89 protein-coding genes, 3 tRNA genes and 1 pseudogene are annotated in these 93028 nt (G+C 36.8%); 71 read left to right on the top strand and 22 right to left on the bottom strand.

What is annotated here, in order from left to right; genetic code table 11:
* Positions 1-105 precede the first annotated feature (105 nt).
* The 25 genes from H9635_RS16880 to H9635_RS16760 all read left to right on the top strand — a co-directional run bounded on the left by H9635_RS16880 (position 106) and on the right by H9635_RS16760 (position 21861).
* Positions 106-189, top strand: a tRNA-Tyr gene (locus tag H9635_RS16880).
* Between the two features lie 14 nt (positions 190-203).
* Positions 204-278, top strand: a tRNA-Gln gene (locus H9635_RS16875).
* Positions 279-296: 18 nt separating this feature from the next.
* A tRNA-Lys gene (locus H9635_RS16870) sits at positions 297-369 on the top strand.
* 187 nt (positions 370-556) lie between these two features.
* Positions 557-1459, top strand: coding sequence for an arginase (gene rocF / locus H9635_RS16865; protein WP_191701472.1), 903 nt, complete (start codon positions 557-559; stop codon positions 1457-1459).
* Positions 1460-1612: 153 nt separating this feature from the next.
* Complete coding sequence (gene sigW / locus H9635_RS16860) at positions 1613-2176, top strand: RNA polymerase sigma factor SigW (protein WP_191701471.1); 564 nt, start codon at positions 1613-1615, stop codon at positions 2174-2176.
* Between the two features lie 13 nt (positions 2177-2189).
* Complete coding sequence (locus H9635_RS16855; RefSeq protein WP_191701470.1) at positions 2190-2807, top strand: zf-HC2 domain-containing protein; 618 nt, start codon at positions 2190-2192, stop codon at positions 2805-2807.
* 202 nt (positions 2808-3009) lie between these two features.
* Positions 3010-3846: a diadenylate cyclase CdaA gene (gene cdaA / locus H9635_RS16850; protein ID WP_191701469.1), complete on the top strand. Its 837-nt coding sequence runs from the start codon at positions 3010-3012 to the stop codon at positions 3844-3846.
* On the top strand, positions 3839-4837 hold the full coding sequence (locus tag H9635_RS16845; protein ID WP_191701468.1) for a CdaR family protein: 999 nt from the start codon (positions 3839-3841) through the stop codon (positions 4835-4837). The genes cdaA and H9635_RS16845 overlap by 8 nt, the downstream gene beginning before the upstream one ends.
* A gap of 88 nt (positions 4838-4925) precedes the next feature.
* Complete coding sequence (glmM, locus tag H9635_RS16840; RefSeq protein ID WP_191701467.1) at positions 4926-6278, top strand: phosphoglucosamine mutase; 1353 nt, start codon at positions 4926-4928, stop codon at positions 6276-6278.
* Positions 6279-6463: 185 nt separating this feature from the next.
* Positions 6464-6988 carry a type 1 glutamine amidotransferase domain-containing protein gene (locus H9635_RS16835; protein WP_191701466.1) on the top strand — a complete coding sequence of 175 codons (525 nt, stop codon included), beginning with the start codon at positions 6464-6466 and terminating at the stop codon, positions 6986-6988.
* A 642-nt stretch (positions 6989-7630) separates the two neighbouring features.
* On the top strand, positions 7631-9430 hold the full coding sequence (glmS, locus tag H9635_RS16830) for a glutamine--fructose-6-phosphate transaminase (isomerizing) (protein WP_191701465.1): 1800 nt from the start codon (positions 7631-7633) through the stop codon (positions 9428-9430).
* Between the two features lie 261 nt (positions 9431-9691).
* Positions 9692-10192 (top strand): RNA polymerase sigma factor, encoded by a 501-nt coding sequence (locus tag H9635_RS16825; RefSeq protein WP_191701464.1) that lies wholly within the window; start codon positions 9692-9694, stop codon positions 10190-10192.
* The gene (locus H9635_RS16820) at positions 10185-11027 is read left to right on the top strand and encodes a TIGR04104 family putative zinc finger protein (protein WP_191701463.1); all 843 of its coding nucleotides are present in this window, start codon (positions 10185-10187) and stop codon (positions 11025-11027) included. Before H9635_RS16825 ends, H9635_RS16820 begins: the two co-directional genes overlap by 8 nt.
* Before the next feature lie 80 nt (positions 11028-11107).
* Complete coding sequence (locus tag H9635_RS16815) at positions 11108-11620, top strand: RNA polymerase sigma factor (RefSeq protein ID WP_225231366.1); 513 nt, start codon at positions 11108-11110, stop codon at positions 11618-11620.
* Entirely contained in the window at positions 11613-12743 is a 1131-nt protein-coding gene (locus H9635_RS16810; protein WP_191701462.1) for a hypothetical protein, read from the top strand. Before H9635_RS16815 ends, H9635_RS16810 begins: the two co-directional genes overlap by 8 nt.
* A 119-nt stretch (positions 12744-12862) precedes the next feature.
* Positions 12863-13480 (top strand): YdhK family protein, encoded by a 618-nt coding sequence (locus H9635_RS16805; RefSeq protein ID WP_225231365.1) that lies wholly within the window; start codon positions 12863-12865, stop codon positions 13478-13480.
* A gap of 442 nt (positions 13481-13922) precedes the next feature.
* Positions 13923-15200 (top strand): urea ABC transporter substrate-binding protein, encoded by a 1278-nt coding sequence (locus tag H9635_RS16800; RefSeq protein WP_191701461.1) that lies wholly within the window; start codon positions 13923-13925, stop codon positions 15198-15200.
* A gap of 53 nt (positions 15201-15253) precedes the next feature.
* A complete protein-coding gene (locus H9635_RS16795) occupies positions 15254-16129 on the top strand; it encodes an ABC transporter permease subunit (RefSeq protein ID WP_191701460.1) in 876 nt (291 codons plus the stop codon).
* Position 16130: 1 nt separating this feature from the next.
* On the top strand, positions 16131-17186 hold the full coding sequence (locus tag H9635_RS16790) for an ABC transporter permease subunit (protein ID WP_191701459.1): 1056 nt from the start codon (positions 16131-16133) through the stop codon (positions 17184-17186).
* On the top strand, positions 17170-17898 hold the full coding sequence (locus tag H9635_RS16785) for an ABC transporter ATP-binding protein (RefSeq protein ID WP_191701458.1): 729 nt from the start codon (positions 17170-17172) through the stop codon (positions 17896-17898). The genes H9635_RS16790 and H9635_RS16785 overlap by 17 nt, the downstream gene beginning before the upstream one ends.
* 11 nt (positions 17899-17909) lie before the next feature.
* Positions 17910-18608 carry an ABC transporter ATP-binding protein gene (locus tag H9635_RS16780; RefSeq protein ID WP_191701457.1) on the top strand — a complete coding sequence of 233 codons (699 nt, stop codon included), beginning with the start codon at positions 17910-17912 and terminating at the stop codon, positions 18606-18608.
* 18 nt (positions 18609-18626) lie between these two features.
* Positions 18627-19580, top strand: a complete 954-nt coding sequence (locus H9635_RS16775) for an acetamidase/formamidase family protein (protein WP_191701456.1) — start codon at positions 18627-18629, stop codon at positions 19578-19580.
* Between the two features lie 157 nt (positions 19581-19737).
* The gene (locus H9635_RS16770; protein WP_191701455.1) at positions 19738-20136 is read left to right on the top strand and encodes a CidA/LrgA family protein; all 399 of its coding nucleotides are present in this window, start codon (positions 19738-19740) and stop codon (positions 20134-20136) included.
* Entirely contained in the window at positions 20114-20788 is a 675-nt protein-coding gene (locus H9635_RS16765) for an LrgB family protein (protein ID WP_225231364.1), read from the top strand. Before H9635_RS16770 ends, H9635_RS16765 begins: the two co-directional genes overlap by 23 nt.
* A 197-nt stretch (positions 20789-20985) precedes the next feature.
* Entirely contained in the window at positions 20986-21861 is an 876-nt protein-coding gene (locus H9635_RS16760) for a pirin family protein (protein ID WP_191701453.1), read from the top strand.
* Positions 21862-21910: 49 nt separating this feature from the next.
* On the opposite strand, the gene H9635_RS16755 is transcribed toward H9635_RS16760, so the two are convergent.
* On the bottom strand, positions 21911-22687 hold the full coding sequence (locus tag H9635_RS16755) for a sulfite exporter TauE/SafE family protein (RefSeq protein WP_318245225.1): 777 nt from the start codon (positions 22685-22687) through the stop codon (positions 21911-21913).
* Positions 22688-22776: 89 nt separating this feature from the next.
* On the opposite strand from H9635_RS16755, the gene H9635_RS16750 reads away from it, so the two are divergent.
* The 3 genes from H9635_RS16750 to psiE all read left to right on the top strand — a co-directional run bounded on the left by H9635_RS16750 (position 22777) and on the right by psiE (position 25170).
* Positions 22777-23664, top strand: a complete 888-nt coding sequence (locus tag H9635_RS16750) for a LysR family transcriptional regulator (protein WP_191701451.1) — start codon at positions 22777-22779, stop codon at positions 23662-23664.
* Between the two features lie 359 nt (positions 23665-24023).
* Positions 24024-24611, top strand: a complete 588-nt coding sequence (locus tag H9635_RS16745; protein WP_191701450.1) for a DUF4166 domain-containing protein — start codon at positions 24024-24026, stop codon at positions 24609-24611.
* 130 nt (positions 24612-24741) lie between these two features.
* Positions 24742-25170: a phosphate-starvation-inducible protein PsiE gene (gene psiE / locus H9635_RS16740; protein ID WP_191701449.1), complete on the top strand. Its 429-nt coding sequence runs from the start codon at positions 24742-24744 to the stop codon at positions 25168-25170.
* 69 nt (positions 25171-25239) lie between these two features.
* Here psiE and H9635_RS16735 read toward each other — a convergent pair whose 3' ends face one another.
* The gene (locus H9635_RS16735; RefSeq protein WP_191701448.1) at positions 25240-26175 is read right to left on the bottom strand and encodes an S-layer homology domain-containing protein; all 936 of its coding nucleotides are present in this window, start codon (positions 26173-26175) and stop codon (positions 25240-25242) included.
* 194 nt (positions 26176-26369) lie between these two features.
* On the bottom strand, positions 26370-28358 hold the full coding sequence (locus H9635_RS16730; RefSeq protein WP_191701447.1) for a methyl-accepting chemotaxis protein: 1989 nt from the start codon (positions 28356-28358) through the stop codon (positions 26370-26372).
* Positions 28359-28515: 157 nt separating this feature from the next.
* Here H9635_RS16730 and H9635_RS16725 point away from each other — a divergent pair, with 157 nt between their 5' ends.
* The 3 genes from H9635_RS16725 to H9635_RS16715 all read left to right on the top strand — a co-directional run bounded on the left by H9635_RS16725 (position 28516) and on the right by H9635_RS16715 (position 29775).
* The gene (locus H9635_RS16725) at positions 28516-28965 is read left to right on the top strand and encodes a GNAT family N-acetyltransferase (protein ID WP_191701446.1); all 450 of its coding nucleotides are present in this window, start codon (positions 28516-28518) and stop codon (positions 28963-28965) included.
* Positions 28966-29007: 42 nt separating this feature from the next.
* A complete protein-coding gene (locus H9635_RS16720) occupies positions 29008-29544 on the top strand; it encodes a GNAT family N-acetyltransferase (RefSeq protein ID WP_191701445.1) in 537 nt (178 codons plus the stop codon).
* A 90-nt stretch (positions 29545-29634) separates the two neighbouring features.
* Positions 29635-29775, top strand: coding sequence for a PQQ-dependent sugar dehydrogenase (locus H9635_RS16715; protein ID WP_225231362.1), 141 nt, complete (start codon positions 29635-29637; stop codon positions 29773-29775).
* A gap of 57 nt (positions 29776-29832) precedes the next feature.
* Here the strand turns inward: H9635_RS16715 and H9635_RS16710 are convergent, their stop codons facing one another.
* Together H9635_RS16710 and H9635_RS16705 are read right to left on the bottom strand one after the other, a co-directional pair.
* Positions 29833-30036, bottom strand: coding sequence for a helix-turn-helix transcriptional regulator (locus H9635_RS16710; protein WP_191701444.1), 204 nt, complete (start codon positions 30034-30036; stop codon positions 29833-29835).
* Between the two features lie 6 nt (positions 30037-30042).
* Entirely contained in the window at positions 30043-30561 is a 519-nt protein-coding gene (locus H9635_RS16705) for a DUF6773 family protein (RefSeq protein WP_191701443.1), read from the bottom strand.
* A gap of 183 nt (positions 30562-30744) precedes the next feature.
* Here H9635_RS16705 and H9635_RS16700 point away from each other — a divergent pair, with 183 nt between their 5' ends.
* Positions 30745-31227 (top strand): GNAT family N-acetyltransferase, encoded by a 483-nt coding sequence (locus tag H9635_RS16700; protein WP_191701442.1) that lies wholly within the window; start codon positions 30745-30747, stop codon positions 31225-31227.
* Between the two features lie 34 nt (positions 31228-31261).
* On the opposite strand, the gene H9635_RS16695 is transcribed toward H9635_RS16700, so the two are convergent.
* From H9635_RS16695 to H9635_RS16685, 3 genes are all read right to left on the bottom strand, one after another.
* On the bottom strand, positions 31262-31693 hold the full coding sequence (locus H9635_RS16695; RefSeq protein ID WP_191701441.1) for a hypothetical protein: 432 nt from the start codon (positions 31691-31693) through the stop codon (positions 31262-31264).
* 74 nt (positions 31694-31767) lie between these two features.
* Entirely contained in the window at positions 31768-32940 is a 1173-nt protein-coding gene (locus H9635_RS16690; RefSeq protein WP_191701440.1) for a M20 metallopeptidase family protein, read from the bottom strand.
* A gap of 18 nt (positions 32941-32958) precedes the next feature.
* On the bottom strand, positions 32959-33498 hold the full coding sequence (locus tag H9635_RS16685) for a GNAT family N-acetyltransferase (RefSeq protein WP_191701439.1): 540 nt from the start codon (positions 33496-33498) through the stop codon (positions 32959-32961).
* Between the two features lie 424 nt (positions 33499-33922).
* On the opposite strand from H9635_RS16685, the gene H9635_RS16680 reads away from it, so the two are divergent.
* Positions 33923-35626 carry a putative bifunctional diguanylate cyclase/phosphodiesterase gene (locus H9635_RS16680; RefSeq protein ID WP_191701438.1) on the top strand — a complete coding sequence of 568 codons (1704 nt, stop codon included), beginning with the start codon at positions 33923-33925 and terminating at the stop codon, positions 35624-35626.
* A gap of 44 nt (positions 35627-35670) precedes the next feature.
* On the opposite strand, the gene H9635_RS16675 is transcribed toward H9635_RS16680, so the two are convergent.
* Complete coding sequence (locus tag H9635_RS16675) at positions 35671-36075, bottom strand: PH domain-containing protein (protein ID WP_225231361.1); 405 nt, start codon at positions 36073-36075, stop codon at positions 35671-35673.
* Positions 36076-36211: 136 nt separating this feature from the next.
* Complete coding sequence (locus H9635_RS16670; RefSeq protein ID WP_191701437.1) at positions 36212-37423, bottom strand: NAD(P)/FAD-dependent oxidoreductase; 1212 nt, start codon at positions 37421-37423, stop codon at positions 36212-36214.
* Between the two features lie 119 nt (positions 37424-37542).
* Between H9635_RS16670 and H9635_RS16665 the strand changes: the two genes are divergently transcribed.
* The 4 genes from H9635_RS16665 (at position 37543) to H9635_RS16650 (ending at position 40116) form a co-directional block, all read left to right on the top strand.
* Positions 37543-38202, top strand: a complete 660-nt coding sequence (locus H9635_RS16665; RefSeq protein WP_191701436.1) for a phospholipid phosphatase — start codon at positions 37543-37545, stop codon at positions 38200-38202.
* Between the two features lie 118 nt (positions 38203-38320).
* Positions 38321-38635, top strand: a complete 315-nt coding sequence (locus H9635_RS16660; RefSeq protein ID WP_191701435.1) for a PadR family transcriptional regulator — start codon at positions 38321-38323, stop codon at positions 38633-38635.
* A 1-nt stretch (position 38636) separates the two neighbouring features.
* Positions 38637-39683 (top strand): DUF4097 family beta strand repeat-containing protein, encoded by a 1047-nt coding sequence (locus H9635_RS16655; RefSeq protein ID WP_191701434.1) that lies wholly within the window; start codon positions 38637-38639, stop codon positions 39681-39683.
* A gap of 76 nt (positions 39684-39759) precedes the next feature.
* On the top strand, positions 39760-40116 hold the full coding sequence (locus tag H9635_RS16650) for a hypothetical protein (protein WP_191701433.1): 357 nt from the start codon (positions 39760-39762) through the stop codon (positions 40114-40116).
* Positions 40117-40457: 341 nt separating this feature from the next.
* Here H9635_RS16650 and H9635_RS16645 read toward each other — a convergent pair whose 3' ends face one another.
* Positions 40458-42170 carry an ABC transporter ATP-binding protein gene (locus H9635_RS16645; RefSeq protein WP_191701432.1) on the bottom strand — a complete coding sequence of 571 codons (1713 nt, stop codon included), beginning with the start codon at positions 42168-42170 and terminating at the stop codon, positions 40458-40460.
* A complete protein-coding gene (locus H9635_RS16640) occupies positions 42167-42901 on the bottom strand; it encodes a MerR family transcriptional regulator (protein ID WP_191701431.1) in 735 nt (244 codons plus the stop codon). The genes H9635_RS16645 and H9635_RS16640 overlap by 4 nt, the downstream gene beginning before the upstream one ends.
* A gap of 349 nt (positions 42902-43250) precedes the next feature.
* Here H9635_RS16640 and H9635_RS16635 point away from each other — a divergent pair, with 349 nt between their 5' ends.
* From H9635_RS16635 to H9635_RS16610, 8 genes are all read left to right on the top strand, one after another.
* Positions 43251-44792, top strand: a complete 1542-nt coding sequence (locus H9635_RS16635; RefSeq protein WP_225231360.1) for an NlpC/P60 family protein — start codon at positions 43251-43253, stop codon at positions 44790-44792.
* A gap of 120 nt (positions 44793-44912) precedes the next feature.
* Positions 44913-45317 carry a DUF948 domain-containing protein gene (locus H9635_RS16630; protein WP_191701429.1) on the top strand — a complete coding sequence of 135 codons (405 nt, stop codon included), beginning with the start codon at positions 44913-44915 and terminating at the stop codon, positions 45315-45317.
* 385 nt (positions 45318-45702) lie between these two features.
* A complete protein-coding gene (locus H9635_RS19415) occupies positions 45703-45825 on the top strand; it encodes a hypothetical protein (protein WP_263617280.1) in 123 nt (40 codons plus the stop codon).
* A 24-nt stretch (positions 45826-45849) separates the two neighbouring features.
* Complete coding sequence (locus H9635_RS19410) at positions 45850-45972, top strand: hypothetical protein (RefSeq protein WP_263617279.1); 123 nt, start codon at positions 45850-45852, stop codon at positions 45970-45972.
* Between the two features lie 447 nt (positions 45973-46419).
* A complete protein-coding gene (gene ahpC, locus H9635_RS16625; RefSeq protein WP_191701428.1) occupies positions 46420-46983 on the top strand; it encodes an alkyl hydroperoxide reductase subunit C in 564 nt (187 codons plus the stop codon).
* Positions 46984-47199: 216 nt separating this feature from the next.
* Entirely contained in the window at positions 47200-48756 is a 1557-nt protein-coding gene (gene ahpF, locus H9635_RS16620) for an alkyl hydroperoxide reductase subunit F (protein ID WP_191701427.1), read from the top strand.
* A 146-nt stretch (positions 48757-48902) separates the two neighbouring features.
* Positions 48903-49124, top strand: a complete 222-nt coding sequence (locus H9635_RS16615) for a hypothetical protein (protein WP_191701426.1) — start codon at positions 48903-48905, stop codon at positions 49122-49124.
* Between the two features lie 162 nt (positions 49125-49286).
* Positions 49287-49859 carry a CueP family metal-binding protein gene (locus H9635_RS16610; RefSeq protein WP_191701425.1) on the top strand — a complete coding sequence of 191 codons (573 nt, stop codon included), beginning with the start codon at positions 49287-49289 and terminating at the stop codon, positions 49857-49859.
* An 80-nt stretch (positions 49860-49939) separates the two neighbouring features.
* Here the strand turns inward: H9635_RS16610 and H9635_RS16605 are convergent, their stop codons facing one another.
* Positions 49940-50812, bottom strand: coding sequence for a MerR family transcriptional regulator (locus tag H9635_RS16605; protein ID WP_191701424.1), 873 nt, complete (start codon positions 50810-50812; stop codon positions 49940-49942).
* 180 nt (positions 50813-50992) lie between these two features.
* Here H9635_RS16605 and H9635_RS16600 point away from each other — a divergent pair, with 180 nt between their 5' ends.
* A complete protein-coding gene (locus H9635_RS16600) occupies positions 50993-53188 on the top strand; it encodes an MMPL family transporter (RefSeq protein ID WP_191701423.1) in 2196 nt (731 codons plus the stop codon).
* 53 nt (positions 53189-53241) lie between these two features.
* Here the strand turns inward: H9635_RS16600 and H9635_RS16595 are convergent, their stop codons facing one another.
* The gene (locus H9635_RS16595; RefSeq protein WP_191701422.1) at positions 53242-54978 is read right to left on the bottom strand and encodes an ABC transporter ATP-binding protein; all 1737 of its coding nucleotides are present in this window, start codon (positions 54976-54978) and stop codon (positions 53242-53244) included.
* Positions 54975-56717, bottom strand: coding sequence for an ABC transporter ATP-binding protein (locus H9635_RS16590; protein WP_191701421.1), 1743 nt, complete (start codon positions 56715-56717; stop codon positions 54975-54977). Before H9635_RS16590 ends, H9635_RS16595 begins: the two co-directional genes overlap by 4 nt.
* 566 nt (positions 56718-57283) lie before the next feature.
* On the opposite strand from H9635_RS16590, the gene H9635_RS16585 reads away from it, so the two are divergent.
* The 5 genes from H9635_RS16585 (at position 57284) to H9635_RS16565 (ending at position 62324) form a co-directional block, all read left to right on the top strand.
* A complete protein-coding gene (locus H9635_RS16585) occupies positions 57284-57790 on the top strand; it encodes a membrane lipoprotein lipid attachment site-containing protein (protein ID WP_191701420.1) in 507 nt (168 codons plus the stop codon).
* Between the two features lie 17 nt (positions 57791-57807).
* A complete protein-coding gene (locus H9635_RS16580; RefSeq protein WP_191701419.1) occupies positions 57808-59385 on the top strand; it encodes an amidohydrolase in 1578 nt (525 codons plus the stop codon).
* A gap of 154 nt (positions 59386-59539) precedes the next feature.
* Positions 59540-61141 (top strand): glutathione ABC transporter substrate-binding protein, encoded by a 1602-nt coding sequence (locus H9635_RS16575; RefSeq protein WP_191701418.1) that lies wholly within the window; start codon positions 59540-59542, stop codon positions 61139-61141.
* Positions 61142-61287: 146 nt separating this feature from the next.
* Complete coding sequence (locus H9635_RS16570; protein WP_191701417.1) at positions 61288-61791, top strand: DNA-deoxyinosine glycosylase; 504 nt, start codon at positions 61288-61290, stop codon at positions 61789-61791.
* A 62-nt stretch (positions 61792-61853) separates the two neighbouring features.
* Positions 61854-62324, top strand: coding sequence for a DinB family protein (locus H9635_RS16565; protein WP_191701416.1), 471 nt, complete (start codon positions 61854-61856; stop codon positions 62322-62324).
* Between the two features lie 249 nt (positions 62325-62573).
* Here H9635_RS16565 and H9635_RS16560 read toward each other — a convergent pair whose 3' ends face one another.
* Positions 62574-63344 (bottom strand): TSUP family transporter, encoded by a 771-nt coding sequence (locus H9635_RS16560; RefSeq protein ID WP_191701415.1) that lies wholly within the window; start codon positions 63342-63344, stop codon positions 62574-62576.
* A gap of 134 nt (positions 63345-63478) precedes the next feature.
* On the opposite strand from H9635_RS16560, the gene H9635_RS16555 reads away from it, so the two are divergent.
* The 9 genes from H9635_RS16555 to H9635_RS16515 all read left to right on the top strand — a co-directional run bounded on the left by H9635_RS16555 (position 63479) and on the right by H9635_RS16515 (position 72177).
* Positions 63479-64192 (top strand): YjjG family noncanonical pyrimidine nucleotidase, encoded by a 714-nt coding sequence (locus H9635_RS16555; protein ID WP_191701414.1) that lies wholly within the window; start codon positions 63479-63481, stop codon positions 64190-64192.
* 109 nt (positions 64193-64301) lie between these two features.
* On the top strand, positions 64302-64967 hold the full coding sequence (locus H9635_RS16550) for a nuclease-related domain-containing protein (protein ID WP_191701413.1): 666 nt from the start codon (positions 64302-64304) through the stop codon (positions 64965-64967).
* Positions 64968-65238: 271 nt separating this feature from the next.
* On the top strand, positions 65239-66861 hold the full coding sequence (locus tag H9635_RS16545) for a glutathione ABC transporter substrate-binding protein (protein WP_191701412.1): 1623 nt from the start codon (positions 65239-65241) through the stop codon (positions 66859-66861).
* Between the two features lie 120 nt (positions 66862-66981).
* Positions 66982-67740 carry an SDR family oxidoreductase gene (locus H9635_RS16540; protein ID WP_191701411.1) on the top strand — a complete coding sequence of 253 codons (759 nt, stop codon included), beginning with the start codon at positions 66982-66984 and terminating at the stop codon, positions 67738-67740.
* 557 nt (positions 67741-68297) lie between these two features.
* Positions 68298-69158 carry a polysaccharide deacetylase family protein gene (locus H9635_RS16535; protein ID WP_191701410.1) on the top strand — a complete coding sequence of 287 codons (861 nt, stop codon included), beginning with the start codon at positions 68298-68300 and terminating at the stop codon, positions 69156-69158.
* 101 nt (positions 69159-69259) lie between these two features.
* Positions 69260-70096 (top strand): putative RNA methyltransferase, encoded by an 837-nt coding sequence (locus H9635_RS16530; RefSeq protein WP_191701409.1) that lies wholly within the window; start codon positions 69260-69262, stop codon positions 70094-70096.
* A 6-nt stretch (positions 70097-70102) separates the two neighbouring features.
* A complete protein-coding gene (locus tag H9635_RS16525; RefSeq protein ID WP_191701408.1) occupies positions 70103-70990 on the top strand; it encodes an NAD-dependent epimerase/dehydratase family protein in 888 nt (295 codons plus the stop codon).
* A 67-nt stretch (positions 70991-71057) separates the two neighbouring features.
* Entirely contained in the window at positions 71058-71660 is a 603-nt protein-coding gene (locus H9635_RS16520; RefSeq protein ID WP_191701407.1) for a lysophospholipid acyltransferase family protein, read from the top strand.
* Positions 71661-71715: 55 nt separating this feature from the next.
* Positions 71716-72177 (top strand): low molecular weight protein-tyrosine-phosphatase, encoded by a 462-nt coding sequence (locus tag H9635_RS16515; RefSeq protein WP_191701406.1) that lies wholly within the window; start codon positions 71716-71718, stop codon positions 72175-72177.
* A 42-nt stretch (positions 72178-72219) separates the two neighbouring features.
* On the opposite strand, the gene H9635_RS16510 is transcribed toward H9635_RS16515, so the two are convergent.
* Together H9635_RS16510 and H9635_RS16505 are read right to left on the bottom strand one after the other, a co-directional pair.
* Positions 72220-73584, bottom strand: coding sequence for a hypothetical protein (locus H9635_RS16510; protein ID WP_191701405.1), 1365 nt, complete (start codon positions 73582-73584; stop codon positions 72220-72222).
* Positions 73577-74095 carry a sigma-70 family RNA polymerase sigma factor gene (locus tag H9635_RS16505; protein WP_225231358.1) on the bottom strand — a complete coding sequence of 173 codons (519 nt, stop codon included), beginning with the start codon at positions 74093-74095 and terminating at the stop codon, positions 73577-73579. The genes H9635_RS16510 and H9635_RS16505 overlap by 8 nt, the downstream gene beginning before the upstream one ends.
* Positions 74096-74290: 195 nt before the next feature.
* Between H9635_RS16505 and H9635_RS16500 the strand changes: the two are divergent.
* The 7 genes and pseudogenes from H9635_RS16500 to H9635_RS16470 all read left to right on the top strand — a co-directional run.
* Positions 74291-74437: pseudogene (locus H9635_RS16500) on the top strand (neutral zinc metallopeptidase); the annotation flags it as partial.
* A 157-nt stretch (positions 74438-74594) separates the two neighbouring features.
* A complete protein-coding gene (locus H9635_RS16495) occupies positions 74595-75314 on the top strand; it encodes a YebC/PmpR family DNA-binding transcriptional regulator (protein ID WP_191701404.1) in 720 nt (239 codons plus the stop codon).
* Between the two features lie 223 nt (positions 75315-75537).
* Entirely contained in the window at positions 75538-77286 is a 1749-nt protein-coding gene (locus tag H9635_RS16490) for a methyl-accepting chemotaxis protein (RefSeq protein ID WP_191701403.1), read from the top strand.
* Positions 77287-77593: 307 nt separating this feature from the next.
* Positions 77594-79291 (top strand): M3 family oligoendopeptidase, encoded by a 1698-nt coding sequence (locus H9635_RS16485; protein WP_191701475.1) that lies wholly within the window; start codon positions 77594-77596, stop codon positions 79289-79291.
* A 147-nt stretch (positions 79292-79438) separates the two neighbouring features.
* Positions 79439-80527 (top strand): AI-2E family transporter, encoded by a 1089-nt coding sequence (locus H9635_RS16480; protein ID WP_191701402.1) that lies wholly within the window; start codon positions 79439-79441, stop codon positions 80525-80527.
* A 111-nt stretch (positions 80528-80638) separates the two neighbouring features.
* Complete coding sequence (locus H9635_RS16475) at positions 80639-81103, top strand: hypothetical protein (protein ID WP_191701401.1); 465 nt, start codon at positions 80639-80641, stop codon at positions 81101-81103.
* 20 nt (positions 81104-81123) lie between these two features.
* Complete coding sequence (locus tag H9635_RS16470; RefSeq protein ID WP_191701400.1) at positions 81124-81348, top strand: hypothetical protein; 225 nt, start codon at positions 81124-81126, stop codon at positions 81346-81348.
* A gap of 324 nt (positions 81349-81672) precedes the next feature.
* On the opposite strand, the gene H9635_RS16465 is transcribed toward H9635_RS16470, so the two are convergent.
* From H9635_RS16465 to H9635_RS16450, 4 genes are all read right to left on the bottom strand, one after another.
* Positions 81673-83790 carry an MMPL family transporter gene (locus tag H9635_RS16465; RefSeq protein WP_191701399.1) on the bottom strand — a complete coding sequence of 706 codons (2118 nt, stop codon included), beginning with the start codon at positions 83788-83790 and terminating at the stop codon, positions 81673-81675.
* A gap of 107 nt (positions 83791-83897) precedes the next feature.
* Positions 83898-84914: an inorganic phosphate transporter gene (locus tag H9635_RS16460; RefSeq protein WP_191701398.1), complete on the bottom strand. Its 1017-nt coding sequence runs from the start codon at positions 84912-84914 to the stop codon at positions 83898-83900.
* A gap of 18 nt (positions 84915-84932) precedes the next feature.
* Complete coding sequence (locus tag H9635_RS16455; protein WP_191701397.1) at positions 84933-85553, bottom strand: DUF47 domain-containing protein; 621 nt, start codon at positions 85551-85553, stop codon at positions 84933-84935.
* Positions 85554-85755: 202 nt separating this feature from the next.
* Entirely contained in the window at positions 85756-86919 is a 1164-nt protein-coding gene (locus H9635_RS16450; protein ID WP_191701396.1) for a class I SAM-dependent methyltransferase, read from the bottom strand.
* Between the two features lie 136 nt (positions 86920-87055).
* Here H9635_RS16450 and hflX point away from each other — a divergent pair, with 136 nt between their 5' ends.
* The 4 genes from hflX to menC all read left to right on the top strand — a co-directional run bounded on the left by hflX (position 87056) and on the right by menC (position 92445).
* Positions 87056-88333: a GTPase HflX gene (gene hflX, locus H9635_RS16445; protein ID WP_191701395.1), complete on the top strand. Its 1278-nt coding sequence runs from the start codon at positions 87056-87058 to the stop codon at positions 88331-88333.
* Between the two features lie 301 nt (positions 88334-88634).
* On the top strand, positions 88635-90119 hold the full coding sequence (locus H9635_RS16440) for a peptide MFS transporter (RefSeq protein WP_191701394.1): 1485 nt from the start codon (positions 88635-88637) through the stop codon (positions 90117-90119).
* A gap of 312 nt (positions 90120-90431) precedes the next feature.
* Positions 90432-91265, top strand: a complete 834-nt coding sequence (locus H9635_RS16435) for a GNAT family N-acetyltransferase (RefSeq protein WP_191701393.1) — start codon at positions 90432-90434, stop codon at positions 91263-91265.
* A 70-nt stretch (positions 91266-91335) separates the two neighbouring features.
* Positions 91336-92445 (top strand): o-succinylbenzoate synthase, encoded by a 1110-nt coding sequence (gene menC, locus H9635_RS16430; RefSeq protein WP_191701392.1) that lies wholly within the window; start codon positions 91336-91338, stop codon positions 92443-92445.
* The last annotated feature ends 583 nt before the right edge of the window (positions 92446-93028 follow it).

Genomic DNA, 93028 nt, shown 5'->3' with positions numbered 1-93028 from the left:
GAGGATTAGCTCAGCTGGGAGAGCACCTGCCTTACAAGCAGGGGGTCGGCGGTTCGAGCCCGTCATCCTCCACCATTCATTTTTAACAGTGTTGCATCATTTGTCGGAGGGGTAGCGAAGTGGCTAAACGCGGCGGACTGTAAATCCGCTCCTTAGGGTTCGGCGGTTCGAATCCGTCCCCCTCCACCATCTTATAAAATGTTTGGGGTATAGCCAAGCGGTAAGGCAACGGATTTTGATTCCGTCATGCCCTGGTTCGAATCCAGGTACCCCAGCCATTTTTTTTATTTTTTTCTGAGCCATTAGCTCAGTTGGTAGAGCATCTGACTTTTAATCAGAGGGTCGAAGGTTCGAGTCCTTCATGGCTCACTTTTATTTTATAAATTTAGAAGTGCACTTAAATTTAAAAATTACAATCCTTTACTTATATTTATGAGTAAAGGATTTTTTGCATATTAAAGGGAAAACCGTTTTGGAAATCGAAATTTCAATAGAGAGTTTAGCTGAGCATAGAATAGCCGACCAAATATTAAAGATTTCGTAAGGGGATGGGAAAATGAATAGAAAAATTTCAATTGTAGGGGTTCCGTGTGATTATGGTCAACAACGTCGTGGGGTGGATATGGGGCCAAGTGCTATTCGATATGCAGGCTTGCAACAACGTTTAGTAAACCTAGGGTTTGAAGTTGAGGATGAAGGCAATATTCAAGTTATTGAACGAAATGCAATTGATCAGAAAGACGAAAAGCTTCTAAATTTAGATGAAGTAATTAAAGTGAATACAGCACTTGCCGAGAAAGTATATGAAGTTGTAAAAAAGGATCATACACCTCTAGTATTAGGTGGTGACCATAGTATAGCAATAGGTACGTTAGCGGGACTTTCCATGAAGTATAAAAATATGGGGGTAATATGGTTTGATGCCCATGCCGATTTGAATACGCCGGAGACAACACCTTCAGGGAATATTCATGGTATGCCTCTTGCTACAAGTATAGGGCTTGGGCATAAGCGATTGACATCTATATTACATGGAGAACCAAAAATTAAAGCAGAAAATATAATCATAATTGGCGGGCGCTCAATTGATGAGGGAGAACGTGAATTAATAAAAACGCGTGGCATTAAGATTTATACGATGCATGAAATTGACCGACTTGGAATGACACATGTAATGGAAGAAACGGTGAATTATTTTAAACAAAATCAAATAGATGGTATGCATTTATCTCTTGACCTTGATGCACTGGATCCTTTATACACACCCGGAGTTGGAACGCCTGTAGCCGGGGGAATTACCTATCGGGAAAGTCATCTAGCAATGGAGATGATTCAGGAATCAGGATTGTTGACGTCTGCAGAGTTTGTGGAAGTGAATCCTATACTGGATGAACGCAATAAAACGGCTGATGTAGCAGTTGCGTTAATTGGTTCTTTGTTTGGTGAAACTTTAGTATGAATATTGTGAAAAAATGGGTATAGCATAATGAAATTTGTTATAATGAGAACACATATTTTTGAGGAAATACAAAATAATTTTTTTTGAAAATGAAACCTTTTAAGAAACAATCCGTATATATAGAACAGCTGATAAGGTGGAGAGGAAAGACAAATGGATGCGTTAGTAAATAAAAGAATAAAGCAAGTGCTTAAAGGTGATCAAAACGCATATGCCGACATTGTTAACCTCTACCAGCACAAGCTGTACCAAGTGTGTTTTCGAATGCTTGGAAATAAACAAGAAGCAGAAGATATTGCACAGGAGGCATTTATACGTGCCTATATTAATCTACACTCGTATGATCAAAATCGAAAATTTTCAACATGGCTTTATCGTATAGGTACGAATTTATGTATCGACCGTATTCGTAAAAAGAAGCCAGATTACTATTTAGATGCCGAAGTTGCTGGGACAGAAGGATTGGATATGTATTCACAGATTGCTGCGGATGAGCAATCGCCTGAAGCAGCTATTGAACAAATGGAGCTTCAGGACAGAATTCAATTTGAAATCAGTCGCCTTCCTGACAAATATCGTTCGGTGATTGTATTAAAATATATTGAGGAGTTATCGCTCCAGGAAATTAGTGAAATTTTAGATATGCCGCTTGGTACAGTAAAAACCCGTATTCACCGTGGTCGTGAAGCGTTGAGAAAGCAGTTAAACAATTTGTAGGAGGAAGATACGCATGAAAACGTGTGCATCACAATTCGTGGATTATATGCACGAATATTTAGATGGTGATATTAGTCGTGAGCATGAACAATCATTGAAACAACATTTGCAGACATGCCCGGATTGCCAACAACATATGCATGAATTAAGTGACACGGTTGCGTTTATCAAGAGTGCAGCGCATATTACTGCCCCTCCAAGCTTTGAGGAACAAGTAATAAGTCGTTTACCGAAACGCAAAAGTTCTGTCGGCATAAAACGTTGGTTCCGTCAGCATCCGATGCTCGTTGCTGCTGCATTATTTTGCTTGTTTATGAGCGCTACAGTGCTAGGTAGTTTCCCGAACGACAATCAATTTTCTGTGACAAAACAGCCAAATATAGTTGTTGAAGGGCAAACGGTAACAGTTCCCGCTGGTGAAGTTGTTAAAGGTGACATCGTTGTGAAAAACGGCGATATCATTATTGAAGGGGAAGTAGATGGGAATGTTACAGTAATAAATGGAAACTATATGGCTTCCACTGCAGTAGTTACAGGACAAGTCGAGGAAATCGATGAAATGTTCGAGTGGTTATGGTATAAAATTAAAGATGGCTTTAATGATTTGATGGCGGTCTTTAGCAATAAATAAATATCAGTTTTACTGAAAACCACATAAAAATAATTTTTTCCTGACGAATAGTGAAACTTTCTTCAAAAAAATGACGTTCTATTATAAAAAGCAAAGTCTACTCGTTTGGGTAGACTTTTTTCTGTTATGAAAGTTAATCATTGCCGGAATTATGCTATACTAAAGGCAATATGGATTAGCTATAAAAGGTGGGGGATGCCACATGCAAATAATTGAACAATTTACAGACATTGCTGCTGTAGAGATGATTTTTAAAGTGTTGGACGTACTGCTTGTATGGTACGTAGTTTATAAGGCATTAACCCTCATTAAAGGAACGAAAGCCGTTCAATTATTAAAAGGGTTGCTGATTGTTGTTTTGGCAAAGTTTGCTACCTATGTTTTTGGTCTAGATACACTAGATTGGCTATTACAGGAAGTAATTGATTGGGGTTTCTTAGCGATCATTATTATATTCCAACCGGAAATTCGCCGGGCACTTGAGCAAATAGGGCGTGGGAAGCTTTTCCAACGTACTAATAATCAACAGGATGACGAACAAACGCGTTTAATCGAAGCGGTAAAAAAATCTGTGAGCTATATGGCAAAACGTCGTATTGGAGCACTTATCTCAATTGAAAAAGATACTGGTCTAAATGAATATGTAGAAACAGGCATTAAAATGGATGCCGCGCTTTCTTCGGAGTTGCTAATAAACATTTTCATCCCAAACACACCTATGCACGATGGGGCTGTGATTATCCAGAAAAACCAAATTTCAGCTTCTGCCTGTTATTTACCGTTATCTGAAAGTGCATTCATTTCTAAGGAGCTTGGAACAAGGCACCGTGCTGCACTCGGATTAAGTGAAGTGACAGATGCGATTACAATTGTTGTATCAGAGGAAACAGGTGCAATTAGTATTACAGCAAATGGTAACTTGCATCGTAACCTTACTATGACAGAATTTGAAGAACTATTACGTAAAATGTGGTTTGGTCCTGAGCAAGATTCTAACTTAGCCTCTAAGTGGACTTGGGGAGGGAAAAAGAATGGATAAATTATTCGATAGCCCGTGGATGCTTCGTTTAACAGCATTATTTTTAGCTGCTGCTCTATTTTTATATATTCAAACTGAAGATAATCGAGCAGCAGATTCTGGTTCATCAAATGAAACAGATGTTATTACAAATGTGCCGCTGGAAGTGTATTATGATTCAGATAGTCTGTTTGTTACAGGGCTTCCCGAAACCGTCGATGTAAAAATTTCTGGACCGAAGGCAATTGTTTTAACAACAAAGCTTGAAAAGGATTACAAATTATTTGTCGATTTAAACTCATTGTTAATCGGTGAACATAGCGTTACAATACAGCAGGAAAACTTTTCTGAAAAACTAAATGTATCAATTGAACCGAAAATCGTTAATGTGACAATTGAAGAAAAAATTACCGAGCAGTTTCGTATAGAGCCTGAGATGAATAAAAGCCTTGTCGCCGAAGACTTCATCGTAAATAGGATGAGTGTAGAACCGACGAAAGTTGCCATTACCGGTGCAAAAAGTGTGATTGATAACATAAGCTTTGTAAAGGCAACAATTACAGGTGAAAAAGGTTTAAAAGAATCATTTGAGCAAGAAGCTACTGTAAAGGTTCTTGACCGTGATTTGAATAAACTGGATGTGCGTGCTAATCCAGATAAGGTCAATGTCAAAGTAGAAATTAATGAATATAGTCGGGAAGTCCCGATTACATTGGTTGAAATTGGGGAATCAGTAGATGGGCTTAAGATTGAAAAGTTGTCGTCAGAGCCATCCCGGATCACTGTTTATGGGCCGAAAGCGGCAGTGGATGCTTTGGAAGAAGTCAATGTAGAAGTATCTCGTGAAAAAATTACCGAGTCTGGCTCCTATGATTTTAAAATTCCACTTCCAACAGGTGCAACAAAGTTATCGCAGAATAAACTTACGGTATATGCAGATGTATCAGGCGAGCCTGTTCGTGAAGAGGAAAGCGAAGCCAATGCAGAGGAAAGTGTTGACAACGCGGAGTAAAACTTAACTACCAATAAAAACAATCAGTCCACATTAGGTGGTAAATTTAAAACGTATGTAATTTAAGCGTTGAAGGAGAGAAAAAGTAATGGGTAAATATTTCGGAACAGATGGCGTCCGCGGTGTCGCAAATAGTGAGCTAACACCTGAGTTGGCGTTTAAACTAGGTCGTATTGGCGGCTATGTGCTAACGAAGGATGCTAAAGATCGCCCGAAAGTATTAATTGGACGAGATACACGTATTTCTGGAGAAATGTTGGAAGGAGCACTTATAGCAGGTCTTCTTTCGATTGGTGCAGAAGTTATGCGTTTAGGAGTGATTAGTACACCAGGTGTTGCTTACCTTACACGTGTCATGAATGCAGAAGCAGGTGTTATGATTTCAGCTTCGCACAATCCTGTGGCAGATAACGGCATTAAATTTTTTGGTCCAGATGGCTTTAAATTAACTGACGCACAAGAAGCAGAAATCGAAAGCCTAATCGATGCAGAAGAAGATACATTACCACGTCCTGTAGGAGCTGCTGTTGGTTCAGTGACAGACTACTTCGAGGGTGGACAAAAATATATTTCATACTTAAAACAAACTGTGGATGAAGATTTTGAAGGTTTACACGTTGCTTTAGATTGTGCGCATGGGGCAACTTCATCTTTAGCAACACATCTGTTTGCAGACTTAGAGGCTGATATTTCCACTATGGGTGCTTCTCCAGATGGCCTGAATATTAATGAAGGTGTCGGTTCGACTCATCCGGAAAAATTAGCTGAATTTCTCCTAGAGCGTAATGCAGATGTTGGCTTGGCCTTTGATGGAGATGGTGACCGTTTAATAGCAGTTGATGAGAATGGAACAATTGTCGATGGTGACCAAATTATGTTTATCATCGGAAAGCATTTACAAGCAAAAGGTCGCTTAAACAAAGGTACGGTCGTTTCTACTGTAATGAGTAACATGGGCTTCTACAAAGCATTAGAAGAGCATGAGATGACAAGTATCCAAACAGCTGTAGGTGACCGCTATGTAGTAGAGGAAATGCGCGCTAATGAGTATAATCTGGGCGGCGAACAGTCAGGTCACATCGTATTTTTAGATTACAATACAACAGGTGATGGACTTTTAACGGGTATTCAATTAGTGAGCATAATGAAAGCAACAGGTAAAAAACTATCTGAGCTTGCAGGCGAAATGACAATCTACCCGCAAAAACTAATTAATGTTCGTGTCACAGATAAACATGCAGTAACACAAAATGAAAAGGTTGCAGCAGTAATAGCGGAAGTGGAAGCAGAAATGGCCGGCAATGGTCGTGTATTAGTTCGCCCTTCAGGTACTGAGCCTTTAGTACGTGTGATGGTAGAAGCAGCTTCTGCGGAGGCTTGTGAAGAATATGTTACCCGCATTGCAGATGTAGTAAGCGCAGAAATGGGTTTAGCTGAATAATATAGAATAAGGCATCGGGAGTAATGGAAACATTGCTTTCGGTGTTTTTTTGTCATTTCAATATACCCGTATGCCGTTACTTAATGATAACTAGTAAACATGAATATAGTTTAGCAAATGTTTTAATTCATAAAGTTAAGGGAAATGATATAGTGTACCCTAATAAGACGAAGGAGTGTTTTACATTGGCTAAAATTGCAACATTAATTACAGATAAGTTTGAAGATGTGGAATTCACAAGTCCGAAAGAAGCACTAGAGGCTGCAGGGCATACACTTGTGACGATTGATAAAGAAGGTAATAAATCCGTTACAGGTAAAAATGGTGAGGCTACAGTTCAAATCGATAAAGGTGTGGCAGATGTAAACCCTGCAGACTTTGATGCGCTGTTTATCCCAGGAGGCTTCTCACCTGATTTACTTCGAGATGATGATCGTGTCGTAGCATTTGCAAAATACTTTATGGATGAAAAGAAACCTGTATTTGCGATTTGCCATGGACCACAGTTATTAATTACGGCGAAGTCCTTAGAGGGAAGAGATACGACAGGTTATAAATCGATTAAAGTGGATTTAGAGTATGCAGGTGCAAAATTCCATGATGAGGAAGTATTTGTTTGTCAGGAACAGCTTGTGACAAGCCGTACTCCAGATGATTTACCTGCATTTAACCGTGAAATCGTGAAGTTATTAAAAGATAAGGCACTGTAATAGTGCTCTTGGCATAAGATAAAATAATAGTGCATATCCCGTTTGGAAGTCATTGGAGTGAATGAATAAATCAGTGGGCAGCACAATTCTTCACTGATGCTTTATTCCAATGACAAAACGGGATTTTTTTCTATGAAGCGCTTACATTAGATGCAGAGGATTGACGTATGAATTTGATTATGTGTATGATGGAAATGCTCTTGGAAAAAACTATTTCTTGAGTTGCGCTAAAGGAGAGGAAAATTGCGCATAAAATAAAATCGGAAAAAAAGTAAAAGCGCCAGAGCTAAGGAAATCGAGCGGACGTTAATCCTTAGCTGACGAGGTGGAGGTTTATCGAAATTTCGGCGGATGCCTCCCGACCGCACATGCCCGGTTGTAACTTTCGTTTTTAAAACAGAAAAGCGATTTTCTGCACAGAAGAACGAAATGGCATACAAATAAAAAATACTAACAAGCTACATCACCTTTTAAAGAGTAGGAATTTTATAGATGAGTGGATCTTGCTAAAAGAGAGCAAAGAACATCTTCTAAATTAACATTCCTAAAGCGCATTCGGCGAAAAAAAGGTAGATTGCGTAGTCTGCTTTCTTATTGCCAAAAGTCGCTTAGATATAGCTGTTGCATCGGAGGAAATGGATTATGTGTGGAATTGTAGGATATAATGGCGTATTAGACGCAAAGGAAATTTTGTTAAAAGGTTTAGAGAAACTAGAATACCGTGGCTATGACTCAGCGGGGATTGCTGTGCATAATGAAGAGGGAATTACGATCTTTAAAGAAAAGGGTCGTATTGCAGATTTGCGTAAAGCAGTAGATGGCGATGTTGAAGCTGCAGTAGGAATTGGTCATACACGTTGGGCAACTCACGGTGTACCAAATCGCTTAAACGCTCACCCTCATACGAGTGCATCAGGAAGATACACACTTGTACACAATGGTGTTATTGAAAACTATCACTTATTACAAAAAGCTTATTTAAAAGGCATAAAAATGTCTTCAGATACAGATACAGAAGTTATTGTACAGCTAGTTGATTTATTTGCCAAAGAAGGATTATCAACTTTAGAAGCATTCCGTAAAACTTTATCTTTAGTGCATGGTTCATATGCATTAGCGCTTTTAGATAATGAAGATGTTGAAACAATCTATGTTGCGAAAAACAAATCTCCTTTATTAGTAGGTGTGGGAGAAGACTTTAATGTTATCGCTTCAGATGCAATGGCGATGCTGCAAGTTACAGATCAATTTATCGAATTACATGATAAAGAAGTTGTTACTGTTCGTAAAGACAAGGTAGAGATATCTACTTTAAATGGTCGTTCGGTTGAGCGTGCACCATATACAGCAGAACTAGATGCTTCTGATATTGAAAAGGGTACTTACCCTCACTACATGTTAAAGGAAATAGATGAACAGCCTACTGTTATCCGTAAAATTATTCAAGCTTATGAACAGGGCGAGGATGTAACGGTTGATGCCGATATATTAAAAGCATTGGCTGAAGCGGACCGTTTATATATTATTGCAGCAGGTACGAGTTACCATGCTGGCTTGATTGGTAAACAGTACTTTGAAAAAATTGCGGGTATTCCAGTAGAGGTGCATATTTCAAGTGAATTTGGCTACAACATGCCATTACTTTCGAAAAAGCCTTTATTTATCTTTATTTCGCAATCAGGTGAAACAGCAGATAGCCGTCAAGTATTAGTGAAAATTAAGGAACTTGGCTATAAGTCATTAACTGTAACGAATGTTCAAGGTTCTACGCTTTCACGAGAAGCGGACTATACATTACTGTTACATGCTGGTCCGGAAATTGCAGTTGCTTCAACTAAAGCCTATGTTGCACAGGTAGCTGTGTTAGCGGTAGCAGCTTATGCAGTTGCGAAGGAGACAGGTGTGGCACTTGATTTCGATCTAAAACAAGAACTCGCAATTGTTGCAAACGGTATTCAAACGATTATTGATTCTAAAGATGAAATGGAGCAAATTGCGGAGGATTACTTGAAAATCGCACGCAATGCATTCTTCATTGGTCGTAACATGGACTTCTGTGTATCGTTAGAAGGCGCCTTAAAGCTAAAAGAAATTTCTTATATTCAAGCTGAAGGTTTCGCAGGCGGTGAATTAAAGCACGGTACAATTGCTTTAATTGAAGAAGGGACACCTGTATTTGCTTTAGCAACACAAAAAGACGTAGCACTTAATATTCGTGGTAATGTGAAAGAGGTTGTTGCGCGCGGTGCCAATGCATGCATTATTGCAATGGAAGGTATGGAAGAAGAAGGAGATTGCTTAGTCCTTGCTCCTGTACATGAACTATTAACACCACTTGTATCGGTTGTACCGCTACAGTTAATTAGTTACTATGCGGCTCTTCACCGCCGTTGTGATGTGGATAAACCACGTAATCTAGCAAAATCGGTTACAGTTGAGTAGAATGATAAAAACAACCTCTATTGGTGAAATATCCATAGAGGTTTTTTTATATATCTTTGACTAAAAAATCGATTGAAAATGTGCCTAGAAAAAACCAAGAAATATTGATGTTGATTTGATAATGGTCCTAATATGCATAAGTAAAGATACCTTCTGTCTCCACCCCCCTATTTAACGAGGGGTTTTTTTAGTATATTTAGATAAAAATGAGATATCCAGCTCATTTTTTCCGTCTAATAAATATAGAAAGGAGGCGGGCGAATGGATATTGAATATTACGTAGAGCAATACGGGGATTATTTATATCGCATTGCCTACATTTATACGAAAGATCGACAAGCAGCGGAAGAAGTAGTGCAGGATGTTTTTATTAAACTGTATGAAACGCAACAGTTTGAACAGAAAAGCTCGGAGAAAACATACTTAACGAAAATGACGATTAACCGTTGCTATGATTATTTGCGAAAATGGAAAGCGAAAAAAGCCCAGATTGTTCATTACTTTATGAAGCAGGAGCCTAGTGGTGAGCAGGTAGTAGTGGAGGGTGAGGAGCGCGATGTAATTGTAGAAGCAATTTTGAAGCTGCCTTTAAAGTACCGGGAAGTGTTATTACACTACTACTATGATGATTTGTCTATTGCAGAAGTGGCATCTTACATTAATATTCCGGAATCGACAGTAGCTACGAGACTGCAAAGAGCACGTCAAAAACTGAAAGATCAATTGCCAGCAATCGAATGGGAGGTGTTGCGTGATGTATAATTTAAAACAACGATTAGAACCAATACGTTTAACGAAAGCGCAAAAGCAGCAAATGATTGCCAATGCGAAAAGACCGTCAAAGAAAGAGCCATCATACATACCGGTAATTTTACCCGCTTTTCTTATTTTAAGTGTCTTTTTTGTGAGTATTAGTTTTGCGCCAGACAGCTGGACACTTCAGCCGACGACAGCTTCTAGTGGCAGTGAATCACCGTTTCACAATATATCATTAGCAGTCGTACTTTGGTCAGTGGTAAGTTCGATTGAGCTGATTGTGATTTATTTTATCGGAAAAGCTTGTATAGCCAATACGAAACGTTGGCAAACAAATGAAAGAGTACAAGAATGGAATGCTTTTTTATCAAAGCCGATTCAACCTAAAATTGCGGTGATCCTCATACTTCTTCTTTTATGGGCAGGAACGATTTATTTTGCGAGCCTTTGGTATAGCCAGTTAATTTTTGTCATATTATCCGTAGTTTTGGTGACATTATGGGTTTTATATGATGCCCGGGAACGAGAACAGTCACATTGTCCCCATTGTGAGACCCCATTTACACGAAAACAAATTTTCCGTAAAACCTATATGCCCTATCGTGAAAAATGCGATTCTTGCCAAAAAATTATTTATTTAGAGGGTAATGCCTCACAAAGTACAATGAGATATGCACTAATACCATTAGCACCGATCTGGCTACAAAATTTCCTGTCACTTCACTTTGCCTATGTATTGTTATTTTCAGCGCTAATTGTTGTCTCCTTAACATATTTTTATACACCGCTTATGGTACAGTTTACTAATCGTGATACGACAATGGATGATTTTAAGAAGTGAGAAGCTTAGCAAAATATGCTAAGCTTTTTTCGTCTTTTTAGCAGTCAGCTTCGTTTATATAGAGAAGGGAGGGAGAACGTTTGAAATCTTCCGGGTTCATTGAAGAAGTGATGCATACTTATACCGACTACCTGTTTCGCATTGCCTATTATTACGTAAAAGATTCACATATGGCAGAAGATATTGTACAGGATGTGTTCATGAAATTATATTGTTCGAACTATGTGGAACAAGGCGAACTAAAGGCGTATTTATCTCGCATAACAGCGAATGCGTCAAAAGATTATTTAAAGAGTTGGGCGTACCGCAAAATCAAGTTAACCGAAAAGTTATTTTCAAAAGAAAATGTTTTACATAGAGATCGCCTAGTGCACCAGGAAGAATTAAATACAATCGACAAAGCGATATTAGCATTGCCTCTAAAGCAAAGGGAGGCAATTGTTTATTACTATTTAGAAAGTTTATCGACCAAGGAAATTTCGGAGCTTGTAGAACGTCCTGAAAGTACAGTGAAATCGAGGCTAAAGAGTGGACGGGATTTGCTGAAGCAAAATCTTGCAAAAGAAGAATGGGAGGTGCTTTTACATGACTAATTATCGTTTAACACCACTTCGAGATACATCAGAGAATAAAAAGCGCATTATGGAACATATGCGAAACAATATGTCTTCACCCAAACCAAGAACTAAACGTAATTGGATGCCGGCGCTTATTGCTGTTTTCACGCTTGTCGTTGCTATATTTTTGATCGGTCCTTCTATGTATCAGGCGTTATTTAATAAACAAGATTTTACGATTGAGAAAGTTGTATTTCCTGAAACAGCGTATGATGCATTAAATAACTCGTCTTATCTTGATGAGACAAATGAATTTATTTATCGGACAGAGCGCGGATTTTATTCATTTGATGTTACTAGTAAGCAAGAAAAATTATTGGTAGAAACAACTCACTGGGGTTATGACTATGGAGTATCAGAAAATTGGGTAGTTTGGGCACAAGCTGTTGAAAATGAGGAGAAACTTCATGTATTGAATCGTCAAACGAATGAAGTCCAAATATATGAGACGGATTACTTTTATGGGATTGAAGTGAAGGACGATACATTATTTTTTATGGGGGTCACGAGAATTGATGGGAATTCTTCAACTGCTGCCTATAAAATGATGGATTTGAAAACGGGAGAAATCAAAGAGTTGAGAAAACTTCATGGAGAAGGGGGGAGTAGTCTTCCTGAAATTAATGGGAGTCTTATCGTTACTTCTGAAACAGTAGAAGGAGAAAGCGGTATGTCGACAGTAATTACCGTACAAGATTATAAAGAAATAAACGATTATGGAAACTATACAGTGCCCTATCGATCTGTTCAAAATTTGCAGTTAAAAGAAAATCACGTTTACGGTTATATGTGGAATGAAGGAGACGATGAGCCTTTTGTCGGTTCAATTGATATGGAAAGCGGTCAATTCCATGCAATTAAAACTTCTTTCGAGGTACATGACTTTGCAACAGATGGTGAGAATTTTGCTGTTTCGGTACAAAGAGGCGACAGCAATACAGTATGGCTCTTTGAAAATAATGATGGTGCATTAAAGCGAGTATCTAAATTGCCAAGTATTAAAGAACGTCTTGTTTTACCGAGATTTACGGAAGCCGGTACACTTGTCTTAAATGGAGAAGGACCAGATCGTGCCATGTACTTAATACGATTTAAATAGTGTATAAAATGAGCATTTAGCGTCCATTTGAATTGCAATCCCAACATGGGGATTCCCAATTTCCCAGTTTAGCTTTACACACTAAGGGTAAATACGTTAATAGCTAGGAGGGATAGACAATGAATACTAAATTTAAGATGGGCATTATTTCTCTATCTGCTGCATTAGCACTTGCTGCGTGTGGCGGGGAAGGGGATGAAGATACTACTCAAAATAAAACAACACAGGAAGAAACAAACGGAATGTTAAATGAACAAAGTGAAGGTGCAGAAAATGATAGCGAGAAAGACATGGATCATTCTTCAATGAACCATTCGGGGACAGGCGAAGTACCAGAAAATTTAAAAGAAGCCCAAAATCCAACATTTCCTGTTGGAAGCAACGCAGTGATTCAAACCAATCACATGCCTGGTATGAAAAATGCGGAAGCCACAATTGCAGGAGCTTTTGATACAACGGTATACACGGTTTCCTATACACCGACTACGGGAGGAGAAACCGTTAAAGATCATAAATGGGTTATTCATGAAGAAATAGAGGACGCAGGTGAAGCGCCTTTAGAATCGGGAGAAGAAGTATTACTTGATGCGGATCATATGGAAGGAATGCAGGGAGCAACTGCCATAATAGATTCAGCTGTAGAAACAACGGTTTATATGATTGATTTTACTTCCACAACAGGAGAACAAGTAAAAAATCATAAATGGGTAACAGAAAGCGAACTATCTTCTAAATAAAATCAGAAAGGTGTCCATGTAAAGGTGGGCATCTTTTTTTATTTGCGAAAAAACAAGAGTTCTATGGATGTTTACAAATCCCGTTCCGAAACAATTACTTCTAATAGTATTTAAACCTACTTCAAATGCTACTAAGAAAAAAATTTTATATAACATGAAATTGATAATATTATTCTAAAAACATATTTTACCAATTAGAGAAAATTTAGAATATTCAGCATACTTTAGGCGACTAAATCGTAATTCGATAGGTTATTTAAATTTAACCCATATAAACGAATAATCCTAAATTACACATTAACTATAAATATTTGTTAAGTTTTATAACATGGATAAAGTAATTGTATGGTTTTTAGCGATATTGACCATTAAAAATTAGCGTGATATATTCCTTTTATGTTAGAAAGACTAACATTGAATCTATTTTGGAGGTGTAATGTTCATGAAAAAATTATTTAACCTTAGAAAAGGGCTAGTCCTGACTTCTCTACTCTCTATGCTATTTTTAGCAGCATGCAATAGCGAAGAGAGTGATAAGGATGCTAGTGCAGCGGGAAAAGATACGATTAAATTAGGTCTATTAGAAGATCACTCAGGAGACTTTTCATTAATCGGACTACAAAAATTACATGCTGCTGAATTAGCTGTATCGGAAATTAATGAAAGCGGTGGACTATTAGGTAAACAAGTTCAATTAATTGCTCCTGATACGCAGTCAGATAACACCAAATTCCAGGAGTTAGCTAGAAAACTTATTTTACAAGATGAGGTGGATGTATTGATGGGGGCTGTGTCAAGTGCATCTCGTGAAGCCATTCGACCAATCGTCGAGCAAAACAAAATACTATACTTCTATAACAATCAATATGAAGGTGGGGTTGCAAGTAAATATACCTTTGCAACTGGAGGCGTTCCTGAACATCAAATTCAAACATTAATGGAAGGCTTAATTAAAGACTATGGTCCAAAAGTTTATGTAATTGCAGCTGATTATAACTTCGGTCAGATTTCAGCGGATTGGGTATATAAAGAAACTGTCGAGAATGGTGGAGAAATTGTAGGAGAAGAATTCATACCACTAGGTGTTTCACAATTTAGTAGCACAATCTCCCGTATAAAAGATGCAGATCCGGATGTATTAATTACGTTATTAGCTGGTGCGGAACAATCTGCTTTTTATGGTCAATGGGCAAATTCAGGCGTTAGAGATATTCCAATGGGTACTACGGTTAATATGGCACAGGCCTATGAACATTTGAGGTTCCAGCCGCCAGCATTAGAAAATATGTATGTAACTGCAACATTTATGGAGGAGTTAGGTAAAAGTGATTTAGAAATTGCACCAAAAGCTCAGGAATTTGTTGATAAGTTTTATAAAATGTTCCCTGACGATAAATATGTAGGGATGGAAGCAGAAGCTGAATATTCGGCAATTATGCTTTGGGCTAAAGCGGTTGAAAAGGCCGGTACTACTGAAACTGATGCTGTAATTGAAGCATTGGAAACTGGAATTAGTTATGATGGCCCTGCTGGTTTAGTCACTATCGATGGTAAAACTCATCATGCAATTCGAAATGTTTATTTAGCTCATAGCGGTAAAGGGCATGAGATTACTTTCCCTAAGCAATGGGAGGCAATTGTACCTGATTGGCTTTCAACTGAAAAGGGTGTTGATTTAACTACTAAACCTGAATTTGTACAATATAATCCACTTGATTAAAAATTGATGAAAGGCGTTTTTAAAGCGCCTTTCACAAAAAGGGGGTAGAATCTATGAAATCATTTGAGCTTTTGTATCAGTTTATGGATAACTTTGCCTTCCTTGTTTTATCGGCAGTAGGCTTAGCTATTATTTTTGGAATGATGGGGATTATAAACCTGGCTCATGGTGAATTTATTATGTTAGGTGCCTATACAGCAAGTATTGCTGTAATGAGTGGGGTACCCTTCATATTAGCAATTGTACTGAGTGTTTTAGTTGTTGGCTTAATAGGCTTTATAATCGATAAATTAATAATCAGTAAATTATATGGTAGAACGATAGATTCGGTAGTTGTAACTTTTGGTATAAGCATGGTATTAGGTCAGTTAATGCTTATCGTATTTGGACCTTCGATGCAAAGTCCTGCTACACCATTAGGAGCGGTAACGATCTTCGGTAGCTCCTACTCCGTATACAGAATTTGTTTGTTTTTTGTAGCTGTATTTATTCTAATTTTCATCTATTGGTTATTTATGCATACTCGCTTTGGTCTATTATCGAGAGCTACTATCCAAAAAAATGATATAGCAAAATCATTAGGGGTTAATACTGAAAAATACTATTCTTTAACATTCGTACTAGGTTCTGCTTTAGCAGGTTTAACAGGTGCTTTATACGCAGCGACAATGACGGTTTCTCCGACATTTGGAAATGGATTTTTAACGCCAAGTTTCGTAACGGTTATTGTAGGTGGTGCCAACGCTTTAATAGGAACAGTTATGTCTGGGACAATGCTTGGAATCGTTAATACAGGTGTAGATTATATATGGGGAACACTTTATGGTCGTTTAGGTTTATTAGTTGTAACAATTTTAGTCATTAGATTATTGCCTCTTGGTTTATCTGGCTTCGTTGAATCAAAATTTCTAAAGGTAAGGGGTAAATAATATGCAAAATAAACTATTTAAATTAAACACTGAAAATATAGTGATGATTGGATTATTTTTAACTCTATTAATTTATCCTCTAATGACTACTGCATACAATGTATTGAATCTGTCCTATTTTCTAACGATGGTTTTATTATCAATAAGTGTAAGCCTGGTCTGGGGGTATGGTGGCATCTTTAGTTTTGGACAAGCTTTGTTTTTTGGACTAAGCGGTTATTTTTACGCCATCTTAACGATGAACATTAATAATGCACAATTTAATTTTATTGCACTGATTATTGGTGTTTTATTTGGTGCTTTAATTGCTACAGTTATAGGTTACTTTATTTTCTACGGAGGCATTAACGATGTATTTGTAGGGTTAATTACATTGTGTTTGGCAGTTGGAATCGAAACATTTTTAGCGCAAACTGCAGGACCACAATGGAAGATAGGTAATATTTTATTAGGCGGTTTTAACGGTATTAATGGAATACCTACAATTCAAATGGGCAGTTTTGTGCTACAGGGCAATAGTTTATATTACTTCATTCTCCTAGCCATAATAGCTGTATTTATCGGGATTAAATATTTGATGATTTCAAGATACGGTTATGCTCTTATTGCCATTCGTGAAAATCGTGATCGTACACAACTGTTAGGCTATAACGTTCCAAAATATCAACTTGCTGTATTTGCATTAGGTGGAGCAATTGCTGCTTTAGGCGGGATATTATACGCCATCTGGGGGAGTTATTTAACACCTGCAACATTAAACTTAACTGCTGCAACACTCCCTATAGTTTTAGTAGCTGCTGCTGGTCGTAAAAATCTTTCTGCAGGGATTATTTTTACTTTAATTTATTATTGGGGTTCACAACAACTTGCTGCTTCCGGTAACCAATATGCACTGATTATTTTAGGAGTGGTGTTAATAGTTGTAATGTTATTTGTGCCTAATGGCCTTATTCAAACGCTATTTTCATTAAGTGATAAAGGTGTTAGCTCCCTTTATCAACAACTTCAAAAAAACCCGAAAAAGAGGGGGGCTTTACAAGATGCAAGTACAAAATAGTGAACCTATATTGAAGTTATCAAATGTTGGTAAATCCTTTGGAGGGTTAAGAGCTGTAGATGAAGTGGATTTAGTTATTAGAAAAGGGGAGCTGCATTGCTTAATTGGCCCCAATGGCGCAGGGAAAAGTACTATTTTTAAAATGATCATGGGAATCTTTGACCCGAGTGATGGTCAAATATTGTACAAAGGTAAATCACTTGCACATATGAAGAAGTGGGATCGTTTTAAAGAAGGGATTAGCATAAAAATGCAGGTGCCGGGTGTTTTTGGAGACCTTACAGTTTATGAAAACTTAAGAATTGCTGCACAACGTACGTATTCAAAAAAGGCATTAGAGGAAAAAATAAATTACTTATTGGAAGAATTTAATTTAACACACTTAAAAGGTGAAACGGTTAATAATTTGTCGCATGGTCAACAACAATCTTTAGAGATGGGGATGGCAATCGCAAATGACCCTACGTTGCTTCTATTGGATGAACCTGTCGCTGGAATGGGACCTGAAGAAACTCAATTTATCTCAAACTTAATTAAAAAGATAAATAACAATGGAATTACGATTCTATTCATAGATCACGATATGGAGTTTGTTCGGTCTCTAGCACAACAAGTTACAGTATTACACTTAGGTAAAAAATTTGCTGAAGGGACGATTGAAGATATTGAAAACAATGAAAAGGTAGTAGAGATCTACCTTGGACAATCGTAGGAGGTGGTCTAATGCTGAAAATCAATAATATGGAAGCAGGATATGGAAAAATAATGATTGTGCGGGATTTAGATTTAGTTATAGAATCCAAAGAAATTGTTTCTATAATAGGTCGTAACGGAATTGGAAAGAGCACATTAGTTAAGTCAATTATTGGCTTAGTTCCTATAAATAAAGGGGAGCTAATTTATAATTCAAAAGCTGTAACGAATAAAAAAGCTCATGAGCGTGCATGGGAAGGTATGGGCTACGTACCACAAGGTCATCAAGTTTTTCCCATGTTAACTGTTGAAGAAAATTTAAGGATGGGAAAATTAATTAATAAGAAAAGCGGAAATTTAGACTTTGAAATAATTTATAATTATTTCCCTAAATTATTCGAAAGACGTAAACAAAAAGCAGGAACATTAAGCGGAGGCGAACAGGCAGCTTTATCATTAGGGAGGGCATTGGTAGGGAATCCTGAATTATTAATTTTAGATGAACCTACTGAAGGCATCCAGCCAAATTTGGTACAAGAAATTGGAGAAATCATTAAACAAATAAATAAAGATTTAGGTATTACCGTACTGTTGGTTGAACAGCATATTGGACTTATACAAGCTATTTCCCAACGCTGTTACGCAATGGATAAAGGGAAGATTGCCCAGGAGATTCAGGGTGATGACATAAAAAATTATGATTTACTGAAAGAGTATTTAGCAGTTTAAATAATGGAGGGATATGAAATGGTAAAAATTCAAGAGAACCAAGTAACAGTAATCACTCAACCAGGAGAACATAGCTATGTTTATTCTAAATATTTAGAACCAATTGCCGTTGTAAAACCAGGTGAGGTTGTAGAAATTCACACAAAAGATGCATTTGGCAATCGAGTTACAAATGAAAATGATCTTCCGTCTGTTGTATTGGTCGATGTAAAAGGCTTAAATCCTCAAACAGGTCCAATCTATATAGAAGGAGCAGAGCCTGGCGATACATTAGTAGTTCATATTATAGATATTCAACCTGACCGAGATTGGGCGGTTAGTGCGCTAAAAGAAAGTTTTGGCGGATTAAGTTCCACAGATTTAACTCCTTCTCTACAAGAACCACTACCTGAAAAGGTTTGGATTTATAAAATTGAGGACGGGATGGTAACTCATAATAAGCAATTATCTTTCCCATGGCGACCTTTCCTAGGAACTATTGGTACAGCACCTGAATTAGAATCAATATCTTCATTAACCCCGCATAAACATGGCGGAAACATGGATGTTCCGGATGTGAAACCAGGAAATAAAGTCTATTTACCTGTTAAAAATAAAGGGGCATTTTTCTATACTGGAGACTGTCATGCCGGTCAAGGAGATGGAGAATTATGCGGTGTAGCTCTTGAAGTATCAGCGCGCGTAACACTAAAGTTTGAACTTATTAAACAAAAAAGTATTGAATGGCCACGTATAGAAAGTGAAACAGAATATATGGTAGTAGGTAGTGCAAGGCCAATGGAGGATGCAGCTAAAATTGCGTACTCTGAGTTGATTTACTGGATGGAGGAAATGGGATGGGATAAGTTTGAAGCTTATCAGGCACTTACCCAAATCGGAAAGCTTTATGTAGGAAATATGGTAGATACAAATTACTCGCTTGTAGCGAAAATTGAAAAGAAATATGCAGATGTCATTTTAAAAGATGAATAATTGCCTCTTAATATTTCTGAATATTTAGAAAGTGTGAAGATAAAAACAATTACAGTGTTAAGTTATCTTATTGTAATTGTTTTATCTTTTTCCGATTATGGCTTATTTGTAGAAGCTAAATATCCGTTAATGTCCGTTTTAGAAAGAAGGGGCCTCTATGAAAATAATACGTATTATTGCCCAAATATTTATTTTATGGATTTTCTATTTTATAGGTCAGGTTATTGTAAGCTGGACTGGAATATTTATTCCTTCTAGTATAATTGGTCTTCTATTGCTTTGGATTTGTTTGATGACCGGTATTATAAAAGTTGAATATATTAAAGATGGAGCAAGTTTTATGATTTTATATTTAACTTTATTTTATATTCCGGCAACTGTTGGTTTGATCGAATACCCTGAATTATTAAGATTAGAAGGGATATTATTAATGGTTGCAATTTTTGTTAGTTCCGCAGTAACGCTAGTGATAACTGGAAAGGCGAGTCAATTTATAGAAAATAAAGAAGGCGAAAAAATAAATGGAGGGGACTATGCAAATCTTAATAATCATTAGTACCGTTGCATTATATATTTTAATGAATAGATTATATTTAAAAATAAATAGTCCCTTACTTGTACCATTTTTCACCGTAACCGTCTTTTCAATTGCGGTATTATTAATATTTAATATTCCATATGAGACGTATATGGCTGGAGCTGAATGGATTCAAATCATGCTTGGTCCAGCTGTGGTTTCTTTAGCATATCCTCTATATAATCAGCGTTTACTAATCAACAAGTATAAAATGGCGATTATTTCAAGTATATGCATAGCTATGCTAACAGGTTTAGTGAGTGTTTATATAATACTAAAGCTATTTAAATCCTCACAGGAATTTATTTATACAGCGTTGCCAAAGTCTATGACTACACCTGTTGCAATGCAGGTAAGTGAATCGATTGGAGGCGTTGCACCGCTGACAGCTGTACTAGTTATGATAGCAGGGTATACAGGCGTATTGCTTGGACCTTTTTTATATAAAATAGCAAAAATTAATACTCCGATTAGTCGTGGTGTTGCTATGGGTAGTGTCAGTCATGGGGCAGGGGTATCAAAACTAAAGGAATTTGGAGAAAAGGAATTATCAATAGGCTCGCTATCTATGGGACTAAGCGCAATTATTGGTGCTATTGTTGTTCCGTTTTTTTCTCTACTAATAATGTGAAAAATTAATTAAACGAAAATCATAGGATAAAAGCGTTATTCCATTTGGAGATAACGCTTTTATCTTTTTACTTACCTATTATAGATAAGTTGCATTGCTTGAGAGGTAATTAGAATATATCTATACTTTAATTATGCAATAAGTGTTGTGTAAACAATTGTTAATAGGCGGCAGAGTATATCAAAGGGGGCTTTAAAATGAAGAGTGATTCAACGTTTCAAAGAGAAGTAAAAGATTATTGGTATCCGAAATATAACAAGAATGGTTACCCTCATATTCAGCAAGGCTTCATCCTTTCTCCAGACAGGAATAAAGAATTTGACCCATTTATTTTAATGGCGGAAGACTGGTTCAAACGTGGAACATTTTCGGATCACCCACATCGAGGCTTCCAAACGGTAACGTATGTGATCGATGGAAGACTTGAACATATCGATAATGCAGGCGGATATAGCATATTAGATGCTGGCGATGTTCAATATATGAATGCAGGTTGGGCAGCTAGACATGCGGAAGAAGCTTATGATGATGATCTTATTCATACATTACAGTTATGGTTGAACCTTCCGAAAAGCCTGAAACATACAGAAACAACTTATCAAAATATATATGTAGAAGATGCGCCTGTTGTAAATTTTGAAGGGGGCTCCATTCGAGTATATTCAGGGGAGATTGCAGGAGTAACAGGCCCAATGAAAAGTTTAGTCCCGATAACGATGACGGAAATTAGCCTCCGCGAAGGAGCGGAGTATACACATGTTTTACCTGAAAACCATAATTCATTTTTATATATGCTAGCAGGAGAAATGGCGTTCGGGGATAATGAGACAACGATTACTAAAACAGGGGCAGCTACTTTGTCCTTTTACGAAGAAGGTTCAGAAACTAATCAAAGTGAGTTGAAAATCAAAGCAGTCTCGCGTTCGAAAGTGTTAATTTATTCAGGCGTTCCAATCCGTGAAGAAATTGCTCTTGGTGGACCATTTGTAATGAATACAATGGAAGAAATCAAAGAGGCATTCCGAGATTTTCAGCAAGGAAAGTTTGGCGCACCGGCCGTAAAAGAGAAGTAAGTTCAAAGGAAACCAGATGGAGTTAAATCATCTGGTTTCTTTCTATAAATTAAAATAGTAAATCAGCGATAACTTGGACAATTAATAAGAAGAAGATAATAGGAAGCAAAATCTCAATCCATTTACCCTTTAAATAAGGGATAATTTTAAGACCAATTTGGGAGCCGACGATTGATCCAACAGCTACTGGAACGGCAACCCCCCAATTAACAATCCCATAAAAAAGATAAAACAAAAATGCGGTCGTACAGCTTGCAAACATGACAAAGCGGGTCATTTCTGCAGCCATTACATAGCTGAATTGTTTTTTCAGAAAGTACGTTATATTTAAAAGCGCGGACCCCGTTCCAAGCCCGCCGTCATATATTCCTATGAGAAATGGAGCTATTAAAGTAGTTTTCTCTTCAATCTCAGGTTGTTCGTTAACAACTGATTTTTTATTACTTTTTATAACGAAAATGAACATTACGATTAATACAATACACGCTACAATATTCATCGTTTGTTCCGACAGTCTTGTTGCTAAAAAGGCTCCGCTTATACCGCCAACTGCAGCGATGAGCATGAACGGAATCATTTTTTTCAGATCCACTCTCTTTTTCATTGTCAGAACAATTACTGTCGAAAATGAAGATATGCCTGTTGCAAATTTGTTTATTGCAACGGTTGCATGGATGGGGATGCCGACCAGTAATAAGGAAGGAAGTAATACAAATCCTGCTGCTCCAAACATTACACCCACAAGTGCTGCTAGTAAACCAATTCCAAATAATATGAGACCATCAAATGATAGCCACTCCAGTAGTAAGTTTTCCAAACAAATCACCCCTAATGACAAAATACTGCTATACTACTCATAAAACAAATATATATATTTTGTTTATTCATAAATTTTAGTTATGAATGGGTGAGAATATGAATTTACATACACTAAGAATTTTTACAAATGTCGCAAAGCTAGGCAGTATTACTGAAGCGGCAAATATCCTGCATATTAGCCAGCCAGCTGTTACCGCACAGATTCGCAAACTTGAAGGGGAAATCGGGGTCAAGCTCATAACTGGAAAGGGAAGAGGGATACAACTAACCTCCGAAGGGGAATTTCTTTATGAACAAGGACTGCGCTTATTCTATTTAGAGGAACAAATTGATGAGAAATTTAAAACGTTTTTGGCGAAGAAGGAGAACGTAAAAATAGCTTCTTCCTATATATCAACGAATTATATTTTACCGTCAATAATTGCAGGTTATAAATTGGAAAACCCACAAATCGATGTATATGTATCGTTAGGTAATGTGCAGTCAGTAGAGCGGCTCGTCCTGAATTATGAAGTCGATTTTGGCTTTGTTGTACAGAGTAATATAGGTCATGAAGATTTATCCTTTGAGAAAATACTGGATATCCCATTTTGGTTTGTGGTAAATCCAACTCATCCTCTAGCAAATAAAGAAGTATCAATTTTTGAATTGAGTAGGCATGATTTTATTTATAGAGAACGGGGCAGTTCAACGCTGGATTTACTTGAGGCGATTTTTTATACACATAATTGTCCGCTACCAAAATTCGGATTACAAATGGAAGGTGTACTTGAATCAATAAAAGTCGTTGAAGCTGGTTATGGAATGGCCATTGCACCAGCCGTCAGCGTAAAGGAGAAATTGGTACAAGGCAGTCTTGCGCGTGTATTTGTAGATCAAGTAGAAATCAGTCAAAGCCTGTTTATTTGTACAAGGAAAGCCGATCAGAATGAGTATCCGTTTACTCAATTTTTAAAAAGGAAATTAGGAGACTTAGAAATCTAACTTCCCTTTATAGTGTTTAACCGTAGTTTCTATCCAAAAATAGAAGCATATAACTAGCTGCAAAAAGAATAATAGCAATTCTAGTAATAATATATATTGAAAGCTCGGATGAATTCAGCTTTCTTTCCCTTTTCATCTTTTTAAAATGTCTATAATAATAGATAGCGCACAATAATAATATTATCGCTGATATTTGATAAATGTTTTCTAATAAATTAACTATCAAAAGAATGCCTCCTCATTTCTAACGTATAAATAATTTACCGTATTTAATGAAGGTAATTTCGTGTTTCAATAATAAGTTCCACAAAATAGCACATAATCCTGTTTTTTTTGGATGCACTATTAGGAGGATTTCTATGATCTATCAATCTCTGCTAGGTAAACAGTTCGGGCAACTCCATCCAAAATTGCAGCATCGATATACAATGCCCTTTTATGCAAAGGGCGTCATGCATGAGATTCAAACAGGTTCTCCATTTATAAAGCCTGTTTATCTACTCGGAAAGTATGTGAATTTCCTGTTTCCTGAAAACGGCAAAAACATTCCTTTTACACTTAAAAACACATGGGATGGCAAGGACACTGTAATATTTGAAAGAACTTTTTACTTTCCTGCCGCAACAAGAACCTTTACAACTGCAATGCATGTTAATTTAAACAATCTAACAGCACGAGATTATTTAGGTAAACCCGCCATTGTATCCGCGGATTTAGAATTTTTCACAACGAAAGATGGTGGTCTTATTACAAAATCCGGGGCACAAAAGCTTGTCGCACGTACTGTTGAAATTCCGCTACCTTCGATTTTAGAAGGGCGTGGCAGCGCGGTAGAAAGCTTTGATGAACAAAAACAAATGTATACAATTGAAATTGCTACCTATAATCCCCTATTCGGTAAAATTGTCAGCTATATTGGGGAGTTCGAAGAAACAGAACCTTTTTAGCAGTTTTTCTGCACGAGATTTAATCAATAAAACAAAGAGAAAAAATTTTTTGGAATAGTAATCGCTTACAAAATTGACACACATAAACAGATGGAATAATCTGAAAATATAACATCTGGAGGTGTGTACAATGAAGCTTTTAACCAATCCTAAGCCATTCAAAGAATTAATCCCAAAAGTTTTGCAAGTCATTTTGAATATTGGTTTAACGGTACTGGCGTTAGCTCTATGCGTCATGCTCATCGTCGAGATGGTCGAGTTTTTAAAGTTTATAATTAACAGTGGGAAGCAAGAGTATAAATACTTTTTAGCAAAAATTTTAGTTTTCTTTCTGTATTTCGAGTTTATAACAATGATTGTGAAATACTTTAAAGAGGATTATCATTTCCCGCTTCGTTACTTTATGTACATCGGGATTACGGCAATGCTCCGGCTCATTATTGTCGAACATGATTCTGCATTAGATACACTTATTTTCGCAGGAGTTATATTAATTTTAATCATTGGTTACTATATTATTAATATAACTCCAAGAGAGAGACCAGTGAAGAAATATTAAAGACAGTGATTATAAGTTTCAAGTCTTGAAAGGGCTTGAGGCTTATTTTAAAGTGTAATAGCAAGTTCTTTAATTCGTAACTACATTTATTAGCCACTTATCATCCGCATCTTTTGAAACAATAAGTTTCACTTGAATATCTTTAAATATAATTTCCCCTTCTTTTCGGACTGTTGCCGCCATATTAACCGTATCTATATAACGAATATCTTTGTAAGAAGCGATATATTTTAGCACCTCATTATTTGAAAGGGATTTCAGCTTTTCAACTGCAACGTCTGCATTAATACCTAACTTTATAAATTCCCTCACAAGAGTGGATTGATTAAAAAAGGTTAGCTCATCTCTATCAGCCTTTACTAGCATATTGGCAAACTGTGAACGCTTAATGGGCGTACTAGGTTTAAAGTTGCCATCCTGATAGCCAGATATAATTCCGAGTGTTTCAAGTGTGGCAATTTGTTGTCCCCATGGATCCGTAAAGTAATTGCCGTTAAAGATATCCGATTTAACAGCTCCATTTTCTTTGTAACTGTGACGCTGAATTAATGGAATGTCATAGGCTTTTATAATGATTCCGGCAAATTGTCCGCGTGTTAAAGGTTGATTTATACCAAATGCCCAGTCGGAAGAATTTCCGACAGTATAGCCACGCATTATCCCATTAAAGAACAGTCTATCAATATAAGGGTAAAATTGATCTGTCTTCGGCACGTCTATATAGTCGATTCCATAATACAAATCTGAGTATTCTACCTCTTTTAAGCGATTGTCCAATGCCTTTGTCAATATACTGGAAACTTGCCCGCGTGTAATATTTTCATAAGGTCTAAAATTAGGCAAAGTTCCACTAATGGCCTTTTGATCCAATAAATATTGAACAGATGGATAAAAGTTATCGGATTTCTTGACGTCTTTGTAATGTACGTTTGCTGCATTTGCGCCGGCACTTGTCGAAAATAACAATCCCAATGCTATACTAAGAGATACAAAAGTTCTTTTCATTTATCCAGCTCCTTTAATTATTTGGGTTAATTTTCCTTTAACATACCATATTATTACCAGAATAATCAATAAATTGATAGAAAAGCTTTGTATTTCATTAATAATCTGAGTGAATAGACTAATTAAAAAGTGCAGCCAAAGTACAATTTAATGTACACTGGCTGCACTTTTATTTGGAAACATCTTTTCTTCCTTTAAATTTTGAAACGACTAACAGCTGTTGCAAGGTCAGTGCTCAATTGATTTAATTCCTCTGATGCCTGTGCGACCGATTGAATCGCATGTAACTGTTCGTCTGTCGATGCACTTACTTCTTCACAAGCAGCAGCGGCTGTTTGTGAATTCATCGACATTTCTTCGATTGTATCAAGCACACGGTCTTTGTATTTATTTACATTATCAATTTCTGCATGAACAGCAATAAATGAATGGTTTACACGGTCAATTAAATTAGATAGCTGTGCGAACAGTTCGCCTGTTGTATTAACGACCTCATTTGATTCATTAAAAGACCGCTTCATTTCATTCATACGGATTGTCACATCATGAGACTGGCTTTGAAGCTGATGAATCGTTTTTTTAACGGATTCTGTTGCCTCAGCCGATTGTTCAGCTAGTTTGCGTACCTCCTCTGCAACAACCGCAAATCCCTTGCCATGCTCACCAGCACGAGCAGCCTCAATGGAAGCATTAAGTGCAAGTAAATTTGTCTGGGAAGATATAGAGGAAATCGTATTCATTATAGAATCGATTGAACCAATTTTTGACTCTAACAACATAATCACTTTTGTCAGCTCTATTAGTTCCTGATCATTTTCTGTAAAGCTTTCTAAAAGGTTATCCATCTTCTGACGACCCACCTGATTAAGGGACGCTGCTTCTTTTGTTGTTTGTTCAACTTGAGTAGAAAGATTGTTCATATTGTTGATTTTCTCGCTTAAACTTGTTGATTGCTCAGTTACAGTGTCTGCCTTATCAGATGTACTCGCAGCACTAATTGCTATTTCATTTACAGCTTGTGCCACTTGTACGGAAGAGGCACTCGTTTGTTCAGCCATCGCACTTAAATGTTGTGAGCGATCGTCTACTTGTGCGGAAGAAGTTTTTACAATACTAATAATATTTTTCATTTCCCCAATCATTGAGTTAAAGTGATGAGCTAAACGTCCAATTTCATCTTTTGATTTTACATCAATATGAACAGTTAAATCTCCTTGAGATACTTTCCCCATTAATGTACCGAGAGTAAAGAGCGGTTGAACAATTTTTGAAATAAAGAAATATAGCACGATAAAGGTAATACTTAATATTCCGATTGTAATTAAGAAAATAATCTTTTGAATATCAGTTGCTGTACTGTTGAGACTGGATTTATCATAAATCGTGGCTATGGTCCAATCTACATTATCGATACGATTTGAAACGATAATGCTCTCCACATTATTTATTGATTCTTTAATAGTTGCAGAATCAGTTGTTTGCAGTAACTGCTTAGCGTACGGTTCCCCCGATAAGTCCTCACCCGCGAGCTCGGGGTGGACAATTGCTAAGCCTGTACTGTCAAAAATAACAGGATATCCGTTATACCCAAGCTCCATTGCTGAAACCATTTCTGTTAAGTTTGTTAATAAAATATCTGCTGCAAGTACCCCGATTACTTGGTCATTTACTTTTATGCCTGTCACTCCGGTAATAGTAAAAGTACCAGTTGCCGCATCCAAATAGGGCTCTGTCCAGCTTACGACATCCGGATTCTCTAGACCAAGCTGATACCAAGGGCGTGTTGTCGCATCAATATCTTCGAGACCATCAAAGTGTGGCTCATACATCAACCCGTCAACGTCAGCAGTATAAATTCCAGATACATTAGGATATGTAGCTAAAAATGTTTGAAAATCCTGACGAAGTGTTGTATCCGCTTCGTCAAAAAGCACACTATTATTCAAATAGTAGTTTTCAATTTCATCAGATTGTGCAATTATTTGAAGAGAGTTACCATAATTTTCTAAAACCGTTTGAACATTCGCTGATAACTGTTCCACAATGGTCTTGCTTTGATTCACAACGCTTTCTTCTGTTTTGTTCGAAATAATAATGGAACTAATGGTTGCCAATGATCCTAAGCCAATAATAATAATCATGATAACTATCCCTATTATTTTCCATTTTACTGATATTTTCATAGACTCATCCTTAAATTAGTAGTAAGTTTTTACTTTTCTAATAATAATAATAAATAATGAATATTGCAAAAACATTTTAGTGAACAAATTGTTATAGTATATAGATTAATAAAAAAAAGTAATTAATGATAAATAGAATTAAGGCAGGTGTATAGTAATGGAATTTCGATTGGCATCAGTAGACGATATGGAATTGTTAATTGATTTGCGTAAGCGGTTATTGATCGAGGAAGGGCAACATATGTCTTCGAATATAGATGAACAATTAACAGCTTTTTTTGAGAATCAATTAAAATCAAGTCAATTTGTACAATGGTTAATACAAGAGGGAAATCATATTATTGCGACAGGAGCGATTCAATTTATTTCATTTCCACCCAGCTATTTTAACCCAACAGGTATTCGAGGATATATATTGAATATGTATACAAGGCCTGAAAGTAGAGGCCAGGGATTAGCGAAAAAGTTAATGGAGCGATTAATAGATGAAGCACAGGCTAGAAATGTTCATCACCTATTTTTAATCTCTTCACCGATGGGAAAACCACTATATAAGAAAATTGGATTTAAAGAAAATGATATTTATATGGAATATTTTATGGGATAAATTTTGATTAGAACAATTATTAATGGGGCAGGGGGCATGGCGATGACTTTAGAAACAGAAAGACTTTTATTAAAGCCTTATGAAAAAGAATTTGCAGATGATATTTACGAGGTCGTGAAGCGTAAGGAAATTACTGATACAATGGTGATGATTCCGCATCCTTATCCCCGAGAAGTGGTGGATAGCTGGATTTCTTATTTACAGAAAAGTTTTGAACAAGGAAAAGCCTATGAATTTGCAGTATTTCTAAAAGAAAATGGCCGTTATATTGGAAATTGTGGGTTAGTTACGATTTCAAAAAATCACAGAAATGCTGAGGTAGGTTATTTTATTGATGTTTCGGAGTGGGGCAAAGGGTATGCAACAGAAGCATGCAAGAAAATAATAGAATATGGATTTCAGGAACATCAATTAAATAGAATTTATAGCCGCTGCATGGTTAGAAATACAGCTTCAAGAAAAGTAATGGAAAAGTCAGGAATGATATGGGAAGGGCGCCATAGACAAGAGTTTTTAAAAGATGGTGTATATGATGATATGGATTATTTAGCTATTTTAGCGGAAGATTTTATTAAATAATTTTATATTACGGAGCGTACACAATGGAAAGCTATATGTTGCTGCACTGCGAGGGACGGCGATACTTGCTTTAATTTAGATACAAAAGAAGTGGAAGAGATCGTTAATGATGTCGGTCGAATACGGGATGTTAGGATAGAAGAAGATAAACTATACTTTATTACAAACAATACAGATGGTCGAGGAAATCCATCTAATACAGATGATCAGCTATACTTATTGGATTTATAGAATAAAAGGGGCTAGTAAAAGCAAATAACTTTTACTAGCCTTTTTACGCGTCCTCTTTTATTCAGACTGTTCTTCCCAAAACAAATCGTCCAACGTTTTATTCAATGTTTTACAGATCGCTATGCACACACTTAATGTTGGATTGTATTTGCCAAGCTCAATGAGTCCGATCGTTTGTCGAGTTACTCCTACTTTTTTAGCCAATTCATCCTGCGATAAATCATGTTCAATACGAGCCATTTTTAAACGTACATTTTTCATCTGCATTCACCACGTATCTTCATCATCTTTTAACATCTTATCATTTACTTGCTGACTTTTCTTCACAGCAGACTGATTAATTATATATAAAAATAAAGCTAGAAATGGCGCATAAAAAAGTAGTGAGATTAAAGAAACCATAAAGAAATATTCAATTGCCTGTGCGTTACTATCTGCATAGTTAATACCACTATTTAATCCCATTGCTAAAGCAATTACGACACCAATCAGAATACCGAAAATAATCGTTTTCGTGCTATAGCGATACTTACTATTGGCATCATGAATTTCTACCTCTTCTGATAAAACCCCGGTGTACATTGCTCGGTAGATATAATATATACTACATGTTAATGAAATAATAAGTTCAATTGCTACCGACTCAATACCACGACCGTAAATCACTAATTTTGTAATGATGGAGATAAAACAAATAATGGATACGATATAGTACATTTCACGGTAAATTTTGTTTTGTAAATTTTGCACACGTTCATCAACAATTTTTCGTTTAAATAGCCCCATAAATAACGCCCCTTTATTTAATTTGATAATTCAATTATACAATATAAATTACATAATGCAATTTATATATGTCATAAAGTAATTTATTTTTTACTTAAAAAATTCAATGAAATGACTATTATTGTATTTTAATTAATGTTATGTTATTTTTATACATTAATTTCAAATGCGGAGGTTATATAAATGCTTGATACGATTAGAGGCGTTACAGATGGGGAGCAAATTATAAAAGTAATTCATGCAGCTTTTAAACGTTATGAAGATGATCCGATGCCCTCGAGTGCGTTAACTGAAACGGCATCAACAATTAAAAAAGAGCTTGAAAGTAATGTACTTATATTTGGTGCAGAAGTTCTAGGACAGCTTGCTGGGGTTGTAAAGGTTAGATGTTTTAAAGATCATTTTTACTTTTCAAGATTATCAGTGTTGCCTGAATTCCAAGGGCAAGGAATCGCAAGTGCGATTGTAAGATATATCGAAAAGCAGGCAATAGAAGAGCAGATACCTTATGTCCGCTGCAAAGTTCGGAAATCGGAAGGGGATAATATTCGTTTATATAAGAAGCTTGGGTACCATATTTCACAAGAAGAAGTAATGACGAGCCCGTTAGGTTTTGTTATGGAGACAGTAACGATGGAAAAGGAGGTTGATTGGGGAGAAAATTAAACCACCAACAAGATTACTGTTAGTGGTTGTATAATTATTTCACCTCTATACTAAACACATAAGAGGCACTTCCTTTACTCCAACGACTGGAAACAACATAAATATAATTGCCGCGTTCCTTTGGGGCAGTAATTGTATTATTCACAAATTCTATTTCACCGATATTTTCATTGTTCCAAACTGATATAGAAATCTCTTCAGTTGGTTTTTTATTAAACTTGATTTGAAGTTTGCTTTGGGGTGCCACAACCGTTGGAACTACCCTCTTTTCTTTTATCTGTTCGGAAGGTGAGATGTAATCGACACATTGCTGTCTCCAGATTTCATTCCAACAATAAGAACTTTTCAAAACCGTCACCCTTCTATCATCAGTAGTAACCGATGCATTAGGCACACCGCTATTTGTTATGATAAAAATGACTATAAGTACAATGGAAAGCAAAGCGACTATTCTAAGAGCCTTCATACAACTCTCCTCTCCTTTGGTAAATAAGTAAGGATCTATCTGGAAAGTAGACTTAGATAGATCCTAAAAAACTTTTATTTGATTACTCCATGGAGTGTTAAGGCTTGTAAAAAGACTTTACTAATATGCAACATAGATTGCTCATCAACATCAAATTTCGGGTGGTGATGCGGGTAAATAGCATTGATATCGTCATTACCTCCACCAATAAAGAAAAATGTACCTGGTTTTTCCTGCAAATAATACGTGAAATCTTCAGCGCCCATACGAGGCGGGGCATCAATTACTTCAAGCTCTGGTAAATGAACTACTACTGCTTCACGTAGTGCGGCTGTTTCAGCGGGATGATTGTAAACTGCATCATAACCGCGTGTATAGTGGAAATCGAGCTTTGCATCATATTGAATTTCAATGGCTCTGCATAAATTATTCATTTTTTGCTCAACCATATCGCGCACATCGGGATTGAATGTACGTACTGTCCCTGTTAAATAGGCTTTATCAGGTATGACATTGCCGACAGTACCACTTTCAATTTTTCCAACGGTAATAACAGTCGATTCAATCGGATCAGTATTACGGCTTACAATCGGCTGTACACCGAAAACAAATTGAGCTGCAGCGACAATTGGATCAATTGTTTCATGTGGAGCTGCACCGTGACCGCCTTTTCCTTGAATTGTCAGTTCAAAAAAGTCTGCAGCGGCCATCGCATATTCTTCGCAAAACAGCACCGTACCGAGTTCGCTCCATGAAGCAACATGTGCACCATATACGTAATCGACCCCATCCAAACAACCTGCCTCTACCATAGCCTTTGCACCACCGGGAACAACTTCTTCTGCAAACTGGTGAATAAAAACGATATTGCCGTGTAGAACTTCACGTGCATCGGCAAGTGCTTTGGCTAAACCAAGAAGTGCAGCAGTATGAATGTCGTGCCCACATGCATGACTAACACCTTCTATTTTAGATTTGTAGGGTACATCTTTTTCATCTTGAATTGGGAGTGCGTCAAAATCTGCACGAAATGCAATGGTTGGTCCATCAAATGCCCCTTTTAGAAAGCCGACAACGCCATTACCGCCAACATTTTCTTTCACTTCAATTCCAAATGAAGCGAGTTTTTCGGCAATAAGTTTTGGTGTATTTACTTCTTTAAAAGAAAGCTCAGGATACATGTGTAAATGTCTTCGAATATCAATCATCTCACCAAGATTTGCCTGAAGTTTTTCCGAAATGCTCATCTCATCCACCCCTAAATTTTATTGATGTAAAGCTTCCCATTCTTCTCGTAAAATGCCCATACGAATCGAATCATAATAATGACCATCATAATAACGGACTTTACGAATGCGCGCTTCCATTTGCATGCCGAGTTTTTCACCGACCCGCATCATGCGTTCATTGCCTGACCAAGTGGTGAATCCAACCCGAACTAGTGGCATAGATTCAAATAAATGTTCAATCCATAATTTCAATGCGCGTGTGCCGAGGCCTTTACCCCAAGAGCCAGCTTCGTGCAAAACAATGCCGATTTCTAGCCATTTAGACGGCTTATGCTCCCAATAATACGTAATAATCCCGCGTACGACACCAGCTACTTCAATAACCCAAAAGCTATCATCGCCAATCCATTCACGCCCTGTTTGAATGAAGTTTTCGTAAGGCTTGGCTTTATGCGGATAGTAAGGGGCATCCCACTTTTTCCACTCAGGCTGCTCCTCTTTATAAATAAGCTCCCATAAGCGTTTCATATCATTTTCATTAATTGGTCGAATCGTTAATTCTTGATCGTTATACATTGTTTTCCTCTTTTCAATTGTTCTTTTCCTTACTAGATTGAAAAGAGCATAGTGTCTACTTTTCAATCACCTTTGCCATGTTTTTCATCCGAACCATCCTTTCTATAATTAAGTTGATACTATTTTATCAGAAAATTAAGTGAAATATAAATAGAGTTTTACTAAAAAGGAAATTAAAGGGTGTATAATATATTGATTTTATAAAATCTTCCATTCTAATAGAAAATAATATGGATAGGCAAGGAGATAATTGTGGTAGATTGTAAAAATAGGAGTAAAAGGTAAAGATTAATGAAAATGAGCCGAATTTAATGATATGTACTATTAATATTGTTTATTTAGAACTATAATAACTCATTAAAGAGGCACTGGTAATATAATATAGTAATAGAAAATATTCACAAGTTAAATGTGAGGTGGAGGAATGGTTAAAATAGAAGAGACAAATGTCCTAGGTTCAATGCAACTTACAGTAGAAGAATTACAAAATATAAAATTGGCATTAGACGAAACCTCCATTTTAGCTGTTACTGACCAACGCGGTGTAATTACAATGGTAAATGACCGATTTTGTGAAATATCTAAATATGAAAGAAATGAGCTAATTGGACAGGACCACCGACTGTTAAACTCAGCTTACCACCCGAAAACATTTTTTAAGGAAATGTGGCGTACAATTGGTTCAGGGCAAACGTGGCATGGGGAGATTTGTAACTGTGCTAAAGATGGATCAATATATTGGGTGCAAACAACGATTGTCCCTTTTTTAAACTCTAAAGGAAAACCGTATCAATATATTTCTATACGTTCAGATATTACAGCTCGGAAGAAAATCGGAGAAATGATACATATCGCCCATCATGATGATTTGACAGGACTACAAAATCGCCGTCAATTAATAAATGACTTAAATAAACTGATAGAAGTAGAAAATCACCCGTTCACTCTTATGCTGTTCGATGTAAATCGCTTTAAAAATATTAATGATGGTTTAGGTCATCATATAGGTGATATTTTTTTGGTGGAAATAGCTCAACGCATGAAAACTTTAAATAGTGATGAGGTCACTTTTTACCGATTAAGTGGTGATGAGTTTGTTTGTATTTTAAAGGAACCCACATTACTGGAAAAAATTGTGGATGATCTCCAAATTCAATTTCAGCGGCAATTTGATTTAAATAATCATAAATTTTATGCATCGATTAGCATAGGCGCCGTGAATTACCCCGATCATGGTCAGTCAGCGCAGGACATCCTAAAATATGCAGATATTGCGATGTATGAAGCGAAGAAAAGCAATAATAAAGGCTATGTAATGTATAAAAAGCAGCAACGTTTTTCACATAATCAAATGCTGAAATTAGAAACGAGATTGCATGATGCAATTATTAACGAGGCATTTGAACTATATTACCAACCTAAAGTAAATTTGCAGACGAATGAAATTGATGGAATGGAAGCACTTATTCGCTGGTTTGATGATGAACTTGGCTTTGTAGCCCCGGACCAATTTATACCCTTTGCTGAAGAGGTTGGTTTTATAACGGATATTAGTGAATGGGTCATTGCTAAAGCTGGACGCCAAGTTATGATATGGAATGAACAATTTAACTTGAACATGCGAGTGGCTGTTAATATTTCACCAAGCCACTTAAAAGCAGAAAATTTTATTGAGCGATTGAAAAATATATTAAAAGCCAATGAGATTTCTCCGAATTCATTGGAAATAGAAATTACTGAAATGAGTTTTCTAGATCAAAATGCAGATTTACTAAGCACAATAACGCAATTGAAAGAAATGGGGATTACATTAGCGATTGATGATTTTGGTACAGGCTACTCGTCACTGAGCTATTTGAAAAGATTTCCGGTAGACCTGTTGAAAATTGATCGTTCGTTCATCCATGAAATGTATAAAAATGAAGCGGATGTTGCAATGGTAGCAGCTATTATTACTTTAGCGCGGGCACTCGATTTAAAAATAGTTGCAGAAGGTGTCGAGGAATATAAAGACTTATTGCTACTACGTGATTTTAATTGTGAGTTTGTCCAAGGCTATTATTACAGCCGACCATTAACTATTGAAGATTTTTCAAAACGATTAATTGAAAAGGGCATACAAGTATAACGATCCACGCATGTTGATGTATTGTGCATGCGTGGTATTTTAAGTTATGGAATTAACTTTATATTTGGGTTTATTTCGAGCAGTCTTTTAACAAAGCCTTCTTTGTCCTTAGGGGAGACAAGGATGACCTCACTAAAAGTAGTATTATATGTAATTTCGATACGGTCTATTGACATTGCGGGTGCAGAAAGCGGATTTTTCGATGGGCGTAAGCTTCGTATTTGTTTAATGTTAATACGTTTCTTATAAATGCCGCCATATACAATTAGCTCTTCACCCTCGATAATATATTTTGTTCCAAAAAATAATGTTGCTAACAAAACGATTACAATTGTAGTAACTAGCATTAAAATTGCATTAGGTTCCGTTATTACTCCATAAATCATTGAAATAGGTACAGCGAGAAAAATAGCTGCCATCCACCAATCAACCTTTGATTTGAAAATCAATATAATTCCCCCCTTAAATAATGTATTAATTATATTGTAAATGGATGTAATTATACTAATCAATGAAACTTTAGGAAGCTGAAAATAAAAAGCCATGGATGTCTTTGCGAACTAATAGACAAACCATGGCGGTTATTTATTTAATACCATATTTACGGTCTAATGTAACAATACGTGCATCGGCATTAGGTCGGTTCATGATTAAGTCAGCTATAATTTTTGATCCGAGCATGCTATAAACCGTACCGTTGCCGCCAAAGCCAAGCAAATAATAATGATTTGGTTCTTGCGGATGTTGCCCAATGAATGGTAGGTGGTCCAATGATTCGCCGAACGATGCACAATATTTATATGGTGCATGAAAGGTTTCGTTAGGTAATAACTCATGGAGTTTATCGAGTAGGCTACTTGCCATTGCATCAACCTTTGTTTCATGTTTGGCAGGTGATGCCTTCTTTTCATCCAATCCTCCTATTATAATGCGGTTGTCCATCGTCTTTCTCATATATAAATATGGACGGGCTGTTTCCCAAATGAGTGCGTTTTCATACCAACCCTCGAAGCTCGGTTTTTGCTCAGTAACAATCGCATAAGAACGATTAATGTCTGCCCCTTCCATTGTTCCGTATGGAAGGCGCTCATAACCGGTTGTATAGACAATGCGGGATGCTTTAAAGTCACCATTCATTGTCCGAAGTATAACCTCATTTCCTTCGTTTTCAATAACATTGGCAAACGTATTTTCAAATAAATCCATTCCTTGATCTATTAGCTGCTCTGCTAAAGAGACAACAAGTTTATAAGGATTTACTTCTGCATCATTATTCGTGTACAATGCAGCTGGCGCTTTAAAAGGCAACCGCTTTTCTACGATAAGTTCGTTCCAAAACTCAGCAGGAAATCCGTGTTTAACCAACATTTCACACTCTTTTTCCAGTAGTTTTACATCGCCCTTTTTACTTGCAAAACAAATGCTTGGGCGACGTATAAAATCTGCCTGATCGAGTAATGAAGATGTTATTTCCTCTAATTGATCAACTGCTTCATAGCAAAGTTTATAAAAGCGTACGGCATCCTCTTCACCTATCAATTCGCTCAGTTCATGTAACTGAATGTCATTTGAATATTGGAGAAGCCCTGTATTTGCGGCAGTACTGCCATAGCCGAGTTCATTTCTTTCTAGTACGGCTACGGTTAATCCCTCATCCATTAATGCCTTTGCTGTTAATACTCCACTCATACCGGCGCCAACTACGATGGCATCATAATGCGGCTTAATGGGTGGGTTTGAATGTTGTTTTTTAACGAATGTACTAGGCCAAAACAATAAACCGTTGTGTAATTCCATAAATAATCCCCCTTATAATCATCTAGAGAATATTTCCCGCTTGATATCATTTCTAATCTTTAAATTTTATAAAATTGGGTAAAAGAGGAAAGAGTTGAAATTAGGAGGAGGTATTGTAATTGGATCCTTACATTTTCGGATTTTTCGCATTAGCTTATATTGTTATCTTGATTTGGGGAATTGCAAAACATAAAAAAACAGCTTCGGCTATTATATTTTTTGTTATTCTTGCCCTTATTTATGATAATGCAATATTAGCGGTAGGGCATTTGTTTGGAGAAGGGGAGTTACTGAAAAATTTAAGTTATGGACGATTCTGGCTTCACGCAATCTTTACCCCAACTTTGATCATTTTTTCATTACTTGTCATGAGAGAAGCGAACATTGAATTTGCATATAAAAAATGGGTTGCCTTTTCATTTGGTGCATTATGGATTGTGGCAATGATTGTCGAGTATTTTATGGAATTAAGCGGTCTTGAACTCGCACCAAAAGAGTCATATGGGGTGCTTAACTATAGTACAACCGAAGCCGCCTCAGGACCACCGCTCATGATTTTAATTGTTCTTGTGGCGTTATTAATTGCTGCAGTTACGCTTGCCTGGAAAAGAAAGTGGTGGTGGATGCTTGTCGGAACCATCTTTATGACAATCGGCAGTGCGGTTCCGTTCGATATCGGGAGCGATGCGATTACAAATGCATTCGAATTATTTTTAATTGCAACATTGATGTGGACAGCCATCCATTTTTCTAATGATAGAGCTTATAAAAGGTTTTAAAAAAGTTGTGCTAAGTTTTTTACTTAGCACAATTATTTTTTGTACACTACCTTGCAATGAACAGTAGTGTTTGATACACTACTGTATATAAAATAGTAGTGGGGTGTGAGGTGAAGTAGTGAATCCTCAATTTAAAAAAGGTGTATTGAATTTATGTGTACTCGCCTTGTTAGAGCAGAAAGATATGTACGGTTATGAGCTTGTCCAGGCAATCTCCACACAAATAGAAATTTCAGAAGGATCGGTCTATCCGTTATTGCGAAGGCTCACAAAAGATGGGCTTTTCACAACGTACTTAATGGAGTCTACAGAGGGACCACCACGCAAATATTATCAAATTACCGAACAAGGCATTGAACAACTAAACAGCTTACGTAATGAATGGGAAAGTTTTATTTCAGGTGTAAATACTTTAATTCAAGGGAGCAAATAAAATGAACGAACAACAATTTTTAATTTTACTTGATCACCATTTAGAAAAATTACAGCAGCAAGAGCGGGAGGATATTCGCCGAGACTTTGAGGAGTATTTCGAAAATGGTCGTGCCGAGGGAAAAACGACAGAGGAAATCATTCAATCGTTCGGAAATATAAAGGAGTTAGCCGAAGAACTTCTTGCCTCATATGATGAAGAGGATTTCACAGAGAATATGGCCATTATGAAAAATGATGAAACGATTCCATATCGCAATGTAGAGATAGAAGCTGACGGAGTGAACATATTAATTATTCCAACAGATGCTAGTGAGGCAATGATTGAAGCAAAGGATAAGGACAACTTAACAGAAGCAACGATGGAAATTAAAAATGACACACTTTTTATTGCCGTAAAACGTCAAGAACAAGTTCGCCGTTTTTGGTTTATAACGATAGTAGGGTCAATCAATCCAATAGATACGGTCATTCATTTGCCGAAAAAACAATATGAGAAGCTCACAATTAATAATGACAGTGGTCGTATTAAGGTGTCCGAAACAGTCGCACAGCAATTTTATTTAAGATCAGATAACGGTCGTATTTTAACAGATCATATTCAAGGGAAGATGCTTGATGCTCATTCTGCTAATGGGCGTGTTGTACTTACAGAAACTAATATTAAAAACGTAAAAGCAAGTTCTAATAATGGTCGAATTATTGCAGAGAATGTAGTCGGTCAGCAACTACAATTAGAATCTGATAACGGGCGTGTAGAACTGAAAGATGTTGTAGGGGAAATTAAAGCACAGTCACGAAATGGACGGATTGTAGCTCAATTAAAAACTGTGCAATCTCCATTAAATTTTGCATCCGATAACGGGCAAATTTTATTGAGCACAGAAGGAAAGTTAGAAAATGTTGAAATTGAAAGTTCGACTGCCTGGGGTTCTGTCTCCATTTATAATGAAAAAACGTCGCATTATACACATGGAACGAAAGAACATAGAATTCAATTGAAAACTAGTAATGGGAAAATTACAGTAGAGGAACGTTTAGTCCAGTAATCATTGTCAAAATTAGAATTTCATCGTCAAAATCCGTATAATAAAACTAATGATAGTTGAAATGGAGTCGTTAACGATGAAAACATATAGCTTTAAATTATTTGGTGGCTATAAGGTGATGCTGGACCAAAAGGATATAATAATTGACTATGCGGGGGAGAAGTTCCTTTTTATAAAAAAAGCAAAACCTCGCAAAAAGGCCATTCCTTATCAGGAGATTTTACGAGTAGATTATAAGGAAGCCGGCATGACATTCGGCTATGTACGTCTTATTACTGAACAAAATGATCCATATGTTAGCAGTTCTTATGTTGCTCAGCATGATGAAAATGCCTGGATGGTAGAAAAAGATGAAATTGGTAAATTGAATGAAGTATTGGATTTACTGAAAAAACAATGTAAAAATATAGAGTTCGTTCATATGAAAGCTTAGCTAATATGCTAGGCTTTTTTGTTTGAAAACTAAATTAACATTGAACCGTTGATTTCCATTCCGGGACCGATGCTTTCCCCGGGCACGGCTCCAGCTAACTAAATTGCGCCTACCACGGCAGGCACAATTTAGTGGATCTTCCGCGCGTGCGTTTCCCGGTGGAGTCACGGTCCCTCCACTACAATCAACTTATTAATTCCTTTAAATAGGAGAATTTTTTTAACAACTTGTCCCTGCTAAGCATCTAGTTGAAATTTATAATAAAAAGACAAAAGGCCTCTCGAGACATATTGTCGACAATCGGAAGTACCCAATTTATTTTAGATACTTCCTTATATATATTAAATTGTTTGCATTTTTGACCACAGCTGCTTGTAATAGGAGTGGGAGTTAATCAGTTCTTCATGTGTGCCTGCGCCTGAAAGCTGGCCTTCTTCAAATAGTAGTATTTGATCGGCATTTGTAATCGTTGAAAGACGGTGGGCGATAATAATCGTCGTCCGGTTTTTCATCAATGCCTGCAAAGCAAGCTGAACTTCCCGTTCTGATTCATTGTCTAAATTAGATGTTGCCTCATCTAATAATAATATTTGGGGGTTACGTAAAATTGCCCGGGCTATCGCAATTCGTTGTTTTTGGCCGCCGGATAATTTAATGCCGCCTTCACCAACCTCGGTATCCAAGCCCCGTTCCAATGCCATAACAAAATCATATGCATATGCAGCTCGTAACGCTTCCACAACCTGCTCCTCTGTTGCATCATGTTGACCGTATAATACATTTTCACGAATTGATCCGTTCATCAGCGGGGCATCTTGGGTTACATAGCCGAAGAGCTTCCGCCATTCATATAAGTTGTATTGTTCTATGTTCGTTTGTCCATATAAAATTTCACCATCTGTCACTTCATAAAAACGTTCAATTAAGGAAAACATCGTCGTTTTCCCCCCGCCACTAGTACTTACAAATGCGGTCGTTTTGCCAGCAGGAATTGTAAAGTTCATTCCTTTTAAAATAGGCTGCTCGGCATACTGAAATTTTACATTTTGAAAGGCGATTGCCTGTGCAGTAGTTGGGATAACAGACCCAGGAATCTTTTCAGTCGCCTGTGAAATGATGGATTGGATACGCTCTGTGGCACCGAGTGCTTTTTGTAATGCAGTAAAAAATGTAGCCATTTGTGTAAATGGAATAATAATTTGTACTAAATAAATCATTATCGCTACAAGTGCCCCTGAAGAAATTGCACCGGTAGAAACTTGAGTACCACCGTAACCGAACAAGAGAATTAGAACAACCATCATAATAAGTGTCATAATCGGGGACAAAATAGCTAAAATTTTAGCTTCCTTTAGACCGAATTGATAAAGCTGCTCTATACGGTTTTCTCCGCGTTCCTTTTCCAAACGCTCAGTTTGAGATGATTTCACGAGTCGAATATTCGATAATACCCGGCCTAGATGTCCGCTGAATGAAGCAAGTTCATCTTGATTGGCTTTTGCTATTTTATGCATTCTTTGTCCAAGCGGTATTGTGACAAAAATGGCAAGTGGCACAGCAATTAACATTAGCAATGTCATCTTCCAGTCAATCCACAATAAAATTGCTATCGCTCCAATAATGGAGAAAATACCTGAAACGAAGCTGACAAGATGACTCGTCACTAATTCTTTAACAACGCTTGTATCTTGTGTAATACGGCTCATCGTTTCACCCGATTCATGGGCATCAAAATAAGGTGTTTTTAAATGTAAAATGTGCTGCCATAGTGTATTGCGCAAATTTGCAACAATACGTTCTCCGAGCATGCGCATTAAGAAATAGGTAAGACCGCTTAGTATTGCTTGAATAACTAAAATGACCGCTACAGCGGTTACCGCTGTCCATGCAAATCCAGTACTCGAAAAATCATTGATCATATTCATAGTAAAGAGAGGCACAGCTAAAGATGCGAGTGTTTCAATAATGCTTAACATAAAAACAACTATAACTAATCTTTTTGGGAATCTGCTTCTTTTTACGAGTGCCCATAATTGCTTAAGTTGAACGTTCATGTAATAACCTCCTCTAGTATTTTTAACCGCTCAACTTGTTCCATTAACCAATTTTCCTCTTCAGTAGTGAAAGGAATTGAAAATAACCAATTATCAACTTCAATTGTCTCATATTTGCCGAATTCCTGAACTAAACTTTGCGCTAGATCCTGCGGAATAATACTAAATAAACGTTCGATTATCTCTTTTAAGTCAGTATCTGCAGGCGGACAAATAAAAGCTTGCTTTATTTCATGTACACTTTCAATATAGCGCCGATTAATTTCGATAAAGTTCATACCAAAATAGCTATATATACGGTCGATTAGTTGTTCAGGAATATATTGTCTTAAATAGTCCCTTTGAGCATCCTCTGTTAATAAACTATGAATGACGAGCAATAATGTAGTAGGATCAACCGCCGTATGTTCTTGGTGTATATGAATGGCAGTATCGATTGTTGAAATCATTTGTTCAAGTTGTTTTTTCTTTTTGAGTAACTGGTATTTTTGCTGTTCCAAAGATTCAAGTATGGAATCGTTCTTTTCCAGAAGTTCCTTAATATCCTCTAAAGAATAATCAAGGTATTTAAAAGTCACAATCTTTTGAACTGTAATTATACTGTCGTCATTATAATAGCGCTGTCCGCCATCAGAAATATAGGCCGGTTTCAGTAAGCCTTTTTCACCGTAGTACCGTAATGTACGAATTGTAATGCCAGTTTTTTTAGAAAATACTCCAATTGAATACATTTATTTCCCCCCTTTATATGTAGTATAAAAGCTAACGTAACGTCACATGCAATAAAAAATAATTAAACAATATACATATAAAAAAGTTATTACGTTATTGTCGAAAAGTGTTGCAATATGTTTCACGTGAAAACTTTTGACCTAAATTTAAACATATAAATAACCGAATATAATAAAAATTTGTAAAAATTAAAAAACATTAACAGAAAACATAGATAAAAAATACAATAAATACTATTATATTTAGTAAGAAAGAGTTTGGTTGTTAAGTAGATTTTCTGCTTTTTTATACAAATTAGTTTCCAACAACGACGATAGCGAGGAGAGAGTGTTTATGTTTCGAAGGATTTTGTTTCAATTTGTAGTAATATGTATTTTTTTGTCGGCAGCAAACGGTGTAGGGCATGCTAGTACATTTCCGGATGTTCAGCATGGCACAAAATTAAGCGAAGAGCTTACTGTTTTAAGTGATTTTGGTGGAGTCACGATAGTGCCAAATGAACCTTTTCGGGTAAATGATGCAATAACAAGATATGAAGCGGCAGAACTTATCGTTCGAACAATGCAAATTGATTCTGAAGCTATAGCAATACCTACATATGAAGATATTTCAGTAGATGACCCTCGCATGCCAATTATTGCAGCAATTACAGAGCTACGTATTATGACAGGGTTTGAAGGTAAATTTAATCCTGATACAAAACTCACGCGTGCCCAGGCAGTGAAAATCCTTGCGCATGCTTTTAGCTTATCAGGGCAAGCAAAGGTGACTTATACAGATATTCCTAAAAATCATAGTGGGGCAAATGCCATTCAAGCTTTTGTAGCAAATCAAATTCTATTTCCTGCAAAAAACGAAAAGTTTAATCCAAACGCAATGATGACACGCGGGAATTTTGCTTCCTATGTTGCAAGAATTATCGAACCATCACTACGACCTACTGAACCAGAACAACCAGTTTTTGAAAGTTGTGTTAAAGAAACGAATAAAAAAAGATATGTAGTCGATGTTGCAGTAACAAATTTATGGAATAAACCAAATCAAGCACGTGCTGTTGATTATCCTTCAACGAAAAATCCAGTAGAAATGCAAAAGTGGGTTTCATCGTTAAGCTTATCTCAGAAAAAGTGGCTAGTTGGACGTACAGATACGCAAGCATTGTACGGGGATGAGGTTACGCTGCTTGATACAAAAGGGAAATGGCAACGAGTGGCGGCAAAAGATCAATATGTACCGTATTTAAAAGCGGGTTACCCAGGCTGGGTACCACAAAGCCATATCGCAACGACGAACAAAAATTACGATGACTGTGCCATTGCAATCATAACTTCACAAAAAGCACACTTGTTTGAGGAAGATGCAAAAACAAAATTTCTTCAAATTAGTTATGCGACGATTTTACCTGTAATCGATGAAGATAAAAAGTATTATTACGTCGAGACACCAAGTGATGGCGTTAAGCTATTAAAGAAGGGGGACGCAAAATCGTATACAGCATATAGCAAAGTGCCAAAACCAACAGCACAAACGATTATTAAAGAAGCGAAGCGTTATTTAGATCTACCGTATTTATGGGCAGGAACATCTTCATGGGGATATGATTGTTCAGGAATTTTATATGCGGTATTTAAAGCGCACGGCATTATGATACCCCGAGATTCATTTTACCAAGCGACAGGCGGGAAAGCAGTTGCAAAGAAAGACTTAAAGCCTGGAGACCTTGTATTTTTTGCTTATAATGGAGGCAAAGGGAAAGTATATCATGTCGGTCTGTATGTGGGGGAAGGTAAAATGCTGCATGCCCCACATTATGCGTCAAAAGTGAAAATTGAATCAATGAATAATGGCGTCTATAAAAAGAATTACTCAGGAGCAAGACGTTATTTATAAAAAATGAGGTGTGTTGAAAGAGAATCGGCTTTTAACACACTTTCGTTTTATTTTCGGATGTATTAATAATTGCCAAATGGGTATATGTATTAAAATAGAGGAAAAGAAGGAGGTATATTAATGAATAGTTGGCTTTTAGCTTCAATTATAATATTAGGAATAGCTGTTGTTGTCTTAGTAGGATGTATAGTAGCTGTCCTAGGGCCAATAAAAAAAATCGTCACTTTATTATTGGCACGTGTTGAAGGTATTCAAAAACAGATGAGCTATATTCAAACTGAAATGATAAAGTTAACGGAAACGATGGATCGTTTAAAAACAGATATTGAATTTAAAAAGGACTCGGTTCAATCTGTTATTCATTCAGTAAAAAATACCGGTACTGTATTAAACGAGGTGAGTGATGTTTCCCATGACAAGACTTCGGCTATTATGAAAAAGGCAAATAATGATCCACAACGACAAGCGGAAGTAAAAGAGTGGACTAATACAGTGATGAGTTATATAAACCGCAAAGCACAATGAGTAAAAGTATAAGGCTGTGTTAAAAGTCAGGTTGACTTTTAGCACAGTTTTTTTGGCTTGAAAAATAGAGCAAGCATAAAAAAGTGAGCAATGTATATTTATAATGGTCTTTGAAAGCGTTTTTATTCTGTGCTATAACAGATGATGCTAGCTAATGATCTATTCTTCTAAATTAAATTTAAAACCGATAAAAGTGAGGTGTCACAAAGTGTTCAAAGAAAGCGTTTTATTTTTGAACACATTGTGAAAAGGGAGATTTTCCGCTTTTAATTTTAGAAAAAGGGAGTACAATGTGAAGTAAGAAAGTTGTTATATAACAAGTCGCAAAAGTCATTGGGGAATAGGCTTTTTAAAATAATAGGTTTTAAAAAAGGAGAAATGAAACATGTGGGTAGTAACAGTATTTAACAACATTAATGATATACGTATGTTCGAGTATACGACTAAAAACGAAGCAGCAACAAAATTAGCAAAATATACAAATGCAGTTTTATCTTACACAAAATAAAACAATTCAAAGGAGCTGGAATTTATGTGGGTAGTAACTATTTTTAACAATCCAAACGATATTAGAATGTTTGAATATACAACGAAAAAAGAAGCATCGGCAATTTTAGCTCAATACAAAAATGCCGTATTATCTTTTACAAACTAATATTTGAAAAGTCTATGCTGTAAGTGAAAGCTTACTGCATAGACTTTTTTGCTTTTTAGGGGGAATACATAGAAGGTGATGCATCTTCTTTCTCATTTATTAGGATGAAATGATGTGTTAAACGAGAATTGCCGGAATTAAAACGATTTGATTCTATTAAAGGAGATAATGCTCATAATTTTTTGAGGGACAATTATTTCTTAATAATCTATGTATACAAGAATAACGTATATATGAGAATTTCCTTTTGTTTAAATACAATTTATTGTTTGGATTAATTATATTAATATTGATTTATGCCAAGGAACTGCCCATTCTAGAAGAAAATCCCACGATTTATGTAGCTACTAGTTGACGAAATATTATTAATGTAAGATAATTTTAGATGGTAATAATAATTATTTTATAATAATTATTCAACGATATTTATATAGGAGGAATTTTATCATGGCATTAATCGGTAAAGAAATAGCACCATTCGCTGCAAAAGCATTCCAAAAAGGCGAATTCATCGACGTATCTTCAGAAAACTTCAAAGGACAATGGTCAGTAGTATGCTTCTACCCAGCAGACTTCACATTCGTTTGCCCAACTGAGTTAGAAGACCTACAAAACGAATATGCTACTTTAAAATCTTTAGGAGTAGAAGTTTACTCAGTATCAACTGACACACACTTCACTCACAAAGCATGGCATGATACTTCGGATGCTATCGGTAAGATCGAATACATCATGATTGGTGACCCATCACATACAATCTCTAAAGCATTTGACGTATTAAACGAAGAAGATGGTTTAGCAGAGCGCGGAACATTCATCATCGATCCAGATGGTATTGTACAAGCAGTAGAAATCAATGCTGGCGGTATCGGTCGTGACGCATCGATTTTAGTTAACAAAATTAAAGCAGCTCAATACGTACGTAACAATCCAGGTGAAGTTTGCCCAGCTAAATGGGAAGAAGGCGGAGATACGCTAACACCAAGCTTGGATCTAGTAGGTAAAATCTAATCTAACTTTTAAGTTTTAAATAACAATAAAAAGGCGGCAAAAAACAACCATTATGGCTTGATTTTTGTCGCTCTGTTTTTAACGTGGAAAAGAAAGACAAGCTCTCTATCTTTTAATTTAATATGAAAGAAGGTGAAAGGCTTGCTGTATTAGAGGGAGAATGGTCGATTATTTTTCGGGGGAACAATCATCGGCATTCATACAGCAGCCAGTGCAATGTTAGATAATCAAATTAAAGCACAATTACAGCAGTATTTAACGATGCTTGAAGGAGATTTATTAATTAAAGCGAGTATTGGTGATGACAAAACTTCACAAGATATGCTCAATTTAGTAGAGGAACTTGAAAAAATGTCGCCTCGTATTACGGTGCAACATGCATTGTTGGAACGTACACCAAGCTTTAGCATTAATAAGGTAGGTGCAGAGGAATCAGGTGTTGTGTTTGCAGGTTTACCGCTTGGTCATGAATTTACATCGCTAGTTTTAGCGCTTTTACAAGTTTCAGGTCGTGCGCCAAAAGTAGATGCCGCGGTTATAAAACGTATTCAAGCCATTAAACAGCCATTGAAGTTTGAAACGTATGTAAGTTTAACTTGTCACAACTGTCCAGATGTTGTACAAGCATTAAATATTATGTCAGTGTTAAATCCGAACATTTCCAACGTGATGATTGAAGGTGGTACTTTCCAGAATGAGATTAAAGATCGTGACATTATGGCAGTACCTACAGTTTATTTGAACGGTGAAAATTTCGGCGGCGGTCGTATGGAATTGGAAGATATTTTAACAAAGCTTGGGGAAGTATCGGATGGTTCGGAGTTTGCGGATAAAGAACCTTTTGATGTATTAGTAGTAGGTGGAGGTCCGGCGGGTTCTGCAGCGGCAATTTATTCGGCGCGTAAAGGGATTCGTACAGGTATTGTTGCTGAGCGCTTCGGTGGTCAAGTAAATGATACGCTATCAATCGAAAACATTATCGGAACAAAGGCAACGGAAGGTCCTGCATTTGTATCAAGCTTAGAGGCACATGTATTAGACTACGAAATCGATGTAATGAAATCCCAGCGCGCTAAAAAGGTCGAGAAAAAAGATCTTATTGAAGTTACATTGGAAAATGGTGCTGTCTTAAAAGGGAAAACGGTTATTCTTTCAACAGGTGCACGCTATCGTCAATTGGAAGTGCCGGGTGAAGAGAAGTTTAAAAATAAAGGTGTTGCTTATTGTCCGCATTGCGACGGTCCAATCTTCAAAGGGAAAGATGTAGCGGTTATCGGTGGAGGTAACTCAGGTGTTGAAGCTGCAATTGATTTAGCAGGTGTAGTAAATCACGTAACTCTAATTCAACGAAGTGAAGAATTGAAGGCTGATAAAGTACTCCAGGAACGTGTTCGTAGCCTGAAAAACGTAACAATCATTACGAATGCTTTAACAACAGAAATTACAGGTACTGATAAAGTAAATGGCTTAACATATAAGGATCGAAAAACAGGTGAAGAAAAACAAATTGTATTGCAAGGCGTATTTATTCAAATTGGCTTATTGCCAAATACAGAATTCCTGCAAGGGGCAATAGAAATGAATGCGCATGGAGAGATTATTGTCGATAAGCACGGTGCGACAAATGTTTCTGGCATCTTTGCCGCAGGTGATTGTACAGACACGGCGTATAAACAAATTGTCATCTCAATGGGTTCAGGTGCAACAGCAGCTTTAGGAGCGTTTGATTATATGATTCGTAATGTTGATTCCCGTGACTATATAGAGGCATAAAAAATAGATCCGTTGTGCGAAAAAACTCGTGCAACGGATTTTTCTTTTGGAATCATTGTGGACAATTGATTTGAGAGAAAAAGGTGTATTCTTTCTAGTAATCGGGTAATAAATATAATGAGTACTAGAAAGGGAGGTTTTTAAAAATGAGAGAAGAAAGAGATGAAAAAATTAAACATAAGAAACTCGACAATCCTGATTTATTAAATACCGAAAACGAAAGTATTTTTGATAAAGATGAGGAAATGAAATTTGTCGATCCGATCCCAATGGAAGAACTTAATGATCAAGTAAAAGACGAAAGACATCCTGCGGACACTAAAAAGACGTCAGGCAGTGAACGTAAAAACCAGCCAAGACGTAGATAAATAGTTTATTTTAATAAAAAGATTGATCATTTTACGAAAAAAGTGAAATGATCAATCTTGGTTTTAAAAATCTATCATTTTTCAGAATTGTCCTATCTTTTTCACAGTATTGCATCACTAAATGGATTACAATATTGGGATAAAGGGAGGGAGTTCTAAAAAATGAATTGGAAATCAATAGTATTAAGTGTATTTGTGATGATGTTTTTAGCTGCATGCAGTGATGAAAAAGAAACGGTTAGCCAAGCAATCGATAACAAGAGAGTCGAGCCTGAAACTGAAACTATTTCAAAAGGCGAAAGTGAAGATGTGAAGGGTTTGGTGGCGGAATATAGTGCGAACAAAACGACTGATGATAAAGCATCAATTACTTCAACACAATTAATCATAACGGATACAAATGAAAATAAAATTACATATGATTTACCGGAAGATGAGTTTTTTATTTCAATTGCACCGTATGTTAATGAAACTCATCCTTGTAAAGACCATAGTTTAACAGGGTGCCAAGGAGAATTAGTTCAAAAAGAAATAGATGTGTTTATTGAAAATGAAAAAGGCGAAGTTATAGTGGATGAGAAGTTGACAACTTTAGAGAATGGTTTCATCGATTTATGGTTGCCACGTAATGAAGCTTTCATTGTAGAAATGTCTTATGATGGGAAAAGTGTAACAGGGGATTTAACAACGTTTGAGGAAGATGGAACATGTATCACGACATTACAACTACTGTAAATTGGATATAAAAATTACAAGCTCGTAGTAGGGGGACTATAACATCCTTTACTGTGAGCTTGTATTGTCTGGGTTATTTTTTAATTCTTTTTTGCGGGGATGATATCATCAATTGTGCGTGATAATTTTAAAGCGTTTAATTCAAATTCGCTATAGTGGATTTCCGCACCTGCTCCACCAATATAAAAAGATATATCCTGATGTGCTTGGGCCAACTTTTCCAATGTTGTAATCGATTGTGCAAATTCAGTAAAAGCAATTTCAGTGGATCCTGTGAGGAGCACAATGGTCGGCTTTTTTAAAGCGATAGTCGATTGAATCGCGGTAGGTGCAGGTGAAGGGCCGAGCATTAGTGTTCGATAACCACGTAACATGCATTGAATAAGTAGGATCTGCATAGGAATTTCATGTCTTTCTCCAGGAAGACAGCTACCTAAAACGAGCGGAGCATCTTCGGGGACGTAAAAGTGCCGACGGATATGACTTAAAAAGTCTCGCACCGTTTGACTACTGATAGCTTCCTGATATTCTCCCCACGCATTTTCGCACCAAAGTTGGCCAATTTCATGTAAAAAGGGAACGACAATTTCATGAATCAGCTTTTCAACACCAAATTTATGGTGTGCCTGTTCGAGTAAATGTAATATCTCATGTTCATCCCCTTCCGTACCAGCCTTAATCAGCGCTTTATGAAAGAAAGTAATAGGGTTCACTTCTGGGGCATCTTTATATTTAAGATAATGGTCTACAGCTTGCTTAATTGTCATGCCATTATTTATATGATTTTTCAGCAGCATTAAAGTTTGTACTTCGTCTTCGGAATAAACGCGATAACCATTGTCCAATCTTTCAGGTTGAATGATTTGATAGCGATCTTCCCATTTACGAATCAGTTGTTTAGAAAGATTTGTAATATCGGATACTTGCTGAATAGAATATGTTTTTTTAACCAAGTTTTGCACCTCCTTAAGTAAATTCTTATTTATGTCTATTCAATCGAAAAAAAAAGCACTTGTCAAATGTTTTTCATATGCTGTACAATGTTTGTATAACCATGTATGAGGGTATTGTTTGTAGGGTATGATTATTAGTAAAAAATGGTAAATAGAAAAGTGGGAGAAGGGGGTTGTATTGTGTCAAAACATCCATTAGAAAAATGGGGAAGTGCAATGGGCGGCAAGAATACACGCTGGATAGTTGTAGGACTATGGATTGTATTCGCTGTTACATTTGCACTTATATTTCCGCAAATTAATAGTGTAGAAAATTTTGCGGGCGATGAAATCCCAGAAACATATACATCAATACAAGCAGGAAAGATTTTAGAAGAAGAATTTGCTTCAGATAGTGGAATTCCATTATTAATTACTTGGTATAACGAATCAGGAATTACAGAACAGGATTTGACAAATATCCAAGGGTTATACAAGCAACTTGCAGATGATCCACTAAATGGGCAGGAATCTATTCCGCCATTCCATGAACTTCCGGCTCAAGCATTGATGGGCTTGTTATCGGAAAATGGAGCAGCACTTGTAACACCTGTATTTTTCTCCCCAGATAAAAATACAGATGTATTAAAAGAAAACTTAGCAATTATTAAAGAACGTACGGAAGAACAGTTTGGTGAAAATCCATATGAGTCGAACCTGGAAGATGAAGGATTACATGCGCGTTTCTCGGGACCGGTTGGAATCTCAATTGATGCTACGGATCTTTTTAAAGCAGCTGATGTTCAACTTATGATTGCCACTGTGATTATTATTTTAGTCATTTTATTATTAATTTACCGTTCTCCAATTTTAGCTATTATTCCTTTAGTTGTTGTTGGGATTGCATATTTAGTTGTAAGTCCTTTATTAGGGGTGATGGCAGAAAACGGTTGGATCGATAAAGATGCGCAGGCAGTAGCGATTATGATTGTCCTACTATTTGGTGCGGGTACAGACTATTGTTTATTCTTAATTACACGTTACCGTGACATATTATTAACAGAAGAAAACAAATTTACGGCGTTAGCTATGGCAGTACGTGAATCTACCGGTGCCATTGTGATGAGTGGTTTAACTGTAGTAATCGGTTTAGCAACACTGGCTTTAGCGGACTATGGTGCTTTCCAGCGATTCGCTGTTCCATTTAGTTTCGGTGTATTAATAACTGGTTTTGCCGTTGTCACATTATTGCCGGCAGTACTCGGCATTTTAGGTCGTGCAGCATTTTGGCCATTCGTTCCACGTACGGAATCGGCTGAAAAAGCACATGCGGAAAAGAAAAATAAACCATATAAGCCTCGAAAGCCAAATCACCGTTATATGCGTGCGGTCGGTGAATTCGTAACGACAAAACCATGGCTTGTTATTGTTATTGCAGGTGTAATTTTGATTGGTTTAGCTTTCGCTTCAACGAATATTAAATATAATTATGATTTAATTTCTTCATTCCCGGAAGATATGCCTTCACGTGAAGGCTTTACAATTATTGAAGATAACTTCACACCGGGCGAACTAGCTCCGGTACAGCTTTTAGTGGATTCAGAAGGAACAGATATTAATATTACAGAACAATTATTAGGTTTGCCTTACGTAAGCATTGTTAAAGAAATGCGTACAGGTGATGTAAATAATAATATTCAGCTTTATGAAATAGATTTAGATAAAAATCCATATTCAAATGAAGCAATGGATGATGTTGAACAGATGAAGGATGATGTGAAGTCGATTTTAACTGAAAATAATCTGGAAGATGGTCAGTTCTGGATAGGGGGCGAAACAAGCGCCCAATTAGATACAAAGGTTGTACAATCAGGTGATGAAAATATTATTCAACCTGTTATGATTATCATTATTTTCATCGTCTTACTAGGTTACTTACGTGCCCTTATTACTTCGATTCAACTGATGGTAACTGTTTTGATTTCCTTCTTCTCAGCTTTAGGCGCAGGTTGGTTAATAATCCATTACGGTCTAGGACATGAAGCGATGGCAAGTGCAATTCCGTTATATAGTTTTGTATTTATTATTGCGTTAGGAAATGACTATAATATATTCATGATTTCAGATATATGGAAAAACCGAAAGCGTGGTATTGCTCATCGTGAGGCAATTGTGAATGGTATTGCATCGACTGGAGCAGTTATTACTTCGGCAGGTTTAATTTTAGCGGGTACATTCTTAGTATTAGCTACATTACCGATTCAATTATTAGTTCAATTCGGTATCGTAACGGCAGTCGGAGTATTACTGGATACGTTTGTTGTACGTCCGTTGCTTGTACCAGCCATTATTACGGTATTTGGAAAATGGTCTTATTGGCCAAATAAAAAGCTATAAAAATAGAAAAAGGGTGCTGTCCGAAATGAATTTCCGGACCGCACCTTTTGCTTTTAAGAAATTAACGAACCTGATTGTAATCGATACATCAATTCATATTTGCCGCCAAGTGCAACTAGCTCATCATGGCTGCCTTGCTCAACGATTTCACCACGGTCTAATACTAAAATTTTATCTGCATTTTTAATAGTAGAAAGACGATGTGCAATGATGAAAGTAGTCCGTCCCTTTTTTAGTACATCCATCGCATGCTGAATAATCTCTTCTGTTTCAGAATCAATATTAGATGTTGCTTCATCCAAAATCAAAATGGCTGGGTCAAATGCTAATGCCCGTGCAAATGAGATTAATTGGCGCTGACCAGATGAAAGGGTACTTCCTTTTTCGATTACTGGTTCATCAATTCCTTTTTCGAATTTTGATAAAACACGGTCACCACCGACCGCCTCCAGTGCATTTTCAACCATCTCACGTGAAATACGCGCATCATTCAAGCTAACATTTGATGCAATCGTTCCGGTAAATAAATACGGGTCCTGTAATACAATACCCATATGTTCACGAATTGCTTGTCGAGGCAGCTTTGTAATATCCTGCCCATCAATGATAATACGTCCTTTTTGTGGGTCATAGAAGCAGAATAACAAATTCATGATTGAACTTTTTCCTGAGCCTGTATGACCAACAAGTGCAATAGTTTCGCCTTCCTTTGCTTCAAAGTGAATATTTTTTAATACATAATCGTCATTTTTGTATGCAAATGAAACATGATCAAATACAACATTTCCTTTGTAGCGCTCAATTCTTTCTTTGCTTACTTCTTCTCCCGGCTGATCAAGTAACTCGAATACACGGGTACCCGCTACAAGTGAACGTTCCAGTTGCGAAAATTGATTGACCAAGTTAGTAATTGGATTGAATAGACGTGTAATATAATCAACAAATGCATAAAGTGTACCTGCTGATACTGCTTCAGGCAATGTCATCGATTGTGTACCGAAGTAATAAACGAATACAGCGAACATACCAAGTCGTAAAATATTTACTAAGTTATGTGAAGTCGCAGAATCCAATAATAAAAGTTTACGGTTGTATTGGTAATGCTCATCGTTCATCTCATCAAATTCAAGTCTCATCTGATCTTCGCGGCGGAAAGCCTGAATAATTGTCATTCCATTAATCGATTCATTAATCATCGCATTAATATCGGCAATTTTTGTACGAATGACATGATTGTATTGTGAAGCAAATTTACGGTATAAAATCATCCAAATATAGACGATTGGAATGAGCACTAGGGCAAAAAGCGCCATTTTCCAATTTAAAATAAATAAAGCTATATATACCCCTGCAATGGTAATAAAGCTGTTCGCAAATTGCGAAAGTACGGTTACGTAAAGGTTTCGAATAGCCTCTGTATCATTTGTGACACGGGCAACTACTTTACCGGCTGGCAAGTTATCAAAGTATTCAATTGGTAGCTTTTGAATATGTCCGAACACATCTTTCCGTAGCTGTTGAATGACAAAGTTTGCACCCCGTTGTAAAAAGATGAACATTAAATAACGGAACACAGCAGTCAGCACGGATAACAAGAAGAAAATCGATAATAAAATCGCAATTGGCTCTGCCTGTAAATTACCTGGTTCCATGTAGTGGTCGATAATATATTTTGCGATAAATGGACCTGCAATATCTGTTGCAACAGCAATTGTTAATAATGATAATCCGATTAAAATCGGCTTTTTAAATTTTAAAGCATAAAGATACAGTCGCTTCGATGTACTCATTGTTTTACCTCCTCAAGCTGCTGGCGGTCAAATTGCTCTTTGTACCAACCACCTAAGCGTAGAAGCTCTTCATGTGTACCCCGTTCAACGATAAAACCATCATCCAGTACAATTATTTCATCCGCATGCTGAATTCCTGATAAGCGGTGAGTTGAAATGATAGTTGTTTTCCCAGCGCGCTCTGTTTGAATATTTTCAATTATTTTTGATTCTGTTTTGGCATCTACCGCAGATAAGGAATCATCCAGAATTAAAATTTCCGGATCTTTAATTAGTGCACGTGCGATTGAAACACGCTGTTTTTGTCCGCCGGATAAGGATACTCCTTTTTCCCCTACTAGTGTTTCGATGCCTAGTGGTAAATTCGCTAAGTCTTTTTCGAAGTCTGCTAAGCGAATAGCCTCATCAATATCTGCTGATGATGCATCTTCTTTTCCGAACAATATATTTTCACGAATGGTACGAGAAAATAGCACATGATCTTGTGGTACATAGCCAATCCAATCTAAAATTTGTTCCTTCGTCATATGTGCCAAATCGGTATTATTAATAATAATTTGCCCGTCTCCTAACGGGTACTCACGCAATAGCTGGCGAATGAAGGTTGTTTTTCCGGCACCTGTCTTTCCGACAATGCCAAGAGTTTGCCCTTTTTGTAAATTCAATGAAATTTGCTGTAAGTTTTTTACCTGAGATAAAGGGTATTGGAAAGTAAACTCAGAAAAACCAATTGAATTGGGTACGTTATGATTCATTGGAGCATTTGGATTTTTAACATCTGCTTCATACTCTAATGTATCCTGTACACGGTCAAGAGATGCACTTCCTTGCTGCATGACGTTAATCAGCTCGCCAATTGCGAACATTGGCCAGATTGCAAGCCCTAAATACACATTAAAGGATACAAGTTGACCGACTGTTAGCGCCTCATTTGATACAAGGACGGCTCCGTACCCAAGCGCGATAACGTAACAGACTCCTGTTCCGATTTTTGTAATTGGCATAAAAAGACCATTAATATAGGCAACGCGCATATTTTTAACAAAGATATTTTCGCTCATCTCTTCAAAACGTTCTTCGTCTTTACTTTCTTGGACGTAAGCGCGGATAACACGTGTTCCCGCAACAGATTCCAAAACGTTGTCATTCATTTCACCGAACGCACCTTGTGCAATCATATAACGCTCATGGACAATCTTACCTAAATATTGAATAATGATTGCCATGACCGGTATTGGGAGCATTGCAAAGAAAGTTAGTTTCCAGGAGATGAAGAAGCCCATTGCCAAAATAATAAGTGCCATAAACACCGTCGAATCAATTAGCGTCATGATACCAAATCCTGCTGTTAGAGTGACGGCATTTAAATCATTTGTAGCTTTAGCCATTAAGTCCCCTGTACGGTTTTTTTCATAAAATGTAGGGGTCATTTGCAGAAATTGATGCATTAATTTTTTTCGCAATATTCGGTCCAGTGCAATTGAACCACCGAATAACTGGTATTGCCAATAGAAGTTTAATCCATAGCTTGCGATTGCAGCTGCCAGAATAAATCCGACATACTTAAGAAGCTGTGCCTGATCCATATCGCCACCGGTCATAACATCAATGGCTTCACCTAAAATCCAAGGTGGTAATACTTCTATAAAACTTGCAATTATCAATAGCGTAATAGCAACGGTGTACTGCTTACGGTACTGTTTAAAAAACCATTTTAATTTCACAAACACATTAAACATTACTTATACCTTCCTTCTATAAAGTTTGTAGCATTGGCTACCCATCATCGAATCGATCCGTTTTTAATAGTTTTCGCATAAAGATTGTCATACAAAGCCCTCCTGAATTTTTTCACTAAGTAGCACTGTTTTCCTGGATTTAGAACATTTAAAAGCCTTTATCCAACAAAAAAACACCTCTTTCGATTTTTCGAAAAGGTGTCATTACGAAAAAAAGCACAAGGAAGTCCAAATCCGTGCCCTTTATTTAAAAGTGCAAGCTAAATTAAAACAAAAGTACGGAAAAGGGAAATATGAAGTTGTCGCTTTGAAACGTGTACATCTAAAGGTGTTGTCTTCATGCCCCTAATCTCCTTTCCTTGTTCCAATTTATTTAGTGTTCCTTAATATTATTAGAGCGAATTATCATTGTCAATATATTTTGAAAACAATTTATATTCAGTATTGGGATTTTATGGTTTAAGGCGCGAATTCCTATAAAATACAACTTTATTATTATAAAAGTTTGAAAATTGAGAGTATATTCGTTATCGTGGAAGTAACACATCAAAAGGAGTGGTCCAACAATGAAGAAGCTATTTTTTACTTTGTTACTTATATTTGTGCTGGCAGCATGTGGGACGGAAGATACAACAGATATAACAAATAATGTCCCGGGAAATACTACAGATGATGTAACTCAAGGTGATACAAATGTAGAGGAAAAAATGATTACTTTATATAAATCAGATGCAAATGCTGAAAATACAGTTCCATTTGAAGAAGAATTTGAAGGCGATGAAGGAAACCTAGTACCTTTTATTTTCGAGGAAGTAAATGAGCATGACGTAGAGCTATTGGATTATACACTAGAAACTGAGAGTAAAAGCTTAGTGTTAAATTTAGGCGACGATATTTATACTATTCAAGGTTCTGCTGGAGCGAGAATGTTCGTAGAAACATTAGCACGCTCTTACTTCGAAAATTTATCGGATATTGATGAAATTACATTTATTCATAAAGGCTCGTATGAACCGGCATTGGATCATATGAACATAGGACAGCCTTACTTAAGAAGTGAATTTGATATGTAGATAGGGGATTGTGGGAGATGAAACAACTATGGACAAATGGCACGATTTATACGATGGAACAAGAAGGAAGTACAGTTCAGGCTGTACTTGTTCATGAAGGCAAAATTATAGAAACAGGAGATTTCGATCAATTACAGGAAAAGGCTGATGAAATTATCGATCTACAAGGCGCATTCATGTATCCAGGCTTTGTCGATAGTCATTTGCATATGATTGGGCATGGCGCAAAGTTAATGCGACTGGATTTAACGCAGGCGAAGAGTGGAAAGGAAATTTTGGAACTTGTACAGAATGCGGCAAGTCTGCTTGATGAAGGGCAATGGTTAATGGGCGATGGTTGGAATGATAATCAATTTATAGATGGTCAAATACCAACAAAAGAAGAACTAGATGCTATCACTAACAAACCCATATTCCTCAATCGCGTTTGTCACCATGTTGCATTAGTAAATTCAGCAGCACTCCAATTAGCAGGTGTAACAAAAGACACACCAGATCCGGAAGGCGGAAAATTGGGGCGGCATAAAAATGGCGAGCTGAATGGCTTACTGTATGAGCAAGCTATGAATTTGGTTTCGTCTACTTTCCAGCAAGAAGGAGAAAGCTATATTGCTAGTTTGGAGCATTACCTTCAACTGGCCATTGAACATATGCAATCTTATGGATTAACAGGCGGACATACCGAGGAAATGGCCTATTTTGGACAGTATACCAATCCACTAACAGCTTATCAGCGTGTTGTTGGTGGCAAAAAACATTTCCGTGTCAATTTATTGCGTCACCATACAGTCTTTGAAGAAATGGTTATAAATAATGTGTCATTTGATGAACCGTTTATCGAGCCCGGTGCAATGAAGATTTTTGCTGATGGATCCTTTGGAGGCTCGACAGCTGCAGTTCTGGAACCATATGTAAATGAAGCTGATAATAAAGGTATGCTCATTCATACAGATGAACAACTGGAAGCCCTTATTCAATTAGCGAGAAAATACGGGGAAGCAGTAGCCATTCATATTATTGGAGACGGTAGTATGGAACAAGTATTACCATATTTAGAGAAATACCCGGTTGCTAAAGGAAAGCGTGACCGCCTCATTCATTGCTGTCTCGTATCGGAAGAGCAGCTAAATCGAATAAAAAAGCTGTCTGTTATTTTGGATTTACAGCCTGCTTTTGTAACGTCAGATTTCCCATGGATACTTGAAAAGCTGGGGGAAAACCGTTCTGGTCATTTGTATGCATGGAAGACTTTTGGTGAAGAAGGCTTAATGTGCGCGGCAGGAACCGATGCGCCGATAGAAGCCATTAGTCCATTTGAAACAATCTATGCAGCAGTAGAACGTAAAAAGCTAGAAGATACGCATGACGGATATGGTGCTGAACAAAAGCTAACACGCTTTGAAGCCGTAAAAATGTACACTGTGGGAAGTGCTGAGGCCATTTGTCAAGAAAATGAACGGGGTTACATCCGCTCAGGATACGATGCAGACTTTACAATACTAGATAAAGATCTATTACATTGCACTGCCGATGAAATATTACAAACAACTGCATTAAAAACAGTTGTTGCAGGTAATGTAGTATACCAAAAATAAATAATAAAATTAAAAGAATCACAGACTACCTGTGGTTCTTTTAGTTTTGGGAAAAATAATCCAAGTAAACATATATGAAAAAACATTGAAATGTCTTCTATAAAAAGCTATGATATAAAAAATTGAAAATTCAGTTATATAAGGAGTGTTAAAAATGAAGTTACATAGGTTTTGGATGTTATTAACGTTCTCTTTTCTTTTATTGTTAGCCGCATGTAGCGGTGATGAAAATGCGACATCAGAGAAGAATGAAGCAGCTACAAATGAAACTACAGAAAAGACAGATGCTCAAGGGGGCGAGTTAGTAATAGAAGTGCTTTCAGAGGCAGTAGAATTGGATCCCCACGGTTCAAATGATATTCCTTCGTCAAATATACAACGCAATATTTTCGAAACATTAGTTGTTCGAAACTTTGAGACTGGTGAAATTGAGCCATTATTAGCAGAATCATGGGAATATGTAGACGATTTGACTCTACAATTAAAATTGCGCCAAGGGGTAAAATTCCATGATGGCACAGAATTTAATGCTGAAGCAGTAAAGGTGAATTTGGACCGTTTACTTGACCCGAATATCGCTTCGCCACGTCTTTCAAACTTTGAACCGATTTCAGAGATTGTAGTTGTGGATGATTATACAGTTCAAATTAAAACAGAGAAACCGTATGGACCGCTATTATTTGCTTTAACACATCCAGGGGGTAATATTATGAGCCCAGCTGTTATTGAAGAAGACTATAAACGGATGGAAAATGGCGGAGAGGCACGTGCTTACGGAAATGAGAACCCTATCGGTACAGGTTTCTTAAAATTAGAGAAGTGGTCACCAGGTCAGGAAATTCGTTTAGTGAAAAATACAGAATACTGGGGTGAGCAAGTTGCTTACGATTCAGCGGTCTTTAAAACAGTACCTGAAAGTGCAACACGTGCAGCGGATTTAGAAGCTGGATATGCACATATTATAGATCCAGTGCAACCAACAGAAGTACCACTAGTAGAAGGGTTTGCACAAGTATTAAAGCAACCTTCCGTATCTATTTCATACTTAGGCTTCAATACGGAAAAGGCACCATTCGATAACCCGAAAGTTCGTCAAGCCATCACAAAAGCATTAGACCGTGAAGCAATTATTAAAGGAGTATTTGATGATTTTGGTGTGCAAGCCTTTGGTCCATTATCACCTATGGTATGGGGGTATACAGAAGATGTAACCAAACAGGATACAAACTTAGAAGAAGCGAAAGCATTATTAGCGGAGGCAGGCTTTGCTGATGGCTTTAAAACGGCGATTTGGACGAATGACAATCCACAGCGTCAACAAATAGCAATAATTTTACAAGAAGCATTGAAGCAATTGAAAGTCGAAGCAACAATTGAAGTAATGGAATGGGGTGCATATTTAGAAAAAACATCCAAAGGAGATCATGACATGTTCATGCTAGGATGGGCGCCTTCTACAGGGGATGCAGATGGTGCACTTTACCCATTATTCCACTCATCCGATATCGGTAATAACAATCGTACTCGCTATAGCAATGCGAAGTTGGATGAATTATTGGAACTAGGTCGTATTGAAACAGATGAAGCGGTACGTGCAGATATTTATAAGGAAGTACAGGAAATGATTAATACAGAGGCACCAGCGGCATTCATTCATCACCAAGCATACTTAACAGGATATGCGAATAATGTTACAGGTTTATCCGTTGACGCGACAGGCATCTACCAAATCCAAAACGTACAAATTAATCAATAAGCAAAAAAGTGCTATTTGCAACCGACGAAACTCACTCGGTGTGCAAGTAGCCTTTTTCATGGGTGAAAGTTTATGACTATTTCCTGATGTTTGGCATGTCCTGTATGTATTTAATATACTAAATCTACAAGAAAGGATGGGATACGATGGAACCTATACAAAATGTATTGCCTCCAATTGTAGATGATAAGACATATGTGCTTATTATAGGCTCGATGCCAGGAAAACAATCATTAGAAAAACAGCAATACTACGGTAATTCCAGAAATCATTTTTGGCCGATTATAGGGAGGCTATTAGCAACAGGTATCCCTGAAAACTATAATGATAAAATAAGACTTCTTCGTACACATAGAATCGGTTTATGGGATTCAATAAAAAGCTGTGACCGGAAAGGGAGCTTGGATGCGACGATTAAAAACGAAATTCCAAATGATTTTGTAGCGCTTTTTAAAAAATATCCGCAAATTAAACTTATCTTATTTAATGGTGGTAAAAGTTTTGAAGTATTTAAGAAGCATGTGGGACTAGAGGTTTTGGAAGATCGTTCATATGGGAAAATGCCGTCTACAAGCCCTATACCAGGGAAAAATATAAAATCATTCGATGAAAAGGTAGAAGCGTGGCGTATTATTCAGCAATATCTATAAATAGACCATTTTTATGTTGTTCGGTATGATTGGTATAAATAATCATAAAAGGGGAGTTTTAAATGTATCGTGTAGCAGAAGATTTCGTAAAAGATTGGGCAATAGCTTCAAAAGGTGCACTAAGAGTAATGCAGGCAATTTCGAATGATAAAATGAAAATTGCGATTGTCGATGACCACAATTCACTAGGTTGGTTATCATGGCATTTAGTGAGTGTAGCAGGTGCATTTGGTCAATTTGCAGGGTTACAAATTCCTGCTCCGGGACCAGATATGCCACAGCCTGAAACAATGGAAGAAATCATTGAGAAATATGAGCTAGTACGTGAAGCCTATAAAAAAGAAGCAGCCACATTGACGGAAGAGCAATTATTAGAGGAAGTGCCTGCATTTGGAGGAATGATGCAGCGCGGTGATTTATTGAGTAAAGTCATTGCACATCAAACACATCATGTTGGTCAAATGACTGTATTACTGCGCCAGGCAGGCTTAAACGTTCCACCGGTAATGGGTCCAACAAAAGAAATGCAGTAATATATAAGCGCCGACTATGTTTCAGAGGAATTTATAAAATTAAAGAGGTTGGGACAGAAGTAGAAATTTCATCGGATAAGGTAAAGTCCCTTATTAAGAAAGGGATATTTTAAAAAATTGATTGGAATGGAGGGCGACTCCAGCGGGAAAAGCACGACGCCTGAGACTACAGGCTCAGGCCGTGCCCGCGGAAAGCGTCCCGGAATGGAAATCAATTTTTGGGTTATGCCCTAGTCTCTTTACTAAAACCTAATTCGAAAAGTAATCATATGCATTTTTTGCAAGTAAAGTAACTGTGACAATGATGAATAGAACACGAACATAGCCACTTCCACGCTTAATGGCAAATCGTGAACCGACAATTGCACCGAAAATTTGTGCAACCCCCATTATAAGCCCATATGTATAATTGATTTGTCCTAAATAGACAAACATTAAAAGTGCCCCAATATTACTTCCAAAGTTCAGAAGTTTTGCATTGCCCGCAGCTTTTAAAAAATCATACCCCACTATTAAAAATGCAAAAATTAAAAATGAACCTGTACCTGGTCCCAAAAAGCCGTCATAAAAGCCAATAAGTGCAATGACTAAGAAGAATAACATATATTTTGTCTTAGATAGTGACTTAACTGCAGAAATACTGCCCCAATCCTTTTTAAAAATGGTGAAGATTGCTACAGCAGCCAACATAATAAGCATTAGTGGTTTTAATAGATTAGGATCTAGTAAATGAACAATCCATGCCCCAATCATAGAACTAATAAAGACGTAAGGGAAGTATTTCATTACCGATTTAAAATCCAATTTTCCAGAACGGTAAAAAGTAATAGTACTTGTTAGTGATCCCATTGTTCCGGCAAGCTTATTGGTTGCAACGGCTGCAGATGGACTAAGCCCAGCAAACATTAGTGCCGGTAAGGAAATTAGACCACCGCCTCCCACAACAGAATCGATAAAAGCAGCTAAAAAACCAAAGCAAATTAAAATAATAATGAGTTGGGGGTCCAGCTCGAATCCCATAAAGGAAAACCTTCTTTCTTAATTTAAACCAATATAGTCATGCTAACGAAAATCATAGTTCGTGTAAATACTTAAAATTTTATAATAACTATGATATTGTTAGTAAATTAGCTTTGTAGGAACGGAGTATATAAATGAAAGACTATCAATTTTTATTATTTGATCTAGATGATACATTGCTCGATTTTAAAGCAGCAGAAAAAATAGCTTTGCCGAAGTTATTTGAAGCACATCAGCTGCCATTAACTCCACAAATCGAAAGTGTCTATCGTGAGATAAACTCTAATTTATGGCGCTTACTTGAAGAGGGGCTAGTTACTAGAGAAGAGTTAATGCAAACACGTTTTGGGAAAACTTTTGAATACTTTGGCTATGAAGTAGACGGAAGAGCATTGGATGCTGAATATCGCGGTTATTTAACAGAGAGTAAAGTGTTCGTAGAGGGGGCAATGGAATTAATTCAAACATTGGCACCTCAATATGACTTATACATTACGTCAAACGGCTTGGCAGATACACAAATGAAACGCCTCCAAGTTACGGGACTAGCTCCTTATTTTAAAGGAATCTTCGTCTCGGAAAATACAGGCTATCAAAAACCGATGAAGCAATTTTTTGACTATGTGTTTGACCATATTCCGAATTTCGATTTAAATAAGGCATTGATTATAGGTGATTCCTATAGTGCAGACATTATTGGCGGGGCTCGTGCAGGTATTGATACGTGCTGGTTAAACCCAATGTATGTTGCACCGCCACAATCCATAGTGTCAACTTATGAAATTAGTAGGCTAGATCAGCTCCTTTCGATTTTAAAGAATGAAAGCCATTTAAAAAGCACTGTATAATATTGTTTTTTGAATATGTTTACAATTTTAATTAGTCTATAGGTGCATAGTAAAAGGGTACAGTTGTCTGTTAAAATGGAGTATAAAATGTACGCAAGGAGTGAGCGTAGTGACCTTATTTATAATAGTTGTAATGGTAATTGTAGGCTATCTCGCATACAAAATTTATATCCATGACAATACCATTTTCTATAAAATAACAGGTTATTCCTATTTTGATGTATTAATGAAGAAAAGGGTCCGAGTATTAAATAAAATTATGCATGATCTAGAGCGGGCTAAAGGCGCTCGAAAAGTAATGATTAATTTACAAATTCCTATTTATGAGGAACTTCATTCAATTGATGCTTTACTCCTACATGAATCCGGTATTTATGTAGTGAACATTAAAGATAAATCCGGCTGGATTAATGGACGAGAGCAAAATATTGAATGGAAAGAGCTATTACATAAGAATAAAATACGCACATTCAACAACCCAATTCACGAAACGAAGCGTTTGGTAAATGCCTTGCAGGATCAGCTTCCAGAAGTGGATGCAACACTATTCGAGTCGGTTGTTGTCTTTACAAACGATTGTTCAATTCAACAAATTGAAATTCATTCGCAAAATGTCGAAGTGTTAAAAATGTCAGAGTTAAATAACTGGACAAAAACCCTTGATAGAAAACGTCTAACGGAAGAAAATATTGAAACATTATTCTCAGCATTAGAGGGCTTTATGACTGACAAAAACAATACATTAAAGTCGAAATCAACAGTATCGGCGAATTAAAATGAAGAGCTAAGCAGGTTGTCCACTGCTTAGCTCTTTTTTTATTAAACGAAAATGTATAAAAAATGCATAATGTACTATTGAAAAAAGGTTGTTTTTGCTATATAGCATATTTTATTTGCTCATTTAAGTAATTTATTTCGAAAATAATATGAACGAATTATTTGTCTGAAATGAATAAAAATTTAAAATATTGTTTGTTTTATGAATTTTAACCTGTAAAATTTAGGCTGTAATATGGATGAAACAAAAAACAAAGGGGGTACAACAAATGAATAAAAACTTTAAAAATAGTTTTCTACTATTTATAGTAATGGCATTTGCCTTATTACTTGTTGCATGTAGCGGTGGAGATGATTCAACAGAAGATTCTTCTAGTAATAACGATGCTTCGGCAGATTCTTCGAATAATACAGATGGAGCAGGCGGTGATTTAGTATTAGCAACATTATCCGATGCCGCAAATCTAGATCCGCATATGTCAACGGACGTTCCATCAGCTTCGGTATTATCAAACATAACAGAGGGATTAGTAAAAAAGGATAAAGATGGAGAAATTGTACCAAGCTTGGCAAAAAGCTGGACATCCATTGATGATTTAACATGGGAGTTTGAACTTGAAGAAGGGGTACAATTCCATGATGGAGAACAATTCAATGCTACAGCAGTGAAAAAGAGCTTTGAACGAATTTTGGATCCGGAAGTTGCAGCGCCACGCGCATTTTTATTTGAAGCCATTAAGGAAGTGGAAGTTGTGAGTGATTACACAGTACGTATTCATACACATTATCCATTCGCACCACTATTAAACCACTTAAACCACCCAGTAGGCGTTATTCTTTCACCAGCACAAATTGATGCAGATTATGAAAATATGGAAGCGGGCAATATAGCTGGAGCAATTATGAATGCTAATGGTCCAGTTGGTACTGGCTTTATGAAGTTTGATTCATGGACACCAGGCACGGAAATTAAATTAGTGAATAATCAGGATTACTGGAATCAAAAGGCTTATATTGATTCAGTAACTTTCAAAGTAATTCCTGAAAGTGCAACGCGTGCAGCCGAACTTGAGACAGGGTATGCACATATTATTGAACCAGTACAACCTAATGAAGTGGAAATGGTTGATGCAACATCTAGTTCAGTTAGTATTACTCCAGGTTCTTCATTATCTTACATTGGGTTTAATATTAACAAGAAACCGTTCGATGATGTACGTGTACGTCAGGCGATCTCGATGATTGTAGATCAACAGTTAATCATTGATGGTATTTATGAAGGAATTGGTGAACCGGCACGTGGCCCACTAGCACCAACTGTGTTTGGCTATGATGGCACACTAACGCCGATTACTAAAGATATTGAAAAAGCAAAAACACTTTTAGCAGAAGCTGGATACGCAGAAGGCTTTGAAACTTCAATCTGGACAAACGATAATCCACAACGACAAAATATTGCCATTATGCTTCAAGAAGAATTAAAGCAATTAAATATTACAGCTAATATCGAAGTTTTAGAATGGGGTGCATACCTTGATAAGACGGATGCTGGTGAGCATGAAATGTATATTCTAGGTTTATCAAATCCAGTAGGTGATGCAGATTATTTCCTGACACAACTATACCATTCTAAAAATCACGGGGGATCTGGTAATACTACTTTCTATAGTAATAAAGAGTTAGATGCAATATTAGATGAAGCACGTGAAGAAATTGATACAACGAAACGTCTTGCAATGTATAAACAGGCTCAAGAAATCTTAATAGAAGAAGCACCAATGATATACGTACACCATCAAGCCTATATTACGGGCTTAAGTGAAAAAATAGAAGGGCACTGGATCAATGATTCAGGTCATCATAAGCTTCAGGAAGTGAAATTTGTAAAGTAAGTATAAAGGGGGCGGAACTTTTCGAAGTTCTACTTCCTTTTTATGTATTTTTTAAAGGTAAACTGGCTGTTACCGTCGAAATTATTAAAGTAACGAAATCCTATTTAGGAGGTTTTAAGTATGAGATTGAAGGATAAAGTCGCAGTAATAACAGGTGCTGCATCAGGAATGGGGAAGGCGACGGCCATTTTATTTGCCCGAGAAGGTGCAAAGGTTGTTGTATCGGACCTAACTCTTGAAGGTGCAGGGGCAACAGTAGCAGAAATTACAGCACTGGGTGGAACGGCAACTGCTGTAGCAGCTAATGTTGCGACGGAAGCAGATATTCATAAATTAATAAAAGCCGCTTTAAATAGTTATGGTACACTTGATATTTTAGTAAACAATGCTGGTATTATGGACGACTTCTCTCCAGTAGGTGACGTGAAAGATGACTTATGGGATCGAGTATTTGAAATAAATGTAAAAGGTGTTATGCGTGCAAGCCGTCAAGCAATGCCTATTTTTCTGGAAAAGGGTGCAGGAACGATTATCAATATTGCCTCAATAGGTGGTTTATACGGTTCTAGGGCAGGGGCTGCTTATACAGCATCTAAACATGCGGTTATAGGATTAACGAAAAATACAGCATTCCAATATGCAGAAAAAGGCATTAAATGTAATGCGATTGCTCCAGGCGGGGTCAATACAAATATTGGGGCAAGTTTCAGTAATGCAAATCAAGAAGGTATGTCTCGTGCAATGGCAGGAGCAAGTTTTAACCCACGCAGTGGAGAACCGGAAGATATTGCGAGTGTTGCACTTTTTTTAGCATCTGAGGATTCTGATTTTGTAAATGGGGTTGTTATTACTGCAGATGCAGGATGGACAGCTTACTAAAAATTTATTATAAAGGTGTTCGTATGTAAACCGAACTCTCAGATTGTCGACAAAAGGTCTCTCGAGACCTTTTGTCTTTTATTATAAATTTTAACTAGATGCTTAGCAGGAACAAGTTGTTCAATCGCCCCTATTTCAATTTGTTCACGTTCATTGGTTTAATTACTAGTCATTATAGATATCGTATGTCACTTTATTTAAAGAGATTAATAAGTTGATTGGAATGGAGGGACCGTGACTCCACCGGGAATAGCGAAATTTATTTTGCGACGAGTAACCGCAGGAGCACGCGCGGAAGATCCACTAAATTGTGCCTGCCGTTGTAGGCGCAATTTAGTTAGCTGGAGCCGTGCCCGGGGAAAGCATCGGTCCCGGAATGGAAATCAACGGTTCAATGTTAATTTAATTTTTAAACAAACACTTTTTAATAGGTGAAAATGCATTTGAAGAACAATCCAATATAATTTTAAGAAAAATATGTTTTTTTTTGAAATATTATCAACTTTTTGCTGTGTTCATACGTCTAATTAATATACTGACGATTGGAGGGCAATAAGATGGGCAAAAAAGTTGGACTACTCGGTATTATGTTTAGTTTAATAGTTTTTCTAGGCTTTCGTTTTTGGAAAGATGTGCCATCCACATTTGCAGATAGCGAGAAGATTACGATGAGCCTAACTTATTCTGAACAAGTAGCGTACAACCAATTTATTAATACAGCATCAAGTGGCAATGGCTTAGTGAAACCCTTTTATTTATATAATGGGGGGTTATCACGGACTATTCAAAACTGTGATGAATACATAGAGGTTGAAAAAATATTAACTCAAAAGCAAGAGGATGAACAGAGCCAACCTACTAGAGGTGATAAGAAAAGAATTGCGCTTACTTTTGATGATGGTCCACATCAATATGTGACAAAACAGGTTTTAACAACGCTTCAAAAACATGAAGTGAAGGCAACATTTTTTGTCCTTGGTCAAAATGTTGTGAAGCATCCGGAAATTGTAAAAAAGGCAGATGCATTTGGGCATGAAATTGCCAACCATTCATGGAGCCATAAAAATTTAACGAAGCTTAATGTTAAGCAAATGCAAGCGGAGATCAATCGAGCAAACGAAGCAATTTGTGATGCAATCGGGAAATATCCCACAATGTATAGACCCCCATTCGGCGCCATTGACGAGACGGTACGAGAAGTCATTGAGTTAACTCCGGTTTTATGGAATATTGATACACTTGATTGGCACCATAAAACACCGTCAAAAACTTTGGCGAACTTGAAGGAACAAGCAAAGGATGATGGCATTATTTTGATGCATGATATTCACCAACAATCCGCAGATGCTTTGGAAGATGTTATTCTGTATTTAAAAGAGGAAGGCTATGAATTTGTGACAACAAGCCAATTATTATAGTTTGCGAGTTTTTAAAAGGAAGTAGTGAGGGCTATTTCCTTTTTTTATTTTTATCAGTTTATGGTACGATACAAGCGAACACATACGAAGGAGGATCCATCGTGGGTCTATTATCAAAAAGAGCGTTAAGTATTAAACAATTTCAATTAAACAGTAAAATTTTTGCTTGTCCTATTTGCAAACAGCAAATGAATATGAGTGATGAAGGGAAAATGAGCTGTCCTTCGAATCATACATTTGATGTAGCAAAACAAGGTTATTTATATATGTTAAATCGACCAGTCCAGTCGATGTATGGCAAAGAGCTATTCGAGTCACGCCATAAGGTTATTCATGCGGGAATATATGACAAAGTGCAAAAAGCGATTGCCGGTGAAATTATACAGCAAAATTCGGTCATTTTAGATACAGGCTGTGGAGAAGGGTCTCATTTACACCGCATCTGTGAGCAATTAGACGGTGCTGTTGGCATCGGAATAGATATTTCAAAAGAAGGAATCATGGCAGCAGCAAAGTTTTATAATGAACAGCTTTGGTGCGTGGGTGATTTGGCGAATAGCCCATATAATGAGCAATCCTTTGATGCCATCCTAAATATTTTATCACCAGCAAACTATGAGGAATTTAAACGATTGCTGAAGCCAGGGGGAAAAGTTATTAAAATTGTTCCCCAGGAAAATTATTTAATGGAGCTACGCAAGCAAGCATTTGCAGATTCTGAAAAGGAAAGCTATACAAATGCTCAAACCGTAGAGCGTTTTAAGACAGCCTTTGCACATGTCGAAGTGAAGCGAATTACGTATACCGTTCCACTTGAAGTAGATCTAGTACAAAACTTACTTGAAATGACACCAATGGGCTGGCACATTGAAGAAAAAGAAAGTATTCAATTACGGGAAATTACAATTGATTTGGATTTATTAATTGGAATGGAGTGATGGTGGATGAAGAAAATTTTGGTATTAGGTGGAACGCGTTTTTTTGGACAGAAATTAGTGGAATTATTATTAGAGCAAAAGCATGAAGTAACGATTGTAACACGCGGGGTTTCTGAAAATCCGTTTGGTGATGCGGTGGAACATATTAAAGTCGACCGTAAAGATAAAGCTGCATTTGAGCAGGCTTTAGAAAGCCGCACTTTTGATATTGTCTACGATAATATTTGCTATTCACCGAATGAAGCGAAACAACTGTGCGACATTTTTAATGGTAATATCGGTAAACTCGTTTTCACCTCTACATTAGCTACATATGAGGCAGATGGCAAGCTCCATGAAGAGGTGGATTTTGATCCAACTTCATATGAAATCGTTATGGGTGAAACACATGAATTTTCATACGGTGAAGGTAAGCGTTTAGCGGAAGCGGTTTTTTATAGATTTGCCGATTTCCCAGTAGTGGCTGTTCGTTTCCCTATTGTGATGGGGGCGGATGATTATACGCGCCGATTGCATTTCCATATTGAACGCATCGTAAATAATGAGCCGATAGGATTTAGCAATATGGATGCGGAAATGTCGTTCATTCAAGCAACAGAAGCTGCAAGATTTTTAATGTGGGCCGGAATGGAAAATGTTGAAGGTCCAATTAATGCTACGGCTAATGGTGTTATCGCATTAAAAGATTTGATTTCACTTATAGAAGAAAAAACAGGTGAACGCGCAAAGATAGCACTGCTCGGTACAGAGGAAATCCGTTCGCCATATGCAATCCCTGCTTCATGGTATATGAAAAATGATAAATCACAGCAACTAGGATTTAAATTTAGTCATATTGATGATTGGTTGCCTCAGTTAGTCGAAGAAATTGCAAAATCTACACCAAAACAGTAATGATTGTATAGCAATACGACTATAGATTACAATAGATTGAGAATCAAACATAAGGTAGGAATGAAACGTGTATAAATTTATTGCAAATATTGTATATGGTGTTTTAGGAGTTAACGGGTCAAAAGCAAAGGTATATGGGAAAGAAAATATACCGAAAGAAGGAGGCTTTGTCATTGCTTGTACGCATAATGGCTATATCGACATTTTAAATTTGGGAATATCGATGTTGCCAAGAGAAGTACATTTTATGGCTAAAAAGCAATTGTTCGATGTTAAAGGCTTAGGTTGGCTTATTAAAAGGTTGAATGCATTTCCAGTTGATCGTGATAATCCAGGGCCAAGTGTGATTAAAATCCCTCGCCAACTTATTAAAGAGGGAAAGGTTGTAGGGATATTTCCTAGTGGGACAAGAAGCTCCGAAAACTCGGAATTAAAAGCCGGTGCTGTGACAATCGCCCAACTATCTAAGGCAGAAATTTTGCCCGCTGCCTATATCGGTCCGAAAAATGCAGCAGGTGTATTCAAACGTCAAAAAGGCTATTTAATTTACGGTAAGCCATTTACAGTGGAAGCGGGAAAAGAAGGTCGTGAAAAATCGGTACAGTTTTTGGAACAAGAGCTCAACCGACTGACTGTCCACCTAAAAGAAATGCATCCAGAAGTGAAGTAATATATAGAAGCTGCCCAGACTTTTTAGGGTGGCTTCTTTATGAGGAGGAGTCAATATGAAACAAGTGTTATTCGTATGCTTAGGAAATATTTGCCGCTCTCCAATGGCAGAGGCAGTCATGCGTGATTTAGTAGAAAAGCGTGGTTTAACTGCTCAAATTAAAGTTGATTCGGCCGGCACGAGCAATTATCATATCGGAGAGCCGCCACATAAAGGGACAAAGGCGAAACTGCAGGAATTCGGCATTACTACTAGCGGTATGCAGGCGCGTCAGTTACGAAGAGGTGATTTACATAACTTTGATTATATTGTTTGTATGGATGAAAGTAATGTAAAAAATACGATAGAAATGCTCCGTGCAGAAGCAGATGCCAAAGTGTTCCGCTTTCTTGATTTGACCAATCATAAGAAGGACGTCCCTGATCCATGGTATACAGGAGATTTCCAGGAAACGTATGATCTATGTTTAGAAGGCTGCGAGGCATTGCTGGAACATATTTTAAAAGACATGAAATAATAAAGAGCGGGGCTGATGAAGAGATCAACCCCGCTCTTCACTTTAGTATGGTAATGAAACTTCAATGATTTTCCTTTTTTTCTCTTGTGACTGCTGCCACTTATAAAGTGTAGGTGATTCATAATTTTCAACATCAGGCACTTCCGCTTGAATTGTCGTGTCATCAATCCATTCATAATGAAAGATTGGATACCATGCATAAGTAAAATAATCTTGCATAGAGTTTGGCATATTGACTTCCATCTTATCGATATTGAGCACATGAAGCATACTTCGAGGAAGTAAAGTGTCTTCATAATATTCATCAAGGTTAATGGAAAAAATAACATTTTCAAAATTTGGTGACCGCTTAAAGCTCCGCAATTCCCCCCAAGCTAAACTGCCGAATGTAACTTCCTCACCAAGTCTTTTCACGAACGCCATTTCACAATATTTTTCGAGACAATTGTATTTGAAAACGCCAATTTCAGCCTCGTTATATTTAAATAGGGGTTCATACGTCAATTCAAAGTTATCTGCCTCATACTTGTATAATAAAAGTTGATTTAAAAATGTTAGCCGGTAAAACGGAATTTCCTCCACTGTATTCGTTGAAAGGTTTTTAAACGAAATGACCTTCTCTTTGTTTAATGTTGGTAATTCATTGATCGATCCTAATAATGATAATATTTCCTCACCATCCTTAGCATCCTTTGGAAGAGTTTTCCTAGCAACAAGTCCGTCGCCATTATCATAATAAAAGGTCCATTCCCATCCGTCACTCTCCTCGGTGATTTGTACTAAGTCATCATACTCCTTGTAAGGTGTTATCAGTTTTACTGGATACGATATTGTTTTCGCTTCAAATGTAACACCATCTGTTAGAGGAAGTTTAATAATAGTTTGAATAGGGTCTAGCTGATTTAATTGTGCCAACGTAAACGATTTTTTTTCGAACTCCATCATTTCCTGATAGACGAGTTCAATGGCATCAGATTTTATATGGTAAATTTTTTGCATTGTAGCACCGGTATTATCTTCCAATATTTCTACGTAGTCCTCGAACAGCCAGGTTGTTGTTTCTGTAAATCCTGCATATTCATTTCCCATTCCAAGAAAATAAGCAACATCACCGTCTGCTTTAAAGTAACTTTGTAATGGTAAATCTACATTTTCCTTTGTTTCTTCTTCATCTACAGGTGGGGTATAGGTAGTTTGGCTAAAGTTATTTGATGACCACGGATTCACTACAAGAAACGTAAAGATAACCACTGCTAAAAAAGTTGTAAACGTTGCGTAGTATAATCGGTTGGATTTCTTTGTAGGCTGCTTTTGCCGCTTTTGCTCGTTTACTTTTGCCATTACTTGTTCCGCTCTTTTAGATGTAGAACCTATTTTTTTATTAAGCTGACGTTTTATTTCATTCATTGGCAAGCACCTCCCATTCATCTGAAGAAAGTTTTTCCTTTAATAATTGTCTTGCTCTTCGCATCCTCGTTTTTACGGTGTTATCGGATATTCTTAATAAGTTTGCAACCTCCAGGACAGAGAGTTCCTCATAGTAGTAATGAATAATGACTTCCCTTAAAGGTATAGGCAAGTTTAAAATTGCTTCGGCAATATCGAGTCGTTCTGCTTGTTGAAGCATCTTCTGAGGATCTGTTTTTGTCTGAAAAAAGGTGTTTGTTAATTGCTGTTTTCGGTATGACCAGCTTTTCAAATAATCTTTACATTTATTAATAACAATGCGTACGAGGTAAGTCTTTAATGATGCACGTTCTTCAAACTGCTCGAACTTGACGTAATACGATAAAAAGGAGTCTTGCACAATATCTTCTGCTACTTGCCAATCCTTCACATATAAGTAGGCAATGCGGAGCAGATAATCGCTATACGTTTCCATTACCTGCTGAAATGCTTGTTCATCGGAAAGCATCATATAAAAAAGCGCTCCTTTCTATTGATTTATCCATTAGACGAAACAGATTTAGTTCTCGTTTTATTAAATGATAAATTTTAAAAAAATAATGAATGTCATTTAACCAGTACGTTATAGGAAGTGCTATTTAGGGTAATTATAGGGCAAAGTATGTCGTGAATCACTTATTGCATTGGTGTTACGTTTTGCGTCAGAGATACATTACAAAAGCAAGGTTATGTCGTACCGGAAAGCTTTACTCATGGTACAAGTGAACAACGGATGCGCGGGTTTAAAAAAGGCTATGATGTCGGGACACTTCAAGGCGGCGATACATTTAGCTTAGAGGCTTCACAGTTATAATGAAACCTGTAGCATATGAAAAATTGCTACAGGTTTTACATTTTTTTGAGAAGGCAATTTAATTTTTTTTGGACTTTATGTATAATGAGTAAGTTAAATAATATTTTTTCGTTTCTTAATAACGTGATGAATAGATAATCGAAAGAGAGTGGATATAATGGGTCGTAAATGGAATAACATTAAAGATAAAAAAGCTGGTAAAGATGCAGCTAACAGCCGTATTTATGCAAAGTTCGGTCGTGAAATTTATGTGGCGGCTAAATCTGGGGAACCAAACCCGGAATCTAACCGTGCACTGAAAACAGTTTTAGAACGCGCGAAAACTTACTCTGTACCAAAGCATATTATTGAAAAAGCAATCGACAAAGCAAAAGGTGGCGGCGATGAGCAATTCGATGAGTTACGCTATGAAGGTTTCGGTGTAGCAGGTACAATGGTTATCGTTGATGCATTAACAAACAACGTAAACCGTACAGCTTCAGAAGTACGTGCAGCATTCGGTAAAAATGGCGGAAACATGGGTGTATCAGGCTCTGCGGCACATATGTTCCAAAATACAGCAGTATTCGGTATTGAAGGTAAATCAGAAGATGAAATACTGGAAATCTTAATGGAAGCTGACTTGGATATGCGTGATATTATGGAAGAAGAAGGAACAATTATCGTTTACGTTGAGCCGGAACAATTCCATGCAACTCAAGAAGCATTTAAAGCAGCGGGCATTGAAGACTTTACTGTAGCAGAGTTAACGATGCTGCCAATGACTGAAGTAGCTTTAGATGGTGATGATCTAGTGAAATTTGAAAAGATGATCGATGCACTGGAAGATTTAGAAGACGTACAACGTGTATATCACAATGCTGATTTAGGAGAATAGTGATTCTAGCCCAAAATAGACAATTTTGGGCTTTTTTTTATGGTGCAGGATTCCGATCTTATAAGACTACCGATGGAAGAATATTAAATATAATAAGGGAATTAGTACAATATTATTACAAATTGTTAAGGAATGTAGTGAATTAGGTAGAACCAGTTGTATTTATTAGTTCGATAATTCAAAATACATATAACTATCTAAATATAATAACAGGCGGTGTATTATGAAAAAAAGGGGCAAACTAGGTACTCGAATCATATTAATAATTGGCATAATTTTTGCAGTGATTCTAGTGCTAAACATGGCTTTGATGAACTATAACTCTTCAAAATCAGTTGAGTCAGCTGTTAAGGAACGTACGGTTGAAGTAGCGAGTAATATTGTAAATTTCATTGATATAGAAAAGTATGAGCAGTTAATTGATAAACCAAGCGAAAATTCGATTTATTGGGAATTGCGTGAAGAGCTTAATGCTCTACGTGAATTTAACGGTGTGTTATACGCGTACACGTATTTTGTTCCCGAAAAAGATGGGGATGTTATATTTTTAGTGGACGGTATGCCAGCGGATGATATCGAGGGAGCTGGAAAGATAGGCACTTCTTCTAGTGCGACGAAATATGAACATATCAAACATGTTATAGAGGATGGGCGCTATGCAACCGATATTTTAAGCAACAAATTTGGTGAATATATTACAGGTATTGTTCCTGTGAAAAACGATTCAGGAGAAACAATAGCTTATTTGGGCGTTGATATCGATGCCTCGTATATTAGATCATTAACAGGAGACGTTGCTAAGCAAGTTGTTCCATTGATGGCAATTCTATTTATCGTAATCATTAGTGGAGCCTTAATTGGTATTTATGCCTATATACGTCGTGCGTTATTACCTCTAGATACTTTAAATGTAGCTGCGGAGCATTTAGCTTCGGGTGATATTGCTCAATCAAAAGCAATTATTGAAGGTATTAAATTTAAAACGAATAATGAAATTACGGTCTTTGCTACAAACTTCCGAAATTCCTTAGAGGATTTGTCGACAACTTTCAAAGTATTAAAAAATCGAACAAATGGTTTGGGAGAAGTAGTTGACTTGATTGAAACATCGACTATAAGTGTTAATACTTCCAATGAAAAAATGGTAGATAATATTTCAACAATATCTCAAAGTGGGGCAATGCAACAAGTAAGTAATACAGAAGTAAATGCAGCGATGAATGAAATGGCGACTGGTATTCAAAAGCTTGCAGACACAATTAATGAAATAGCAGAAATCTCAACAGATATGACAAGTATCGTGGAAGATGGTGCACAGAACTCTGAAAAAGTGGTAGCTCAAATACAAGGTGTAGAAAACTCTGTAGAAAATACGTCAAAACTCGTGAAAGATATGGGTGATAGCTTCCAATCCATTAAAGAGATGGTCAACGTTATTACGAGTATTGCAGATCAGACCAACTTATTAGCGCTTAATGCTGCAATAGAAGCTGCACGCGCTGGAGAAGCAGGAAAGGGATTTGCTGTTGTTGCAGATGAAGTGAAAAAACTGGCTGAAATGTCTCGTCAATCTGCAGAAGAAATTTCAGGACAACTTCAAAAATTCTCAACGATTACAAATAAAGTTTTAGTCGAGATGGATATGACAACGTCAGATGTAAAAGAAGGAACAATTGCGGTAGGAGAAATTGGTCAACAGTTACATCAAATTTTAAATTCAGTTTTAGAAGTAAATAATCGGATTCAGGATGACTCAGCTGTTGTGGAGCAAATGTCTGCAGGGGCAGAACAAATTTTAGCATCAACGGAAGAAATGAGCCGTTTGGTAAATGATACTTCAGACAATGCAAAAAATTTAGCTTACGTTTCTGATGAGCAAACTCAAGTAGTAGATGATTTAACAAAAGCCGTAAATCAATTAGACGAACATTCTCAACAAGTTGTATCAGAAATGAGTAAATTTAAAATATAAAGCTATTAAGAGGGCTGCCGGGTAAGTTTAAACGGGAGATGTATCTGCAAAGAAGAACATAAAAGCGCCATGTCTGTTGTAACTACTTCCGCAAGCAATTTAACGGATGAGATTACGGGTCTTCAAGAATCAATTAGTCGTTATTGAATATAAAGGGTTACAAGGATAAACGGTGGCGACAATTCTCCACTGTTTATTTTTGATTATTTATAAGAAAAGGATAAATATTCTGATAATAATTGCAATTTTTTACATTATAATAAATAATAAAGAGTGAATTTTGAATTACTAGATGGGGTGAATGAGTTTGGTAACATTTAAAGAATTTGAATATAAACGTCCGGATTTAGAACAGATGAAAGAACAAACAGCTGCATTATTAGAAGAGTTTAAAGCTGCCACTACTGTGGATGAGCAAAGCGAGGTTATCGAAAAATTAAACGCCATTCGCAATACATTTTCTACAATGGCCAATATCGTTTATGTACGTGCATCAATTGATACGAATGATGACTATTATCAAAAAGAGCGTGACTTTATTGATGAAGTAAGCCCACTGGCAGATGAGCTTGTTTTTAATTACTATACAGAACTGGTAAAATCACCATTCCGAGCTCAGTTAGAAGAGAAGTGGGGTACGCAGCTCTTTGCTTTAGCGGAAAACTTATTAAAAGGTTTCTCGCCTGCAGTAATCGAGCTTATGCAAAAGGAAAATAAATTAACGTCTGAATACAGCAAGCTAGTTGCTTCTGCTCAAATTGAATTTGATGGTAAAACATTGACATTAGCACAAATGGGGCCATACGCAGAATCTACAGATCGTGAAGTACGTAAAGCAGCGCGTAAAGCGACTGCAGACTTTTATGCATCAAATAAAGAAAAGTTCGATCAAATTTATGATGATTTAGTGAAGCTGCGACATGAAATCGCGACAAAATTAGGCTTCAAAAACTATGTGGAACTAGGCTATGTCAACATGAACCGTATTGACTATAATGCAGAAATGGTAGCAAAATTCCGTGAGCAAGTACGCGAATATATCGTTCCTCTTGCATCAAAACTATATGAGCGCCAAGCGGAACGAATTGGTGTAGAAGACTTCAAGTTCTATGATGAGGGCTTAACGTTCTTAACAGGAAATGCTGTACCTCAAGGGGACCCACAATGGATTATTGATAATGGTAAAAAAATGTACGAAGAATTATCAAATGAAACAGGCGAGTTCTTCAACTATATGATCGAGCATGATTTAATGGATTTAGTTGCGAAGAAAGGTAAGGAGAGCGGTGGATATTGTACGTTTATCGAAGATTATGAATCTCCGTACATCTTCTCAAACTTTAATGGCACATCCGGAGATATCGATGTACTGACACATGAGGCTGGCCATGCATTCCAAGTATATTCAAGCCGAAATATTGGGATTCCTGAATACTTATGGCCGACATATGAGTCAGCTGAGATCCATTCAATGAGTATGGAATTCTTTACTTGGCCGTGGATGGAGCTATTCTTCAAGCATCAGACAGATAAGTATAAGTTCTCACATTTGAGCAGCGGGCTACTATTCTTACCATATGGTGTAGCAGTAGATGAATTCCAGCATGTCGTGTATGAAAATCCACAAATGACACCAGCTGAACGCAATGTTGCATGGAAAGAAATTGAGGCGAAATATTTACCACATCGTGATTATGATGGACATGATTATTTAGAATCAGGTGCTTTTTGGCAACGACAAGGGCATATTTATTCAAGCCCATTCTATTATATCGACTATACGCTAGCGCAAATTTGTGCATTCCAATTTTGGAAACGTTCACGAGAAGATTTTAAAGGAGCTTGGAAGGACTATCTTCACCTATGTAGTCTTGGCGGTTCATTTGCATTCACAAAACTTGTTGAAGAAGCCGGCTTAGTTTCTCCATTTGAGGATGGCTGTGTAGAATCAGTTATTGGCACAATTGAGGACTATTTAAATTCAATCGACGATAAAAAACTATAGTAGATAAAAAGGATTGTTTTGCAAATACTCAGTTGCAAAACAATGCCTTTTTATTTTGTATTTTATGAAGCTTTATGGCATGCTAAAACGTACATAATCTATAGTGATTAATAAAAGAAAAAGATAGTTGAGAAAGAGAGTGAGCCGATGACAAGGAAGCTGTGGTTTCAAGTTGGGGTAGGGATTTTAATTACTTTACTGATTATTAAATATTTTATTGAAATTCATGCGATATTTAATCCAATTATCATTATTTTTACGACAATTCTTGTACCGCTACTACTCGGCGGAGTGCTCTATTATATTTCAGAGCCGTTGCAGCGTATATTGGAAAAACGCGGAATGCCGAGATGGGGAAGTTTAATTACAATTGTTCTTATAATTGCCGGTTTATTCGCAAGCTTTCTGATTTTGATTGGTACTCCAGTTGCCAACCAAGTAAATAGACTTGTGGAAAATGCACCGACGATTGCGAAGGATATTGAAGAAGCAGCAGATTTTATATTAGATAATAAGGAAAATATTCCGATGTTACCTCCTCAGGTAGAAGAGTTTATCGGGTCGGTAACCAATTCCATTCAAGACATTGCTGTCGCAAGTAGTAAATATCTTATGTCCTTCTTAAGTGGAGCGGTAACGGTGACATTAACATTAGTATTAGCGCCGTTTTTCTTTATTTTCATGTTGAAAGACCATGAAAAGTTTGCTCCCCAAATTTATGGTATATTTTCCGGGGAACGTCGCACATGGGTGAAGAAAACTTTAGAAGACATTGATAATGTATTAAGAAGCTATGTACAAGGACAAGTATTGGTCAGCTTTTTACTCGCAATCATGATGTACATTGGCTATTTAATCATTGGTTTAGATTATTCATTGTTACTTGCTTTGTTTGCATTTTTTATGAATATGATTCCATTTATTGGTCCGTGGCTATCCCTTTTACCCGCAGTGATTGTAGCGCTTCTAAATAATCCATTTGACGTTATTTGGGTGGGTGTTGTGACGCTTATCGCTCAACAAGTAGAAAGTAACTTAATTACACCAAATGTTATGGGCCGCTCTTTGGATATTCACCCGTTGACAGTAATTTCAATCGTATTAGCAGCAGGGAATATCGCTGGATTTATCGGGATTTTAATTGCCATACCTACGTACTGCGTCATTAAAGTAATCGTTCAAAATATTTATGAAGAACGCAAACACATTAAAGAGACTGCCAATAAGACGGTATAGTTTTATATTGCTAAATTGCGGGGTATATGTGACAAACATATGCTTCGCTTTTTAATTTTCACTGAACACGGTATACTAAATAATTGAAAAGACATTTAAAAGGAGCATACAATGCTAACATTTGAACAAAAACAAGAAATTATCGAATCATTTCCTCAGTTGACTAAAAAGGAAATTTCATTAAAACGTGTGAATTATCACTTTGAAGGAAGCCTTTACGAAAAAACAATCGTTGTAGAAAAGTTGCACCCTAACGGCAATGGCTTTGTTTTCGTAGGAGACTTATTAAAATATGAAAAAGAAGCAGGCGACAATGGACTTGTGAACATTCGTGATTATGACGAAGAAGCGTTACGTGAAATTGTACGTGATGCCATCGACTATTTATCGGAAGAAGAAGTAGAGGACTTGCCTATTATCGAGACATGGGTATCTCGTGAAGGTACTGAGCTGAATCTCGAATTTAACGATCGTTCTTGGAATATTTATCATCAAGGAAATTTAGAGGAAACATTCGGTACGCGTGAAGACGCTGTCGCTTATTTGCGTGAAGATGGTTTCCGACTTTCAAAATAGATAAGTGGGGGATATGAAGGATGGGGCAGGAGCAGCAATCAAAAGAGATGTCAGGGAATAAAATGGTGAAAATTATCATAGCTATAATTTTAGGCGCTTCCATTATTATCATTGTTGCAATTCAAGCATTTTACATGCTGTGGGAGCCTAAAGAGCCGAAGCAAATTGAACAGCAAAAAGATGAGCAGCCAAGCTATTCGAAATCGGCACAGCATTATTATGAAGAGCTACTTTATTTAGGTTAATATAGTGTGCTATTCCCTCTTGTTGTTTCTACGGCGAGAGGGAATTTTAACAATAGTGTTTAGATTATTTTCTAATAAATAAGGGACTGTTCTAATATATTTTTAAAACATCTAATAAAATTGTGATTTTCTAATAACCTAATGTGTTGTGCTAATAAGTGTTGGAGAAATGCTAAAATAGGCTGTGGATGTTCTAAAATCATCTCAAGTTGTTCTAATATCCGTTCGATTTGTTCAAATAAATTCACATCCCACCAATTACAGTGATTTAAAAATGCCATCTATCCTCATAAATCCGGATAGATGGCTATTTTCATTTTCTCTTTATTTCGGTCTCGTGTCTTTTCTAAACGGCAGCCACCAGTTCCAATCGCCGAACAGCTTCATGAAACTAGGGACAAGCATGAGTCGGATAATTGTTGCATCAATGGCAATAGCTATTGCAATACCGACACCAATTTGCTTAACAGGCATTACATCAGTAAATGCAAATGCGCCAGTAATGACGATCATAATAAGTGCGGCTGAAGTAATGATTTTACTTGTTGAGACAAGTCCATCTATTGTTGCTTTTGTATTATTCGAACCTTTTAAATATTCCTCCTGAATACGGGAAATTAAAAATACCTCGTAGTCCATACTTAATCCGAATACTAAACAGAATATAAGAACAGGAACTATCAACACAAGTGTTGTTGCCTCCAAACCGAAATGTCCATATTGGAATATGTAGACGAGAATCCCGAACGTTGCACCAAGCCCTAAAATGTTCATGATAATCGCCTTTAATGGAATTAAAATCGATCGGAATGCCACCATTAAAATAAAGAATGTTGAAACGATGATAATGGCAATTGCAATAAGTACCTTATTTGCTATTTCATCAAATATTTCCTGGTTGAACTTCGCTTGACCAGACAATGCGAAATCAACACCTAAATCTTTATCCATCCAGTCGCGTACAAAATCCTGTGCTTCTGAAGTTGCACCAGTTGTATTTAAATAGGCCACCATATACATTTTATCTTCTTTAATAAAGTTTTCAGCAACTTCATCGAGTACTCCCGGTGCTTGTGGGTTACTATTTGCCATTTCCCACATTTCAGCAGATTCAATATTTGCCACTGTAAACATAGAAGTTACGCGGTCTACCATTGGATCATCTAATAGCTGTTGTTGAATATCGAATATTTTTTCGCGTCCTTCTGTCGTATCCCAGTCATCGTAATTTTCAGCAAGCAAGAAGACAGGTGTATTTTCAGCTATGCCAAATTCTTCATCCAGTTTATCGAAAGTTTGGCGAGATTCATAAGAAGTCGGTAATGACTCCGTTGAAGGAATCGTTAACTCAATATCTTTAATCGGTACCATTGCAATGATTAGAAGGATAACGGCAACGAAAATAATAGTGACGGGACGCTTCATAACGAAAGCGGCAAACTTTTGCCAACGAGAGGCAGTCGGCTTGATACGGAAAATACGTCCTTTATTTAAACGGTCTCCGAGCAGAATAAGAGTTGCAGGTAAAAGAGTTAGCCCTGTTAATACTGCCAATAGCACAACAATTGTTCCGCCCAAAGCGATATTCATGAAAATCTCAACATCAATGACAACCATTGCACCGAGCCCAATCATGACACAAAGTGCGGAAAAAATAATCGAGCGCCCTGCTGTTTGAATAGCGGTTTGTACAGAGTGTTCAATTGACTGTGTATTGCGCTCTTCACGATAACGATTGATTAATAATAAAGCGAAATCGATACTTAACGCTAAACCGAGCATTGGTACAATATTTAACACGAAAATGGATAGGTTAACGGAATCCCCTAAAAGTGTTAAAATACCGAGTGTCATGACAACAGTTGCACCACCAACAAAAATTGGCAGTAATGAGGCAACGATAGTACCAAATGCAAGTAGTAAGACAATCAATGCAATAGGTAAACCAATTGTCTCTGCTTTAATTAGATCATTTTGGCTAGCTAGATTAATATCTTTTGAAATAACAGGTTCGCCCGTAATAGAAATGCCATTATTTTCACCGAGCTTTTCTCTCAGTTCATCAATAATAGGGAAGTAATCGACGACTGTGTTATCAAACTCTAAAAGACCGTAAGCGAAACCATTGTTATTTAATTCTTCTACACCTACTGGAGAGGTAATAGTTTGTATTTCCTCGATCGTTTCTAAACTTTCAAGTGCCGTATTGATTTCTTCTTCGGTTTTATCTTCAAACAATACGAAAATCGTTTTTGCAGGAAGGTTGAAAGTTTCGGAAAGTTCATTTGTTACATAAGAATGATCTCCATCATAAAAAAATCCATCCCCTTGCAGTTTAGCGGGAAGTTGTAATGCCAAATAGGCAAGAATGACTAAAAGCGTACACCATATAAGAACTATGGGCTTTGCGAACCTTGTGACAAATACTGCGAACTGTTTCATCTAATACCGCCTTTCTTTCTCAGTAATTACAGTGTAATAGATTCCTGGAAAAAAAGAAAAGAGGGAGGTTTGCCCGAAAGAAATTTCGGAACATACCTATCCTCCAACTAAAAGAATATGTTTAATATTGTGTAAATAACTGCTGCCATGACAGCAGAGATAGGCATTGTAATAATCCAAGTAGTGACTATTTTACGAGCCATTCCCCAGTTTACGCCTTTAACATTTTGAGCCGCACCAACACCCATAATCGCAGATGAAATAACATGTGTTGTAGATACCGGTAAATGGATTAGTGTTGCCCCAAAAATAATCGATGCAGAAGAAATATCGGCTGCTGCACCATTTACAGGGCGGATTTTCATGATTTTACCGCCGACTGTTTTAATAATTTTATAACCACCAATGGATGTACCGAGACCCATTGCTAAAGCACAGGCGAAACGTACCCAGCTTTGTACATCATCAGTAGTTTGCCAATTGGCTGCAATAAGTGCCATTGTAATAATACCCATTGCTTTTTGCGCATCGTTTGTACCGTGCGTAAATGCCTGGATCGCAGCCGTGAAAATTTGCATAATACGGAAGCCCTTATTTGTTTTATACAGGTTCATATCTTTAAAAAGGAATTTCATAAGTGTCATCATAATATATCCGACAGTAATAGCAATGATTGGTGAAGCTAATAAAGCGATAAGAATTTTAGTAAAGCCACTATAATTTAAAACACCAATTCCAGATGCTGCAATAGCTGCACCGGCAATTGAACCAATCAATGTATGTGAAGAACTTGATGGAATCCCAAAATACCAAGTGACTAAGTTCCAAGTAATTGCAGATAATAATGCTGCTAGTATAACAACAGAACCGATTAATGGTGCATCAGGGGATGACAATGCAAATGGATCAACAATATCTGATGCAATCGCTTTTGCTACGCCTACGAATGTAATGGCACCTAAAAAGTTCATAATTGCTGCCATGATTACCGCTACTCGAGGCGGTAGGGCACGTGTAGAAACAGATGTTGCAATAGCATTTGCAGTATCATGAAAACCATTAATGAAGTCAAATGCAAGTGCAAAAAAGACTACTAAGACGGTAATAATAAGTAGTGTGTTCATAAAAGGACTCCCTAAATTTTACGCGTTACGCATAATGATTGTTTCAATTGTGTTTGCCACTGTTTGACAGTAGTCAGCAATTTCTTCTAACTGCTCATAGATATCTTTGAATTTAATTAAACGAATTGGATCTTTTTCATTTAAAAATAGTTTTTTGATTGAAGAACGTAATACTTCATCACATTCACGTTCATAATCTTTAATTAAAATCGCATGCTGACGCATACCAACAAGATCCTTTTTGTTTAATAGCTCCATTGCTTTTACAATTTCATCTGTTGATTTGGCAATGTAGACTAGGAAATCACGCATCGAATCATCGATTTCTGTTAAAGAGAACATTTCAAAATGTCCAATTGTGCCTTCTGTTCCATCTAAAACATCATCCATACGAATGGCTAATGATAATATATCTTCACGCTCGATTGGCGTCATAAATGACTTATTCAGCATAACGATTAATTCATGGATCAATTTATCGCCCGCTGTTTCATATTGTTTCATACGAATACTAATCTCTTTTAAATCTGCAACCGTTTCGATACGGAAATCATTTGCATAGTGAATGCCTTCACGCATATTTTCAGCAATTTTTAATAATGCCGCGAAAAACGGGTCTTGCTTCTTTGAACTAAACATGGAATTGCCTCCTGAATTTATATAATAGAAATTATTTTAAAAATTAACCTCAATTATCATAACAAAAACTTAAAAAAATCTATACAAAATTTACGTTGTGTGAGTTAAACTTTACAATTCTGTAACATAAGGAAAAAGTGAATATTTGCTTATATTTAGTCAATAAAGAGGAAATTATGAGCAAATAGAGAATATAGTTATGTTATTTCAATAAAATTTGTAGTTCGTTTTCTAAAAAGGGCTTTGCATTTAAAAAGCGCACAAATTCGTCATATTTTACTCGTTGTTCATTTGTTGGCTTTTTCCCCGTGAAATATGCACGAATTAAAATATTCTTTGGGGTATTTTCCATATCGATAAACTCTAATAGCTGTGTATCATAGCCAACAAGTGATAGTAGCTCAGCACGAATGGAGTCTGTTGCTAATGCAGCAAAGCGCTCTTTCACTAATCCATGTTGAGTCATGACTGATAGAGCGGGTGCTTGAAGCTGACGGTTAAGCTCATGTTGACAGCAAGGAACACTTAAAATTACTTTTGCTCCCCATTTCACTGCACGTGCCAATGCCATATCTGTCGCGACATCGCATGCATGTAACGTTACAACCATATCGACTTGAGTTTCTTCATTAAAATCATTAATATCGCCTACTAAAAATTGTAGATTTTCATACTGTAAATCCTGGGCAATATGATTACATTCATCGATTACTTCTTTCTTTAGGTCTAGACCTGTGACGTGAATATCCAGTTCTTTTTCGACTTTTAAATAATAATACAACGCAAATGTTAAATACGATTTACCAGAGCCAAAATCTAAAATACGAATTGTTTTGTCTTTTGGTAAGTGGGCTAAAGAATCATCAATAAACTCTACAAATCGATTGATTTGTTTAAACTTATCGTACTTTTGCTTTTTGATCTTCCCATCTTCCGCCTGCACACCTAAACGAACTAAAAACGGGTGTACTCGTGAGTCATCCAGTAAGTACTGTTTTTTACGATTATGAGATAAATCAACTTGTTTTGCCGTCGCATTTTGACTTGACTTCCAGAGTACTTTGTTCTTTTTGGAAAGCTGTACCTGTATCGTCTGTTCCTGAAACTCAGCATGCGCTTGCCTGAATTGCTCAAAAAGCATGTCGAGCTTAGCAGTCAAATCCTGTAACGTAACATTTTCATGCTTTAAAATTCTTTCATATTGATATTCAAGCTGGATCATATATTCTTCGCGTATTTCGACTGGCTTTAGCTTTACGCGTTTTAAGTCATTTGATTTTTGCCGAGGTTGGCTAATTGTTGCTTGGATTAATGTTTTATTAGAAATTAGTGCGAGAAGTTGCACTTTCATTTGTTCAAATTCCATAAAAACCGCCTTTTCTTTTTTCAAAATAATCATGTTCGTATAATATAATAATGCGCCTTTGTCGTCTCATTGTACAGGCTTTTGAATTGTATGATACGATGGGGAAAAGTTTTAATGTAAGCAAGGAGGCAACAGTTTGAAAGATGTTGAAGTATTAGTTGAACGCGGTGTATTAGTCGGAGTCAATTTACAAAAGAATGAGCATTTCGATTATTCAATGGAAGAATTGTCGAATTTAGCAGAAGCATTGAATGTAGAAATTGTCGGTATGGTAACGCAAAATTTAGAGCGCGTAACATCGTCACATTATGTAGGCACTGGGAAAATTGAAGAAATTAAAGCATTCTTTGAAGAAACAAATGCAAACATTGTTATTTTTAATGACGAACTGTCCCCTTCGCAAATTCGAAATTTAGAACGGGATTTAGAATGTAAAGTAATTGACCGAACTATGTTGATTTTAGATATTTTTAGTCGTCGTGCAAAAACACGTGAAGCACAATTGCAAGTGGAACTTGCTCAACTACAATATATGCTTCCACGCCTAGTTGGGCTTCATGCATCATTATCACGTCAGGGCGGGGGCACAGGTGGAGGCTTTAAAAACCGTGGTGCAGGTGAAACGAAGCTTGAGTTGGACCGTCGAAAGATTGAAGATCAAATTTCGAAAATTAAAAAAGAATTAGAAGTAGTAAAAGAACAGCGTGAAACACAACGTAAGCAACGCCGTAAAAATGCTGTGCCAGTCGTTTCCATTGTAGGATATACAAACGCAGGGAAATCTACAATTATGAACCAGCTGCTTGCAAAGGCTGGCCAAGATGTAACAAAGCAGGTTTTTGAAAAGGATATGCTTTTTGCAACATTGGAAACGTCTGTCCGCAATATTGAACTCGAAGACAATAAGTCATTTTTACTTACGGATACTGTAGGTTTTGTTAGTAAATTACCTCACCATTTAGTGAAGGCTTTCCGTTCGACTTTGGAAGAAGCACGTGAAGCGGATTTACTTTTGCATGTTGTCGATGTATCAAATGAAGAATACCGCTTCATGATGGACGTGACGAATGAAACGTTGAAGGCTATCGATGTTGAGAATATTCCTACCATTTATGTATACAACAAATCTGATTTGGCAAGTTTAGAATATCCGTTAGTAAGTGGCGATAATATTTGGCTTTCTGCGAAGCAAAATGTTGGCTTGGATGAATTGCTGCAGCTTATTCGCAAACAAATTTTCGCCAACTATATCACCTGTCAAATGCTGATTCCTTACGATCAAGGAGCTGTGGTTTCTTATTTAAATGAACAAGCTACCATTTTTGAAACAGCTTATGAAGAAAATGGTACGTTACTGACGCTCGAGCTTAAAGAAGCGGACTACCAAAAATACGACAACTATGTCCTGAAATAAAATAATAAATCTAAGGTATATTGCGGTGGCAATGTACCTTAGATTTTTTTGTGGTTATTTATCCAAAAAGAGGCAGAGTCAAAATGATTTCTTTATATAATTAATTGCTTTATAATTCAAAAGTCTAAAATTTAATAATATATCTTAATTGTTAGAAAATAATGAAAAATGACATAATTATAACATTTTGATTATTTGTTGATTTTAATCAACTATTGCGCTAAAGTGTTTCAAGTGTATTATTTCAAATGTCAGACAACAGACTTAATTGTCGGAATATTTATTAATCGGAGGATTTCAAATGTATTCAAAAGAAGAAATAGTGAAATCTGTTCCTCAAACAGGATTTGTCGGTCAACCAAAAGGTTTATTTACATTATTCTTTACAGAGTTTTGGGAACGATTCTCATATTACGGAATGCGTGCCATTTTACTTTTCTACATGTACTATGCTGTTAAAGATGGTGGATTAGGATTAGATCGTACGCAGGCAAACATTATCATGTCGATATATGGTTCATTAATCTACATGTCAGGTATTATTGGCGGTTGGATTGCTGACCGTATAACGGGTACACGTAAAGCTGTATTCTATGGCGGTATATTAATTATGGTCGGTCATATATTATTGGCATTACCGCTTGGTGTAACAGCACTGTATTCATCAATGTTCTTTATTATCATTGGTACAGGCTTACTTAAACCGAACGTATCATCAGTTGTAGGTGATTTATATGCGCCAACAGATGCACGTCGTGATTCAGGCTTCTCCATTTTCTATATGGGTATCAACATGGGTGGTTTCTTAGCGCCTTTATTAGTTGGACTATTCCAAAAGAACTGGGGCTTCCATGCCGGATTTGCAGTAGCTGCAGTAGGTATGTTCATCGGATTGGTTGTATATTTAATGTCTCAGAAGAGTCTAGGCTTAGCTGGTTCATTTGCACCAAACCCTCTTACTGACGTAGAGAAGAAAAAATCAGCACGTAACTTTACAATTGGTGGTATAGTCATTGTAATTTTAGGTTTCATTGCATATCAAACAGGTAATGCAAATATCGAAAACTTCTCATTATTAATTACAGCATTAGGTATTTTAATTCCAACTTTATTTATTACTTATATGTACCGTAGCCCAAAAACAAATGCGGATGAAAAATCTCGTTTGTTGGCATATATCCCATTATTCCTATGTGCGGTAATGTTCTGGGCAATTGCAGAGCAGTCTTCAACAATTCTTGCGACATTTATTGATACACGTACAAATTTAACATTTTTAGGGTTTGAAATTCCGGCTGCATGGTTCCAATCATTTAACCCACTGTTCATTATTTTAATCGCACCAATATTTGCGGTTCTTTGGACTAAGTTAGGGGATCGTGGACCTTCAACACCGAAGAAGTTTGCGCTTTCGCTATTCTTCTCAGGTACTTCTTTCCTAATAATGATTGCTGCAATCGTTTTAACGCCTGCAGATACATTAGTTAATCCATTATGGGTTGTGTTCTCGATTTTCCTAGTTGTATTAGGTGAATTATTACTTTCACCAGTTGGTTTATCTGCAACAACAAAGCTAGCTCCTGCAGCATTCGCAGGACAAACAATGGCTTTATGGTTCTTGGCAGCAGCAGCAGCTCAGGCAATTAACGCACAGTTAGTTCGTGTATACGAGCAAGTTTCAGAAACAGCTTATTTCGGTGTATTAGGTATTTTATCTATTGTACTAGGTATAGTTATCTTAATCATTTCACCAATCATTACGAAAGCAATGCGCGGTGTAAAATAATTTTTTAACCTTAATTTGTAGATTTTTTTACGAATTAAGGTTTTTTCTTTTGGAAAGAAAGGAATAATAAAAGTTAACTACTTAAAATGGTAGCTTGTGGTATATAATGGAACTGGGAGAATCCTTACTAAAATAAAATATCTCCAATAAAAATTTTAGTTGGGAAGGATTAATACAACACTTGAAATATGCAGAACATTCCCGATGGTTACAAGATCTCGATAAGCAGTGTAAACGGCTGAGAGATGCAAATAATTGTAATAACAGTTTTAATGGCACGATGAAAAAGTAACTATAGGGGAGGCAAACATTATGTTAGAATCAGTAACAATTAAGGAATTGACGACAATTGAACAAATTGAAGAGGCACGTGAGTTAGAGCATGAGATTTGGGCAGTCGGTAGCATCCCTGTTCATCAAACCATTGCAACAATCCGTAATGGTGGAATTGTTCTTGGAGCTTATTTAAATGACGAGATTATTGGCTTTAACTATAGTTGTCCTGGATATATGGATGAGCAAGTGTATTTATATTCCCATATGATCGGTATTAAACGTAATTACCGTGAGCAAGGTGTAGGAGAATTACTAAAAAATTATTTGAAAGATATCGCTATCGAACGCGGCTATCGCACTTGTCGATGGACGTTTGATCCGCTTGAAGCGCGTAGTGGTTATTTAAACTTTTCGAAGTTGCGCAGTTATAGCGATACTTATATAGAGAACTGCTATGGTGAGATGGAAGATCCATTTAATAAATTATTGCCTACAGATCGCCTTTGTGTAGAGTGGCAGCTCGTTGATAATGATTACTTACGTTGGGATGCAAAAGTAGAAGAATTGCTTGATGAAGCAAAACCTATCGTAGATTGGGAAGCAAATATTGTAGGGTTGCCTACATTGGATAAGGAACAAAAGTTTAGTAAAGAGGAAACACTTATCCACGATGCATATACATTGCCTATTCCAACAAACTTTCAAAAAATCAAAGTCGAGAGTGTCGCTTTAGCAGAAGATTGGCGGTATAAAACAAGAAATATTCTACAAGCAATGTTTGACCAAAATTATAAAATTATTTATTTAATGAAAAAAGATGAGCAAATAAGCCATTATCTACTTGTGAAGCGTTCCTTATTTGCTCTTTAATTCCTTTTCAGCGGGTGCATCATTGCCCGCTGAAAGTTTTTTAATTTAACAATTAATAGGAGCAATGAACATGAAATTAGTCGAAGTCACAATGCATGAACTCGTAATGAAGATGAAAACACCATTTACAACGAGCTTTGGGTCAATGCAAGATAAACGATTTTTAGTAGTGGAGGCGAAGGATGAAAGTGGAGTTGTCGGTTGGGGAGAAGGTGTTGCTTTTGAAGAACCATCCTATACCGAAGAAACTTTTAAAACTATGCGTCATATATTGGAGGATTTTTTAATTCCAACATTATTGGGAGCTGAATTGAAGCATCCAGATGATGTATTTGAGATGTTTCGGCCCATTCGTCGCAACAATATGGCGAAAGCAGCAATTGAAGGTGCAGTATGGGATATTTACGCCCAATTAATGAATCAACCGTTAGCGAATGTCATCGGAGGATCCCAGGATAAAATCGAAGTGGGGATTAGTATTGGATTACAGTCTACAGATGAACAGCTTATAAAAACGATTCAACATTATTTAGATGAAGGTTATAAAAGAATTAAAGTAAAGATTAAGCCTGGAAAAGATATCGAACTTTTACATACGATTCGCCAAGTATTTCCTAATATCCCTTTAATGGCAGATGCAAATTCCGCATATACATTAGAAGATATGGGGAATTTAAAAAAGCTGGATGAGTTCAATTTAATGATGATTGAACAGCCACTTTCCCATGATGATTTAATCGACCATGCCTTATTACAAAAGGAAATTAAGACACCGATTTGTTTAGATGAAAGCATTACCTCTCTTGAGGATACACGTAAGGCGATTTTGCTGGGGAGCTGTGGTGTTATCAATATTAAAATTGCACGAGTAGGCGGTATTAGTGAAGCAAAGCGCATTCATGATTACTGTATGGAGCACCATATACCTGTTTGGTGTGGAGGGATGCTTGAAGCAGGAATAGGCCGGGCACAAAATGTTGCTCTTACAAGTCTTGCTAACTTTATAATGCCTGGAGATACTGCTGCCTCAAGCCGTTATTGGTATGAAGATATTATTAGCCCGGAAGTAACAGTAGAAAATGGCTACATTAAAGTTCCTCAAAAAAATGGAATCGGCTATGAAGTAAATCGTGCAATATTGGAAAAGTACAGTGTCAATAAAACAACCTATCGGATTTAGATACAAGTGGCTGGGACAAAACCCGGCCAAAATCAAAAGTCCTGCAAACTTTACGATTAGTAAATTTGAATGGCTTACTTATTGTGTCAACTGCGTAGCCTTTGTTCTCCGTTACGGCGGACGCTTTCCTAGGGGCACGGCTCGAGCCTGTAGTCTCTCCCTCGTGCTGTTCCCCTGGGAGTCGCCGCCTTCACTCCGAACAACTAATTTATCATCTATATCAAGTAAATCTCTGCATAATTTCAGGCATGAAAAAAGGACATTCTCTGTAAAAATTTAAGTATCCTACCACCAAATTTTAAACGAAAGAAGTGTTACCTCTCCGAATATTTCCCTTATAAAGCGCAAAAGAGAAATTGCACAATGCAATTTCTCTTTTTGCGTGAACTGGAACTAATTCTTTCCCCTCTTTGAGATTGTCGACAAAAGGCCAGGAGAGATGAACTCTCGAGACTTTTTGTCTTTTTATTATAAATTTCAACTAGATGGTTAGCCGGAACAATTTGTTCACGTTCATTGTTTGATTACTATTCATTAGAGAAATCCTAACTCAATTTATTTAAAGCGATTAATAAGTTGATTG

The organism is Solibacillus faecavium (genome assembly GCF_014836905.1).
GTDB lineage: Bacteria > Bacillota > Bacilli > Bacillales_A > Planococcaceae > Solibacillus > Solibacillus faecavium.
The sequence above is the reverse complement of the archived record's forward strand: the minus strand, read 5'-3'. Positions and strand labels throughout refer to the sequence as shown.

Bases quoted from the DNA above. Each gene is read 5' to 3' on its own strand.
- H9635_RS16565 (WP_191701416.1), top strand. From the start codon at position 61,854: ATGTATCGTGTAGCAGAAGATTTCGTAAAAGATTGGGCAATAGCTTCA.
- H9635_RS19415 (WP_263617280.1), top strand. From the start codon at position 45,703: ATGTGGGTAGTAACAGTATTTAACAACATTAATGATATACGTATGTTC.
- H9635_RS16575 (WP_191701418.1), top strand. From the start codon at position 59,540: ATGAAGTTACATAGGTTTTGGATGTTATTAACGTTCTCTTTTCTTTTA.
- H9635_RS16540 (WP_191701411.1), top strand. From the start codon at position 66,982: ATGAGATTGAAGGATAAAGTCGCAGTAATAACAGGTGCTGCATCAGGA.
- H9635_RS16760 (WP_191701453.1), top strand. From the start codon at position 20,986: ATGAAGAGTGATTCAACGTTTCAAAGAGAAGTAAAAGATTATTGGTAT.
- H9635_RS16745 (WP_191701450.1), top strand. From the start codon at position 24,024: ATGATCTATCAATCTCTGCTAGGTAAACAGTTCGGGCAACTCCATCCA.
- H9635_RS16770 (WP_191701455.1), top strand. From the start codon at position 19,738: ATGAAAATAATACGTATTATTGCCCAAATATTTATTTTATGGATTTTC.
- H9635_RS16595 (WP_191701422.1), bottom strand. From the start codon at position 54,978: ATGAGTACATCGAAGCGACTGTATCTTTATGCTTTAAAATTTAAAAAG.
- H9635_RS16700 (WP_191701442.1), top strand. From the start codon at position 30,745: ATGCTTGATACGATTAGAGGCGTTACAGATGGGGAGCAAATTATAAAA.
- H9635_RS16775 (WP_191701456.1), top strand. From the start codon at position 18,627: ATGGTAAAAATTCAAGAGAACCAAGTAACAGTAATCACTCAACCAGGA.
- H9635_RS16810 (WP_191701462.1), top strand. From the start codon at position 11,613: ATGACTAATTATCGTTTAACACCACTTCGAGATACATCAGAGAATAAA.
- H9635_RS16685 (WP_191701439.1), bottom strand. From the start codon at position 33,498: ATGTATAACGATCAAGAATTAACGATTCGACCAATTAATGAAAATGAT.
- H9635_RS16750 (WP_191701451.1), top strand. From the start codon at position 22,777: ATGAATTTACATACACTAAGAATTTTTACAAATGTCGCAAAGCTAGGC.
- H9635_RS16585 (WP_191701420.1), top strand. From the start codon at position 57,284: ATGAAGAAGCTATTTTTTACTTTGTTACTTATATTTGTGCTGGCAGCA.
- H9635_RS16800 (WP_191701461.1), top strand. From the start codon at position 13,923: ATGAAAAAATTATTTAACCTTAGAAAAGGGCTAGTCCTGACTTCTCTA.
- H9635_RS16765 (WP_225231364.1), top strand. From the start codon at position 20,114: ATGCAAATCTTAATAATCATTAGTACCGTTGCATTATATATTTTAATG.
- H9635_RS16670 (WP_191701437.1), bottom strand. From the start codon at position 37,423: ATGGAATTACACAACGGTTTATTGTTTTGGCCTAGTACATTCGTTAAA.
- H9635_RS16455 (WP_191701397.1), bottom strand. From the start codon at position 85,553: ATGTTTAGTTCAAAGAAGCAAGACCCGTTTTTCGCGGCATTATTAAAA.
- glmM (WP_191701467.1), top strand. From the start codon at position 4,926: ATGGGTAAATATTTCGGAACAGATGGCGTCCGCGGTGTCGCAAATAGT.
- H9635_RS16545 (WP_191701412.1), top strand. From the start codon at position 65,239: ATGAATAAAAACTTTAAAAATAGTTTTCTACTATTTATAGTAATGGCA.
- H9635_RS16610 (WP_191701425.1), top strand. From the start codon at position 49,287: ATGAATTGGAAATCAATAGTATTAAGTGTATTTGTGATGATGTTTTTA.
- H9635_RS16570 (WP_191701417.1), top strand. From the start codon at position 61,288: ATGGAACCTATACAAAATGTATTGCCTCCAATTGTAGATGATAAGACA.
- H9635_RS16680 (WP_191701438.1), top strand. From the start codon at position 33,923: ATGGTTAAAATAGAAGAGACAAATGTCCTAGGTTCAATGCAACTTACA.
- H9635_RS16460 (WP_191701398.1), bottom strand. From the start codon at position 84,914: ATGAACACACTACTTATTATTACCGTCTTAGTAGTCTTTTTTGCACTT.
- H9635_RS16825 (WP_191701464.1), top strand. From the start codon at position 9,692: ATGGATATTGAATATTACGTAGAGCAATACGGGGATTATTTATATCGC.
- H9635_RS16655 (WP_191701434.1), top strand. From the start codon at position 38,637: ATGAACGAACAACAATTTTTAATTTTACTTGATCACCATTTAGAAAAA.
- H9635_RS16780 (WP_191701457.1), top strand. From the start codon at position 17,910: ATGCTGAAAATCAATAATATGGAAGCAGGATATGGAAAAATAATGATT.
- H9635_RS16480 (WP_191701402.1), top strand. From the start codon at position 79,439: ATGACAAGGAAGCTGTGGTTTCAAGTTGGGGTAGGGATTTTAATTACT.
- H9635_RS16735 (WP_191701448.1), bottom strand. From the start codon at position 26,175: ATGAAAAGAACTTTTGTATCTCTTAGTATAGCATTGGGATTGTTATTT.
- ahpC (WP_191701428.1), top strand. From the start codon at position 46,420: ATGGCATTAATCGGTAAAGAAATAGCACCATTCGCTGCAAAAGCATTC.
- H9635_RS16630 (WP_191701429.1), top strand. From the start codon at position 44,913: ATGAATAGTTGGCTTTTAGCTTCAATTATAATATTAGGAATAGCTGTT.
- H9635_RS16435 (WP_191701393.1), top strand. From the start codon at position 90,432: ATGTTAGAATCAGTAACAATTAAGGAATTGACGACAATTGAACAAATT.
- H9635_RS16725 (WP_191701446.1), top strand. From the start codon at position 28,516: ATGGAATTTCGATTGGCATCAGTAGACGATATGGAATTGTTAATTGAT.
- H9635_RS16510 (WP_191701405.1), bottom strand. From the start codon at position 73,584: ATGAATGAAATAAAACGTCAGCTTAATAAAAAAATAGGTTCTACATCT.
- H9635_RS16785 (WP_191701458.1), top strand. From the start codon at position 17,170: ATGCAAGTACAAAATAGTGAACCTATATTGAAGTTATCAAATGTTGGT.
- H9635_RS16720 (WP_191701445.1), top strand. From the start codon at position 29,008: ATGACTTTAGAAACAGAAAGACTTTTATTAAAGCCTTATGAAAAAGAA.
- H9635_RS16490 (WP_191701403.1), top strand. From the start codon at position 75,538: ATGAAAAAAAGGGGCAAACTAGGTACTCGAATCATATTAATAATTGGC.
- H9635_RS16820 (WP_191701463.1), top strand. From the start codon at position 10,185: ATGTATAATTTAAAACAACGATTAGAACCAATACGTTTAACGAAAGCG.
- H9635_RS16690 (WP_191701440.1), bottom strand. From the start codon at position 32,940: ATGAGCATTTCGGAAAAACTTCAGGCAAATCTTGGTGAGATGATTGAT.
- H9635_RS16795 (WP_191701460.1), top strand. From the start codon at position 15,254: ATGAAATCATTTGAGCTTTTGTATCAGTTTATGGATAACTTTGCCTTC.
- rocF (WP_191701472.1), top strand. From the start codon at position 557: ATGAATAGAAAAATTTCAATTGTAGGGGTTCCGTGTGATTATGGTCAA.
- H9635_RS16495 (WP_191701404.1), top strand. From the start codon at position 74,595: ATGGGTCGTAAATGGAATAACATTAAAGATAAAAAAGCTGGTAAAGAT.
- glmS (WP_191701465.1), top strand. From the start codon at position 7,631: ATGTGTGGAATTGTAGGATATAATGGCGTATTAGACGCAAAGGAAATT.
- H9635_RS16730 (WP_191701447.1), bottom strand. From the start codon at position 28,358: ATGAAAATATCAGTAAAATGGAAAATAATAGGGATAGTTATCATGATT.
- H9635_RS16640 (WP_191701431.1), bottom strand. From the start codon at position 42,901: ATGTATTCAATTGGAGTATTTTCTAAAAAAACTGGCATTACAATTCGT.
- H9635_RS16855 (WP_191701470.1), top strand. From the start codon at position 2,190: ATGAAAACGTGTGCATCACAATTCGTGGATTATATGCACGAATATTTA.
- H9635_RS16535 (WP_191701410.1), top strand. From the start codon at position 68,298: ATGGGCAAAAAAGTTGGACTACTCGGTATTATGTTTAGTTTAATAGTT.
- H9635_RS19410 (WP_263617279.1), top strand. From the start codon at position 45,850: ATGTGGGTAGTAACTATTTTTAACAATCCAAACGATATTAGAATGTTT.
- H9635_RS16555 (WP_191701414.1), top strand. From the start codon at position 63,479: ATGAAAGACTATCAATTTTTATTATTTGATCTAGATGATACATTGCTC.
- H9635_RS16525 (WP_191701408.1), top strand. From the start codon at position 70,103: ATGAAGAAAATTTTGGTATTAGGTGGAACGCGTTTTTTTGGACAGAAA.
- menC (WP_191701392.1), top strand. From the start codon at position 91,336: ATGAAATTAGTCGAAGTCACAATGCATGAACTCGTAATGAAGATGAAA.
- H9635_RS16650 (WP_191701433.1), top strand. From the start codon at position 39,760: ATGAAAACATATAGCTTTAAATTATTTGGTGGCTATAAGGTGATGCTG.
- H9635_RS16475 (WP_191701401.1), top strand. From the start codon at position 80,639: ATGCTAACATTTGAACAAAAACAAGAAATTATCGAATCATTTCCTCAG.
- H9635_RS16845 (WP_191701468.1), top strand. From the start codon at position 3,839: ATGGATAAATTATTCGATAGCCCGTGGATGCTTCGTTTAACAGCATTA.
- H9635_RS16560 (WP_191701415.1), bottom strand. From the start codon at position 63,344: ATGGGATTCGAGCTGGACCCCCAACTCATTATTATTTTAATTTGCTTT.
- H9635_RS16790 (WP_191701459.1), top strand. From the start codon at position 16,131: ATGCAAAATAAACTATTTAAATTAAACACTGAAAATATAGTGATGATT.
- H9635_RS16615 (WP_191701426.1), top strand. From the start codon at position 48,903: ATGAGAGAAGAAAGAGATGAAAAAATTAAACATAAGAAACTCGACAAT.
- H9635_RS16710 (WP_191701444.1), bottom strand. From the start codon at position 30,036: ATGAAAAATGTACGTTTAAAAATGGCTCGTATTGAACATGATTTATCG.
- H9635_RS16450 (WP_191701396.1), bottom strand. From the start codon at position 86,919: ATGGAATTTGAACAAATGAAAGTGCAACTTCTCGCACTAATTTCTAAT.
- H9635_RS16695 (WP_191701441.1), bottom strand. From the start codon at position 31,693: ATGAAGGCTCTTAGAATAGTCGCTTTGCTTTCCATTGTACTTATAGTC.
- H9635_RS16470 (WP_191701400.1), top strand. From the start codon at position 81,124: ATGGGGCAGGAGCAGCAATCAAAAGAGATGTCAGGGAATAAAATGGTG.
- H9635_RS16645 (WP_191701432.1), bottom strand. From the start codon at position 42,170: ATGAACGTTCAACTTAAGCAATTATGGGCACTCGTAAAAAGAAGCAGA.
- H9635_RS16805 (WP_225231365.1), top strand. From the start codon at position 12,863: ATGAATACTAAATTTAAGATGGGCATTATTTCTCTATCTGCTGCATTA.
- psiE (WP_191701449.1), top strand. From the start codon at position 24,742: ATGAAGCTTTTAACCAATCCTAAGCCATTCAAAGAATTAATCCCAAAA.
- ahpF (WP_191701427.1), top strand. From the start codon at position 47,200: ATGTTAGATAATCAAATTAAAGCACAATTACAGCAGTATTTAACGATG.
- H9635_RS16590 (WP_191701421.1), bottom strand. From the start codon at position 56,717: ATGTTTAATGTGTTTGTGAAATTAAAATGGTTTTTTAAACAGTACCGT.
- sigW (WP_191701471.1), top strand. From the start codon at position 1,613: ATGGATGCGTTAGTAAATAAAAGAATAAAGCAAGTGCTTAAAGGTGAT.
- H9635_RS16505 (WP_225231358.1), bottom strand. From the start codon at position 74,095: ATGATGCTTTCCGATGAACAAGCATTTCAGCAGGTAATGGAAACGTAT.
- H9635_RS16440 (WP_191701394.1), top strand. From the start codon at position 88,635: ATGTATTCAAAAGAAGAAATAGTGAAATCTGTTCCTCAAACAGGATTT.
- H9635_RS16465 (WP_191701399.1), bottom strand. From the start codon at position 83,790: ATGAAACAGTTCGCAGTATTTGTCACAAGGTTCGCAAAGCCCATAGTT.
- cdaA (WP_191701469.1), top strand. From the start codon at position 3,010: ATGCAAATAATTGAACAATTTACAGACATTGCTGCTGTAGAGATGATT.
- H9635_RS16515 (WP_191701406.1), top strand. From the start codon at position 71,716: ATGAAACAAGTGTTATTCGTATGCTTAGGAAATATTTGCCGCTCTCCA.
- H9635_RS16580 (WP_191701419.1), top strand. From the start codon at position 57,808: ATGAAACAACTATGGACAAATGGCACGATTTATACGATGGAACAAGAA.
- H9635_RS16705 (WP_191701443.1), bottom strand. From the start codon at position 30,561: ATGGGGCTATTTAAACGAAAAATTGTTGATGAACGTGTGCAAAATTTA.